Below are 114,678 nucleotides of genomic sequence, written 5' to 3'. Positions count from 1 at the left end.
GAGACGTCATTCGGACAGTCCGAAGTAACATGGGTTCGACCGATGTTATCAGCTTGCCCGGAAGCACCACGATGCCAGAGCTCCCCGAAGTCGAGACCACCTGCCGCGGCATTGCCCCGCATGTTGAGGGCCGCACCGTCACATCGGTGATCGTGCGCGATGCGCGGATGCGGCGGCCAGTGCCGCATTCACTCGCGCTGGAACTGCCCGGCGAGCAGATCGAACGCGTTCAGCGCCGCGGCAAGTACCTGCTGCTGCAGGCGCAACGCGGCACCCTGCTGATCCACCTGGGCATGTCCGGCAACCTGCGGGTGATCGAAAGCACGGCTCCACCACGCAAGCACGATCATGTCGACATCGTGTTCGGTACGCGGGCGCTGCGCTATCACGACCCGCGCCGCTTCGGCGTGGTCGACTGGTGGATCGGCCCGATCGAGGCGCACCCGCTGGTGGCGCCGCTGGGCATCGAGCCGCTGGCGGCCGCGTTCGACGGCGCCTGGCTATACCGGGCGACGCGAGGCCGCCGCAGCGCGATCAAGCTGTTCCTGATGGATGCGCACACGATTGTCGGCGTCGGCAATATCTACGCATCCGAAAGCCTGTTCCGCGCCGGGATCCGGCCGGGCACCCAGACCGGCAGGCTATCGCTGGCGCGCTGCGAAAAACTGGTTGCAGCCGTCAAGGAGACCCTGCTCGCTGCCATCCAGGCCGGCGGCAGCACCCTGCGCGACTTTGTCGGCAGCGATGGGGCGCCGGGCTACTTTCAACATGAGGCCTACGTGTATGGCCGTGCCGGCTCGCCCTGCCGGCGCTGTGGCGGGCCGATCCGGCAAACCACGCTCGGCCAGCGCAGCACCTTCTGGTGCCCGAAGTGCCAGAACTGACAGCACGCTGAGCGCCGTTCGTCGGAGATCAGCCGCCTCGCCGCAGCGAATTTCGTTATGCTTGCCGAATTCGCCAAATTCAATCTGGACCGCATCCACGGCCTTTGCCCACGGATCTCCACCCCCCGGGAGCGGGTATGAACCTGACTGACAGTTTCTCCGAGTTTTCTGAGTGGCGCGACAGCGTCGGCCAGTCGATCACGCAGCTCAAGAGCTGGCTCATCCGCAACGAAGTGGGCGACGCACAGACGGATCTGCGCCTGAACTACCTGCTCGAACGCCTGCGCGAAGAGAAACTGACGGTGGCGTTCGTCGCCGAGTTTTCGCGCGGCAAATCCGAACTGATCAACGCCGTGTTCTTCGCCGACTACGGCGACCGCATCCTTCCCTCCTCCGCCGGCCGCACCACGATGTGCCCGACCGAGTTGCACTGGGAAGCGGGGCAGGAACCGTCGATCCGCCTGCTGCCGATCGAAACCCGCGCGCGCGGGGCTGGCGTGCAGGAATTCAAGCGCCACCCGGAAGAGTGGATCACGGTGCCGATCGACGTCAGCTCCACCGAGAGCATGCAGCGCGCGATGTCGCGAGTTGGTGAAACCAAGCGGGTCTCGCCGCCGGATGCCGTGCGGCTGGGCTTTGCGGTGGACCCACACGGCAAGAAGGGCGCTCGCATCGAAGCAGACGGCAAGGTAGAGATCGCCGCCTGGCGCCACGCGATGATCCAGTTCCCGCACCCGCTGCTCAAGCAAGGCCTGGTAGTGGTCGACACGCCGGGTCTCAATGCAATCGGTTCGGAACCCGAGCTGACGCTTTCGCTGCTACCGAACGCCCATGCGGTGCTCTTCATCCTAGCGGTAGACACCGGTGTGACGCAAAGCGATCTGGCGGTGTGGCAGGAATACATCGTCGCCGGTAAAGAGGCGCAGCGCGGTCGCGTCGTGGTACTCAACAAGATCGACAGCCTGTGGGACGGCATGCGCTCCGAGGCTCAGATCGCAAAGGAAATCCGCGGCCAGGTGAGCAGCGTCTCGCGCACGCTTTCGGTGCCGGAGAACCAGATTTTCCCGGTCTCCGCACAGAAGGCCCTGCTTGCAAAAGTGACGCGCGACCCGGAGCTGCTCGATCGCAGCCAGGTCGAGGCGCTTGAAAGCGCGCTCACCAGCGAATTGCTGCCGACGCGGCAAGAGATCGTGCGCGACAACGCGCGCGGCGAAACCGGCGAGATCATCCGCCGCACCCGCGAACTGCTCAACGCCCGCCTGCGCAGCGTGCAGGAACAGGTGCGCGAGCTCTCGGACCTGCGCGGCAAGAACCGCAGCGTCATCGAATACATGATGCGCAAGGTGCGCGCCGAGAAAAACGAATTCGAACAGGGGCTGCAGAAGTACCACGCCACACGCAGCGTGTTCACCAGCCTCTCGAACAACCTCTACGCCCACCTGGGTCTTGACGCGCTGCGCACCGAAACCCGCCGCACCCGCGAAGCGATGCTGGAAGCGAATTTCTCGCGCGGCCTGCGGGAGGCAATGGAGAGATTCTTCGATCAACTGCGCGACAACCTGCGCAAGTCGGCCGACGAAGTGGGCGAGATCCAGCGCATGCTCGACACGATGTACAAGAAGTTCGCCGTCGAGCACGGCCTCAAGCTCGCTTCGCCAACCGGTTTCTCGACCTTGCGTTACGAAAAGGAAATCGAGCGCCTGCGCGCCGCCTTCAACCAGCAACTGAACACCGTCGGCGCGATGGTGCTGCACCGCAAGGGCACCGTGACGCAGCGTTTCTTCGACACGATCGCGCTAGAAGCGCGCCGCACCTTCGAGATGGCCAACCGCGATGTCGACCAGTGGCTGCGCGCGGTGATGAGCCCGCTCGAAACCCAGGTCCGCGAGTACCAGATCCAGCTCAAGCGCCGTCTTGAAAGCGTCAAGCGCATCCACGAAGCGACCGGCACGCTTGAAGAGCGGATCGCCGAGCTCGATCAGTCGGAACGCGCCGCGCTGCAACAACTGGCCGAACTGTCGCGCATCGAGCGTGGCATCGCCGGCGCGATCGGCATCGTCGGCGAACTGGCGCCAGCGGAAGCCCCGGCACGCGCAGCCTGATTCGGACTTGCCAAAAAAAGGGGCGACCGCGGTCGCCCCTTTTTTGTTGCTGATCGCCGCAGCGATCAGGCTTTCTGTGCGGTCAGCTTGAGGAACTTGTCCATCAACTGATCCTTCGACTCCACATGCTCCGGGCTCAGCGGAATGCAATCCACCGGGCAAACCTGCTGGCACTGCGGCTCATCGTAGTGGCCGACGCACTCGGTGCACTTGTTCGGGTCGATCTCGTAAATCTCGGCACCTTGCGAAATCGCGTTGTTCGGGCACTCGGGCTCGCACACGTCGCAGTTGATGCATTCGTCGGTAATCATCAAAGCCATATCGCTACCTCTTCCTCATCCTCTCAGGGCATTGATCTTTTCGCTCAGCCGCGCCTGCACGGCCGGATGAACAAATTTGCTGACGTCGCCACCGAGCAGTGCAATCTCGCGCACCATCGTGGCAGACAGGAACATGAACTCGTCGGCCGGCGTCAGGAACACGTATTCGACCTCCGGATAGAGCCGTCGGTTCATGCCGGCCATCTGGAATTCGTACTCGAAGTCGGACACCGCGCGCAGGCCGCGCAGCACGATGCGCGCATCCTGCTTCTTCAGGAAGTCGAGCAAAAGGCCAGAGAAGCCGGCAACCTCGACGTTGGGGTATCCAACCAGCACTTCCCGCGCGATCTCGACACGCTCTTCAAGCTCGAAGATCGGGCGTTTCCCGCGGCTGTCGGCCACCGCGACGATGACGCGTTCGAACATGCGCGAAGCGCGCCGCACCAGATCTTCATGGCCACCGGTGAGGGGGTCGAAGGTCCCCGGGTAGACCGCTACGCGCTCCCTCATGCGGCGCCTCCTTGAAGCAGTTGATAGTAAACCTGGCCGGCCTTGCCGGCCTTGATGGCCCGCAAGCCCCCCAACGACGTCACGGGCGCCTCGGCCTCGACATAAACCAAGCCTTCGTCATTGAGCACCCGTTCGATCACGGGCGCGAGCTTTTCCAGCCATTGCTGGCGAAAAGGCGGATCGACAAACACCAGGTCGTAGCGCCGCGGGCTGTTTTCAATGAAGCGCAAGGCATCGCCCCGCTGGCACTGCATCGCGCTGCCGCCCAGCAGCCTGGCGTTTTGCTGCAGAACAGCAAATGCAGTGGCATTCTGCTCCACAAAGCACACCTGTTCAGCCCCGCGCGAGGCGGCTTCAAAGCCCAGCGCCCCACTGCCGGCAAACAGGTCGAGGCAGGACCAGCCTTCCATGTCCTGCCCCAGCCAGTTGAAGAGCGTTTCGCGGACACGGTCGGGCGTCGGCCGCAAACCAGGCACTTCAGCCACCCCGAGGCGACGTGAACGCCATTGCCCGCCAATGATTCGAAGCTGGCTCATCGGGCGGATCCGCGGGGAACTGGCGTAAAGCGTAAGGGGGGCATCTGCTAGACTTGTGGGTTGAAAATTCCTGCCGTTGCAGCCTCTGCAGGGCTGCTGCGGGCGCAGCATATTAGCGGCACACGGGCGCGGGCGCCACCCGCACGCGCCAGCAAGGACAGATCCTGCCATGTTCGATTTCTTCAAGAAGAAGCCCGCAAGCGATACGGCGGCCCCTGTATCGGCCGAGAATCCGGCGCCGCTCACGCCCGCACCCGCCACCACGCCGCCCCCCGTGCCTGCCACGCCAGCACCGGCACCCGGCGCCGAGCCCGAAAAATCGTGGGCCAGCCGGCTGCGTGAAGGCCTCTCGAAGACCCGCGCGAAGCTCAACGCCGCCGTCGGCCCCACACTGGGAGCCGACGTTGGCGACGTGATGTCCGACCTGTTCTCGCGCCGCAAGATCGACGACGAACTGCTCGACGAGATCGAAACAACGCTGCTGACCGCCGATTGCGGCGTGCAGGCCACGCAGTACCTGATCGACGAGATGCGCAAGCGCTGGAAGCGCGACAAGCTCGAAACCGGCGACCAGCTCAAAGGCGTGCTGATGGAGCTGCTCGAAGGCCTGCTCAAACCGCTTGAGCAGGCGCTCGACATCAACACCCACAAACCCACGATCATCATGCTTGCCGGCGTGAATGGCTCGGGCAAGACCACCTCGATCGGCAAGCTCGCCAAGCGCTTCCAGAGCCAGGGCAAGAGCGTGATCCTCGCCGCCGGCGACACCTTCCGCGCCGCCGCGCGCGAGCAGTTGCAGGAGTGGGGCCGGCGCAACGACGTGACGGTGATTGCGCAAGACGGCGGCGACCCTGCCGCGGTGATCTTCGACGCGATCAGCGCGGCCCGCGCCCGCGGCATCGACATCGTGCTGGCCGACACCGCCGGCCGCCTGCCGACCCAGCTGCACCTGATGGAAGAAATCGCCAAGGTACGCCGCGTGATCCAGAAGGCCGACCCGAGCGGGCCACACGAAGTCCTGCTGGTGCTTGATTCGAACATTGGCCAGAACGCGCTCGCCCAGCTTGCCGCCTTCGACAAGGCGGTTGGCGTCACCGGACTGGTCGTCACCAAGCTAGACGGCACCGCCAAGGGCGGCGTGCTGGCCGCGATTGCGCGCACCAACCCGAAGCCGATCCGTTACATCGGCGTCGGCGAGGGCATCGACGACCTGCAGCCCTTCGTCGCACGCGAGTTTGTCGACGCCCTGTTCGACGCCGCACCGTCCAACTGATCGACTGGCCCGAGGAGGCTGCCGCGTGATCCAGTTCGATAAGGTTTCGAAGCGCTACCCCGGTGGCTACGAAGCACTGGTAAACGTGACGCTGCGCATCGAGCGCGGCGAACTCGTCGTGCTGCGCGGCCATTCCGGCGCCGGCAAGAGCACCTTGCTCAAGCTGCTGCCGGTGCTCGAACGCCCCACCAGCGGCCGCGTGCTGATCAGCGACCAGGATGTCAGCCGCCTGCCGCAAAGCGCGATCCCCTATCTGCGGCGCAGCCTCGGCCTGGTCACGCAAGACAGCCGCCTGCTCTACGACCGCAACGTCTACGACAACGTGATCCTGCCGCTCATCCTTGCCGACATGCCGGCGCGCGATGCCAAGGCGCGGGTGCGCGCAGCGCTCGAACGCGTCGGGCTCGCCGAGCACGAACGTTCGATGCCGATTTCGCTATCGGGCGGCGAGCAACAACGGGTGGCGATCGCCCGCGCGATCGTCAATCGCCCCAGCATCCTCATCGCCGACGAGCCCACCGCCAACCTCGACGCCGCTTACGCGCAGGACATTGCAAACCTGTTCCGCGATTACAACGAAGCGGGCGTGACGATGATCATCGCGACCCACGACGAACGCCTGTTCGCCGACCGCGCGCCGCGCCGCATCGAACTTTCAAAAGGAAGGCTGGTGACCGAATGACCCGCTGGCTTGCCTTGCATGGATTGGCCTTGACCCGCTCGGTGCAGCGGCTGGCGCACACACCGCTGGGCACCGTGCTCTCGGTGCTGGTGGTGGCGATTGCGCTGGTGCTGCCCGCGCTGGGCTATGTGCTGGCCGACAGTGTTGCGCGTCTCGCGCAGGGGCTTTCGGGCCGCCCGGAAATCAGCCTGTTCATGGCCGTTGGCGCCGACAAGGCACAGGTGGCGGCCGTCGAAAAGGCGCTGCGGGCCGAGGACGCGGTTGCCGGCCTGCGCTTCGTGGCGCGCGAGGACGCCCTCAAGCAACTGGCCAGCGGCGCCGGCCTGGGCGAACTGGCACAAACCCTCGGTGAGAACCCGTTGCCAGACGCCTTCATCGTCACCCCGCGCAGCGATGCGCCGGCCGAATTCGAACGCCTCAGCAGCGCCTTCCGCAACTTGCCCGGCGTCGCCCATGTGCAACTGGATACCGCATGGGTCCAGCGCCTGGCGGCCGTCGTGAGCCTGGTGCACACCGCGGTCGGCGCGCTCGCCGGCCTGCTCGGCGCCGCATTGGTGATCGTTACCTTCAATACGATCCGCCTGCAGATCCTCACGCAGCGGCATGAAATCGGCGTGAGCCTGCTGCTTGGCGCCACCCAGCAATGGGTGCGGCGGCCCTTCCTGTGGTTTGGTGCGCTGCAAGGCGCGCTGGGCGGGCTCACCGCCTGGGGGCTGCTGCTCGGCATCCTCGCCCTGATGCGCGGCCCCGCCACGCAACTGGCCGAGTCCTACGGCATCCCGCTCGAACTGAGCGGGCCCGATCTGCTGGGCGTACTCGCCCTGATCGGCTTCGCCGCCCTGCTCGGCTGGCTCGGCGCAGCGCTATCGGTACGCCGGCACCTGCATGCGGCAGGCGAGCGCGGCGACGGCTGATCGACGCCCCCTCCGGCCCGATTCATCAGCCCGGCACCCGATGACACAGGCGCCGGGCCTCCATCAGAACGGCCGCTCGCCGTAAGTGGCCGCGTAGCGCGCGGCGATCTCGTCGCGGCTCGGGGCGTAATTCTGCGGGCCGCGCACCTCGATCTTGAACGCCCCCATCACGCTGGCGAGGCGACAAGCCTTTTCCAGCGACCAGCCGTTGCGCAGGCCGTACAGCAAGCCGCCGCGGTAGGCATCGCCGCAACCGGTGGGGTCGGCAATCTGCGTTACCGGCACCACCGGCACCACGGTTTCGCGGCCCTCGGCGTAAATGGTCGAGCCCTCGGCGCCGCGCGTCACCACCAAGCCCTGCACCTTGGCTGCAATCTGCGGCAGCGTCAGGCCGGTGCGCTCGCACAGCAGGTGGGCTTCGTAGTCATTCACGGTGCACCAGGTTGCCCAGTCGAGGAACTGAACGAAATCCTCGCCGGAGAACAGCGGCATCGCCTGACCCGGATCGAACACGAAGGGGATGCCGGCCGCGTGGAAGTCGCGCGCGTGCTGCAACATGCCGTCACGCCCGTCCGGCCCAACGATGCCCAGCTTCACGCCCTGCGCATCCGCCACATGGTTTTCGTGCGACCAGCTCATCGCGCCGGGGTGGAAGGCGGTGATCTGGTTATCGTCCAGATCGGTGGTGATGAAGGCTTGCGCGGTGTAGGCACCGGCAATTTCACGCACATGCGTGTCAGGTATATCCAGATCGGCCAGACGCATGCGGTAGGGCGCCGCGTCCTGCCCGGCGGTCGCCATGATCAGCGGCGCACCGCCCAGCAGCTTGAGCGCGTAGGCGATGTTGCCCGCGCAACCGCCGAACTCGCGGCGCATGTCCGGCACCAGAAAGGACACGTTCAGGATGTGGATCTGCTCGGGCAGGATGTGTTTCTTGAAATGGTCCTGAAAGACCATGATCGTGTCGTAGGCGATCGACCCGCAGATAAGAACGGACATGTTGGCTCCAAACGTGTGAAGCCGCGATTCTATGCCGGACGGTGCAGCAGATTGACCGACGAGCCGCCCTGCCGACAAACAAAAAGGCCGGGGCGCCCCGGCCTCTTTCGAACGCAAACCGTGCCTGCGGATCAGAAACCCCAGACGATGTTCACGCCACCGTAGTTGGCCTTGACCTTGTTCTCGTTGGACAGGTCGTAACGCAGGCTGCCCACCTTCAGGGTTTCGGGTTCATATTCCTCGATGCCGACACGCCCATTGACCCAGCCTTGCTTGGCGAAACGGTAGCCCGCCTCAAACACATAACCCAGAGCATTGGAAAACTCGATCGTTTCCGTCGCCAGCCCATCGCGCTTGAACTCCGCGCTGACGCTGTTCACAAAGCGCAGGCCCGCGCCAAAGCGCCATTTGCTGACCCCGTTGTAGTAGCCCATCACCTCGACCGGCACACGCGAAAACGAGGCGTGGCCGTTGTCGGCACTGGCGTCATCGACGTGGTAGTTCAGGGTCGCCTGTACCGACATCGGCATATCGGCTGGCGCCCACAGCAGACCAGCACCAATGTTCACCAGATTGCCCGCCCGCAGTTCGGTCGAGGTGCCATTGGTGTACTCGATCGTAGCGATCTCGTCACCGCCAAAGGTCAAGCCGCCGGTCAGCGCGAAATACACCGAGCGGCCTTCGTCGGCCTGGGCACTCAGGGAGCAAAAACAGGCCGCCACCGCGGCCAACAACATCTTCTTGTTCATCTTGATTCGGGTCGTTGTGCTTGCGAACAATCGCGGCAAGCGGCGCGAACACTCAACCAGCTTGGCGAGGGCGGGCGGATTGTGCCGTGCAGGTCACGCCTCTGGCACCCGACTCCATCACGCCATGGAATCGCATTACGCCGCAATTGATCTCGTGCAAACATCATCATCACCAGAGACAGGCTTGGCGGCGTCAAATAGCCCTGACTGCGGGCCAACTGGGTGGCTTGGCGCTCCGACGCAAAAGCGAAGGGCTGGGCGCAGCAGTCAGGCATGACAAGGTGCTAGGTGGAGCCATGTCAAATGTGTGGCCTGACGCGGGACTTCTCGGCTACGGCTCGAGCAAGAATGTGTTTCTTGAACTGGTGTTGAAAGATCAGGATCGTTTCGTAAGCGATCGACCCGCAGATGAGAATCGACAAGACAGCTTTGGCTTTGGCTTTGGCTTTGGCTTTGGCGAAGACGCGAATCTGCGCGCGCAATTCGGCTATTGCCAATAAGTGCTCGTTTCGGAACGGTCCTGACATTGCGCCTGCGATTGGTTTCTGGAGCGTCGCAACGACCGGATGATCAGAACGATCAGCGCCGGCACCCACGCGGGATGCGCTGAAGCAGCCTGTATTGATCTGCTTCAGCGCAGACGGGAGTGTTCGCGGCAGGGACAGGAGAGGGGTTGCCCTTGCCGTTTGAAACCCTTCGGGACGATCGAACTTACCGAAGGGCACGCTTCCGTCAGTCGGGCTGCAAACTGTGTGGTGTCACAGCCCGGCTTCCTGTGTCATCCCTTACCACCACGCCTCAAACTGCATGCCGTAACTGGCGCCGTTGGTCGTGTCGTCAAAGCCCTGCGCTTTGACATTGCAATCGCGGCCGGTACAGGTCACGTTGCTGCCTTTCAGTGCGTCATTCCATTTGGCGTAGGTGTAGTAGGCCCGAATAGCCGGACGCGACCAGAAGCTCTTGCCTGCGGTGATCTGGGCGGCCACGGTCAGCTTGTCGAGCTTGCGAGTTTCAGCCCCGTTACCAGGCTTCACTTCAATGTGGCCCAACTCGCCGCCGACCGAGTACAGATCGTTGAAGTGGTACCACGGCCGCACGCCAATCGTGAATTGCTTAGCCGTCGGCCCATCGCCATTTTTGTCGCTCTGATAGCCAATCACTGCCGAACCATTAAACGGCCCGCTATCGAAGACCATCTGATCCATAACCTGAAAGCCCTCGTACTTCAACGTGTCATCGGCGTACCACTTGGTACCGTGGTTGAGATTGGAGCCGTCTTTTGCAAAGCTTGCATGGATGCGGTTGAAACCACCCAGAACACCGATCGTATGCTGGGCCGTAAAGGCATACCCCCCCTTGCCCTTCACGTCTTCGCGGTTGTTCGGACTGGCAATATTGAGTATCGCGTCAATCGATCCATAGCTTCCCAAGGCAATACCTTCGAGCCGCAGGTCATGGTTTGTCATGCTCTTGTTCCCGCCCGCCGAATAGTTCGGGAAGAAGTCGTTAAGCGGCGGATCGTTGTAGTCAAGGTCGCCGCCCGTGCGCATATAGGCATATGAAAATTTGCCAACGCCGCCAATGTCAATTCCTTCAATACCTGCGCCCGGCCCAGCGACTTCGACGTACCAGAAATCGAGCATATCGACATTCTGGCGTTTGTAGTAGCGTTTGCCCGCCCACAGACTTGCATTGCTCAACGGCCCTGCTCCCACATTCGTCGCTTCGGCCCAGACTTGTCGCCAAGCCGGCGCGCTTTGCTCCCAATCATTCAGTTGCTGCGTGCCCGCGACGATCATCGTATGCAGCTTAAAGACGGAATCCCCCTTTTCCGCGAGATTGGCGTCAAAGGCGAGTTCCATGTAGGTATCGCACTCATTGCCCAGTCGATAGGCTCCCATTGACCCGACGTTCTTGAAACAAACAAGGCTGCCACCCTCGGTGGACGCGCCAACACCGGAACGCGCATACCCATGGAAATCCACTGTCGCAGCTTGCGTTGTCGCAGCAAATGAAGCCAATGCCAAAGCTACCGCGGCTGGAGTGATACCGATCTTGAACTGCATACTTACCTCTTTCTGTGTTTTGTTGATGGAAACAGAGGTCGGATGCGTAATTTGGCGGGTCACTCTTCTGTAGCCATTCCGTCGGCCAACGCTTTCGCAGGCAGCGCGGTTCGAGGTGCATGTCGTGACGCGAACCATCAGCGAGCCCCTAATGGATAAGCTGTCGCTACACGTTGTCACAAAATCGCCAAAACAAATCCGAACGTTCGTTAGATAATATCCAACAATCGAACGATCGTTTGTTTTCAGAAATCAGGAATCGCGCTTGTTTGACAAAACTCAAGCCGATGTCATCGTTCGAACTTTTTGCTGGAAGGGTCACGTGAAGGTCACTCGAGAACTACTTGACCAGCAGCTATGCACGCTGTTTCACATCTACGGGCTAGAGGGAACAACGATTGCGCGTTTGGCTGAACGCATGGGGCTGCAGAAAAGCAGCCTGTATCACTACTACCCCGACGGCAAAGACAGCATGGCCAGGGCGGTACTAGAGCAGTACCTCCAGTGGGAGGAGTCATTCAACGAGACCGCCGCGCAGGGCCCGGGAAGCCCGAGAGAGCGACTCGAGCGAATCCTCGCCAACATACGCGGCGTCAATACCAATCCCGCCCAGGTCTCAACGCTCGATGTATTCACAATCGGTGAAGCACGAGAGCGCTATCTGCCCTGGGTACAAGCGCTGTATGAGAAGCGTCGTGCATTGCTGGCGAAGCTCGCCACCGAAGCCGGTATCGTCGAACCGGAGCTTTCAGAGAGGCTCGATCTGTTCTTCATTCAGTTCGAAGGCGCCCACGTGATGTTCAGGGTGCTGGGTAATTTTGAGCAGTTCCATCGGACTCTCGATTCATTACCGAACGTCTTGCTCGGCTTCCAAGCACCAACGAGTGACTGAGTGTTTGTAGCCTGAATGGGGCGAAGCGGAATCCTGGCTACGACAGCCCGACAACAGTTGATCGTCGACGCGCTTCCCTCCCCCTCTGAAACGCCGAGCAGCGCAGAAGCATCGGGTTCCGACGCGCGTTGCGCGGCGGTGGCGAGGACTGTTTGAGCACCGAGCGCAGCGAGGGCGAGTTCCGCAGCCACCCGATGCTTCGAGCAGCGCAGGGCACCGCGTGCGAAGCGCGCGGCGTTGAAGCGGGGCGACTTTCTCTGGGTACTTTCTTTGTTCGCACAAAGAAAGTACCCCGCCCGCCGGGGCGGGACCCGGCTTGAGCGGGAAGGCCGGCGCCCACCGGCAAGACCCATCGCAAGCCAAACCGCTGAGCTTCGCAAAGCCCAGCACCAACCTACCTACCACCCACAAAACAAAAGAGCCCGCAGCAGCGGGCTCCCTTCCTCAGCGCACCAGGCCGCCGAAACGGCCGCAGCCAAAGCCTTACTTCAGCACCGCCAGCGCCGCCTCATAGTTCGGCTCGTTCTTGATTTCGCTGACCAGCTCGCTGTGCAACACCTTGTTGTCGGCATCGAGCACAACCACGGCACGCGCCGTGACGCCAGCAAGCGGGCCACTGGCGATATCCACACCGTAGGCCTGCTTGAAGGCCTCGCCGCCGCGCATCGTCGACAGGGTCATCACGTTCTTGAGACCTTCGACTTCGCAGAAGCGCTTGGCGGCGAAGGGCAGATCGGCGGAGACGACCAGCACGACGGTGTTGTCGAGCGATGCGGCCTGCTCGTTGAACTTGCGGGTCGATACCGCGCAGGTCGGGGTGTCGAGCGAGGGCACGATGTTCAGCACCTTGCGCTTGCCGGCGAATTCGGCGAGGCCGTGGTTGGCGAGGTCGGCACCGACCAGTGCGAAATCGGCGGCGGTGCTGCCAGCGGCGGGGAAGCTGCCGGTGACCTCGATCGGGTTGCCGCCAAGGGTGACTGTGCTCATGGTGTTACTCCTGTCAGGGTTGAGGGTGTCGGGCGCCATCTGTCGGACGCCTCGGGTTCTCTGTTTGTACGCGGATCGCGTGACAAGTTCGCGAGCCTACATCCTTTCGCCGGTTTGCAGCCGCCAAAGTGCGGCGTACTGGCCGTCAGCGGCGAGCAGGGCGTCGTGGGTGCCGTGCTCGACGATGCGGCCCTGCTCCATCACGTGGATGGTGTCGGCGTGCCGAACGGTGGAAAGGCGGTGGGCGATGATCAGGCTGGTGCGGCCAACCGTGATGCGTTCGAGCGAACGCTGGATCGCCGCTTCGGTTTCGTTGTCGACCGCGCTGGTGGCTTCGTCCAGCACCAGGATCGGCGGGTTCTTAAGGATCGCGCGAGCGAGCGCGATGCGCTGGCGCTGGCCGCCGGAGAGCTTCTGGCCGCGCTCGCCGACCGGCGTGTCGTAGCCCTGCGGCATCTGTGCGATGAACTCGTGCGCTTCGGCCGCCACCGCCGCGGCGACGATGTCGTCGCGCCGGGCGCCGGGCAGGCCGTAGGCGATGTTGTCGGCGACCGAGGCATCGGCAAGGAAACTGTCTTGTGCGACGTAGCCGATCGCGCGGCGCAGATCCTGCAAGTTGGCGTCGTTGATCGGCGCACCGTCGAGCAGGATGCGGCCGGCCTGCGGCTCGATGAAGCGCAACAGCAGCTTGACCAGCGTGCTCTTGCCGCTGCCGGTGCTGCCGACGAAAGCCACCGTGCTGCCCGCCGGCACCGTGAGTGCAATGCCGCGCAGTGTCGGCTGCTCGCCATAGGCAAATTCAAGCTGGTCGAACACCAGTTCGCCGCGCACCGAACCGGCCGGCAGGTGGCGGCCTTCGTAGGCAATCGCGAGCGGCGTGTCGATCAGGTTCATCACCCGTTCGATCGAGGCCATCGAACGCTGGTAGAGGTCGGTCATGTCGGCCAGCCGGGTCAGCGGCCACAGCAGGCGCTGCGTCAGATACACCAGCACCGAGTAGCTGCCAACGCCCAGTTCGCCATTCAGCGTGAGCAGGCCGCCGTAGAGCAGGGTCACCGTGAAGCCGGCAAGGATGGCCATGCGGATCACCGGCGTGATCGCGGCCGAGAGGCGGATCGCCTCGGCATTGCGCACGCGGTAAGCGTCCGAGCCCTGACGGATGTGCTCGGCCTCGTAGGCCTCGGCGGTGTAGGCCTTGATCGTTGCGATGCCGAGCAGGTTGTTCGACAGGCGCGACGCAAGCGTGCCGGCCGCCTCGCGCACGCTGGTGTAGCGCGGCGCCAGCCGGGCCTGGAACCAGAAGGCGCCGTACAGGATCACCGGCACCGGTACCAGCGCAAGGAAGGCGAGTTCGGTGGTGAGCATGAAGAACACCGCGCCCACCATCAGCGAGGAGCAGAACACCTGGATCAGATCGTTCGCGCCGCCGTTGAGGAAGCGCTCCATCTGGTTGATGTCTTCGCCCAGAATCGACATCAGGTTGCCGGTGCGCTGGCGCTCGAAGAAGCCCATCTCCAGCCGCTGCACATGCTGGTAGGCCTCTTGCCGCAGGTCGTGCTGCAGGTTCTGCGCGAGGGTGCGCCACTTCACGTCGTAGAGGTACTGGAACAGCGACTCGCCAACCCAGATCAGCGCAGTCACCGCCGCGAGCAGCACCAGCTGGTCCTTCGGATCATGCACGCCAACGCGGGCGAGGAAGGAATCCTTGCGATTGACGACCACGTCCACCGCCACGCCGATCAGCACCTCCGGCAGCACATCGAAGAACTTGTTGAGCACCGAGTACAGCGATGCGAGCCACACATCGCGCCGGTACTGGCGGGCATGGCCGAAGAGGCGCTTGAGCGGGTGCGGAGCGTTCATCGGCGCGGTCATGGCTGCACGGCGCTGGCGCTCAGCTCGCCGGGCTCGCGCTGGGCTTCAAGGGCGGCAGCAATGCGTTGCCAGGCCAGCGCCAGGCGCTCGACCTCGGCCACCGCCTGCTCAATGGTCGGCAAGTCTTCGGCCTGCAGCTGCGCCCGGGCGTAGGCAAGCACCTGCGCGGCCAGTTCCGGATCGCGCGTGCCTTCAAGCGGGTTGGCGAGGATGTAACGCCGCGACCAGGCGGGCGCCCGGGCAAACAGGGCGTCGCGCTTTTCCAGCGTAAAGGCCCACACGGCCGGGCCGTTGCCGTTGTAGGCCAGCCAGCCGGCCAGTTCGCCGCGCACGTTGCGCGCAATCTCGTCGCCGAGCGTCAGCGCGAGGACTGCGCTCACCGCCTCGGGCGTGCGCGCCTGCGCCACCGCGCGGCCGTAAGCCCAGTTCATGGCCGGGTCCGCATTGCTGCGGAAGCGAGCGAGCACCGCGTCGAACTCCGCCGCAGAGCCGCGCGCGGCAAGCACACGCAGCAAGCCGTAGTAGAGATCGCGCTCAACCGTGGGGCTGGTCAGCGCAAACTGCTGCTGCGCCAAGGCCAGCACCGCCGGATCGCCGGCCCGCCCAAGCAGGATCAACGCATCGCTGGCGAGCGTGCTGAAAGCCGCCTGCGCGCGCTGATCGGCCGGCAGCGCCGTCAGGCGTTCAGCCACCGGCGCCAGCCAGCCACGAATCCGCGCATCCCAGCTGGCAGCCTGGGGGGTGCCCTGCGCAAGGTGCTTGACCTCGCTCATCACCGAAAGCGCCACGCTCCAGGCTTGCGGGGTGTCTGATACCGGCAGCGCATCGAGCATCGCGACCACCGTCTCGAAGCGTACGTCGCCGGTCTGCGCCAGCGCCCAGGCATCGCCGAGCAGGCGCGCGCGTTGCTCGGAACTCAGCAGGGCAAAGCGCGAGAGCAAGGCGTGCAGGCTCGCGTCATCCCACGCCACCCGCCACAGATCGAAGGGCGCCGGCTCAAGCGTCAGGCCTGGCTTGCAGGACGGCGCACTCAGGCTCGCTGGCGCATCGCCCAGTTCGATCGTCTGCGCGGGCTCGCCCTCACGCCCGGCAAAGCGCAGCGGCAGTGGCCAGCTGTCGGGGGCGGCCGCCACCGCGCCGAAACCGTAGCGCAACTGGCGCAGGCTCAGCTTCGCCTGCCCGTCTTCGCAGACCTGCTCGGCAAACACGATCGGATGGCCCGGCCGCTTGGTCCACGCCTGGGCGAATCCGCCAACCGGTTTGCCCGACGTGCGCGCGAGGGTGCTCCAGAAGTCCGCCCCGCTTGCATTGCTGTAGGCGTGCTTGGCAAGGTGCGCGCGGATACCGTCGCGCCACGCCACTTCGCCGAGGTATTGCTCCAGCAGGCCGATCACCATGTGGCCCTTGTTGTAGGTGGCCGAATCAAAGGAATCGAAGGCCGCGGCATCACTGAGCACCGTGCGCGCAATCGGCCGGGCCGTCACCAGGGCATCGGCCGCCATGGCCTCTTCCCGCTCCTTGACCAGGGTTGCGCCAGCTTGCCAGGGCGGGTTGAGCGTCAGCGCCGCCTTGACGCCCATCCACTCGGCAAAGGCCTCGTTGAGCCAGAGGTCGTCCCACCAGGCCATCGTGACCAGATTGCCGAACCACTGGTGCGCAATCTCATGCGCGATCGTGATGAAGGCACCTTGCTGCTGCTTCTGGCTGACGCGGACTGGATCGAGCAGGAGCAGTTCTTCGCCGTAGGTGATCAGCCCCCAGTTTTCCATAGCGCCCTGCTTGCCGGGCACGGCGATCTGGTCGAGCTTGGGCAGGGGGTAGCGGCTGCCAAAGTAGGCATGGAAGTAGTCGAGGATGCTTTTCGTCGCGTCCAGGGCATAGCCGGCATCGGCCGCGCGCCCCTCGGTGGACCAGATCGCCAACTCGATGCCGTCGTGACGCGCGCGCGTCGCTTCGAACTCCCCCACCGCGAGCGCCAGGAGGTAAGACGCCATTTTTGGCGTGGGCACGAAACGCACCCGCTTACGGCCGTCGTCGAGCAGCTTTTCGCTGGCCTGCGGCATGTTGCTGAGCACGGTGAAGCGGGCCGGTGTCGTGATGCTCAGATCAAACCGCGCACGAAAGGCGGGCTCGTCAAACAGCGGCAGCATGCGGCGCGCCCCGACCGGCTCCATCTGCGTCGCGAGCATGCGTTTGATGGCCCCGTCCGGCGTGCGGTAGCGCGCGACGTAAAGCCCTTCTTCGTTCTCTTCAAGCTTGCCCTGCCACGCCAGCGACAGCGTGTGAACGCCGCGTTCGAGCATGGCGGGCAGGCGCACCGTCGCGGTTTGCGCCTGCGCATCGGTTTCCACCGTGAGATCCCGCGAACGGCCATCAAGGGCCGTTGCCTGCACCGCAAGGCCGTCGGCGTGCAGGAGGATTTCGCGCGTCGGCTTGCGCACCTCGAAGCGGATCGTCTGACGGCCAGCGAAGCTTGTGGCGTAGGGATCGGCCTCGATCTCGATCTTGTACTCGATCGGTACGACCGTGCGCGACAAGGCGCCCGGCGTTTGTTCAAGCTTGAACGCCGCAGCCGGCGTGGCAATCAGGGCGAACAGCAGCGCGCACAACCACGCGCCGGGCAGTCGATGCAGCATCGGAGTCTCCGCTAGCCGAGCGTCGGGCACGAGGCGCCGCGCCCAAAACGCCGCAGTCTACCGGGGAGACGCAGTCAGTGACGATTTGCGGACGGCGCGCGTCCAGCAGAGGGGTTTCACGCGCGGCGAACGGGCGTGGGCGCAGCCAGGCCAGGGACTGACGCCCTGACGCGAATCGCAAGATTTACTAAATTCGCAACTTTCGACAAAGCCTGTCATGGCAGTTCAAGGACAATCCGCCAACTGAATTCTGCGTAATGACTCGAAAACCAGATGAACGCCTTGTCGCCACTCCCCTGTGCAGGACTCTGCCGGCACTTTGCACCGGACAGCTCGCATTGCCGCCTGCACGGCAAAGGCATCGAGTCGCCATTCGAGCAACGTTGCGATCAGCACGAAATCGCGAACGAAGCCACGCTGCTCGGCCACAGCCTGCTGGGACACGGTACCGACGACCTGCGCGCGTGAAGCCACGGCGCTCCGGGTGCGCGCCGTGTCGGGCGATCAGATTGCTTCGGGATCGAAGGACATCCCGGCGCCCGGTTCGAGGGCTTCCCACACGATGTTCTCTTCGAAGGCGACATGTGCCGTCAGCGCGGTTGCGAACGCCCGCACGCCTTCGACGGTGGGTTGGCTGAGCTGATCGGCAAGTTCGCGCAAGCGGTCATGATCAAGGCGGGTGCGTTCGACCAGATCGTGCCGCCCAGCGGCTTCGAGCCGCGGCACGACATGGTGCTCTTCTTCCTGGAAGTGCACCGAAAGTTCGCGCTCGAAGGTCTCGCGGATGCGTGCGGCAATCGCCGGCAACGACGAAGGATCGTCCGGCGTCAGCGCCCGCACCGCCAACGCGAGCTTGAGCGCCGAGGCGTGTTCGTGAGAAAGATGGATGAGGCGTGGGCTACGTGACATGTTTGCTCTGTTCGGACGGGCTTTATAGGTATGCCCCGCCTGCGGGCGGGAAAACGGCAGACTGCGATGCTGCCGCAGGGCCGCGCCACCGCGCTTGAGCACGATCAAAGGTCGCACAGCGTCCAAACTGGCCGGCAGACGCTTGCAGGCGCGCACTCAAGCCCCTAACCTTGCAGCCTTCGTCCAGATCACCGATCGCGGGCACCCCTCGCGAACCAAAGGTGAGCAGACGCGTCTGACCCGACGCCCTCGTCTGAACTGCCCCGCCAAAGGAGCCCCCACGCATGCGCACGGCCCTGTTCGCCGCCGTACTGCTTGCGCAGATCGCAAGCAACAGCCTCTCCGCCGCAGAAGTCCCGCCCGGCACCAAGTTGCACCCCATCCAGGAAATCGTTCGCGGCAACGGCACCGAGCCGGCGACGCTTGATCCGAACAAGGCGGAGGGGCGGCCCGAATCGAACATGGCGGTCGAGTTGTTCGAAGGGCTGGTCACGCTCAACCCGGACGGGCAGGTGATCCCGGGCGTCGCGGAGAAGTGGGAAAGCCGCGAGGATGGGCGCGTCTGGGTCTTCACGCTGCGCCGCAACGCGAAATGGTCTGACGGCAGCCCCGTCACCGCACACGACTTCGAGTACTCGTTCAAGCGCATGGTCGATCCGAAGACGGCCTCGCAGTACGCGTGGTACCTGGGCAAGGCCAGCAATGTGAAGAACGGCCGCGCGATCGTCGAAGGCAAGGTGCCGCCCTCCGAACTGGGGATCAAGGCGCTCGGCGAGCACACCCTGGAGGTCACGCTCGAAAAGCCGGTTTCGTACCTCATCGCCACGCTCGCGCATGGCAGTTTGATGCCGGTGCCGCGCAAGGCGATCGAAAAGTACGGCGACAAATGGACCGAGCCGGGCAAGCTGGTCTCGAACGGCCCCTACAAGCTCGCCGAGCGGGTGGTGAACGAGCGCATCGTGCTGGTTCGTAACCCGCACTACTGGGCCAACGCGAAGACCGTGATCGACAAGGTCACCTTCCTGCCGATCAACAACCAGTCCGCCGAGTACCAGCGCTACCGCGCCAACGGCATCGACATGACCGCCGACGGCGGCGTGCCGCCCGAGCAGCTCAAGCAGATCCGCCGCGAGATCCCGAACGAGCTGGCGACCTGGCCGCAGCTGGGCACCTACTGCTACGTCTTCAACTTCCGCAAGAAGCCGTTCGACGATGTGCGGGTGCGCAAGGCCTTGTCACTGGCGATCCAGCGTGAAGTGATTGCAGAAAAGCTGGTAGGCACCGGCGAAACCGCCGCCTACAGCTTCACGCCTGACAGCGCCCAAGGCTACAGCCCGATCGTGCATGACTGGCAGCGCTGGACGCAGGCGCAGCGCGAAGCCGAGGCGCGCCGCCTGCTCGCAGAGGCGGGCTACAACAAGAACCGGCCGCTGCGCTTCGAACTGCTCTACAACACCAACGAAGGCCACAAGAAAATCGCGCTGGCGGTGGCATGGATGTGGCGCCGGATCGGCCCGGTGGAAGTGGTGCTGGTCAACCAGGAGTGGAAGACCTTCCTCGATTCACGCAACCGCGGGCAGTTCGAAGTGTCGCGCTACGCCTGGATCGCCGATTACAACGAGCCTTCGACGATGCTCGACCTGTTCCATTCCAAACATGGCAACAACGACGGCAAGTACAACAACCCGAAGTACGACGCGATCATGGACCGCGCCAAGAGCACGCTCGACGCCGGCGAGCGTACAAAGCTCTACCAGGATGCCGAGCGCATCCTGGCGCAGGACTTTCCGACCGCAAACATCTACCACTACAGCAACCGGCGGCTGATCAAACCCTGGGTCAAGGGCTACGGCCGCAACCCGGAAGGCCGCGTGCTCACGCGCGACCTCTACATCCTCGCGCACTGATCGCCGCAGGCCCCATCCATGCTCAAGTTCATCTTCCGCCGCGTTTTCCTTGAAGCCCTGCCGACCCTGCTGGTGCTCATCACGGTGACCTTCTTCCTGATCCGCCTCGCGCCCGGCGGCCCGTTTTCGAGCGAAGCCAACGTGCCGCCCGAAGTGATGGCCGCCATCGCCGCCAAGTACCGGCTCGACCAGCCGGTGTGGCAGCAATACCTGGGCTACCTCGCCGATCTGGCGCGCGGCGATTTTGGGCCTTCGTTCAAGTACAAGGATTTCAGCGTCAATGACCTGGTGTATGCCGCAGCGCCGGTGTCCTTCCGCCTCGGCATCATGGCTTTCATCGTGGCGATGCTGATCGGCATCAGCGCCGGCATCACCGCCGCACTCAAGCAGAACACCTGGGTCGATTACGCGGTGATGGGCGTTTCGATGGTGGGCGTGGTGCTGCCCAACTTCGTGCTTGCCCCGGTGCTGGCGCTGGTGTTCGCGATCTGGCTCAAATGGCTGCCCGCCGGCGGCTGGGAAGGCGGCGCGCTGGCGTATGTGGTGCTGCCGGTGGCGGTGCTCTGCAAGCACTACATCTCGGTGATCGCGCGCATCACCCGCGGCAGCATGATCGAGGTGCTCTCCAGCCCCTTCATCCGCACCGCCCGCGCGAAGGGCCTGCCGATGGGCTACATCCTGCGGCGCCATGCCATGAAGCCCGCGCTGTTGCCGGTGATCTCCTACCTCGGGCCGGCGTTTGTCGGCATCATCACCGGCTCGGTCGTCGTCGAAACCTTCTTCGGCATCCCCGGCATCGGCCAGCTCTTTGTCAACGGCGCGCTCAACCGCGACTACCCGATGGTGCTGGGCCTGACGATCCTGGTCGGCGCGCTGACGATCTTCTTCAACGCCGTGGTCGACATCCTGTACGGCTTCATCGACCCGCGCATCCGCATCCACTGAGGCACTCGCCCCATGACCACGCTTTCCGCACGCGAGGCGTTGCGCCTTGCCAAGCCCTTGCCGCCGCTGCCCGGCCTCGACGAATCGATCAACCTGAGCATCCGCGGCCGCAGCCTGTGGGCCGACGCGCGCCGGCGCTTCCTGCGCAACCACGCGGCGGTAGCCAGCCTCGTGATCCTCGCCATCATCGTGCTGCTGTGCGCCTTTGGCAGCGTGGCCTCGCCGCACGCCTTCGATGAACCGGATTTCGAAAACATGCATGCCGCGCCCTCGGCCGAAACCGCACACTGGTTCGGTTCGGACAACCTCGGCCGCGATCTGTATGTGCGCACCCTGCTGGGCGGGCGGATCTCGTTGATGGTGGGCGCGCTCGGCGCGGTGGTGGCGGTGCTGATCGGCACGCTCTACGGTGCCACCGCAGGATTCGTTGGCGGCAAGACCGACAGCGTGATGATGCGGCTGCTCGAAATCCTCGCCAGCTTTCCGGTGATGTTCCTCGTGATCCTGCTGATGACCTTCTTCGGCCGCGAGCTGTGGCTGATCTTCCTGGCGATCGGCGCGGTGAGCTGGCTCGATATGGCGCGGATCGTGCGCGGCCAGACGCTCTCGCTCAAACGCAAGGAGTTCGTCGAAGCGGCGCATGTGTGCGGTGTTTCGACCTTCGGCATCATCACCCGCCACATCGTGCCCAACGTGCTCGGCATCGTCGCGGTATATGCCACCCTGCTGGTGCCCTCGATGATCCTGTTCGAGAGCTTCCTCTCCTACCTTGGCCTTGGTGTGCAGGAGCCGATGACTTCGTGGGGCGCGCTGCTCGAACAAGGCGCCAAGTCAATCGAAGCCGCACCTTGGGAACTCGCCTTCCCGGCGACCTTCCTGGTCACCACCCTGTTCTGTTTCAACTTCATCGGCGACGGCCTGCGCGACGCGCTCGACCCGAAGGATCGCTGAGCCATGACGAGCACGCTTCTCCAAGTCGAAAGCCTCAACGTCCGCTTCGCCACGCCAGAAGGCGAGGTCGCCGCGGTGTCGGATCTGTCCTTCACGCTCGCGGCGGGCGAGTCGCTCGGCATGGTCGGCGAATCGGGCAGCGGCAAGAGCCAGACCGCCTTCGCGCTGATGGGCCTGCTGGCCAAGAACGGCCGCGCGAGCGGCGCGGTGCGCTACTGCGGCGTGAATCTGCTCAGCCTCACCGAGGCGCAACTCAACGAGCGCCGGGGCGCCGAGATCGCGATGATCTACCAGGATCCGATGACCTCGCTGAACCCCTACCTGAAGGTGGGCGATCAGCTGACGGAAGTGCTGCGCTTCCACAAGGGCTTGGATCGCAAGGCCGCCTTCGCCGAATCAGTACGGCTGCTCGACGCCGTGAAGATTGCCGAATCGACCAAGCGCATGGGCATGTACCCGCACGAGCTTTCCGGCGGCATGCGCCAGCGGGTGGTGATCGCGATGGCATTGCTATGCCGCCCCAAGCTGCTGATCGCCGACGAACCGACCACCGCGCTCGACGTGACGGTGCAGGCGCAAATCCTCAAGCTGCTGGCCGATCTGCGGCGCGACTTCCAGACCGCCATCATCATGATCACGCACGATCTGGGCGTGGTGGCCGGCGTATGCGACAAGGTGCTGGTGATGTACGCCGGCCGGGTGATGGAGCAAGCCCTGGTCGATGATCTGTTCGGCTCGCCCTCGCACCCCTACACCAAGGGTTTGTTGCATGCGGTGCCGCAGATGCATCACCAGCATGGCGCCGACCGACTCGCGACGATTCCGGGCAATCCGCCCAACCTGCTTGCGCTGCCGCCCGGCTGCCCCTTCGCGCCGCGCTGCGTTGAACGCTTTGAAGCCTGCCTGAAGCCTGCCCCCTTGCAGACTTTCGACGGCGCGCGCCAGCGTGCCTGCCATCGCAGCGTCGCCGAGATCGCCAAAGCGGGCGCGAGCGAGGTGATCGCATGAGCGCCCCCTTGATGGATGTTCGCGATCTCGTGGTGCAGTTCAATGTCGGCCGCAGCGGCTTGCTGCCCTGGGCGCCTGCGCGCCAGCTCAAGGCAGTGAACGGCGTCAGTTTCAGCTTGAATGCGGGCGAAACGCTCGGCATCGTCGGCGAATCGGGCTGCGGCAAGAGCTCGCTCGCGCGTGCGCTGATCGGCCTCAACCCGATCAGTGGCGGCAGCGTGAAGCTCAACGGCCGCGAACTGGCCGGGCTGGCGCAAGGCGACTGGCGCAGCCTGCGCGCCGAAATGCAGATGATCTTTCAAGACCCGCTCTCTTCGCTGAACCCGCGCATGACAATCGGCGAAATCATCGGCGAACCGCTGCGCATGCTCAAGGCAGGCATCAGTTCGAGCGACGTGAAGGCCGAGGTCGAACGGGTGATGGCACGCGTCGGCCTGCTGCCCAACGTGATCAACCGCTACCCGCACGAGTTCTCGGGCGGGCAATGTCAGCGCGTCGGCATCGCGCGCGCCCTGATCGTCAAACCCAAGCTGATCATCTGCGACGAGCCGGTCTCCGCACTCGACGTATCGATCCAGGCGCAGGTCATCAACCTGCTGATGGATCTGCAGTCCGAAGAAGGGCTCGCGCTGATCTTCATCGCACACGACCTGGCGGTGGTCAAGCACATCGCCCAGCGGGTGATGGTGATGTACCTGGGCCGCGTCATGGAAACCGCGGCGACCGATACGCTGTTCAACGCACCGGCCCACCCTTACACCCGCGCCCTGCTCTCGGCGGTGCCGATTCCCGACCCCGCGCTCGAACGCAGCAAGGTGATCCAGATTCTCGAGGGCGATCTCCCCAGCCCGATCGCGCCGCCATCCGGCTGCGTGTTCCGCACGCGCTGCCCGCAGGCAGAAGCCGCCTGCGCCGCCCAAACCGTGTCACTGCGCGGGCTGGCGGCCGATTCGCACGCGGTGGCCTGCATCAAGGCCGGCGCGCCGGAATCCCGCTAGCGCCGACGCCGAACGCAAATTGCGCAATTCTGGTCAAGTGCAGACGCCGGTGGCGGATCGCCGGCGAAACACTTTGCCGCACCGCAGTATCCGCCGCCGCCTTTTGCCGGCAGCCAACCCAAAGTTGGCGTCTATTTCCGCGTACGGCGCCGAAATGCGCACAAACGCTTGCTCTCTCGCACCCAAGCGCGACTAGCTCGCCGGCATACATCCGTGCGTTTCACTGATGCAGCGCAAGATCAGAAAACGCGAAAAGCATAGCTTTTTGTCATTTTCGACAACTAAAATAACCAAAGTGATCAAGACGCCGCTCCGCCCCCGGCGAAGAATGGCATCCAGAGACAAGACCGCTACGCCACCCCGGCGCAGCCGTGCAAACACAAACGAGACATGAGCATGAGCACCCAAACCTTCGAAGTCGGCCATCGCGTCCGCATTGGCCATCTGGACGCCAACACCGCAGCGCGTCAGGCTTACTTCAATGGTCGGACGGGCACCTTGGTGCGCAAGAACCGCATTGGCGGCGCCTCACGGGAAGCGATGTGGTACGTCCGCGTGGACCCGGATGAAGCCTGCGCCACGCTTGAAGCGTTGTTCTACGCGTCGGAACTCGAACCGGTCGCCTGAGCCCCCCTCTTTCCGCTTGAACACGCGCCCGGCCGTCCGGCCTGGGCGCGCGTCTTGCTGGCTTGCCGCCCCGCGCTTGGCTGGCCCGTCTCGTCGTCATCGGCGGTTTGGCCCGCGCTGTGCGCGCTGCAACACCTGATTACACCTCCGCATGCACGCGGTGGAACTCACAGGCACAATTAGCACTCCCACACGTCGAGTGCTAAAATTGCACTGACGGTATTGCAGGAGTGCACGACAGATGACTACTTCCCTCTCGTTCCCGGTTCCTTCGGCCCTTGGCAGTCTGGATCAGTACATCCAGGCGGCGAATCGCTTTCCGATCCTGACGGAAGCGCAGGAGCTGTCGCTCGCGCGCCGGCTGCGTGATGAGCAGGATGTCGATGCCGCGCGCCAGCTGGTCTTGTCGCACCTGCGCCTGGTCGTATCGGTGGCCCGCAACTACCTCGGTTACGGCCTGCCGCACAACGACCTGATCCAGGAAGGCAACGTCGGCCTGATGAAGGCCGTCAAGCGTTACGACCCGGATCGTGGCGTGCGCCTGGTGAGCTTTGCGATTCACTGGATCAAGGCCGAGATCCACGAGTACATCCTGAAGAACTGGCGTCTGGTGAAGATCGCCACGACCAAGGCGCAGCGCAAGCTGTTCTTCAACCTGCGCAGCATGAAGACGGACAGCACGACGCTGAACACGCACGACGTGAACGAGATGGCGCGCGTGCTGGGCGTCAAGCCCGAAGAAGTGCGTGAGATGGAAACCCGCTTTTCGGGCGGCGATGTCTCGCTGGAGCTAGGGCCGGAAGAGGACGACGACGGCCGTGTTGCGCCGATCGCCTACCTGGCGGACGCCAGCAGCGAGCCGACGGCGGTGATCGAGTCGCGCGGGCGTGACCGCCTGCAGAGCGAGGGCCTTGAGAGCGCGCTCGAATCGCTCGACGAACGCAGCCGCACGATTGTCCGCCGCCGCTGGCTCGCGGATGACGAGAGCGCCACCTTGCAGGAGCTGGCAGACGAGTACGGCGTGTCGGCCGAGCGGATCCGCCAGATCGAAGTCAAGGCGCTGCAGAAGATGAAGGGCGCGCTGGCCGCGTTCGTCTGATCGCAGCCCGCTTCAAATACGAAGAAGGCCCCGCAAGGGGCCTTCTGCTTTTCTGCTATTCGATCTGGCGGCCCGGCTGGCGCGGCCGCTCTGGTTCGCCGCGCATCCGTTGGCCCAGTTCGTGCAGACGGCGCGAGTTGCCGTCTTGTGCCGCCGGAACGCTGATCGGCTGCGCCGGGCGCTCGGCCGCCGGCTCGCTGCGCTGACGCGGCTGCTCCGGCACTTGTGGCGCCGGCCGGGGCGCCGGCGTGTGGCCAAGCGAACCCCGCATCACCGGGCGCGGGTCGGCAGGCGGCTCCGCCGGCATCGGGATCGGCGCCGGCCGCTGCACACTGCCCGGCTCACGCGACGCCGGCATCCCACCAAAGCGCCAGCCGTCGGGCGCCCGCTTCGGGCGATCCACCCCCGTTGGCGCAGGCTGCGGCGACGGGCGTGCCGGCGCCATGCCGGGCGGCGGCGCGGGCAGCGGTCTGACGTCCCGCTCAATCGGAATGCTCGGCGTCGGCATCGCAGTCACCGGGCGTTCGTTCGGGATTCGCCCCTCCATCCCGCTGGCGCCCCGCCCCGGCCAATTTGCGGGCGGCAGTGGCGCTGCTTGCGGGCGCGCGCCGATCGGATAACGCGGGAAATCGCCCCGCTCATCGCCCGGCAAACGAGGTTGCGGTTGCGGCATTGCAGGCGGGCGCGATGGCCCGTCAGCGCCGCCGGCACCGCGTCCGCCGCCCGGCGCTTGCGGGCCATCCGGCTGCGGCGTACCCGCGACCGGCATGCCCGGTCTGGACGGCCCGCCAAAACGCCCGGGCGGCACGCCCACCGGAAGGCTTCGCAAGTGGTCGTTGCGCAGGCCGTCATAGCCCGCGTTGATGGGGCGCGAGCGCACGAAATCGTCATGCGCGATGAAGGTCGCGGCATCGCGCCGGCCGCCGTACCGGTAGTCCTGCGGCCGGCGCGGGTAATCGCCATCGAGGCCACCCGGGGTTGGCGGCGTCACCCGCGTGATGTTCGTGACATGCGTGATGTTCACCCGGCGGATGTAGGTGTCGGTGCAGTGGTGATGGGGTCGATAGACCTCGAAGGGCGCCAGCGGGAACCAGCCAACCACCGGCCCGATGCCGACGCTGACCCGCACGCCGGGCCCGCCGCCGTAGAAGCCGACCAGCGCGGGCGCATAGACGGGCCGCGCAACATAACTGCCTGGCGCCCAGGCCCAGCGCACGCCCACCTGCACCCAGCGGCCATAGTGAAAGGGCGCGAAGCCCCAGGGCGCATCGTCAATCCAGGTCCAGCCCCAGGGCGCGACCCAGGCCCAGCGGCCATACCGGTAGGGCGCCCAGCCAGCCCGCACACTCACCGGGTACCACAGCGGCCCGTAGCGCCGGTCTTCTTCCCACTGCCCGTGGGCATCGAGCGCCTCGATGCCGGTCATTTCGGGCGACACGTAGCGATGCGCGATAGCGCTCTCCTGCTCGCGGTCGCGCCGCTCAGACCAATCATCGAAACCGCTGTGCCCCGCCTCACCCATGGCGATCAGCCGCGCACTCACCAGGTCGAGCTCCACCCGTTGCCCGGCCAGCACCGTGAGACGCTCCACCACACCGGCAATCCGCACGCGGCCGCTGTAAACGGTGACTGCAACCCGGCGCGCGGCCGGGTCATGTTCAATCCGATAGTCACCGGCGCGCTGCGCTTCGACCCGAATGGCGCCGGATGCGAGCACCAGCGAATCGTCGTCGGCCAGTGTGCGCAGGCGCACCCGCGCAACGCCGCGTGGCACTTCGAGCAAGAGGCCGTGGTCGTCGATCCGGGTGAAGTTCGCCTGCGTGTCGCCATCGAGCCGCACCGCCGTACTGCCGATCCGCACTTCGGCACGGCCGTCGGCGGCCGTCCACAGCCCGGTCCCGGAGGTGATGGGCGTGTTGAGGCTGATCGGCGACCAGGCGCTCGAATCCTGAGTCCAGGCTTCGGTCTGCCCCTCGATGAAACTGAGGCGGCCAACGCGCCCGGGCGGATCTGGCTCCTGCGCCCCGGCGGCCGCTGCCAGCAGCATTGCGCCGCAGAACAGCAGCCACGTCCGGAGCGAGTTGATTCTGGGTGCCGCGCGCATGCTGCTTCCTTCTCTGAGCGCGCGGGGTCGGGCAAGCCGCGCGCAGACATGCCCGCCGGAATCGGCAAGCCATGCAGGGAAGAACGCGGCACGGCACCGCGCCGCTGACGAAGGCCGCGGAAGAGTTGTAACAGTCGGTGAGCCGGCTATTTCCCGGCGATCAGCAGGCGGAGATCGGCCGCAATATGCTCGGCGCTTTCGCCATGCCTGACGTACAGGCGCAAGCGCCCCTGCGGGTCGTACAAATAGGTGCCGGCGGTGTGGTCGACCGTGTAGGTGCCGCCCGCCACATCCCCCTGCTTTTGCGCAAACACGCGGAAGGCTTTCTTGACCGATTCGGTCGTCGCAGGGTCACCACGCAAGCCAAGAAATCCGGGGTGGAAGGCGGGCATGTATTCGGCGAGCAATTGCTGGGTGTCGCGCTCCGGGTCCACCGTGACGAACAGCACCTGTAGTTTGTCGCCATCGGCCCCCAGCAGTTTGACCACCTGCGCCATGGTGCTGAGGTTGGTGGGGCAGACATCCGGACACTGGGTGTAGCCAAAGAACAGCGAAACAGCCTTGCCCTTGAACTCAGCCAGGGTCCGCGTCTTGCCGTGCTGATCGGTAAGACTGAGGGCCTGCGCGTAGTCAGCGCCGGTGATGTCTACCGAATGGAATTTGGGGGCGTCTGAAACGCCGCAGCCGCCAAGAAGGGCGGCTGCGAGCACGACAAGGAAGTGGCGTCGCATCAGCGGTAGTGGTCGATCAGCAGGGTCGCAAACAAGAGCGAAAGATACAGGATCGAGTACCGGAAGGTGCGCCGCGCCAATGCGTCGGAATAGTTGCGCCACAAACGCCAGCCATAAGCAATGAACACCGCGCCCAGCAGCACCGCCACCGCCAGGTAGAGGCCGCCGCTCATGCGGGTTGCGAAGGGCAGCAGCGTGACGGCGAACAGGATCACCGTGTAGAGCAGCACTTGCAGCCGGGTGTACTCGGCGCCGTGCGTCACCGGCAGCATGGGCAGGCCGGCACGGGCGTATTCCTGCGTGCGGTAAAGCGCCAGCGCCCAGAAATGGGGAGGCGTCCACGCGAAGATGATGAGAAAGAGCAGACAGGCGTCCGCCGAGACTTCGCCGGTTACCGCGGCCCAGCCCAAGACCGGCGGCATGGCACCGGACGCGCCGCCGATCACGATGTTTTGCGGGGTGTTGGGCTTGAGCAAGGCGGTGTAGATCACCGCGTAGCCAACAAAAGTCGCCAGCGTGAGCCACATGGTGAGGGGATTGACCAGGTGCCACAGCAGGCTCAGGCCCATGCCGCCGAGCAGGCCGGAAAAGCCGATCGTCTCGATCGGCGAAAGCACGCCGCGCGGCAAGGGCCGGGCCCGGGTGCGGGCCATCAGCGCGTCGACCTTCTGTTCGATCAGGCAGTTGACCGCTGCGGCGGCCCCGGCGACCAGCGCGATACCGACGGTGGCGGCGATCACCGTCGTGAGCTGGGGCAAGCCGACCGGTGCGGCGAGGAACATGCCGATCACCGCGCAGAAGACGATCAAGGTATTGACGCGCGGCTTGGTCAGCGCAAGAAAGGCACGCAGGCGCGCGGCCAGCGGCTCGGCAAAATCAAGCGACAAGCTTCTCATGCGTCCTCCTCAGCACCACGGCCTGCGCAACCGGGCGCAGCACATAGTTCACCCGCACCATCAACAAGACCAGCAAGAGGGCGCCCGCGTTGTGCCCCACCGCCACCGGCAAGGGCAGGCTGAGCGCGACATTGGCCAGCCCAAGGCTGATCTGCAGCAAAAATCCGCCGCCGAGCAGGCAGCCGAGCAGGCGTGTGGCCGGCCGCCGCAGCAGCACCGCCACCAGCAGGAGCACCACCGCGGTGACGACCACGGCGCCGATACGGTGCGTCAGGTGGATGGCGGTGAGCGCGGCCTGCGAGAGCAAGTCGCCATCGGCGGTCATGCCCAGTTCGCGCACCACATGAAATGCGTTCGCAAAGTCGGTCGGCGGCCACCACTGGCCCTGGCAGGTCGGCAGATCGCTACAGGCCAGCGCGGCGTAGTTGGTGCTGGTCCAGCCACCGAGCACGATCTGCACCGCCAGCAGCGCGAAGGCCACCTGCGCCAGCCGCGCCGCGCCCAGCGGCACCGTGACACGCGGCACCCGGCTCTCGCGCCACAGCAGCAAGGCCAGCAAGGCCGCCGTGGCCAAACCGCCGATCAGGTGGCCGGTGACGATCGCGGGTTTGAGCAGCAGCGTCACCGTCCACTTGCCGAGCAGGCCCTGGAAGATCACCACCGCTACCAGGGCAAGCGGTAGCAGCGGCACTTCGCCCCTGCGCCGGGTGCGCCAGGCCAGCCACGCGATTGCGATGATCAGCAAGCCCAGCGAAGCCGCCAGGTAGCGGTGTCCCATTTCCTTCCACGCCTTGGCCATTGAAACCGGCCCGTGCGGCGCCTGCTCGACCGCGGCAGCAATCTGCTCGGCGGCGTGATGCGGGCTGAGCTGGCCATAGCAGCCGGGCCAGTCGGGGCAGCCCAAACCGGCATCGGCAAGTCGCACGTAAGCCCCCAGCACGATCACGATGGATGCCAGGCAAAGCGCGAGCAAGGCGAGTTTCCGGATCATCGTTCAGCCCGTGCGCGAGTACTTCAGGATGCGCTGGAAGTCGCGGATCATCCGCTTGGGCTCGGGCTGCGCGGGGTAGCGCATCATCCGGTTGCCAAGCGGGTCAACCACTTCGATACGCCCTGCGGCGCCGACCAGCGCGCTTGCGTTGAGCACGCGCAGGCCGGGGTGCTGTGCAAGCAAGTCCGGATCGGGCGCGGCGGCGTCGGTCACCAGCCAGACACGCTCGACGCGGTCCATCTCCTTGCCCTGCGCGGTGCGCACCTGGCGCATGGTCCACAGCGCCCTGCGGCATGCCTCATCGCAATCGGCACGGTTGGCATACACCATGAGCCAGCGACCACGCAGGCCAGCGGGATCGACCGCCGCGCCCTTGTAGTCGACCAGACGGCCGGGCTGCCACTGCGCCGGCTGCAGCAATTCGCCATAGTTGGCGCCGGCCGCGGGCTTCCAGAACCAGAACAGCAGATAACCGGCGATCACCGGCGCAATGCAGACCGCCGCAATGAGCAGCAAGGTCCGCCGAGCATCAGCTTGCATCACGACGCACACTCCTTATGCCCCAGTACAAAGTCAAAGCGGCCGCAATCGCGGCGAAGCTGAACCACTGCGCGGCATACGCGCGGTGGCGATCCGGCCCTTGCGATGGCGGCGCCCAACTGCGCACCAGCCCATCACCCAGATCGGTTTCCAGTTCCAGCACTTGCGGATAAAAGGGCGCACCCGCGGCATGAGCAGCCAGGCGCGCCGCTTCGATGCGCGGCCATAGATCGGCACTGGATTCGCCACCGCCCAAGGAGAACCCGCGCGTGCTCGGCAGCGCCGCAAGGCCCGCGACCGTGACCTCCCCTTGCGTGAGCGGGGGATCGGGCAGGCGCGCGCGGTCACCCGGCATCGGCGCCCAACCCCGGTTGACGAACAGCAGGCTGCCGTCGGCAAGCTGCAAGGGCGTCAGCAGATGCACGCCGGCGCGACCGGCGTGGGTGCGGTTATCGATCCACACCGTCCGCGCACTCAGCCAGGTGCCACGCACCGTCACCCGCAGCGCGTCGAAGCGCGACGCTTCGGACAAAGGCGGCAACGGCGCCGCCACCCCCCCCGCACCGCCGCCATGGCGCAGCAGCAGGCTGGCCTTGAATGCGGCGCGGTCAAGCTGCCACAGGCCGAGCGCCACGAAAGCGGCGGTGGCGACAAGGCCCGCCAGCAGTGCAACAATGCGGCGACGCCCCGGCCGCCTCACCGCGCCAGCGCCAGCGCCAAGCGGCACGCTAGACGGCGGCGGAATCGAAGCGGAGGAATCCATGCGCGTAGTCGTGATCGTGTTCCTGATACTGATCCTTGGCAGCCTCGCTTCGGCGCTCGGCTTTCTGCTGAAGGATCGCGGCCATGGCCGGCGCACAGCGACGGCACTTTCGATCCGGGTGGGCTTGTCGATCGCGCTCTTCCTGATCCTGATGCTCAGCCACCGCTTCGGGCTGATCAACGGGAAACTCTAGCCAGCCCGTCATGGCTTGGCGTGCCTGCGCGGGCGTCACAGCCAATACACCACAATAAACAGGAAGAGCCAGACCACATCGACGAAGTGCCAGTACCACGCCACCGCCTCGAAGGCGAAGTGGCGCTCGGCGGTGAAGTGGCCCTTGATGCTGCGCGCCAGGATCACCGCCAGCATCGTCGCGCCGATGGTCACATGCATGCCGTGGAAGCCGGTGAGCATGAAGAAGGTAGAACCGTAGATACCCGAGGTGAGCCTCAGGTTCAGGGCATCGTAGGCGTGCACATACTCGTAGACCTGCAGGCCAAGGAAGATCACGCCCAGCAGCACGGTCAGCACCAGCCCCTTGATCAGTTGCCCGCGCGCGCCCTTGAGCAGGCCCCAGTGCGCCCAGGTCAGCGTGGCGCCCGAGCTGAGCAGGATCAGCGTGTTGATGGCCGGGATGCCCCACGCCCCCATCGGCGTGAAGGCCTCTTCCACATAGGGGCCGGCTGACGGCCACTTCTTTTCGAAGCCGTCCCACAGCATCGCCGAGGCGCCATCGGCCAGTTCCGGCACCGACAGCACGCGCACGTAGAACAGCACGCCGAAGAAGGCGGCGAAGAACATGACTTCGGAAAAGATGAACCAGCCCATGCTCCAGCGGAAGGATTTATCCACCTGTTGCGAGTACTTGCCGGTTTCCGATTCGCGCACGACCTGGCCGAACCAGCCGAAGAGCATGTAGATCAGGGTGGCGAATCCGATGGCGACCAGCCATGGCCCGCTGCCGACGCGGTTGAGCCACATCGCCCCGCCGGCGCCGATCAGCAGCAAGGCCGCCGAGCCGTAAATCGGAAAGCGTGACGGTTCAGGTACGAAGTACTTTTCGAGCACAGCACTCATGCGGCCCCTCCCTGTCGATGCAGTTCTGACTTGCGGCGCAATCAGGCTGACGCCGTCACCCACTTCACGACCATCACCAGCAACAGCACGAAGATCGCGCCGCACAACAAGCCTGCAATGACCACCGCAATCGGGTTGAGCGACGCGGCATCGTCCTGGTAGTCACGCCGCTTGCGCACCCCGATGAACGACCACAGCACCGCCTTGAGCGTGGCAAGAAATCCCGCCCGCCCGCTTCCACTCACCCCTGCGCCCCGCCGGATGCGGGCGCCGGCGCCGCGCCTTCGATGGCGAAGAAGGTGTAGGACAAAGTCACGGTGTTCACCTCGGCAGGCAGGCTCGGGTCGATCACGAACACCACCGGCATCACGCGGCGCTCATGCGGCGCCAGCGTTTGCTGCTGGAAGCAGAAGCAGTCGAGCTTCTTGACGTACTGCCCGGCCAGTTGCGGGCCATAACTGGGAATCGCCTGCCCGACAATGGCTTTGTCCGTCGTGTTCTCCAGCACGTAGTCCACCCGCACCAATTCGCCCGGATGCACCGAGCGGCTGCCTTGCTGCGGCACAAAGCGCCAGGGCACGGCGTGCGCGTTCGCGTCAAACTCGATCGTCAGGCGCCGGCCGGTATCAACTTGCGTGTTGGCCGCCTGGGCATCGGCCTTCATCAGCCGGTTGATGCCGGTGACTTCGCAGATCGTGTTGTAGAAGGGCACCAGCAGGAACCCGAAGCCGAACATGCCCACCGCCGCGATGGCGAGCCGGACGAGCAGGCGGCGATTCTCGAGCGCACGGGCGGCGGTGTTCATACCTGATTCATCAGCCAGTACTTGAGCATCACGCCAAAGAAGAACACCAGCACCACCGATAGCAGCAACAAGGCTGATCGGCGGTTAGCCCGGGTCGGGTTCGACTTCATCGCCGCCGCGCTCACTTGACGACCGGGGGTTCTTCGAAGGTGTGGTAAGGCGCTGGCGAGGGCACCGTCCACTCAAGCCCTTCCGCGCCCTCCCAAGGCTTGGCCGCCGCCCGCTCGCCGCCGCGAATGCACTTGACGACCACCGCCAGGAAGATCAGCTGCGAGAAACCGAAGCCGAACGCACCGATGCTGGCCATCAGGTTGAAGTCGGCGAACATCGGGTTGTAGTCGGGGATGCGGCGCGGCATGCCGGCCAGCCCGAGGAAGTGCATCGGGAAGAAGGTGATGTTGAAGAAGACGATGGAGCACCAGAAGTGGATCTTCCCCAGCTTCTCGTCGTACATGTGGCCGGTCCACTTCGGTAGCCAGTAGTAGGCGCCGGAAAACAGCGCAAACAGCGAGCCGGCCACCAGCACGTAGTGGAAGTGGGCAACCACGTAGTAGGTGTCCTGCAACTGGATGTCGATCGGCGCGATGGCGCAGATCAGCCCGGTGAAGCCGCCCATCGTGAACACGAAGAGAAAGCCAACCGAGAACAGCATCGGGGTCTCGAAAGTCATCGAACCGCGCCACATCGTCGCGACCCAGTTGAACACCTTCACCCCGGTCGGCACCGCGATCAGCATGGTCGCGTACATGAAGAACAGCTGCCCCGCCGCCGGCAAGCCGGTGGTGAACATGTGGTGTGCCCACACCGTGAAAGACAGGATCGCGATCGACGCGGTGGCGTAGACCATCGACGCGTAGCCAAACAGCGGCTTGCGCGCAAAGGTCGGGATCACCTGCGAGACGATGCCGAAGGCCGGCAGGATCATGATGTAGACCTCGGGATGCCCGAAGAACCAGAACACATGCTGGTAGAGCACCGGGTCACCGCCGCCGGCAGCATTGAAGAAGCTGGTGCCGAAGTGGCGATCGGTGAGGATCATCGTTACCGCGCCGGCCAGCACCGGCATCACCGCGATCAGCAGGTAGGCAGTGATCAGCCAGGTCCAGCAGAACAGCGGCATTTTCATCAGCGTCATGCCCGGCGCACGCATGTTCAGAATCGTGACGACGATGTTGATCGCGCCCATGATCGAGCTGATGCCCATGATGTGCACCGCGAAGATCGTCAGATCCATGCCCATGCCCATCTGCACCGAGAGCGGCGCGTAGAGCGTCCACCCAGCGGCGGTGGCGCCGCCCGGCACGAAGAATGAGCCGAGCAGCAGCAGCGCGGCCGGCGGCAACAGCCAGAAACTCCAGTTGTTCATGCGCGCGAAGGCCATGTCGCTCGCGCCGATCATCAGCGGAATCTGCCAGTTCGCGAAGCCGACAAAGGCCGGCATGATCGCGCCGAACACCATCACCAGCCCATGCATGGTCGTGAGCTGGTTGAAGAATTCCGGCTGCACCACCTGCAGCCCCGGCGCAAACAGTTCGGCACGAATCGTCAGCGCCATCACGCCCCCGGAAAGGAACATGATGAAGCTGAAGATCAGGTACATCGAGCCGATGTCCTTGTGGTTGGTCGTCGTGATCCAGCGCATCAGGCCGCTTGGCTGATGGGCGTGGTGACCGTGTTCGAGGCTGTGAGATACCGCACTCATGCTCTGGCTCCTGTCTCGGATACGGGCGCGCTCAACCGGCCGAGGCCGTGCTGGCGGACGCCTGGGGTGCGGCGGGTTGGGCCTGCGTGGCCATGCGCTTCTTTTGCTCGGCCACCCAGGCGGCGTACTGCTCGGCCGACACCACGCGCACCTCGATCGGCATGAAACCGTGCTCCTTGCCGCACAGCTCGGCGCAGTTGCCGCGATAGACCCCCTCTTTGTCGGCGCGGAACCAGGTGTCGCGGATGAAGCCAGGGATCGCATCCTGCTTGACGCCGAAGGCCGGCACCCACCAGGCGTGGATCACATCGTTCGCGGTGGTGAGGATGCGGATCTTCTTGCCCACCGGCACCACCACCGGGTTATCCACCTCAAGCAGGTAATGTGCACCCTTGGCGGCCCCGCCCTCGATCTGCTCCCTCGGCGTCGACATGCTCGAAAAAAAGCGCACGCCCTCGCCCTCACCCTTGAGGTAGTCGTAGCCCCACATCCACTGGTAGCCGGTGGCCTTGATGGTGATGTCGGGGTTCGAGGTGTCCTTCATCGCGATCACCGTCTTGGTCGCCGGGTAGGCCATGCCGAGCAGGATAAGCACCGGGATGACCGTCCAGGCAATCTCGACCGTAGTGTTCTCGTGGAAGTGGGCCGCAACCGCGCCCTTCGATTTGCGATGCTTGAACACCGACCAGAACATGACGCCGAACACGCCGACGAAGATCACCAGACAGATCACCAGCATCCAGCTGTGCATGCCATGGATCTGCTCGGCGATGCCGGTCACCGGCGTCTGGAGGTTGTAGCGCGCGTCGCTTGCCGACGCCGGGAGTGCGGCGAGAAGGGCCGCCACTGAAATTGCTGGACGAGTGGTATGCCTCATGGGTCCCCGAAACACACAAATGATTGCTGCTTCTGACGACAGCCCCGCAGCAAATCGGCCACCGTATCCGGCCACCCACCTGCGCGTGCCGCAACTCCAACTCCCGAGCACAGATCACATGCCTGCCGGCATGCACTTCCGCCACCGAAATTCATGTTGCCACAGCGCGCCCGACAACAGCAACAAATGTTGATTCAGATCAATGCGTTACAAAACGTGACTTGTCGCAACGCAATATCAAACTGCCAGAGCACTCGCCGCCTTGGCTGCACAAGCAAGAAAAAAGGCGCCCGCAGGCGCCTTGTCAGTCATCGCGGCCGATCAGCCGGCGTTCAATCCGTCGAGCAACTTCTGATGCACGCCGCCGAACCCCCCGTTGCTCATCACCAGAATGTGGTCGCCCGGCGCAGCGCACTGCACTGCAGCACGCACAAGTTCGTCGAGTGAATCAAAGGTTCGCGCCCGCTCACCAAGCGGCAGGAAGGCCTCTGCCGGACTCCAGCCCAGATTGTTGGCATAGCAGAAAACAAAATCAGCCTGCTCAAGACTGCCGGCAAGCCTGTCCTTCATGGCCCCCAGCTTCATCGTGTTCGAGCGCGGCTCAAGCACCGCGAGAATGCGTCCGCCCGTTTCACGTCGGCGCAGCCCCTCGACGGTGGTCTTGATCGCCGTCGGGTGATGCGCAAAATCGTCGTACACCGTTACCCCACGCGCCACGCCCCGCACCTCCAGCCGCCGCTTGATGCCCTTGAAGCCCGGCAAGGCTGCGATTGAATCCTGCGGCCTCACGCCCACATGGCGCGCCGCTGCGATTGCCGCCACCGCATTGGCGCGGTTGTGCGCCCCCGCCATCGGCATGTCGGCGCGCCCGATGAGCGCGCCTTCGAAGCTGAACACCGCTTCGGCCGGCGTCGCCCCCTCGGCTGCGTGCCAACCGTCAGCCGTCTCGAACCATTCGATCTCGCTCCAGCAACCGCGTTTGACGACGCGCTGCAGGCTTTCCTCTGCGCCATTGGCGATCACGCGCCCCATGCGCGGGATGGTGCGCATCAGGTGATGAAACTGCGTTTCGATCGCGGCCAGGTCGGCAAAGATGTCCGCATGGTCGAACTCAAGGTTGTTCAGGATCGCCGTGCGGGGCCGGTAGTGCACGAACTTCGAGCGCTTGTCGCAGAACGCGGTGTCGTACTCATCCGCCTCGATCACGAAGAAAGGCGAATCGGTGAGCCGGGCAGACACACCAAAATCCTGCGGCACGCCGCCGACCAGAAAGCCGGGGTTCAAACCCGCCGACTCAAGCAGGTAGGTCAGCATCGCGGTCGTCGTGGTCTTGCCGTGCGTGCCCGCCACCGCAAGCACCCACTTGCCGGGGAGAATGTTCTCGGCGAGCCACTGCGGACCGGAGTTATACGCCAGCCCCTTGTCAAGGATCGCCTCAAGCAAGGGATTGCCGCGCGAAATCGCATTGCCCACGATGTAGGCATCGGCGCCCAACTCAAGCTGGGCGGGGTCGTAGCCTTCGAGCAGTTCAATACCAGAAGCCTCAAGCTGCGTGCTCATCGGCGGGTATACATTGGCATCGCAACCGGTGACCCGGTGCCCCGCCGCGCGCGCGAGCAGGGCAATGCCCCCCATGAAGGTGCCGCAAATACCAAGAATATGAATGTGCATCGAAGCTTGTGCGCAGCCGGCAGGCGCGCTGGGGAGTGGTTAGAATAGGGCTCGATTGTATCCGACCGATCCGCCCCCCCTCGCCCGATGCCCCTGCACGACGACCCACCTCCCCGCAGCACGCTTCGCCAGAACGTTGCAGCACTCGCTGCCCGCCTGATGACCGAAGACGGCATCAGCGACCACGGACTCGCCAAACGCAAGGCCGCGCGGCAACTGGGCATCACCGAAGGCGAAGCGATGCCGAACAACGCGGAAATTGACGCCGCGCTGCGCGAGTACCAATCGCTTTACCCTGACGATGAACACGAAGAACGCCTCCTGGCCATGCGCGAAACCGCCTGCGAAGTGATGCGCATGCTCGCGCCCTGGCGCCCGGCGCTCACCGGCGCGGTACTCGACGGCAGTGCCAACGGCTTCTCGGAGGTCGAGATCGATGTGTTCGCCGACAGCGCGAAGGACGTCGAGATCTTCCTGCTCAACGAAGCCGTCGATTACGAGCACCGCGAAATCCGCCGCCCCGGACCCGAGTCCCCGGAAGCGGTACTGACGTTCGACTGGGACGAAGTGCCGGTCAAACTCTGCGTTTTCGGCCCCTTCGCGGAGCGGATTCCGCGCCGCAACGGCTCAGAGCGCGCGCGCCTTCCGGCCGTCGAAGCGCTTTGCGCTGCCGACAGGCAACAAGAAGACTGAGCCCGTGAATCGCACGATCGCAATCGTACTCACACTGCTGGTCGCGGCCGTCGCAGGCTACGCCGGCTGGCGGAGCGGCCAGATCCGCGACGAACAGGCTGCGCCCCCCGCGCGCATCGACGCTGCAGCGCTTGGTCGCCTGAAGAACCAGGCACTCCCCGAAGCCAGCGGCCAGACGGCCTCGCTTGCGCAATGGCAGGGCAAAGTCATCGTGGTGAACTTCTGGGCCACCTGGTGCCCACCGTGTCGCAAGGAAATGCCGCTGCTGGACGCCGCCCAGAAGAAGTGGGGTGCACGCGGCGTGCAGATCGTGGGGATTGGCATCGACGAGCCCGCCGCGATACGCGCCTACGCAAAAACCAGCGGCCTGAGCTTTCCGCTCCTGATCGCCGGGCCGGAATTCGTGGACATCACCGTCGCGCTGGGCAACCTGTCGCAAGGGCTGCCCTTTTCCGTGATCATCGGTCGCGATGGCAGCGTCAAACACACCAAACTTGGCCCCTTCAAGGATGAAGCGCTGGATGCGCTGATCGAACCTTTGATCACGCAGTGATTTGTTGCGAGCTTCGCTTGCCAAGCGCCGAACTTGCTGTCATCGTGCATCGCCATCAAATTGCAGCCGGCTCGGCGGAATTTCTGTCATTCCTGCCACGGCGGTAGTCATCTTCGTCGATTTCCGGCAAACTTGTCGTCTATGGCGACTTCAACTCGCAAATCGAAAACCAAGGCTGAAGCGCCAAGGCAACGCCGGATTCTGGTGTTGCATGGCCCCAACCTGAACCTGCTCGGCACCCGCGAGCCGGAGGTCTACGGCCGCACCACGCTTGCCGACATCCACGAAACGCTGTCTGCGCGCTGTCGTGCAGAAGGCGTGCTGCTCGAATCGTTCCAGAGCAACCACGAAGGCGGCCTGATCGATCGCGTTCAGGCGGCTCGCAGCGAAGGGGTCGACTTCATCCTGATCAACCCGGGCGGCTATACGCACACCAGCGTTGCCCTGCGCGACGCATTTGCTGCGGTGCAGATCCCGTTCATTGAAGTGCATCTGTCGAACATTCATGCCCGTGAGCCGTTCCGGCATCACTCGTTCTTTTCCGAAATCGCAGTCGGCGTGATCTGTGGGCTGGGCGCCCAGGGTTATTCGCTGGCACTTGAGTACGCACTGAATCGCATTCGCGAGAATTGAGCCGTCACCGCCTCCCCTACACAAAGGGCGGGCCGGCAACCACGTGAGAGGGAGTAACAAATGGACCTGCGTAAGCTTAAGAAACTGATCGACCTCGTCCAGGAATCCGGCATCTCGGAGCTGGAAGTGACCGAGGGCGAAGAAAAAGTCCGCATCGCCAAGCACGCCCCGGCCTCGGCGGCTGCCCCGGCCCAGCACTATGTGCAGATGGCCGCCCCGGCGGCCGCGCCGGCCGTTTCGGTGAGCGCCAGCCCGGCACCGGCCGCTGCGGCCGAACCCGAGGGCCACGTTCTCAAATCACCGATGGTCGGGACCTTCTACCGCTCCAACGCCCCCGGCTCGAAGTCGTTCGTCGAAGTCGGCCAATCGGTCGCGATCGGTGAGCCGCTCTGCATCATCGAAGCGATGAAGCTGATGAACGAGATCGAATCGGACGCCGCCGGTACGATCAAGGCAATTCTGGTTGAAAACGGCCAGCCGGTTGAATACGGCCAGCCGCTGTTCGTGATCGGCTAAGGGTCTGCGGGCGTGCTCGCCCTCCCCCCTCATCCGACCTTCCACACCTTTCACGGACGCCCGCCACATGTTTGAAAAAGTCCTGATTGCCAACCGGGGCGAGATCGCGCTGCGCGTGCTGCGCGCCTGCCGCGAGCTTGGTATCCGCACGGTTGCGGTTCATTCTGAAGTCGATGCGACGGCCAAATACGTCAAGCTCGCCGATGAATCGGTCTGCATCGGCCCTGCATCATCGATGCAAAGCTACCTTAACGTTCCGGCCATCATCGCCGCAGCGGAAGTCACCGACGCCGAAGCGATTCACCCCGGCTACGGTTTCCTGTCCGAGAACGCCGATTTCGCCGAGCGAGTCGAGAATTCCGGCTTCGTTTTCATCGGCCCGCGCCCCGAAACGATCCGCCTGATGGGCGACAAGGTCTCGGCCAAACAGGCGATGATCGAAGCGGGCGTGCCCTGCGTACCCGGCTCCGGCGGCGCACTGCCGGACGACCCGAAGGAAATCACCAAGATCGCCCGCGCGATCGGATTCCCGGTCATCATCAAGGCGGCCGGTGGCGGTGGCGGGCGCGGCATGCGCGTCGTGCACACGGAAGGCGCGCTGATCCAGTCGGTCACGATGACCCGCACCGAAGCACAGGCGGCCTTCAACAACGCCACCGTGTACATGGAAAAGTACCTGGAGAACCCGCGCCACGTGGAAATCCAGGTCCTGGCCGACCAGCATGGCAACGCCGTGTATCTGGGCGAGCGCGACTGTTCGATGCAGCGCCGGCACCAGAAGGTGATCGAAGAGGCGCCGGCCCCCGGCATCGACCGCAAGGCGATCGAAAAGGTCGGCCAGCGTTGCGTCGATGCTTGCAAGCGCATTGGTTACCGCGGCGCGGGCACCTTCGAGTTTCTCTATGAGAACGGTGAGTTCTTCTTCATCGAAATGAACACCCGGGTGCAGGTTGAACACCCGGTCACCGAAATGATCACCGGCGTGGACATCGTCCAGGAACAGATCCGGGTCGCCTTTGGCGAGCATCTGCGCATCAAGCAGAAGGATGTGGTCTTGCGCGGACACGCCATGGAATGCCGCATCAACGCCGAAGACCCCTTCAAATTCACGCCCTCGCCGGGCAAGATCACGAACTGGCACACGCCGGGCGGCCCCGGCATCCGGGTCGACTCGCATGTGTACAACGGCTACACCGTACCGCCGAATTACGATTCGATGATCGGCAAGGTGATTGCCTACGGTGAAACCCGCGAACAGGCCATCCGCCGACTGCGTATTGCGCTCTCGGAAATGGTGGTCGAAGGCATCAAGACGAACATCCCCTTGCACCAGCAATTGCTGCACGATGGTGATTTCGTCCGGGGCGGCACCAGCATTCACTACCTTGAAGCGAAGCTCGCGAAGAAGGACTGAGGATCAGACCATGTGGTTGCAGGTGGCAGTACAGGCGGACGAATCACAGGCCGAGGCACTCTCCGAGGCCTTGATGGATGCTGGCGCCTTGTCGGTGTCCATCGACGATGCCGACGCCGGCACCGATGCCGAAGTACCGCAATTTGGCGAGCCGGGGCACCCGGCTCAGCCATTGTGGCAACACAGCCGCGTCATTGCGTTGTTCGACCGCGATGTTGAACTCGCAATTGCGCTCGCAGAAGCGGCTGCGCAGGCCGGGCTTGATGCGGTACCGCCATTCACCGTTGAAGAAATCGCCGAGCAGGACTGGGTACGCTTGACGCAGAGCCAGTTCGACCCGATCGAGATTGATCCGCGACTGTGGATCGTGCCCTCGTGGCACGTCGCCCCCGACCCTGCTGCAATTAACATCGAGATGGACCCCGGCCTGGCATTTGGCACCGGCTCGCATCCGACGACACGCCTTTGCCTGCAGTGGGTACTCGACAACATCGCGCCCGGCAGCAGCGTGCTCGACTACGGCTGCGGCTCCGGCATTCTTGCGATTGCGGCGGCCAAGGTCGGCGCAGGCAAAGTCGTCGGCATCGACATCGACGAACGCGCGCTCGAAAGCACGCGCGAGAACGCGCTGCGCAATCAGGTCGAGATCGAGGTCGTTCACAGCGGCACGCCGGTCACGGCGCGCTACGACCGGGTCATCGCCAACATCCTCACCAACCCGCTGTGCGTCCTTGCCCCCGCCATTGCGGGCTGTGTCGCAGACGGCGGCAAACTCGTGCTCTCGGGCGTGCTTGAACCGCAGGCCGAGCAGGTGATTGCGGCCTATGCGCCTTACATCACGCTGAAGGTGGGTGCAACTTACGAAGGCTGGGTGCGTCTGGAGGGCAGCCGCTGATGTTGATGACGCGCTGCCCGCATTGCGGCACCGCGTTCCGCGTCAAGCCCGAACAACTGCGGGCGCGTGGCGGCCGCGTGCGTTGCGGACACTGCCAGGCCCCGTTCTCGGCACTTGAATCGCTGATCGACAGCCCCCCGGCAGAGGCCCCGGAGCAAACGGATGCCACGCAGGAAACGGCGCCCCCGACCAGCCAACCGGCTCAAGCACCAACATCACCGGCAGCAAGTGTAGCGCCGGTTTCCGTGCCAGCGCCCACGCCAACCCCAGCGGCACCGGCAGCGCCGCGCGCCGACGCGCCGCCTGCCAGAGAGCCGTTCGCAGTGCAGTCGGCAATGGCAGGACACCGCACCAGCACCTGGAACATGCGGACAACGTCCGAGCTGGTGCCGCCGATTCCTGAGCTCGAGCCGACGCCCGTCAAGGCGACGTATTCGCTCGACTTCGACCTCGATGCAGATGAACTGCCCGCACCGCCCTCGCACGCGCCCGCCCCCCTTTCACCCAGCACCAGCGATTTCGTCCGCCCTGCACGCGCGGATGAAGAGACCGCGCTGACCTTTGACTGGCGCATGGCCGGCGACATTCCGGGCGGCCACGGCGGGGGGCCTGCTCCTCACGAAGCCGAAGTCGATCTCACCGCCTCGGACTGGCATGGCGCGCCGCACGAAACCCGCCACACGGATGAAGTGGTTGAGGAAGCACTCGAAACCGAAGAGCTTGCTAGCGACCCGGACCCACGCGAGCCGGTATTCGTGACCGCGTATGCGTCGCCCGCCGGCGTTTCGCGCGCCCCCATCTGGGCGGCACCCGATGCACCGCTCGAACCCTTTGAAGACGACCGATTCTCCCCCTTGCCGGATCACGTGGCGGCCTCAGGCGCAGTGGTGGGCGCAGAGACTGAAACCGCGCCGGACGAACCGGAACTGATTGAACACGAAACCACCGCGCCGGACACCGAAGCCGCCGCGCAAGCGGCTGACGAACGGCACGAGTTTGCCTGGGAAAAATCGCACGAGGCGGAGCCCGCTGGCTGGCCATGGGCGGTGGCAGTCGCGGCCCTCCTGCTGATCACCGCAGGCCAGGGTCTGCTCTGGGCGCGGCATGACATTGCGCGCGAACTGCCGGCCACACGCCCGCTGTTTGAAGCAGCTTGCGCCCGGATCGGTTGCTCAATGCCCTGGCCACGACTGTCGGCACAGATCAGCATCGACGCATCCGACCTGCACCCGCGCGGCGACGGTGAAGGCCAATTCGAACTGAGCGGCACCTTGCACAACAAGGCCGGCTTCGATCAAGCCTACCCGCACCTGGAAGTCACGCTGACCGACGTGTTCAATCGTGCGCTTGTGCGCCGGGCGCTGCCGCCAGAAGTGTGGTTACCGCCCAACCTGAAGGGTTCGTCGGCCTTTACGGCCGGCAGTGACATCGCGTTCACGATCTATCTGGATGCGGGCAATCAGTCCGCCACCGGCTACAAGCTCTACGCCTTCTATCCCTGAGTGTTTCAGTTCTGCGGCGGCGCACCAATTCCTGTTTATGCTCTGATCGCAAGCTTGAATTGGTGACTCGCCTTTTCGCCCTGTAGTCTTTGTGCTGTGCACAAGAAGCAATCAGTGCACAGTGCATGACCTACTGCAGGAGAATCAACATGAGCGAACACGCCTTGGAAGTTCTGGAAGTCTCGAATGGCTCGACCCACGTTTTTGCCGGCGTTTATGCCGCGAACGATGGCTTCTTCGCCGAGATCCACGAGCAGCGCGACGGCTCGATCCGCCGCCTTGGCAAGTCCGATGTGCTGCCGACGCAAGAAAGCGCGGTAGCCTGGATTCAAAGCCGGCCGTGGTTCAAGCACAGCGCCGCCTGATCGAACACCCCCAACCCCAAACATGACGAATGTGTGCCCGGGCCGGTCAGGCACCGACAAGCCGCATAGCTCCCCCGGCGCACACATTCAAGAAAACCATATAAATATCAGAAGCTTGAATTGGTGCCTGCCAGAGCTGTCACTACAATTCAAGCTACAGAGAGTTTAAAAAGGAACAATAATCATGGCACCCCTCCCCCTTGACGTGATGGATTCAGGTACCGGCCGCAACTGCGTTTTCGGTGGTGTTTATGCTGCTAACGACGGTTTCTTTGCCGAGATCCACGAACAGAAGAACGGCCGCGTTCGCATGATCGAAAAGTCCGAGTCACTGCCAACGCGTGAAGTCGCCGTGGCGTGGATGCGTTCGCGCTGCCAGGCAGGCTGATTTCCCCCAAGACCGGTCGCACCGCATGTGCGGCCGGACAATCGCCGATACAGGCGAAAAAACAAACTGGGCCTTGGGCCCAGTTTGTTTTTGGGGCACGGTTTTGCGCGCCACGCCAAGCGATCATCGGCAGCCTCACGCACACTTTCGCGATGCGGCTAGCGGGCATCCATGGCCCACTCGCGCACTGCCGGCCAGATGGTACTCAGGTGATCAATCAAGCACCCGAGCCGCTTCTGAGGAAGCTCGTCAGCGGGCCGCTATCAAACCCCATCGCCGACATTTGCGGCACCTCGATCGGCGGCAGCCAGCGCACAACGCGATTGCCGCCCTGCTGACGCGCTGCGGCGAGCGCAAGATCCGCGCGGCGCACGGTTTCATGCGGGCGCAGCCCCTCTTCGCTGTCGGCCACACCAATGCTGGCGCTGATGGCGATCGAACCATCGGCCAGTTCGACCGGCGCGGCGCCAATGGCACGGTGAAGCCGTTCGGCAAAATGCAGCGCATCGCCACGGCTGCTGTCCGGCAACAGGATGCAGAACTCGTCGGCGGTAAACCTTGCGCACACATCGTCGGCGCGGACTTCTGCCAGGATGCGGCGCGCCACCTCCGCAATGACGCGATCACCGGTGACGGTTCCAAAGCCGCCGTCAATCGATTCGAAGCGGTCGATATTCAGGATCACCAGACTGTAGGACTTGCCATTGCGCTGCGCCCGGGCATGCTGCCGGGCGAGACATTCGGTCAGCGACAGGCGGTTGGCGAAGCCGGTGAGATCATCGATCCGGGCCAGCCTGGCCAGTTGAGACGCCAGCCGCAAGTTGGACCACAGCACGAAGCCCAACGTCAGCAAGACGGCCATCGCGCTGACCCCCACATAGCAAATGGCGCGCGTCTGGGCGCCATGCGTCTCGAGCAAACCGGGCATCCAGGCTGATGCGATACGTGCGCAAAAGATCACCCCAACACCCAAGGCAGCAAGCAAGACCAGCAAACGTGCGGGCTGCTCGTCCGCAGTGCCGGGCTCCAGCACCCGCAGGGCAATTGCGCCGCTGACAACAACGAGGATCAACGACACCGCGCTCACGCGGATGCTCTCTGCCACGCCGGCTCCCGAAAAACCGGCGCTGACGGCAAATGCAATGCCGCCAAGCAGCAGAATCAACCAATGCCGGGGACGCCCACCCTCGAAGGCGCGGACGCCTTCAAGAAAGGCAACAAACCCCATCACAGCCAGCGTGTTGAACAGGACAAAGCCCGGCGCGAACCCCAGCAGCATCGCCGCCACCAGCAGCACCAAGGCACCTGCGACAAGCCCCATGCCCAGCGCGAACAGACCACCGCCGGGCAACTCGCTGCGGCGGCGAATCGTCAGCAGAAGCGCCAGTGCAAGCACGCCATGGATCGTTGCGGCCATGATGGCCATCGTGGGTTCGTGAAAAAGCATCGGGACACCTCCGGGTTGCAACGTCCATCGCCGGGGTCACGGCGAGATCGGCAACAGGCGCGACGAGTCGGCACGCAAATGCATGCTAACCCCCGAGATGCCTCACGTCTGCCAAATTCGTCAGATTTTTCGACAGACGGTGTCTGATTGTGATGAATCACTCGGCCTTGGGCGCCTGAGCAGACCTGCCATTCGCGCGCCGATCAGCAGCCCGAGCCCCATCGCACCGACGATGAAAACCGCCTTGAAGAAGCACGCGAAGGTACCGGCCAACAGCGCCGCATCCGCATGAGAACCCTCGCGGGCGATCTGCATCGCGCCGGCGATGCCCTGGTAGATGAATACCCCCGGCATCATCGGAACCGCCCCGGCAAAAGCCACGGCCGCAAAGGGCACGCGAAGCCGATCGACCGCCACGTTGGCCATGCCGCCAATGGCGAGGCAGGCAAACAGCGTTGCGATCTCCTGCGCAATACCGTGCTCCATCGCGACATAGCGAATGCCATGACCAACCATGCCGCACAGCACGGAAACCCAGAGCACGCGCCACGGCTCGTTGTAGAACGCCCCGAAGCCGCAAGCCGCCAAACCGGCGAGCAGCACGTCGGTGAGCAGCGTGAGCTGCGCGTCAGCGGCCGGCACCGCGGCAACGGTGCTCATCCCAAGCGTCAGCCAGCCGCCAAGGAACACGCCCAGCGCGGCACCGACCAAAATGCCGGTGGCCAGACCAAGGCGGGAGATGCCGGTCTGCATGTGGTTCTCGATCATGTCGTACATGCCATTGATCAGGTGCGGCCCCGGCACCAGCATCAGGGCCGGCACCATGAGACAGAAGCCGGGTGTCTCGGTCCAGCCCAGACGGATCACCAGCCCGCCGAGCAAGGAGCCGATTAGCGCGGCCGTGAAAGGCAGCGCAAACAGCACGACATGCCGCTTCGCCAGCGCTTGCCGCGCAAGCAAGCCGAGCCCGGACGAAACGCCACTGACGGCCACCGCCCCCCAGTCCGCGTGCAACAGGCGCGCAAGCGCGGCGGCGGCGACACCAAATATCAGCGCGAGGAGCCAGCGATTGTGGCGGCCCGCAGTGCGCTCGACCGATTCCAGCGCCGCAATCGCAGCCGGAAGATCGATGCGCCGCTCGCACAGATCGTCGATGACGCGGTTCACGCGTGTGCTCACCGCCACATTGATGCGCAATTCTGGTGCCTGCGCATGAAACTGGCGCCCTTGCGGCGAAAACAGCGTTACGCCACGGTAGCTGACAAAAACAAGCACCTCGACCCCGAGGTGATGTGCCGCATGCAGGAGCTTGCGCCGCAAGAGTTCGGATCGCATGTTGTATTCGAGCAGCAGCCGTGCGGCGAGCAGCAGGAAGCGCATGGCGGCGCTTGCGTCGATACCGGATCCGATATCGGGCGTATTGCTTGAAGCGGTGGTCATTCCTTACCTCGACATGGCGCGCGCGTTCGGCGCGGGCCGGGTGCAACCGGTGTCACTGAGTGCAGATCCTAGCCGAAGCAGCATCCACCGCCTCCCGATCACATCAAGCAGGCGCCAGCCTCGTTTCCTTGAGCAAGCTTCACGCCCGAATCGCAAGGCGGACGCAATCGCGACAATGCGTGCCGCACAGCGCCCGCGCCACGGAGATCACTCGCCACTGGCGCCGGGCGCCAACTTGCGGTACCAATTGCATCGCAGTTTCACCCCTTGCGCCCATGCCGACTGACCGCGCCGCCGCCCTTGAACTTGCCCCGCTCACGGCCTTGCACGCCGAGGCCTTCTGGCCGCACGCCCAGACCGAGGCCCTGTACGCCTTCGTGCCGATTGAAGCGCCCGCCTCAAAGGCTGAACTGGCCGCATGGTTTGCAAGGCTGGCAGCCGGCGCCCCCGCCCGGCTGGATGAAGAGTGGCTCAACTGGGCCGTTGTGCTGCCTCAGGAGAACACGGTGGCCGGCATTGTCCAGGCCACAGTCATGCGCGATTACGAAGCCGAGCTGGCCTATCTGATCGCCCCTGCATTCTGGGGACGCGGCATCGGCATTACCGCCGTCCGCGCCATGGTCGATTGGCTCTGGCGAGAGCGCGCCGTCGTCAGCCTGCGCGCGGTGGCCGACACGCGGAACTTGCGCTCGCAAAGCCTGCTTGAAGAACTCGGCTTCGTCCTCGCGGGCGAGGTAGCTTCATCCATTCGCGGCGAGCGCACCATCGACCGCGTCTACGCCGGGCACGCCAGCACTGTGCTACGCCCGGCCTGAGCGCTTGAACGCCTGCGCGCCTCAGCGATAGCCGCCCCCACTCGATGCAGTTGAGGCAGACTAGGCGCCTGATCGCCTTTCTGAACGCCAAGCAATGACCGCAACGCCCCCCGCATCCACCCCCGACCGTCGTGCCGCCAGCTCAAAGGAGGGGCGACTGACACTTGGCAAGGTGCTGAGCCTGCTGACCGCGGATGGCCACATCGACGCATCCGAAGCGGAGGCGCTGCATGCAGAGCGCAGCGCACGCCAACAACAGCACCCGCTGGTGGTGGTGGCGGGGATGAACTGGAAATCGCGGCGGGCGCCGAACAAGCTGCTCGATCTCGAAACGCTGACCGAGTGGCTCGCCGGCGCGCTAGGCATGCCCTACATGCACATCGATCCACTCAAGATCGATTTCTCGGCGATTACCAGCGTCATGTCGAACGCCTACGCGACGCGACGCCGCGTACTGCCGGTGCAGGTGACGGCGCGCGAGGTGGTGATCGCCACCGCCGAGCCCTTCCAGCGCGAGTGGGAGAAGGAGCTTCAGCCGATCCTGCGCAAGGAAATCCGCTGCGTGCTCGCCAACCCGCTGGATATCGAACGCTTCCAGGTCGAGTTCTACAACCTCGCGCGCTCGGTCAAGAACGCCAGCACCACTGGCGGCGCGGCCGGCATTGCGAGCTTCGAGCAACTGGTTGAGCTGGGCAAAACCAACCGTCAGTTCGATGCCAACGAACAGCACATCGTGCACATCGTCGACTGGCTCTGGCAGTACGCCTTCGAGCAGCGCGCGTCGGACATCCACATCGAGCCCCGGCGCGAGATCGGGCTGGTGCGCTTTCGCATCGACGGCGTGCTGCATCAGGTCTATCAGCTGCCGATGTCGGTACTCAGCGCGATGACCAGCCGGATCAAGCTCCTAGGCCGCATGGACGTGATCGAGAAGCGCCGCCCGCAGGATGGCCGCATCAAGACCCGCACGCCGCAGGGGCTGGAAATCGAATTACGCCTCTCCACCCTGCCGACGGCGTTTGGCGAAAAGCTGGTGATGCGGATCTTCGACCCGGAAGTGCTGGTGCGAAATTTCTCCGAACTGGGCTTTGGCGATGATGACCAGACGCGCTGGAACGCGATGGTGCGTCAGCCCAACGGCATCATCCTGGTCACCGGGCCAACCGGCTCCGGCAAGACCACCACGCTCTACTCCACGCTCAAACACCTCGCCACGCCCGAAGTGAATGTGTGCACCATCGAAGACCCGATCGAGATGGTCGAACCCGCCTTCAACCAGATGCAGGTGCAAGGTTCGATCGACCTGGGCTTTGCCGACGGCGTGCGTGCGCTGCTGCGGCAAGACCCGGACATCATCATGATCGGCGAGATCCGCGATCTGGAAACCGCCGAGATGGCGATCCAGGCCGCGCTCACCGGCCACCTCGTGCTCTCCACCCTGCACACCAACGACGCCCCCGCGGCGATCACCCGCATGCTGGATCTCGGCGTGCCGCCCTACCTGCTGAGCGCCACGCTGCTCGGCGTGATGGCCCAACGCCTCGCCCGCACCCTTTGCCCGCACTGCAAACAAGCCTCACCGATGCAAGACGACGAAGGGGAGCTGTGGGATGCGCTCGTCGCCCCCTTCCGCGCCAACCGGCCGCCGCAGATCCATCGCCCGGTCGGCTGCCTCGAATGCCGCATGACCGGTTACACCGGCCGCATGGGGCTCTACGAGATCCTGCTGATGAACCCCGCGCTGCGCAAACTCATCACCCGCGACGCAGACATCGCCGCGCTGCGCGAACAAGCCTACCGCGACGGCATGCGCCCACTGCGGGTATCCGGCGCAATCAAGATCGCCAGCGGCGTGACGACGCTGGACGAAGTGCTGAAGGTGGCGCCGCAGGCGAACGAGGGCTGAGTCGGTATCATCCCGCCGATGAACCACCCGATCCTGAACATTGCCGCCTATCGCTTCGTCCCGCTCGATGATCTGGACGCGCTGCGGGCGCGCCTGCTGGCCGAGGCCAGCGAACGTGCACTCAAGGGCACGATCCTGCTGGCAGAGGAAGGCATCAACCTGTTCCTCGCCGGCGCGCCCGAATCGGTGCGCGGCTTTCTCGATGCACTCTGCGCCGACGCGCGTTTCGCCGGCCTTGAAGTGAAGGAAAGCGGCTCGGATACCGTGCCATTCCGCTACCTGCGGGTGAAGATCAAGCGCGAAATCATCCGCATGAACCACCCGACCATCCGCCCCGCCAAGGGCCGCGCGCCGGCTGTGGATGCCGCCACGCTACAACGCTGGCTGGATGCGGGCGTGGACGACGACGGCCGCCCGGTGGTCACACTCGACACCCGCAACGGCTTTGAAGTGGACTTCGGCACTTTCGACAAGGCGATCGACTGGCGGATCACCAAGTTCACCGAGTTCCCGGCCGCGGTGGCAGCACACCGCAACGAGCTGGAAGGCAAGACCGTGGTGAGTTTCTGCACCGGCGGCATCCGCTGCGAGAAGGCTGCGATCTACATGCGCGAACTGGGCCTCGACCACGTCTATCAACTCGAAGGCGGCATCCTCAAATACTTCGAAGAGACCGACGCGCGGCACTACCACGGCACCTGTTTCGTGTTCGATGAACGCGAGGCGCTCGACCCGCACTTGCAAGTGAAAAACGCACAAAGCTGACGCGGCAAAATTGTCGCGATTCGGCGACAAATGGGTAGCGAATCCATGTCCGCTTTCTATACTTCCGGTACTGGCTGACGACGTTTTTTTCCGCTTCAATCGCACGGGCGCTCGCCCGCTGCGCCATGCTCGAAGCGCCCTTCAGCCCATCACGTGCGTTCTTGCGCCGGACACAATCCGGCGACGTGACTGCGCATACCACCCCCCATTCCCAGGAGAACCTGCTGATGACCTATCAAGCGGCCGGGTGAGCCTTTGCGTGCAAAACCGGAGCGGCCGCGTTGCCCATGGAGTGCAACATCATGAACCTCAAGCCCAGCGAGCCGTATGACCATGCGGATCTGCCGTCGTGGATTCCCAAACCCGGAAAGGTCGACACCACCATCAATGGTGTGCTGATGGCCGGTTTTGCCTTCTTCTTCGCCGCCTTGTTTGTGGGCTGAGCGACCCCGTCGGCCGAGGCGGGGCATGCAAGCAAAAGGGGGCCGTGTCACGGCCCCCCTTTTTTGATCAGACAAGCCCTCTTGCCACCCGTTTACTGAAGCGCGCCAGGTCTGCAAGAAGCCACACACCGACGGCTCAGGTCGATGCAGGCCTCGCGTTCAGGCCGCAAATCCGGATCACCTCATCCGCGACGGTCTGCGCGCTGATGTGCGTGGTATCCACGATCTGTGCAAAGCGCGGTCGCGCCATGCCGTCGGCGTGCATCCACCGGATTCGCTCGCGCTCCCAGTCTGAGAGCTCGCGCGTGCCACGGCACTGGGCGTTCTGCTCCGGCGCGCACCACAAGGCAAGGCTCAAGATTTCTTGCGTGGGCGCAAAGCGCGGCCGGATGAAGGCGAAATCGGCATCCGAAAGTGGATAGACGAACAAGACATCCAGGCCGTGCGCGAGGAAGTTGTTCGCCACGTCGCAGGCGTTGATCAGGTTGAGCGGCACCGCCTCGGCCAGATCCATCCACGCGATGCAGGCGCGCAAGTCGTCGACCTCGATGACGGCAAGGCGCTCGCATTGCGCCTTGAGCAGGCGTGCCACCGTCGATTTGCCAGCATTGGGCGCGCCGGTCAGGATGATCAGGCGCGCCATGACCGATCAGTCCATGCCAGACGGTTTGACCTTCGGCGCGATCGCCGCGCCCTTGCGTGCCCGCTTGCCGACGCAGGCCTGCAGTGCAACGCCTTTCACTTCCACCGCGATCTCCTTACCGCCGCGGCCGATGCCGTTGACGGTGACGACAGGCTCCGCCGGGCAGGCCACCGCGTTGAGGGTTTCCTTGTCGTCCAGCCCCATAACGATCACACCGCGGCCGCGCGGCATCACCTTCATCTCGGCGCGCGGGAACCACAGCAGGCGGCCGTTGGCCGAGGCCGCGGCAATCCACTCGCCTTCGCATGGCACCGGGCGCAGCACTTCTTCCTTGTCTTCCAGCGTCATGAAGGCCTTGCCGGCGCGATTGCGGCCGGCGAGCTCGGACAAGGTGGTGATGAAGCCGTAGCTGCCGGAGTTGGCGAAGAGGTATTCCTTCGCAGGATCGCCTGACAAGGCCTGTGCGACACGTGCGCCGTTCTGCAGTTCGATCAGCGTGGTGAGCGGCACGCCGTCGCCGCGCCCGCCCGGCAGATCCTGGATGCGCACCGAGTAGGCGCGGCCCTGGGTGTCGATGATCAAGAGCGGCCAGGGCGTGCGTGTTTCGATCACCGCGAATTCGCCGTCGCCGGACTTGTAGGTCAGCGCGGCGCGATCGACGCCATGACCCTGGCGCGCGCGCACCCAGCCGTTGCGCGACAGGATCACCGTGACCGGTTCGTCGAGCACCGGCGCTTCGGCCGCCACCACCGCCTGCGCGGCTTCGATCAGCGTGCGGCGGTCGTCGCCGAATTTCTTGGTGTCTTCGACGATTTCCTTGAGGATCAGGCGCGTCATCGCGGCGCGGTCTTCGAGCAGCTCGACCAGCTTGGCGCGTTCGACGCGCAGCTCGGCGAGCTCCGATTCGATCTTGATGTACTCAAGGCGCGCCAACTGGCGCAGGCGGATCTCGAGGATGTCCTCGGCCTGGATTTCGCTAAGCTTGAAGCGCGCCATCAGCTCGGCCTTGGGCTCCTCGGCCTCGCGGATCACGCGGATCACCTCGTCGATGTGGAGCCAGACGATGGCGCGGCCTTCGAGGATGTGGATGCGGCGGTCGACTTCGCCCAGGCGGTGCCGCGTACGGCGCTCGACGGTGTCGAAGCGGAATGCGATCCACTCATGCAGCACCGCCAGCAGGCCCTTCTGCGCCGGGCGGCCGTCGCGGCCGATCACGGTGAGGTTGATCGACACCGAGGATTCGAGCGAGGTGTGCACCAGCAGCACCCGCATCAGCTCTTCCGGGTCTTGCGTGCGGCTCTTGGGTTCGAGCACCAGGCGGACCGCCTCCTTGTCGGAGGATTCGTCGCGCGCGGTATCGAGCACGCCCAGCACCAGCGCCTTGGTCGCCTTCTCCTCGGCCGACACTTCCTTCTTGCCGGTCTTCGGCTGCGGGTTGGTCAGCGCTTCGATCTCGGAGAGCACCTTGGAGACCGACACGCCATGCGGCATCTCATTGACGATGATGCGCCACGCGCCGCGTGCGAGCGGTTCGACGCGCCAGCGCGCGCGCATCCGCAGGCTGCCGCGGCCGCCGGCGTAGGCGTCGCGCAGCGCTTGCGGCGGCGAGATGATCTGGCCGCCGCCGGGGAAGTCCGGGCCCGGCAACAACGCCATCACATCATCGAGCGTCGATTCGGGCTTCTTGATCAACAGTTGCGCTGCGGCCGACACCTCGCGCAGGTTGTGCGGCGCGCATTCGGTGGCCATGCCGACCGCGATGCCGGATGCGCCGTTGAGCAGCAGCATCGGCAGCCGCGCCGGGAAGAGCTTGGGCTCCTGCCAGGCGCCGTCGTAGTTCGGTACGAAGTCCACCGTGCCGCGGTCAATCTCGCCCAGCAGCAGTTCGGCCAGCGGCGTGAGGCGCATTTCGGTGTAACGCATTGCCGCGGCGCCATCGCCGTCGCGCGAGCCGAAGTTGCCCTGGCCTTCGATCAGCGGGTAGCGCAGTGTGAAATCCTGCGCCAGCCGCACCGCGGCGTCGTACACCGCAGTGTCACCGTGCGGGTGCAGCTTGCCGATCACGTCGCCGACCACACGGGCGCTCTTCACCGGCTTGGCGCCAGGGTTAAGCCGCATCTCGTGCATCGAATACAGGATGCGGCGCTGCACCGGCTTCATGCCGTCTTCCACCTGCGGCAGTGCGCGGCCGCGCACCACGCTCATCGCGTAGGCCAGGTAGGCACGCTCGGCGAAGGCGGCGATCGGCAGGTGATCGTCGGGCAGCTCGGTGAGCGTGGGCGGCGCCGGTGGCGCGGGCGGTTCGGCCGGCTCGGTCGGCGCCTCTTCGGGCGTGGGCGCGGCTTCTTCGTCGAAGAGATCGAGGTCGCGATTCGGATCAGGCTCGTTGTGCATGGGCAAACCGGTTGGGTGGTGCATGGAAACCGCGCGATTATCGCAGGCTTGTCACACCGGCGCGGTATCCGGCGGCACCCGTCGCGACTATGATCGGCACTCCCAAGCCCGATTGCGAGCGATGACATGCCCAAGAAAGCCATCTCCCACGCGGTGCGCCTTGAGTTCGGCGACCAGGCGCTGGTCAGCACCAACCTTTCTGGCGCCGCCTTTCTTGGCGAGGACCTCTGGGTGGCCGGCGACGAAGCCTGCGCGCTGACCCGCCTGACGCGCCTGCCGCCGCTGGGCAAGGAAGCGCTGCGCTACGGCGAAGCGGCGTCCTTCCCGCTCGCAGCCTTTCTGGACCTGCCTGACGCCGCAGAGATCGAGGCCGACATCGAGGGCCTCGACGCGGTAGACGGCTGGCTCTGGCTGGTGGGTTCGCACGGGCTCAAGCGCAAGAACCCGAAAACCGGCCGCAAACCCACCGAGAACATCAAGCGACTCGCGACGATCGAGCGCGATGGCAATCGTTGCCTGCTCGCACGCATCCCGCTTGAAGCCGATGCCAAGGGCCGCCTGCAACCGGTGCGGGAGGCGCGCGACGGCCGCTGCGCCACGCGCCTGCGCGGCGATACGCGAAGCAATGACCTGACCCGAGCGATTGCCGAGGATGTGCACCTGGCGCCCTTTCTCACCCTGCCCGGCAAGGACAACGGCTTCGATGTGGAAGGCCTGGCGGTGCGCGGCGAACAGATTCTGGCAGGCCTGCGCGGGCCGGTTTTGCGCGGCTGGTCATGCCTCCTGGAGTTGCGCTGCAATGAAAAGAAGGGCGAGCTGCGGCTGGCCAAGCAAGGCGGCGCGGCGCTGCGCAAGCACTTCATCAAGCTGGCCGGGCTTGGCGTGCGCGACCTGCACTGGGAGGGCGACGACCTTTTGCTGCTGGCCGGCCCGACGATGGCGCTGGACGGCGCGATCCGCCTGTTCCGTTGGCGCGACGCGGCCCTGGCGCTGGACGCCAACGAATCCGACGAAATGCTGTGGGAAGGCGTGGTGAGCGAAGAACTCTCGCTCGACCATGGGGTGGGCACCGACCGCGCCGAGGCCCTGACGCGCATCCCCGACGGGCTGCTGCCGCCGCCCCCCACCGGCGCCGCGCAGCCGCGCTGGCTGGTACTGCACGACGCCCCCGATCCGGCACGCACGGCTGCCGGTGGCGTGGTCTTGGCAGACCTGCTGGAACCCTGACCGCCCCGCGCTTCCCCGTGCCCGAAGGCACGGGGATAATCCGCGCTTTGCTTTCTTCAAGGCTCGAACATGGAATGGCTGGCTGATCCGAATGCCTGGGTTGCGCTCGCAACGCTGACCGCGCTTGAGATCGTTCTGGGTGTAGACAACATCATCTTCATCTCGATTCTGGTCGGCCGCCTGCCCGAATCACAACGCAACCTCGCGCGCCGGCTCGGCCTGCTGCTGGCGATGGGCACGCGGATTGCCCTGCTCGCATCGCTGGCCTGGCTGATGCAGCTGAAGGAACCGCTCTTCGTCGCGCCCTTCCTGGAGCGCGGCGTTACCGGGCGCGATCTGATCCTGATCGGCGGCGGCTTGTTCCTGCTGTGGAAGAGCGTGCACGAGATCCACAACGCACTTGAAGGCGCGGATGAAGTCCATGCGGCCAGCGCCGCGAAGGCAGCCTTCGCGTCGGTGCTAGTGCAGATCGCGATCATCGATATCGTCTTTTCGCTCGACTCGGTGATCACCGCAGTCGGGCTGGTGAGCAATCTGTCGATCATGGTCACCGCGATCATGGTGTCGGTGGGCGTGATGATGTTCGCCGCACGCCCGATCGGCGAGTTCGTCGACCGCCACCCGACGGTGAAGATGCTCGCGCTGTCCTTCCTCGTGCTGGTGGGCGTCACGCTGATCGCGGAAGGCTTCGGCACCCATGTGCCCAAGGGCTACATCTACTTCTCTATGGCCTTCTCGGTGTGCGTGGAAATGATCAACATCCGCCTGCGCAAGCGCATCAGTGAGCCGGTTCAGCTGCGCAAGGATCTGCCGGACTGAGGAATAAATTTCACGCTCCGCCTGCCAAGAAAAAACGCCCCGTTTTCGGGGCGTTTTTGTTCGCAACACAGACAAAAACGGTTATCAGTTTTGCTGTACCGCGACGCTGTAATTGCGGCCGTAGTTGTTGTCCCAGTACGTTTTTCCATCGACGGTGTAGCCGACGGCATACTCGATCCGGGTGGCGCCGGGCGCCAGTTGCAGGCCGAACGCCAACTCTTCGACGCCGTATTGGTTCGGGTTGGTCGCACTGCTGTAGTAGCTGCGCCAGAAATCGCCGTTCCACACCGCCCAGGCGGTCTTGCTGGTCTTCCAGCCATCGGTGGTGTAGCGGATCTCGGCCTGACGGTTGGCGCCGAGGGTCTTCACGCTGACGCTGCCGTAGTACCGGTTGCCATACACCACGACCGGGTTGCCGGTATCGACGTAGCGTGCGAGCACCGGTGCTTGCGGCATCAGGCTGCCCGAATCCTTGGCCTGCTTGTAGTTCGCGCCGCCATTGTTGTCCCAGTATTCCTGACCGTTGACCTTGTAGCGCAGCGCAAATTCCAGATCCCAGCTCTGATAGATGGGCCCGGTCTCCGTGCTGTCTTGATAGTTCGCAGCCCAGACTTCGCGGCCGTTATCCGCCGGGCGGCTGTAGGCAAGCGGCACGTCGATCCAGCTGCCATCCGGCTTCTTCAGGTGAACGTAAACCTCTTTGGCGTACGCCATGTTCTTGACCAGTGCCTCGAAGCGGACCGACTGCAAGCCAACCTGATAGTAGGCGGACACGGTGCTCTGCGAACGCAGCAGGCGCACTTCGTCGGCAGCCGATGCGATACCCGCGGAAACCAGCAACAGCAGGGCAAGGATGATTCGTCTCATGAGATCAACTCCTTCTTGCGCACGTAGCGACGCCTCGCGAAGCGCTGCGACACGGCGGAACGATGCGTGCTAAACGGTGGCGGGCCAGGCCCGCCGCAGGGGGCAGACGACGCCGTCGCGCACGGCAACGGCGTCAAACCATCAGGCGAGGCTCAGTTCTGCTTGAGCGGCTGCAGGTAGTTGCGGCCGAAGTTGTTGTCCCAGTAGGTGGTGCCATTGACGATGTAGCCGATCGCGTATTCCACCTTGCTTGCGGTCGTACCAACGTCGAGCTGGAAGTTCCACTCTTCGGCGCCGTACTGGTTGGGGTTGGCCGCACTGCTGTAGCCGCCAAACCAGAAGGTCGGGCTGAAACTCGCCCAGGCGGTCTTGCTGGTCTGCCAGCCATCGGTCGAGTAGACCACCTTGACCTGCTTGTTCGCCGCCAGGTTCTGCAAGGTCACGCTGCCGTAGAACAGGCCGCCGTAGATCCAGGCCGGGTTGTTCAAGTCATTCACGCGGGCCAGCACATTGGTGCCGAAGAGCATGCTGCCGCTGTCACGTGCCTGCTTGTAGTTGTTGCCACCGTTGTTGTCCCAGTACTCCACGCCATTGACCTTGTAGCGCAGCGCGAATTCCAGGTCGAAGGTCTTGAAGCTCGGGCCGGTGTTGGTCTCGTTCACATCGGTATAGCTGCCTGCCCACACTTCACGGCCCGCATCAGCGGCACGCATGAACGACAGGGGCGTATCAATCCAGCTGCCGTCGGGCTTCTTCAGGTGCACATACACCTGTTTGGCGTACGCGATGTTCTTGACGATCACCTCGAACCGGATGCTTTGGCTGCTCACGCCGTACTTCGACGACACCGTGCTTTGCGAACGCAGCAACTTGATCTCGTCAGCAGCGTGAGCGTTGGCGGCCAGCAGGAATGCGGCCAGAACGATTAGCAGTTTTTTCATGGTTCACCTCTTGCTCACTCGTTGGGGGATACACGTCTTGCGACGCCAGCAAGCAACAGGAGCCGTGTTGCTTGCTGGCGTCGCAGTGTGCCGTGCCCCGAGCTGCCGGCTTATCGAAAACTGCGGTTTTCGCGGGATCGGTTCTAGAAGATTTTTATGACATCAGGCGGATATTCAATTTGACTTGTGCGCTGCATCAAAAATCCGTAATGAATGCGCAAAGTCGTCACGAAATCCTTGCCTGATCAGCATTCCCGCCATTCGGCGCCACGAGGGGTATGGTCATCACAAAGCGTGCGCCAAGGCCAGGCCGGCCATCCACATCGATGCGGCCGCCGAGCACTCCGACCACCAGGTTGTACACGATGCTCAGGCCCAGGCCGCTACCGCCGCGGCCGTGTTTGGTGGTGAAGAAGGGATCGAAAATCCGCTTGACCGTACTTGCGGAAATCCCGACACCGTCGTCTTCGCACGACAGCTCGCACAGCCCGGCATCGAGCAGCCGCGCAGTGACCCGTATGCAGCCCTCCTCGCGACCCTCGAGTCCGTGAATCAGCGCGTTGTTAACAAAGTTGCTGATCACCTGTCCGAGCGGCCCCGGGTAACTGTCGAGCGTCACGCCCTCAACCAGATCGAGTTCCAGCCTCACCTTGTGCTTGCGCAGCAGCGGCCCCATCGTGGCCAGCACGTCGCGCACCGTTTCGGCCAGGTCAAAGCTGCGGCGCTTTTCACTGACCCGGTCCACCGACACCTTCTTGAAGCTGGCCACCAACTCTTCCGCCCGCATCAGATTGCGCTCGACCAGTTCCGCCGATTCGCAGACGAAGGCGGCGTACTCGACCAGCGACGACCGCTTCAACTGATTCGCCTCCACGTCGCGCAACACCTGGCGGGCGCGATCCCGCAGACTGCTTGCCAGCGTCACGCCATTGCCGATTGGCGTATTCAATTCGTGCGAGATCCCAGCAACCAGGCCACCCAGCGCAACGAATTTCTCTGAGCGCACCAGTTCGTCCTGCGCCAGTTCCAGCCGTTCGAGCGCCTGCTGAAGTTCGGCGGTGCGCGCTTGCACGCGGGACTCCAGCGTGGCGTTGAAGGCCTCAAGCTGCGCCCGCGATTCCTTGAGCCGCTGATCGCTTTGCTCGAACGCCCGCGCCAGCATGCCGATCTCGCCACTTGCGCCGGTGGGCAGCGCGGCCTGCGCGCCGGTGCCAATGCGTTGGGCCGCGTCCGTCAGTTGCGCGATCGGTTTGGCAATGCCCGCCGCCACGAGCCAGGCCGCCCCGACGATCAGGATCGACACCAGCGCCACCAGCAGGGCCACCACCAGCGTCGAACGGCGGTACGCGGCAAAGTAGTCGTCACGCGGATCAACCATTGCAAGCCGCCACGGGGCGTTGAGCAACTCCACCACGGCCACGCGGTCGGCGCGGCGGTCGCCCGTCAGATCGGCCCAGTTCAGGCCCGCACGCAGTGTCGACCACACTGCTCCCGGCACAGCGGCCTGGAGGCCGCTTGCACGAGCCACGTCCGCCTCGGCCGCCCACACCGCTTTGCCTTGCAGGCGGGCATCGTAGCCATGCGCAACGGCCAGGCCGGCCTGATCGAACAGCACCGAGAAGAGCGCGCCGGATTCGTGCAAGCCCTGCGCGCGGCGCACGAATTCCTGCAGGCGCACGGCGGAAATCCGCAGCCGCAGGACGCCGACGATCTCACCCCGCCCGTCGCGCAGGGGGGAAGAGGCCCACAGCACAGCGCCCTGCTCGCTGAAATCCGGCCCGGAGAGGACCGGCAAGCCCTGTGCCACCGCACGCTGGAACCAGGGGCTGCCTGCCTCACGTTTGCCGCGCCCGCTCAGATCGGTGTCGACCAGCACGGTGCCTTCGCGGTCAAGCAGCGCCGCAGAGGTGGTATGGATTGGGTCTTTGATGACGGTGTTGCGCAGCGTTTCCAGCACCTCGTTCACACGCTGCGCGCGCTGCTGCTCATCGGCCGCCAGATAGGCGCGCAGGGCCGGCAACTGCCCGTCGGCGCGCACGCCTTCGAGCGTGGCCGCGGCGAAGGTATCAACCGCCACCGCCAGCTCGGCGGCCCGCCCGAGCAGGGCGCGATCCTCGTGCGCCACGCGCACCCGCTCGTTGGCGCGCAAGGCGAAGGCGGCCGCGATGTAAAGCGGCACCAGCGCAACAGCGACCAGCGTCAGCAGCAGGCGGGTACGGATTCTCACGGCAGCAGACGGGGGTCGATCAGATCAAGGGCTTTGGGGCGGCGCACCAGGTACCCGCGCCCAACGAAGTGTTCAACAAACTGGTCCACCACGTGGAAGGCCGATGCGTCGGTGTCGCCGGGGCGGAACTTCGCCCGGTTGTCCGCAAGGCCCAGCAGGCGGATGCCCCGGCGGCTGACATCGGAGGTCTTGCCTTTGAGCAGGGCCAGCAGGCGCTGGTCTCCCTCGGCCGGGTAGCTGTTCCACCACGCCAGGGCGCGGAACCAGCTTGCCAGCAGCAGCCGCAACGCATCGGTGCGCGCCTCGATCACGGAACGATGAAAGATCAGCCCGTCAATGATCAGGCCCGGCGTGTCGGCACTCGAAAAGATCGCGGCATAGCCTTTGGCCTTGGCCTGGCTGACGTAGGGCTCCCAGGTATGGCCAAAGTCGAGTTCGCCCTTTTCAAGCATCGCCAGCACCTCTGAGGCATCGGCGTTGACCAGCTTGACGTCATCGAACGAAAGCCCGAAGCGCGCCAGGAATCGCAGCACCAGTAGTTCGCCAAAACCAGTCAGCGATGTCCCGATACGCTTGCCCTTGAGCGCCGCGGCCGAAGCGGGCGGGGCACGCCCGAGCAGCACGTCTGCGCCAGCCGACTCGTCCGACGCAAGCACCATGCTGATCGCCGGCGCGCTCCGGGTCAGCGTCACCATGTCGCCCATTGAAACGCAGACGCCGTCGTAACGCCCGGCGGAAAAATCGCTCAACAAGCGCCGCGTGTTCTCCGGAATGCTGACCTCCACCTCAAGGCCGGCGGCCTTGAAGTAGCCCAGTTCTTGCGCCAGCAGCAAAGGGTAGTAGCCCGCCCAGAGATCCATTGCAATCCGCAAGGGCGGTGCCGCCACCGAAGGGGCCGCAGGCTGCTCGCAAGCGCTCAACAGCCCGCCCGCAAGGGCTGCGGCGGCCTGCAGGAGGCGCCGCCGCATAGCTGAAACATCGTTCGTCCGGCTCATCAACCGCCCCCGCAATCCAAGCACCCTTATTGAATACGGCCCGGAATACACGCCCTTGAGCGCGGGGTCGGCTCATCGAGCCGCCGTGGCGCCGTGGTGCGCCGCTCGTGCAGCCGCGCGGCCCGCTACGCCAGGGTCTCCTCCACCCGCAGGCGTACCACCCCAGGCTCTTGCCCGCGAACATCACGCACCGGGTGGCGGGCGAAGACTACGGGGGATGTGATCGCGGCGTGTAGCACGCCCCCTGCAGGATACTCAGCCCACGCTGCACCGGGGCAACGCAGAGCTTGTTTTGCTCGCAGACGCCGGCACTGCATGCCAGCGCGCTATCGGCAAGCGGGCACCACACACCCGGCCACCGGCATCGCGCCCGCGGCCGCCCCGCCGGCCGTTAAAGGTCGGCTTCGACCAGGTTGCCCTTGGCTTCCATCCAGGCACGGCGGCCCGAGGCCTCGCCCTTGCCCATCAGCAGGTCGAACAATTCCTCGGTTTCGCTCAGCGCCACGTCGTCCAGCGTGACCGGCAGCACACGGCGGGTGGCCGGGTCCATCGCGGTTTCCTTGAGCTGCTCGGGGTTCATCTCGCCGAGGCCCTTGAAGCGGCCGATCTCAAGCTGCTCGGGCTTGACGCCTTCCTTGACCAAGCGATCGCGCACTGCGGCCAGTTCGCGCTCGTCGAGGCAGTAGAGCCGACGCGCCGGGCGCTTCTTGCCCGAGGCCGGCACATCCACGCGATACAGCGGCGGCAGCGCGATCCACACATGGCCACGCGCCACCAGCACCGGAAAGTGGCGCAGGAACAGCGTCAGCAGCAGGGTCTGGATGTGCGAGCCATCGACATCCGCATCGGCCATGATGATGACCTTGCCGTAACGCAGGTTGGTCAGCACCGACTCGGGTGCTTCCGGCGTGTGCGGGTCCACGCCCAGCGCCACCGCGATGTCGTGGATCTCGTTGTTTGCGAACAGGCGGTTGGGGTCGATTTCCCACGAGTTCTGCACCTTGCCGCGCAGCGGCAGGATCGCCTGCGTCTCGCGACTGCGCGCGAGCTTGGCCGACCCCCCGGCCGAATCGCCCTCGACAAGGTAAAGCTCGTTCTCGGCGATGTTCTCGCTCTCGCAGTCCGAGAGCTTGCCGGGCAGCACCGCGACGCCGGAGGTCTTCTTCTTCTCGACCTTCTGCGCATCCTTCAGGCGGCTTTGCGCCTGCTTGATCGCCAGTTCCGCGATTGCCTTGCCCTGCTCGACGTTCTGGTTCAGCCAGGCTTCGAACAGCGGCATCACCATCGTCGACACCAGCTTCACCGCTTCGCGCGAGTTGAGCTTTTCCTTCACCTGGCCCTGGAACTGCGGGTCGAGCAAGCGCGCCGAGAGCAGGAAGCTCATCTTGCCGCACACATCGTCCTGCTGCAGCTTCACGCCGCGCGGCAAGAGCGCATGGTGCTCGACGAAGGACTTCACCGCCTCGAACACGCCGCCACGCAGGCCGGATTCATGCGTGCCGCCGTTCACCGTGGGGATCAGGTTCACATAGCTTTCACTGCCGACGAAGCCGTCGAACCAGGTAAAGGCCCAGGCCGCGCCCTCACCGGGCGCGAAGTCCTCGTCCTGCCCGGCGTATTTCTCTTGCGCGAACACCGGCACCAGCGGGTCGACACCGCCGGCCATCTCGCGCAGATAGCCGGTCAGGCCGTCGGCGTAGCGCCATTCGGTCTTCACGAAGCTGCCGTCGGCCTGCTCCACTTCCAGCGTCACCGTCACGCCCGGCAACAGCACCGCCTTGGAGCGCAACAGCCGCTCGATCTCGGCCAGCGAGGCGCGCGGCGCGTCGAAGTATTTCGGATCCGGCCACACATGCACGCGGGTGCCGGTCTGCTTGCCGCAGGCGCCCATGTCGGCCAGTTCGCTGATCGTGCGGCCGCCGTCGGCAAACTCCACATGCCAGGCCTTGCCCTCGCGCCGCACATCCACCGCCACCTTCAGCGACAGCGCCGTGGTCACCGCCACGCCCACGCCGTGCAGGCCGCCCGAGAAGGCGTAGGCCGAGGCGCCGGAGGTCTTGTCGAACTTGCCACCGGCGTGCAGCACCGTGTAGGCCAGCACCACCACCGGCACGCCTTCCACCGGGTGCAGGCCGACCGGGATGCCGCGGCCGTCGTCGGTCACCGCGACCGAGCCGTCACGGAACATCGCCACGTGGATGCGCTTGGCGAAACCGGCCAGCGCTTCGTCCGCGGCGTTGTCGATCACCTCCTGAATGATGTGCGCCGGCGAGTCGGTGCGGGTGTACATGCCGGGGCGCGAGCGCACGGGCTCAAGGCCCTTGAGAACGCGGAAGGAGGATTCGTTGTAAGTCATGCTGCGGCTGCCTCGATTCAAACTGGCGTGGATGGTAGCAAATGCGCCGGCTCAGTCCGGCGGCAGCGCGAATCCGATCGCATGGTCCGCTTCGCGCGCGCGCACCCCGCGCCGCCCGGCCGCGAGCCAGACCCGCTGCGCCTCCAGGTCGGCGCCGTCCGCCCAGATCACGCCGGCGTCGTCGGCGCCGGTCGCCATCCGATCCGCCGGCCGCCAGAAGATATGCCGCAGCGAACCTTCCGCCTGCACGCCCAGCCACACCAGCGCAAAGCCGTGCTCGATCAAGGTCTGTCGCGACAGCGCATTGGCCGGCGCGGCCCGCACCAGCAGGTCCGGCAAGCCAAGCGCCTGCGCGCGGGCGATGCGGATGTCGATCAACTTGCCGTGCAGGCCAAGGCGGCGGTGCTCGGGCGCCACCATCGCGGCCGACAGCTGCGCCACGCGGGCGGCGCGCTCGGGCGGCCAGCCCAGATCCCGCGCATAGTTGTCGCGATCGTCGGCCCGCGGCAGCGTCAGCGACGCATAGGCCACCAGTTCGTCAGCCAGGAAGACGCCCCAGCTCTCGCCACGGGCGCCGACGTGGCTGCTGAAAAAGGCCTCCGGCCCACCCGCGAGGCGGAACAGTGAGGGATCGCGCAGGTCTGCCATCACCGCCGCATGCAGCGGCATCAGCGCAGGCAGATCGGCTTCGGTAAGACCGCGCAGGCGGCACGCGGCGGGCAGTTCAGGCAATGTGCTCATCGGTTTTCCCTTGCAGAGAGGGTGGGCGCGACGAAGTCGGCCTCCAGCATTTCAGCGTAGTTGAACATCGCTAGCGGTGGCAGCGCGCCAAGCTGGCGCGCCACCGGCAGGCTTACCTGCAAGGAAAAGCGCGTCAGCGTTTCGACCGGAATCTGGCTGGGCGGCCGTTTGTTCAGAAGAATCTGCTCAGCCTTGTAGCCGGCGAACTGGCCGACCGTGTAGTAGCGGCTCACCAGCCCGGCCAGCGCGCCGGCAGCCATCAGCGGTTCGGTCGAGGCAAAACTGGGCAGGCCGGCCTTCAGGGCAGCCGGCAGCACCACCGCCCGGGCCTGGGTGTTGAGGAAGGAATCCGGCGGCAGGTACAACCACTGGGCACCCGCCTGGCGAAGCTCGCCCACCAGCGCTTCGGCGCCGGCGGCGACGGGTTTGCCAGCGGCATCGGTGCGAAAGGCGCGCGCCTCGACACGAAAACCACGTCTGCGCCCTTCGGCCCGCAAGTCATCCAGCACGGCCAGCGCGTTCGGTTCGTTCGGCGAGTAGAGCACGCCGACGCAGCCGAACGCCCGGTAGGCGGCCATCACCTGCATCTGCGCCGCCACGCTCGCAAGATGGCTCACGCCGGTGACGTTGCGCCGCGACGATTGCATGGCCGGCACGATGCGCGCGCTCACCGGCGCCGCGACGAGGCTGAACACCACCGGGATGTCGGTGATGTATCGCGCCGGGTCGGCCTGATCCCACGGCCCGGCAATCCCCAGCGTGACGCCCGAGCCCCAGGTGTAGACAAGGTCAGGCCGCGTGCGGCGGATCTCTTCCACCAGCGCGGGCAGGCGCGAGGTGTCGAGCGCGATGTCGCGGTAGGTGATCTCGACCGGGATGCCGCGCGCCGCAAAGTAGTCGGCAAAGCCGCGCTCCACCTCGGTGGCGCCACGGTAGGTCACCGCATAGATGCGGAAGGGCTGCGCCGCCTGCACCGGCTGCAGCCAGATCGCCAGCATCATCAGCAGGATCGGCCAGCGCGCCTTCATGCGCGCACCTCGGCAACATGCACGCCGCGCAAGGCGCCCGCCAGCACCAGGAACAGCAGGCCGCAGCCGAGCACCAGCGCGGCGATCAGGGCGAAGGCGCCGGCATGGCCAAGCGCCGCCACCAGCACGCCGGCAAGCAGCGGGCCGCTGGCGTTGCCAAGCCGCTCAATCAGCCGGTAGCTGCCGAACAGGGCGCCGGTGCCGTGCGCGCGAATCTCATCGGCGCAGGCCAGCGACAGCAAACTGCTCTGCGCCGCGATCGAAAGCCCCTGCCCCAGCCCGAGCAAGGCCATCGCCAGGAACACCGGCCCCACCCCGCCCCACAGCAGCAAGCCAAAGCCACCCAGCGCGGAAAGGCACAGCCCGCCACCGACCAGCGACACCTGCGATACGCCACGCTCGGCCAGCCGCGCCGCCCAGGGCAACACCAGCACCAGCACCACCGCGTAGACCATCAGCGCCCGCCCGGCCGCCGCAGTGGGCGCACCGAGCGAAAGCACGTAGATCGGCACCAGATAAAAGCAGAAGCTGGCGAGGATCAGCTTGGCCGGCACTGCGGCAAGCAGCGTGATCAGCAGGAAGCGCCGCTCACCAAGCACCCGCGCCAGATCGCGCAAGGCGAGGGCGGGCGTCAGGCTGGCCTGCGACGCCGCCGCGGGCGGCAGCAAGCGCACCGCCAGGCCCGCAACGAGCGCAATCGCCGCAGCCACCGCGAAGCCCGCGCGCGCGCGCGCCAACATGATCGGCGAGGATGCCGCCCAGCGGCGGCCCACAGACCGCCGCCACCATGATCGCGCCGACGAACAGGGCGAAGCCGCGGGTGCGCTCGGCCTGCGTGGTGTGCGCAATCACGAAAGCCTGCGCGGCCACAAACACCATGGCGTAGCCCAATCCACACAGCGCGCGCCACAGCATGAATGTGGTGAGGTCGCGCGCCAGCGCGGCGCCCGCAAGCCCCACGAAGCCGATCAGCGCGCCCCACTGCATCGCGGCGCGCAGCCCGATCCGCTCGCTCCAGCTCGCCAGCAGCGGCTGGCCGAGCGCAACAACGAGCATGAACACCACGATCGGAAGGCCCACCGCCACATCCGCCGACACCGCCGTGTCCGCGCCGAGCAGCGTGCGCGCAAAGCCCGGCACGAAGGCGCGCGTCAGCTCTTCGGCCAGCATGAAGAGGAACAAGGGCACCCGCATGCGCGCAAGCAAGGCGCCACCACTGCCGGGCACGGCGCCCAGGCGCGGATCAGTCGCCGTGATGAACTGCAGCAGCTCGCGCGTGAGGAACACCGCCACCACGAACACCACCGCCAGATCGAGCAGCACTTCGAACAGGATGTTGCGCAGGTAGGCCACGCTGACACCCACCTCGACGCTGCCGAGCACCGCCGCCGCGCGGCCGATGGGCACCTGAACGCCGGCAGCCGCAGCGCGCTCGCCATGCTCGAAACGCAGCACGCCGCCGGCATCGCGGATCGCCAGCTGCGCCAGCTCGGGATGCTGCCGGCGTACCTCGGCCAGATAGGCGTCGACGCCAACCAGATCGGGCAGTGCGATACCGTAGCCGCTGGCCTTGGCCACCAGCTCGGCGACCGAGCGGCCCACCACCGCCGCCTTGCGCGCGAGTTCTGGCTGCAAGTTGTCGTTGAAGGCCTGCTGCGTCGCCCAGGACACACAGCCCAGCCCCAACATGACGGCCAGCAGGATCGCGGCGGCGAGGCGGGCGTGCAAGGGGGGCGCGCGGTGAGTCATCGCGCCGCAGGGCTCTGCGCCCGGCCACTGAAACGCAGCACGGCCCACACCGCCAGCATCGCCAGCAAGGCGGTGGCCGCCCCGCCGATCAGCGCAATCCGCTGCAACGCGGCACGCATGCGCGCGAGGGCCTGCTGCTGATCGGTCAGCGCGTAGCGCACCGCGACATGGCCTTGCGGCAAATCGAAACTGTTGCGCAGGGAAAAGCCGAGGACCGCGCTGTCGGGCTCCAGCACATGCCAGGCATCGCCCGCCGACGCACGGGCGGCGACAAGCCATGCGGCCGGGATGGCGGAGCCCGGTGCCGCGGCGCCGGCGCTGAACACGACGCGACCTTCGGCGTCGAACACCTCAATTGCCCGGATCGCGGCATCGGCCTGGCGCTCGCGCGCCAGCAGATCCGGTACGGCCGCAGCACTGGCCAGCGGCAGACCCAGCGCGAGCGAGGCCTGCACCCCTTCACGCACCGCCAGCGCCGGCACCGCCATGCGCGAGCGCGCGGCCGACTCCAGCGCGGACTTGAACTTGAAGTAGTTGAGGAAGGCGCTCATGCCCACGCCGAAGAACGCCACCAGCGCTGCAACAAGGAACAGGCGACCCAGCGGTGCTGGGGCGGGCGCGGCAGATTCGGCGGACTCGCGCTTCGCTTGCATGGAACGCACTCCCGGTGCAGGGTTGAACTATCGTAGCACCCGTGCCGCCACCCACCGGAAGCCGCCACGCGAAATGGATGATCAGAACACCGTGCTGCTGAGCCCCGAAGCGCTTGCTGCCGAGCAAATGCGTGCCGGGCCTTCACCCGCCGCCACGGACGACTCAACCGTGGTGCTGCCCGCCGGCGCCGCCGCAGCCGCACTGCATGCCGCGAGCGGGCCGGTGCCGATCGCGCTACCGGCCGGCTACCGCTTGCACGAATACCGCATCGACGCAGTGCTCGGCCAGGGCGGTTTCGGCATCACCTACCTCGCGACCGATGTGAACCTGCATGCGTCGGTGGCGATCAAGGAATACCTGCCGGCGCAGTTCGCCCAGCGCGCGCGTGACAGCACGGTGCGGCCGCGCCGCATCGACAACGTCCGCACCCTGCTCGACGGGCTCGATCAGTTCCTCGTCGAGGCCCGCACCCTGGCGACCTTCCGCCACCCGAACATCGTGCGCGTGGCGCGCTTCTTCGAAGCGAATCGCACCGCTTACATGGTGCTGGACTACGAGCGCGGCAAATCGCTCACCGACTGGTGGCAAGGCCGCGGGCGCGCGGCACCGGCACTCAGCCGCCTGCTCGGTGCGCGCAAGGGTGGCGCGGACGCGGGCGCGCCGCCGGTGTCGGAGCCCGATCTGCTGCTCTTGCTCGCGCCCCTGCTGGACGGCCTGGCGCTGGTGCACCGCACCGGCGTACTGCACCGTGACATCAAGCCGGACAACATCAGCGTGCGCGACGAGGACGGCAGCCTCGTGCTGCTCGATTTCGGCGCCGCGCGGCCGGCAAGCGGCGGTGCGGTTGATGCGCCGGCAATCCTCACGCCCGGCTATGCGCCGATCGAGCAGTACCTCGGCGATCACCAGGGGCCGTGGACCGACCTCTACGCCCTCGCCGCAACGCTGTACTGGATGGTGTGTGGCCAGCGCCCGCGCGAAGCGCCAGACCGCCAGGCCGCCCCGCAGGCCGATGTGAGCGCCGAAGCGGCTGGCGCGGGCCGCTACAGCGCGGCCTTTCTGCGCGCGATCGACTGGGCGCTGCAACTGCGGCCTGAGGATCGCCCGCAAAGTGTCGAGGCATTCCGCCGGGCGCTGTTCGCCGCGCATGCGGCCAGTCTTGGCCTGCAGGAAGCGCTGGCGGCCGGCAGCGAGGCCGCGCTGCCGGGGGATCGGGATCGTCAGCGGCCGCGAATCGGCCGCTGGCTCTGGCACCCAGGCTCATGGCCGCTAGCGGTGAAAATGTCGCTGGCGCTGGTGTTCGCGGCGCTGGTGCCGATGAGCATCACCGGTTACCACAACTACGCCAGCAGCGTGGATGCGCTGGCGCATGCAGAGCGCCGCAGCCTTGAGCATCTGGCGCTGAGCACGGCCGGGCGGCTGTCGCAGTTGCTGGAAGACAGCCGCCGGGTGACGGCGTTCATTGCCAACAACAGTGACGTGATCGCAGGCCTCGAATCCCCCAACGCAGCGGCGCTGGAGAGCATCCGCATGCGCCTGGCGGCCCTGGTCGCCACCAACCCGGACGTGCATCTGCTCACCCTGATGGACGCGGGCGGCACCGCCCTGATTTCAACCGCCCCGGAAGTCGTCGGGGGCAACTTCGGCTTTCGTGAGTATTTCAGGACGGCCATGTCGGGCCGCCCCAATGTGACGAGCCTGATCGTCGGCGCCGTGGCCGGGCGCTCCGGCGCCTACCTCGCGCATCCGGTGCGCAATCGTGGCGGGCAGGTCATCGGCGTGATCGTCTTGCGGATCCGCGCAGAGACAATCGGCGCGATCGTCGACAGCGCACACAACGCCAATCGCAACGCCTTCCTGATCGATGGCGACGGCGTGCTGATCCACCACCGTGATCCCGGCCTGATCTTCCATAGCCTCGATGCGCTATCGCCCGCCACCCAGGCCGAAATCGCCGCCGATCAGCGCTTTCGCCGCCCGCGCATCGAGAGCCTCGGCATGCCGGCGCTGGCGCGCGCAATGATCGGCGCACAGCGCGAAGGCAACCTCGACTACCCCTCGACGATCACGAAAACCGAGGAAGTGGCCGGCTTCGCGCCGGTCGCCGGCCACGACTGGGTGGTCGGCGTCACCGAAACCCACGAGAGCTTCGAGGCTCCACTGCAGCGCATGTTCCATCAGGTGCTCTACAGCCTGGCTGCGGTGGGCGTGGTCTTCGTGCTGCTCGCACTGGCCTTCGCGCGCTCGATCGTGCGGCCAGTCAGACGACTGATCGACGCAAGCGATGCGCTCAAGCGGGGCGACTACGATGCCGCGCATGTGCAGGTGAACACCGGCGACGAAATCGGCGCGCTGGGCCGCACCTTCAACGTGATGATCGACGTGCTGCGCCAGCGCGAGCGCGAACGCGGCCTCAATCGCCACGAGTAAGGGAACGCCCACGCCCGACCCAGCCGGGCGGCAGATCCGGGTCTATGCTGAAGGCAGCGATCCACTGCAAGGAGACATCATGCACACCCTGCACACCCGCCTACCCTACCTGCTCCTGCTGGGCCTTGTCGTCAGCCCGCCGGTGCTGGCCAGCGACGCCCCGCAACGCAAGGAAGGCCTCTGGGAAATGAAGATGGAGGGCGACGCCAAGGGCGCCATGCCGCCGATGAAGCAGTGCATCGACGCCAAGACCGACGCGGCGATGCAGAAACACGCGATGCAGGGCGGCGGACCGAACGCCTGCTCGAAGCACAGCTTCAGCAAGACCGCGACCGGCTGGGTCAGCGATGCCGTGTGCAAGCACGGCAACACCACCTCGACCACGCATTCGGTGATCAGCGGCGACCTCAACAGCGCCTACACGATCGACTCGCAGATCCGCTTCGACCCGCCGATGGACGGCAAGGCCGAGATGCGCAGCAAGATTGCCGTGCGCTGGCTCGGCGCCTGCCCTGCCGGCTGGAAACCAGGCGACATCGAAGCCGGCGGACGCCGCTTCAACAGCCTCGAAATGCAGAAGATGCAGGCCGGCACACCGCCCGGCGGCAAGATGAGCCCCGAGCAGATGAAACAGATGATGGAAGCGATGAAGAAGCAGCAGGGCGCGAACTAGCGCCCCGGCTTACAGGCCCAGCAAGCGGCGGTGGATCTTGACGACCGCCTTGCGCACCGGCTGCGGCGTGCTCACGGCGCAGCACGGCCGGTGCAGATCACCCGGATACACCACGACGAACTGCCCCGGGGCGAGATCGATGAACCATTCGTGGCGAGGCGCGGGGTAGAACGCGATATCGCGCGAATTGAGCAGATCGTCGATCGGCAGCAGCGCCGGATCGTGGCTGGCAATGCCGTAGCGCTCGATGCCGTCGAGCACCAGCTGGATGTCGGCGTGCTCACGATGGGCTTCCGGACGGCAATCCCCCGATGGCTTGGTCGTCACCTGCTGGATCAGCAGGAACATGCCGTCTTCGTCGAGCGGATAGCGGCCGGGCGTCAGCGCGGACAGATCTCGCCGATCCAGCGATTCGAGCGCGCGCGTGACCGCCGCGGGGAGCACCGGCGCGCGGCTGCGCCAGTTGGCAAGGTCTGAGACGAACATGGGCTTAACCTTCCGGGGGGTGCCTCATTGTGCCGCAAACGGCGGCCGCGCCGCAGCGCGCCCTTGCATTCGGCATTGGCGCGCCTGCCATGCCTGGGCCAGCAATGCGATCGAGCGGCACAACTATTTCTGCCATCGTTGCAAGTTCGCCACGCTGCGGACGCCAAGCCTGCGCTTTCGCGATAATGCGATGCAGCACATCGAACTCACCCCCTCTGATTCTGGTTGGAATGGCATGGATCACCCGGCGCAAGCGACGGTAACGCCCCCTCGAAAACGCAGGCGCATTGCGCTCCGGGTCTTCTTGGTCCTTGCGCTCATCGTACTGACGACGCTGGCGGTGCTGGCCTGGCGCGAAGCGAGCACCTCGCGACTGCAATCGCGTTACCTCAGCGAGTGGGGCCAGCGCATGAACTTCAAACTGGCGCCCGGCAAGAGCGATGCGATCCGCTTCCCGGCGACCGGCCCTTTCGATCAGCGCTTTGGCTACACCGCGCTGCCGCAGATCACGACGCGCCTGACGGCAAGGCACTATGCAGTCACCGACCAGGCGCGAATCTCGCCCGAGATGGCCCAGACGATCGATGCCGGCCTGTTTGCGCCCTACCGCGAAAAGACCCGGGGCGGGCTCGCGATCGACGATTGCGCCGGCGAGGCGCTCTTCGATGCGCAGATTCCGGTGCGCGCTTACGACAAGTTTGAATCGGTGCCGCCGATGCTGGTGCGCAGCTTGCTGTTCATCGAGAACCGCGAGTTGCTCAGCCCGGAACACCTGACCAAGAATCCGGCAATCGAGTGGGACCGACTGCTCAAGGCCAGCGCCGACCAGTTGATCCACCGCTTCAACCCCGACCACGATGCCCACGGCGGCAGCACCCTGGCGACGCAGATCGAGAAGTATCGCCACTCCGCCGGCGGCCGGACGACTTCACCGCAGGACAAACTGCAGCAGATGGCCTCGGCCTCGTTGCGCGCCTACCTGGGTGGCCCCGACACCAGCGCGGTGCGACGCCAGCTCGTGCTCGACTACCTCAACACCGTGCCGCTTGCGGCCAAGGCCGGCTATGGCGAAGTGATCGGCATCGGCGATGCGCTCGCGGCCTGGTACGGGCGAGACTTCGCCGAGGTGAACGCGCTCTTGCGCAACCCGAACGCGGACAAAGCCAAGCGCGCGCTCGCCTACAAGCAGGCGCTCTCGCTGATGATTTCGCAGCGCCGCCCGAGCGGCTTCCTGGCCGACCAGCAGTCGCTTGAAGCGCTGACCAATACCCACCTGCGCCTGCTGGCGAGCGAGGGCGTGATCGACGCCAGCCTGCGCGACGCCGCGCTGGCACAACCGCTGAAGCTGCAGCGCGCAGCGGCGGCCAGCGACAATCTGCACACGGTTGCCGGGCGCAAGGCGGTGCTCGTGACGCGCACCCAGCTTTCATCACTGCTGGGGGTATCGCGGCTCTACGATCTTGACCGCATGGACATGAGCGCGGTCAGTTCAATCGACAGCCGCCTGCAACGCGAGGTCACCGACACCCTGCGGTCGATCAACACGACCGAGGCCGCCAAGGCCGCCGGCTTGATTGGCGAACGCATGCTCGGCGGCGGCGATCCGTCGCAGGTGATCTACAGCTTCACGCTGTTCGAACGGGCGGCCGGCGCAAACCTGGTGCGGGTGCAGACCGATAACTTCGATCAGCCCTTCGACATCAATGCCGGCACCAAACTCGACCTCGGGTCTACCGCCAAGCTGCGGACCCTGGTGACCTACCTTGAACTGGTCGCCGATCTGCATGAGCGACTCGGGTCGATCTCGAAAGAATCCTTGCAGCAGGTACCGATCGCCCGCCAGGACGCACTGACCCGCTGGGCGGTGGACTACCTTTCCAGCACCAGCGAGCGCGGGCTCGAACCGATGCTGCAGGCCGCCATGGAGCGCAAGTATTCGGCCAGCCCGGGCGAGAGCTTCTTCACCGGCGGCGGGCTGCTGACCTTCGAGAACTTCGACAAGGCCGACAACGAACGAATCGTCTCGGTGCGCGAAAGCCTGCAACGATCGGTGAATCTGCCCTTCATCCGCCTGATGCGGGACATCGTGCGTCACACGATGTTCAACATGCCCAGTTCCAGCGCGACATTGCTCGACGACCACGACGATCCGAAGCGGCAGGAGTACCTCGCGCGCTTTGCCGACCGCGAAGGCAAGGCCTTCATCGTGCGCTTCTACAAGAAGTTCCAGGGCAAGAGCGAGAGCGAGATCATGGATGCGCTGCTGCAGGGCATCCGGCCGACGCCCAAGCGCCTCGCCACGATCTTCCGCTCGATCAACCCCGGTGCCAATGAAGCGCAATTCAGCGAATTCCTGACCCAACGGCTGCCCGATGCTTCGATTGAATCGACCAGCCTCGCGCGCCTCTACGATCAGTACTCGCCGGAGCGCTACGATCTTGCCGACCGAGGCTACCTTGCCGGCGTGCACCCGCTGGAACTCTGGCTGGTGGCTTACCTGCGCACCCATCCGAAGGCGAGCCTGGCGGAAGTTTTCGAGGCTAGCGCGGACGAGCGGCAGAATGTCTATCGCTGGCTCTTCCGTACCCGCCACAAGAGTGCCCAGGACGTGCGGATCAAGCAGCTGGTGGAAGTCGAAGCCTTCCTGGAGATCCACAAACGCTGGAAGCGGCTCGGCTACCCCTTCGAAACCCTTGTCCCCTCTTACGCCACCGCACTGGGCAGTTCGGCAGACCGGCCGGCCGCGCTGGCCGAACTGGTCGGCGTGCTGATCAACGACGGCGTGCGCCTGCCAACGGTGCGCCTTGATCAACTGCGCTTTGCCGTCGGCACACCGTACGAAACGCACTTTGCCTATCAGCCGGCGGCAAGCGAGCAGGTTTTAGCCCCCGAAGTAGCCCGGGTAGCGCGTGAAGCGATGGCGCTGGTGGTTGAGAAGGGCACCGCCAGACGCCTGAGTGGCGTGTTCAAGCGCCCGGACGGCAGCCCGATCGCGGTGGGCGGTAAAACAGGCACCGGCGATCACCGCTTCGAGGTGTATGGCAAGGGCGGCGTGCTGATCTCATCGCGCGTGGTCAGCCGCTCCGGCACCTTCGTCTTCTACATCGGCGAGCGCCATTTCGGCACGGTGACGGCCTATGTGAAGGGCCCCGCGGCTGAGCAGTACCAATTCACCAGCGCCTTGCCCGCCCAACTGCTCAAGATCCTGGCGCCCAAGCTGATCGACGAAATCAACCGCAGCGCCAACCCGGGCACCGACTGCAAGGCAGCGCCGGCGGCACCCAAACCTGCAGACAAAGCGGCCGCTTGAGCGGCCGCCTTGCGGCTGATTGCCGGCGCCGCCGGCAATCAGTTGATCGTGACCGATCGCAGATTGAGCCCGCCGCTCACGACTTCCAGCCGCACCGCCACCAAACCCGCCGGGATGGCCAGATCCAGCGCACTGCTGGTCGTCAAGGCGCTACCGCTCGCGAGCGTTACCTGCCCCTTCTGGACGCCATTGACCCAGACCTTGATCGTCGCGCCCGAAGCGGCGATGCCGCTGACACTGAGGCGCGCGTTGAAGGCTGCGGCCGCATGGGCAGGCAATGCCACCCATTCACCGGCATCGTTGCCCCCCACGCAGGGCTGCCCAGCGCACGTCGTGGCGTAGTCAAAGCCGGTCCGGATCCGATAGTCGGGCGTAGCTGTCGCGACAATCGTGCCCGGCAGCGCCTGCCCCAGCGTCACTGCGGCACGCGGCTGCGTCTGCAATTGATCGAGCGCCTTGTACTTGGGCGTCGCGAGCGTCGTGATGTCGGGCGTGAACTCCCACTTCGGCGTGCCACGGGCAACGTAGTAGACCAGCAAGTCGCCGCCTTGCTGCGACCAGGCGTCGTGTGTCTTGACGACCATGTCCTGCATGCGCGGATCGGCATTGAGCGCACGCGCATCGACATCGCCGTAGTTGTCGAGGCTCGGGCCGCCTTCGTAAGCGATGCGCTTGAGGCCGAAATTCGCCGCCCAGACCGCATCCACCCCAAAGCCCTTCACGTTCGGCGCAGGCGGATAGCTGCCCGCCGCGAAGTAGGCGTCGCGGTCGGCCTTGTTCGCCGGCTCATTGGTGGAGTTGTAGTAGCCGGAACCGCCGGCGCCGTAGAGGTAGTCCGATACCTGCCTGGCGGGTGACTGGCTGCGCGCATAGTGATCGAGCCAGTTGATCGCCTGCGACAGTGTCGCCTGCCCGTCGCCCTGCTGCGTCATCAGGACAGGGCGGATGCGCGTCATCATCGAAGCCTCGCCATACACGGCGCGGAAGATGTCGCTGATCAGTGCAGTACGGTAGGCGGGATAGCGCCACATCTTGAACCAGATGCTCGCCTCGGTCGGCGTCAGCAGTGGATGGCCGGCCGGCAGCGCGGCGACGATGTCCTGGATCACGCCAAAGCAGCGGAACCCGCCCGCCGAGTTCCAGATCTCATTGGCGTATTCGAGGTACACCCGCAGGCTCGGATCGAGTGGCGGATACACCGGGTTAGCCTGGGTGCTGGTGTAGGGATTGGTGCCGTCGGTGCCGTAGCGCAAAGCGAGTGCGAGCTTGCGCACGTAATCGTCATCCGCCGCAACCGGAACATTGATCCAGCAGTCGACATGCGCGGCATTGCAGAGCTGGATCTGGTGCTCGATCGCAACCCCGAGCGACGAGCTGTCATACACCAGCCCGCCCGGGCCGGTGTAGCGCCCGCCTTCACGAGAGAAATGCAACGGCGTCATGCGATCAGCCCAGTGCTCCACCAGGTTCGAGTTGGTCGCGGTCCAGTCCATCATCCGCACCGTATGCGTCTTGGCGAACGCCGCAATGAAGGGCGTTGTAAAGACGGCGCTGCCATCGGCCGGGTAGCCGGGCCGGTAGAGGCGCATGTTGGTGAAACCAGAGTTGACCGCACTGTTCGCGGTGCGCTTGGTGTTCTTGAGGATGATGCCGACGCTACCGGTCGCGTTGGCCGCGTAGGTCACATCGGCCGTGGTGGTATTGCTGGCGGCGTCATAGACCTTGTTGCTCACCGTGCCGCCCACCCACATCAGCGATACATCGGCCTGCCCGTTGAAGACCAGCTTGTAGGTACCGTTGATCTGAGCCGGCGTGCCGGTGAGGATGACAGTCGAGGCGTCGGCCGTCGGCCAGCCCAGCGCGTCGATGCCGCCAACCGGCTGGTGCCAGTCGGTGGCGTCCTGCCAGGGGCGCGCCTGCTTCATCGCATCGGCAAAGGCAAGGCCACCGTCCCAATCACTGAGGAACCAGGTATTCATGCCGAAACGGTTCTTGGTGACGTCCTCGGCTGGCAGGATCGGCAGGCCAGCGCTTGGCGTCGCGGAGACTTCCGCGCTGTCAGCGCTCTCACCCGCGGCGGTCACGGCCGAGACAACGTAGTGATACGCGCTGCCGTTGCTTCGCCCCGTGTCGGTGTAGTGCGTACTTGTTGGCGAGGCGATCAGCGTGTAGGGGCCGCCTACCGCATCGGAACGTTTGACGCGGTAGGCGGTGGCAGCGGCCACGGCCTCCCAGCTCAGGCTCACCTGCCGGTCCGCACCCAGCGCGATCACACCAGCCGGCGGTGCCAGCGCGGAAACCGGCGTCGCAGATACCTCGGCCGACTGCGCACTTTCGCCGGCCGAGTTGGCAGCGGTCAGCACGTAGTAGTAAGTCGTGCCGTTGCTCAAACCACTGTCAATGAAGGGCGTGCCTGCCGGCGCCGCCACTTCGGTGTAGGGGCCGCCAGCGCTGATCGCGCGCTTTACGTGGTAGGCGGTCGCGCCGGACGTGGCGACCCAGGCGATCGACACCTGCGCATCACCCGCCGTGGCCACCAGGCCGGTCGGCACAGCCGGCACAACGGTGCCCCCACCACCCTCTCCACCGCCTCCACCACAAGAAGGCAGGATCACTGCGGCACACAGCATCAGCAGGGCGAGTCGGAGGGTTCGCATGGCGGGCCTTGGATTTCCGGTCAAATGATGAACGCGAGGGATATACGTTCATCATAATCGCAAAAAATGACATTCGCCTTAACAAACTCAACAGGATTGCCATCAACGGCCGTCGCCAGTCTCAGAGCGGCATGACAATTGACAGATCCGGCTTCTCGACCCAACGGGCAAACGCCTCGGCGATTCGCTCGCACTCTGCCATCGCACGCCGCCAGGCCGCTTCGCGCGCAGCGTGGTCGGCACCGTAACGGTAGAAGTCGTTGCGATCCGGCAGCTTCCGATTCGGCAGGCGGGCGAGCAGCGCCTCGCTCGGGGCGATCAACAGCATGTTCGCCAGGCTCTCGCCGCCCCTGCCAAAGCCTTGCTTGCGCCACGGAATGAACTTGTCGAGCCAGCCCGGAATCACGCCTTCAACGAAGTGCGGGTAAAGCGTGATGCCGGGCAGTTGCTGATAGGGCAAGTGGATGTGGTAGTCGATCAAACCGCCATCCCAGTAGGGGGCATCAGGCAGGCCCGGGATCCGCCCCACCGCGTCGCAGATCAGCGGAATCGACCCCGACGCGGTAAGCGCCGCAACGCAGTTATCGGCGTTCAATCCATGCTGGCGGGTGGCGAAGCCGTCTTGCCAGAGCCCATCGAGCGGGCTGGCTGGGCCCGAGGCAAAGACCTCACGGTGAAAGTGACGCGCAAGGCGCCCGCGCGATACCGCATTGGCCGCGGCAATCCGCGCGAACGCACCACGTGAATCCTTGCCGGCGAGCGGCCCCACCGCACGCGAAACAATCACGCGCAAGGGCACATCGGCGCGCGGCTGCCAGGGCTGCGCCACCGACTCGGCGAGGCCGACAATCTTCTCCGCCACCTCACGCGGGGTCACCCCCTCGCGGTAACGCTGCCGGTGCACATAACACTCTGCAAGACGATCCAGTGCAGCCAGCGGCTCGGCCTGCGCCGCCGCGCTCATGCGCCAGGCACCGATCGAAGCACCGATCAGCGTCGGCATGCGCGTGCCGCGCGGCAGCCATTCACCGAAGAGCCAGCGGTCGAAGGGAATCAGTGCCAGGCCCTTGGGGCCACCGGCCGCGGCCGGGATACAGGCGATGTCGTCGGGCCTGAGCCCGTTGCGGCGAATGTGTTCAAGCGCGCGCGGACCGGCGCGAAGGCTCAATGGCATGGCGTTCATGGGCGAAGGATGGGCGGGCGCGCTCAGTCGTGCTCGTCGAGCCGGCGCCGATGGCGCGCGAGGCTGCCGGAGATCAAGCCGATGATCTCGGATGCGGCTTCGACGATCTGCGGCGGCGCGAACCCGGCACTCGACAGGTCGCGATAGAACGACTTTGCCAGCATCTTCGCAACCCGGGTTGGCGGCAGGGCGCCGCCGAACATCGCCTCAGGCGCATCCATGCCGGCCCGCGCAAGGCTCAGCTGCGCCACCCGCGAATGCAGCAGGCGATCGAGCCGGATCACCTGCACCGCGTGGGCCAGCAAGGCCGCCACAATTCGCGCCCGCACCGCATCGGCCTGCGAGAACGCCTGCTCAAGCGGTTCGCTGACGCAAAAAACCCCGATGCAGGCCCGCCCCGCTTCAAGCGGCACGCAGATGAAACTGCCGGCGGCGCCCCGTCGCGCGAGCGTCTTGTAGGGGGACGTCGCAATGTCCGGCACCCAGACCGGCTCGCGCCGCAACATCACCTGACCGGCAATGCCATCGGCAGCACTGACCGCATCGATCCATGCCGCATCGGGCAATTCGCCTGCGCTGGCAACCAGACGCAGGCGCAAGTGGGCCTCGGTATCGTCCGGCACCACCATCAGGCTGCATTGCCGGGCGTTCAGCAAGGCGGCGGCGGCGCGCATCACTTCGTCGCGCTCGCCTTCTGCGGGCGCCGACACGGCAAGCTGCCGCGCAAACACCGCCAGGGCTTCATCTGCCTGCTGCTGATTCATGCTCGCTCTCCGTCGTGGCGAAAAGGCGTTTCGCGATTGAAGTCTAGCCAAGCCGGCTTACGACTTCCGCTCTACCCCAACAAGGCCTTGCTCATGTTCAGATTCGTGGTGACAAAGCCGGCCTTCGCGTAAAGCCGGCAAGCCGCCGTATTGTGGGCGAACACATGCAGCGACAGGCGCTGCGCACCAAGCCCGCGGGCCCAGGCCTCGACCGCCGCCATCGCCGCCAGGCCAAGCCCCTGCCCACGCCACGGCGGATCAATCACGAAGTCGTACAGGTAGGCAAGGATCTGCGCGCCCGCGCCCTCATGCTCGGGCGCCACGCGCAACCAGGCGGTTGCGATCGATTGGCCGTCCTCGCGTACCAGCCGCCCGATGTGGTGCTGTGGCGTCTGCGCACCGTGTGGCAGGAGGCTGGCGAATTCCGCTTCGGCGCGCGCCAGCGCACCTTCCGCTGGCCAGTTGCCGGCCTCTACCTTGCCTTCCGCATAGCCGGCGACGGATTCATCGCGCCACAACGCGTAGGCGGCCTCATCAATCGGCACCCATGCCAGCGCCGCGCTCATTCGCGATACCAGGTCTGGCTGCGGCCAAACAGGGACACCCCGATGAAACCGCGCACTTCAAGCGTCTTGCCATCCGGCGAGAGGCTCATCTTGGCCCGATAGACCTTGCCGTTGTCCGGGTCGAGGATCTCACCGCCCTCGTAGGCGAGCCCGTTGCGCTTGAGGCCGTTCATGATCTTCATGCCGATGATTTTCTGACCCTTGCGCGCGTCGCTGCACTTGTCGCACAACTGATCGGGCTTCTCGCCCGGCCGGTAGAACACCTTTTCGACCACCGCCTCGTAAGCGCCCGCCTGCTCGTCGATCCGCAGGATGGAACGCGGCTTGCCGTCCTCGTCACTGATCGTCTTCCAGCGCCCGGCCGCAGAGGGCTCCTCGGCCTGCGCCACCGCCGCGCAGAGCGCCGCCACGAGCGAGACACTTCGAATGGCTGACTTCATGTGCCCCCCCCCTCAGGAAACCAGAATCGAGATTGCACCCACGCCGGCGATGCGGCCTTCCATGCGATCACCCGGAACCACCGGGCCCACGCCCTCCGGCGTGCCGGTAAACACCAGATCACCCGCCTTGAGCGTCCACAGCGTCGATAGGTGCGCAATCACTTCCGGGATCGACCAGATCATGTCCGCCAGATCGCCACGCTGGCGCTCGACGCCGTTGACGCTGAGCACGATCTCACCCGAAGTCGGCAAGGGGGCATGGCCGCGGTGCTGGATGTGCGAGATCGGCGCGGCAAAGTCGAAGGCCTTGCCGGAATCCCAAGGCTGGCCTTTCTCTTTGGCCCGGCCTTGCAAGTCACGCCGCGTCATGTCGAAACCGCAGGCATAGCCCCATACACAGTCGGCGGCCTGCTCGGGAGTCAGATCGCGCCCACCCTTGCCCAGCGCCACCACCAGTTCGAATTCGTGGTGCAGATTCTGCGTTGCGGGTGGATAGGGCAGCGCACCCAGTGCGCCCGCCGCCACCGGCAGCACCGCGTCAGCCGGCTTGCAGAAGAAGAACGGCGGCTCCCGTTCCGGGTCGTGGCCCATCTCGCGGGCATGGGCAGCGTAGTTACGCGCCACGCAAAAGATCCGCCGTACCGGGAACAGCGCATCGCTGCCTGCAACGGGCACCGCGGGGCGTGCCGGCGGTTCGAAAACATACGTCATCGTGTCGGATCATCCTTGGCTTTGAAGCCGCGCATTCTGAACGCCGCGCGGCCCGGCGCCAAGCTGCCGGGGCCTGGCACCACCCGCGTCAGCCGGGCTTTACCGTCGAAGCGTCCTGCCCGAACAAGACCTTCTTGTCCTCTTCGCTGATCTTCGCCGCGCTCGGGTTCACCTCGGCGGCACGCGCATACGCGCGCTGCGTGGCAGGGCGTGCGGCAATCGCAGCGAGCCAGCGCGCAACGTGTGGAAAGTTGGCCAGATCCTGCTGCTGGTTCTCGTGATAGAGCACCCACGGATAACAGGCGATGTCGGCAATCGAGTAGTCACCGGCGATGAATTCGCGATCAGCGAGGCGCTTGTTGAGCACGGCGTAGAGCCGCCCGGTCTCCTTCACGTAACGCTCGATCGCGTAGGGGATTTTCTCGGGCGCGTACTGCACGAAGTGGTGGTTCTGCCCCGCCATCGGGCCCAGCCCCGCCATCTGCCAGAAGAGCCACTGCAGGCAATCATTGCGGCCGCGCAGATCTTGCGGGATCAGCTTGCCAGTCTTGTCGGCGAGGTAGAGCAGGATCGCGCCCGATTCAAACAGCGAGACGGGTTCGCCGCCATCGGCCGGCGCATTGTCGACGATGGCCGGGATGCGATTGTTCGGCGCGATCGCGAGGAACTCGGGGCGGAACTGATCGCCCTTGCCGATGTTCACGCCATGCAGGCGGTACGGCAGGCCGGCCTCTTCGAGGAACATCGTGATCTTGTGGCCGTTGGGGGTGGTCCAGTAGAAAAGGTCGATCATGGCGGGGCTCCGCTTGCGGGTTTATCCGGGAAGCCGTTTGTACCCCAAAGATCCGCCATCCGGAACCGGGTTCAACCCGCGACCATCAGCCCTGCTTCGGCACGATCGTGATGCGGCGGCTGGCGATGCGCTGCTCGCGCTCGGCCTTGCCCTTGGCAATGTCCCGCGCGCGCAGCTGGCCGCAGCCGCCATCGACATCCTGCCCGGCAGAATTGCGCAGCTTGGTCAGCACGCCACGCTGATGCAGCGCGCGCGCGATGGCCGTGGCGCGCTCCCACGCCGGGCGCTTGAATTCCAGCTCCGGCACGGTGTTGTACGGAATCATGTTCATGATCGCGTACTTGCCGGCAAGCAAGCGCACGATGCCGTCGAGTTCATCGTCGCCGTCGTTCACGCCGTCGATCAGCGTCCACTGATACTGGATCGGATAGCCCGTAGTGCGGGCGTAGTGCTCACCCATCGCTACCAGTTCGGCCGGGTCGATACGCGGTGCGCGCGGCAACAGTTGCGCACGCAGATCGGCCTTGGTGGTGTGCAGCGACAGCGCGAGCGCGGGCTTCACGCGGCCCTGCGGCAAACGCTCGAATACGCGTGGATCGCCGACGGTGGAGAACACCAGATTCTTGTGGCCGATGCCGCCCGCAGTGCCAAGCAGATCGATCGCTTCGAGCACGTTATCGAGGTTGTGGGCCGGCTCGCCCATGCCCATGAACACCACTTTCTTGACGAAGCGTTTGCTGCGAGCGAGCACCACCTGCGCCACGATCTCAGCGCTGCCAAGCTGGCGCAGCAGGCCATCGCGACCGGTCATGCAGAACACGCAGCCCACCGCGCAGCCCACCTGCGTCGATACGCAGAGGCCGTCGCGCGGCAACAGTACGCTTTCCACCGTCTGGCCATCTGCCAGTTCCACCAGCAGGCGCGCGGAGCCATCCTCGCCCGGGTGCTCGGAGCGCAAGCGCGCAAGCCCTTGCAGATCGGCTGTGAGCGCCGGCAAGTCGTTGCGCAGCGCGAGCGGCAGGCAGTCCTGCGCCTTGTGTGGCCCGCTGTCCAGCGGTTTGGCGTTCACCCACGCCCGCAGCAGGCGCTGCTCGTGCAGCGGCTTCGCACCGTGAGCGAGCAGGCGCGCGCGGAGGTCTTCGATGCGCATCGCGGAGTTCGCCTCGGCCTGCATCAGAAGGGCGGGTTCCCCTCGCCCTTGAGTGCGAGGAACTCGTCGATCAGGCGATCAAGCACGGCCTCTTCGTCGCCCGCATCCAGCCCGAGAATCTGCGCCACCATGCGCACCTTGCCCGGGTTAACGCGCCGCGCGCTGGCCGGTGCGGCAATCGGCTCGGCGGATCGGGGCACCGGCACTTCGGCAATCGCATCCGGCTCAGCCGGTTTCTTCGCGCGCTTCACGCCCTCGGCCACCAGCGCCGCCTCCACCGCCTTCTTCGGCAGCTTTTCGCCCCGCTCCACTTCGGCAACCAGCGCATCGAGCCGGGCCTCGTTCTTCTGCGCCAGCTTGTCGAGCTGAACGGCCGTGGTGCAACTGGTGATCTGGCCGGATTCGAGCAGCGCCTCGACCTTGGGCGAAAGGTTCGCAGGCGCGGTTTTCTGTTCCAGCCAGGTCGCTGGCTGTCCAAAGTGCTCGGCCGCCGCCTCGGGCGATTCGAAACCGCGCGCGATGGTCTTGAGCGCCTGCGCCATTTCGCGCGGCGCCAGCGGCAGCCGCACACCCTGCCCGAGGTTCTCGAACACCTGCACTTCGAGTGTCTGGTTCGGCGGGCACGCGCGCACCAATGCCGGAATCTGCGCCTCGCCCGCCAGCATCGCCGCACGCAGCCGGCGTTCGCCCACGATCAGGCGAAACTTGCCTTCGGCGTCAGCCGGTTGCACCACCACCGGCTGAATCACGCCGACGCCGGTGATCGAGTCCGCGAGGCGCTTGAGCCCGGCCTCATCGTACTGGCGACGCGGGTGCGCCTCGTCCGGCACCAGCTTCGCCACGTCGATCATCCTGAATTCGGGAACCGTCTCTTTGAAACCCATTGCCTGCTCACCTATTCACTGCATGCCGGCCCCGCCCGGTGCGGGTCGACCAAAAGGGGCCGGATGTTCCGCGTTTTTTGGCTGCGCGGCAACTTCAACGCAGGCAACGGGCGACTGCGGCGGGCATCCAGCCGGACGCCCTGGCTCAGCTGATCGCGAACAGATTCTGGAAGTTGGCGATCTGCAGCACTTGTTTGACCATGCCTCGCGTGCCTTCGATTGAAATCACCTTGCCGGCATCTTTAGCCTTGCCACGGGCCACCAGCAGCATGCCCAGCGCGGCGCTGTCGATGTACTCGACGTCGCGCAGGTTCAGCACGATCTCGCTTGCATTGGAGGCAAGGGCTTCCTCGATGGCCTGGCTGAACTCGCGATGCGCGGAAAAGACGAGCCGCCCGCGCAAGGGCACGCTGTGTTGATGCGCGCCGTATCCTTCAGTCCCGCCCTTTTTCTGCACCATCTCTTCACCTTCTTTTACCGCGCACATGCGTGGCTAGAGTCCCGAAGCACCCTGTGCCCCGGCCCACCGCCGTGGTGGCGACCGCGACGCAAATGATGCCACGATCTGCGCCGGGCAAAATGCGTGTAACCCCGGCTGGCGATCAACTCGATGGGGCTGGATGCGCGATGCGACGAGAGCTTACGGTGCGCTGCACGAAGAGACTGGCGCCACGTGACTCACGGCTCACTCCGGTGCGCATAAGCGCGCCAGCAGCGCATGGCACGGCCCGCTGCGCGGACAAAAAAGGGGCGCGCCCGGCCGCCGCCGGGTCACGCCCCGTTCTCCTACCCAAACCGGACTATTCGAACACGCTGGCGCTGTACTCCTTTTCACGCAGCTTGGCCTGTGCCGCAGCCAGCCGGGCGATCGGCACCCGTGGCGCCGAGCAGGACACATAGTTCAGCCCAATCGCGTGGCAGAAGCGCACGGAATCAGGCTGCCCGCCCTGCTCGCCACAGATGCCAACCTTCAAGTCCTTGCGAGTCTCGCGCCCCCACTCCACGGCCATCTGCATCAGGCGCCCGACGCCCTTGACGTCGAGCACTTCGAAGGGGTTCTCGCGCAGGATCTTGGCCTCCTGGTAGAAGGGCAGGAACTTGTTCTCGGCGTCTTCGCGCGAGAAGGAGAAAGTGGCCTGCGTCAGGTCGTTGGTGCCGAAGCTGAAGAACTCCGCCACCTGCGCGAGGCTGCCGGCGCGCATGCAGGCCCGCACCACTTCGATCATGGTGCCGAACTTCACATGCGGCCGCTCGCCCAGCAAGGCGGCCACGCGATCGAGTTCGGTGTCGAAGATCTGCTTCACCCTGACCAGCTCTTCACGGGTACAGACCTGCGGCACCATGATCTCGGCATTGACGATCACGCCTTCGCGCATGCTGCCCGCCGCCGCTTCAAACAGCGCGCGGATCTGCATGGTGTAGATCTCGGGATTGGTGAGCCCGAGGCGCACGCCGCGATGCCCAAGCATCGGGTTGACCTCGTGCAGCGCGTGCACTTTGCGCAGCATGGCCTCACGGCGTGCGATCAGCGCATCGAAGCGATGCTGCTGCTCGTACTGCACCAGGTTGGCATTGAGGTGATCGAGGCTATCGACATAGGTGTGGTGCAACTCGGGGTCGAGCATGCGCAGGGTTTCCGGCAGCTCGTTCATGCCGCGCACGGCGCGCTTGAGGTTGCGCAGGTGGTCAATCTCGAATTCCAGTTGCGATGCAGTAGGCAGGAATTCGTGGATCGGCGGATCAAGCAGGCGCACCGTCACCGGCAGGCCATCCATGGCGCGGAAGATGCCCTTGAAGTCTTCACGCTGGAAGGGCAGCAGGCGGTCGAGCGCGTCCTGCCGTTCTTCGGGCGTATCGGCGAGGATCATCTCCTGCACCACCGGCAGGCGGCCCGGGTCGTTGAACATGCGCTCGGTGCGGCACAGGCCGATACCGACTGCGCCAAAGCGCCGCGCGCGCGCGGCATCGGCCGGCGTGTCAGCATTTGCGCGCACCTTGAGCGTTGCCGCTTCGTCGGCCCACTCAAGCAGGGTTTGCAGTTCGTCGAAAAATTCCGCTTCCACCGTGGGGATGCGGCCGGCGTAGACCTTGCCGGTGCTGCCGTCGATGGTGATCACATCGCCCTCGACGAACTCGGCATCACCCACCCGCGCGGTGCGCGCATGCACGTCGATCTGGATCGCCGCACAGCCTGACACGCAGGGTTTTCCCATGCCGCGTGCCACCACCGCGGCGTGCGATGTCTTGCCGCCGCGTGCGGTAAGGATGCCCTGCGCGGCGAAGAAGCCGTGAATGTCTTCCGGCTTGGTCTCTTCGCGAACCAGGATGATCTTCTCGCCCAACTTGCCGCGCGCTTCGGCGGTATCGGCATCGAACACCACGCGGCCGGAGGCGGCGCCGGGCGATGCCGGCAGGCCGGTTGCCAGGGCTACCGCGTTCGAGCCGGGTGCAAGCGTCGGCACCATCAGTTGTTCGAGCAGCGCCGGGTTGGCGCGCAGCAGGGCCTGCTCGCGCGTGATGACGCCGTCGTTGGCCATTTCAACCGAGGTCACCACCGTGGCGCGCGCGTTCATCTTGCCGTTACGCGTCTGCAAGGCGTAGAGCCGCCCTTTCTCGATCGTGAACTCGAAGTCCTGGATCTCCTTGTAGTGGCGCTCCAGCCGATTGCGAAGCTCCATCAGCTCGGCATGCAGGCGCGGCATCTCCTGCTGCATTTCTGCGATGGGCTTGGGCGTGCGAATGCCTGCCACCACGTCCTCACCCTGCGCGTTGGTGAGGTACTCGCCGAAGATCACGTTCTCGCCGGTGGCGGGGTTGCGGGTGAAGCCAACGCCGGTTGCCGAGTCGTTGCCCATGTTGCCGAACACCATCGTGCACACGTTCACAGCGGTGCCGTTTGCCATCTCGGGCGTGATCTTGAACTGGCGACGATAGTCCACCGCGCGCTTGCCCATCCACGAGCGGAACACCGCCGCGATCGCCATCTCAAGCTGCTGCATCGGGTCGGTCGGGAAGGGGTGGCCGGTGTGTTTTTCGACGATGCCGATGAAGGTCTGGGCCAGCTCCTTGAGTTGCGGTGCGGTGAGATCGACGTCCTGCGCGGCGCCAACCTTGGCCTTGAGCGCGTTCATCGCATCGTCGAAATGCTCATCCGGCACGCCCAGCGCGATCTTGCCGTAGAGCTGCACGAAGCGGCGCCACGCGTCATAGCCAAAACGCGGGTTGTCGGTCTGGTGGATCAGGCCCTCAAGCGTCGCCGGGTTGAGGCCAAGATTGAGGATAGTGTCCATCATGCCGGGCATCGACATGGCGGAGCCCGAGCGCACCGAAACCAGCAGCGGATTGGCCGCGTCGCCAAAGCCCTTGCCGGTCTTCTGCTCCAGTTCGCGCATGGCTGCGCGCACTTCGCCCATCACGCCTTCGGGCAGCGCATTGTGTTCGAGGTAGGCGAGGCAGGCTTCGGTGGTGATCGTGAAACCAGGCGGCACGTTCAACCCGATCTGCGTCATCTCGGCAAGGTTCGCACCCTTGCCGCCGAGCAGCATCTTGTTCTTGCCATCGCCCTTTTCGAACGAATAGACATAGGTGGTCATGGTCACTGTCTCCCCCGAGAGTGGTGACCTGACTCGATGAACCCGTCCTGGCGTTGGCCGTGGAGGTCGGCAGGGTTGCGGTGAATCGCTGCTGCCGGCACGCGTTCGAGCGTCAATGACGGCCCTCGCGTCAGGCCTGGTTGGCGTGTTGACGAAAGCACCGTTGGGCTGACGATATGCCTCTGCCCCGCCCGCCAACTTAAGCGAAGTCAACAGTCAGATGTAAGACATCCGGCCCTCGGCCGCGGCAGAACGCAGGTCACGATCAGCGCCCGGCTGCGCGTTCGGTTCCATGCGGACGCCACTCGCAAGGCGGCGGAAACTTGGTACGAAGTCCTTCACGGCGGCCAGATCGAAGCGCCCGGCATGAGCCCGGAGAGCCTGCGCAATGGCGTCACGCAGCGCGGGGGACTCCAGTTTTTCGAGCACCGCAGCAAAGTCCGCACAGGCATCCCAGCCCGGCAAGGCCCGATCGAGCGCGCCGATCGCGACCAGCTCGGGCGAGGGGTCGCCGGCGGTGACGGCGGGCAAGGCCGCCCCGCGTCGCATCAGCCACATCCGCACCTCTTCGCCCAGGGTGGAGGCGCGCGTGCTGTGGCGCGCCATCATCGCAAGGTAGCGCACACGGTTCTGGTAGCGCTTGACGGCGCGGGGCGTGCGCAAGGCGGTTGCCACCACCGGGTTCCAGATCGCGAGGGCATCGCGAAAGGCGGGCGAATCCCGCACCACCGGGCTGGGGCGGCGCACCGTCGCAAGCACAATGATGACGATGCTGGCGCTCAGCAGCAGCGCCGGCGTCAGGTAGTCCGTCCGCAAGGGCACTGCCGGCGCGAAGAAGACCAGCCCGGCACTCGGCGCGTCAGCGACGGCCGGCCCGGCCGTCGGCAGCTCGGGCTGCGCAAACACCAGCGCCTGTTGCGTAGCAGTGCCCGCACTGGCCGCGACCTGGGCGGGGCCACGCTCAACCGCGGCAGGCAGATGTGCGCCCAGCCAGGCACCCGCCACAATCGTGACGACACCGACCAGGGCGGGCCAGAGGCGGCAGATGCGGCGCACGGCCATCGGCACTTCGAAACTGCTGCCGGTTTCGCCCGCCTCGTCCTGCAAGTGTGCGCTGCGATTCGGATCAAGCCGTGGCACCGGCACTTCAATGTTGATGAGTTTTTCAAGGTACTGCTGGGCGTACTCGCGGCGGATGCGTCGTGCGCGCGCGTCTTTGTCTTCACCCGCCATTTCGGCGACCGCCTTGGCGCTTTCCGCTTCAACCAGCTCATGCGCCACTTTCTCGAACGCAAGCCCGACACAGGCTTCAACCCGCGCGCGCGCCATCCCCAGCACGACATAGACGCGGCCGGACGAGACAAGGAAGTTCACCGCCTCCATCACTTCAAGCACGGCCTCGGGCTTGCAGCGATCCAGATCGTCGATCAGCACCAGCATCGTGCGCGGCTCAAGCGCGGCGGTGACTTCAGAGAACTGTTCGGCAAAGCGCTGGCGAAAACTCGCCTGCGAACCGAGATCCTTGACCGAGGCATGCGAGGACAATGACGCTGCAAGCGCCGCCGGGTCCACGCCAAACGCCCGCATGCGCAACAGTGCGCCGATCAGGGGCACCATGGCGCCGGCCGCCAGCCCGGTGGCGCGCAAGCGCGCAATCAGCGAATCGGGATCGGGCTTGGCCTTGTCGTCGGTGAGTGCCGACCACAGATCGTTGGCGAGGGTCAGCCAGTTGTCCAGCACGGTGCCCGGATGACTGAAAGTCCAGCCGAACAAACCCACCGAGAATGCCACCGCGAGCGAGAGCGGCCAGTAGCGGCGGCCCCGGGTCCACATCAGGCGCAGGCGATACTCGATCCCCTCGAACGAACACCAGCCGGGAATGGCCTGATCGCGGATCGCCGTGAGCAGGGCCATCAGCAGGGCTTCCTCTTTCTGGTGGTGCCAGGCGTTGAACCAGACGCTGCGCACCCCGAAGCGGGCAAGGTCTTCCTTGAGCAAGCCCATCAGCGAGCTCTTGCCACTGCCCCAGTCGCCCGTGATCGCGATGGTCAGCGGCGCATCCGTCTTTTCATTGCGAAGGAAGGCCGACAGGCCCCATGCAAGCGGCGCGAAATCCAGGCGATCTTCGCGTGCGGCCGCCAGCGGTTTGTCGGACACGAAGGCATCGGCGGCGGTTTCCGTCACTGCCCCCGCACCGGCAGGCGGCCGCCGCAGCGCCACCATCACCAGCGCGGCAAGCCCAAGCAACCAGGCCAGCCAGAGCCAGGGCGCAGCAAAGCGGCGATGCTGCGCGCCCTGAGCTTGCCAGGTCGCGCCAGCATCCTGCGTAACGAAGCGGATGCTGCCCAAGCCAAGTGCCGAGCCTTCGCCGCCGGGGGCGATGCGAATCTCGCGAAGGGCACCGGCGCGGCCCGCGCTGAGCGGACGCCAAGGCTCAAAGATCGTCGCGCGGGTGTAGATGCTGCCGGACTCCCCCACCGCAAACTCGCGGCCGCTGGCGCGGCGCACGGCATTGAGGCGCACATCGAGCACCGCAACCCCAGCCGGCGCCCCCAAGGCGTAGGGCAGGCCCTGGGTGCGTTGCATCCAGGAGCCCGGCCCGGCACTCCAGACCTCACCTTTCTCGCTCAGGTTGAGGATACGGCCGCGGCCTTGCATCGGCGCGTCAGCTTCCGTCCAGCTCGCGCCCCCATTGGGGCTGTCAGCGAGCCGGCCGATCAGTGTGAGGGCCAGCACACGCCCGCTCGCAGAATCGATCGCCGCATCGGCGAGTGGGCCAACCTGTGCGCGTACCCGCCAGGACGACTGCGCAGCGTCGAACTGGTAAAGCACGCCTGCGCGGGTGATTGCGAGCTGGCGGCCGTCGGCGAGCGATGCCAGCGCCAGCACGGCCGCATCGAAGCGGGTCTGCACTTGCCAGGTTCTGCCGGCATCCGCGCTGCCGTACAGCGTGCCGTCAGACGCCCCGATCATCCCGTTGCGGCCGGCAGCGTCGAAGACCACCGCATGCAGATCGGCTGGGCGCGGCGGCTCGGGTTCAAGTGCCTGCTGCATGGGTTGCGCTGGTGTTTGGGCAGGTGTTGCGGTGACCGGCGCGGTGCCGTCGGGTGGCACTGCTGGCGAAGTGTCCTTGCGCGGGGCTGCGGCCGGATCGCGCGCCTGCGGCTCGGCGGGCAGACCTGAGTCGCGCTTGCTGTTGGGCTGCTTGGACGGCAAGGCAGGCAGGTCACCCGCGTTGGCGTCCGAAACCAGACTGAAGCTGAGCGCGGCCTTCGCGGGCTCTCGCGCGGGGGCCGGCGCAGGCGCTTCCTGCGCGGGCGATTGGCCGCCCAGCCGGCTTGGCGACCAGGTCGATCCGCCATCGCTTGAATGCAACACCAGACCGGCGTCGCCAACGACCCAGAGATCGCGACCACTGGCGCCGACATGGAGCCCGCGCAATTCGCCGCCAATGATTGGCAGGCGCAACGGCGCATGCCGCTCAAGCGGATAGCGCCACCAGTCCAGGCTCATGAAGGCCGGCGCGGCAAGCGGATCAGGGCGCAAATCCTGTGTCACGCCCAGGCCCGTCGTGACCAGCAGCCACAAGGATGCGGCACCCAGCAACCAGGCGCGCGACCCTGCGCGAACAGCGGCTGGTGCAGGCACAGCAGGCGTCGAGTCGCCCTTGAACATATGGTTCTCCGCTGGGTGCTTGATCATCCAAGCTAGACCGTATCGGCGCCGAAAGCAAAGCGGGGCCCGAATGGACCCCGCTTGTTCGATACCCGCCAGCGGCCCCCGCCGCGGAGGCTAACCTACCCGCATGATGCGCACGTCATTGTCCGCCGAGTCGACAAACACCACAGCCTGCATCTGCTTGATGTACTGCATCTTGGTTTCAACCAGGGCCGCGGGGCTTGGATAAAGATTGCCCGCTTCGTTTGCATACGACATCACGCCTGTGGCCGGGTCGATCCAGTAAAGGCACACCTTCTTCTGCGACGCAGACCATGTTGCCGACAGCAGCTTGCCCCGCTCGGGCACATAGGTCAGACCGCCGCCATCGTAATAGCTGAAGTTGGCGGTGTCGTCGCTCACGCCGGTCACCGGCCGCTCAACGCGCGTGTTGGTCCGTATGTCCAGAATCTGCAAGTTGGCTTTGCGAATGCTGTCCGGCCGCATGTAGGCGTAAAGCGTGTCCTCGTGCGTGCAGACCGCCGTTGCCCAGTAATAGTCGACGGCATTGAGGTTTACGTCTGACCAGGCGCACTGCTTGCTGGCCGGATCGAACTCGAAGTTGCGCCCCTGGTTGCCGTTCTGGGTGGCGTTGATCACGTAGCGATTGCGGAATCGATCCCACCACACGAACATGTTCTCGCCGGCGCTGGAAGTTGAACCGAGCGAGCTCATCTGGTTGGTGACCGACCACGCGCCACTGTCCAGATTCAACTGCCACATCCGCCGGCATCCCATGAACAACTCGTTCCGCGCCGGGTTGTAGACAAGGCTGCCGTAGGTGTGACGCGCCGTGGGTTCGTTCGGTGCAAACGGGTAGAAACAGTCGTACATGACCGAGAGGTCATTCGGATTTTCATCCTGATACTTCTGCGCCGGTGGATACACCGTGAAGGTGCCGTTGTCCCGCGTGTTGTAGGCGGCATCGAACTTGGCCGAGTCAGTCGGCATTTTCTGCACGGCCCAGGCCATCTTGTTGAAGTCGAGCCGGTAGACGCCATTGTTGCTGGAGTCGTGGTGCCCGCCGCCAAAGAAGAAGGCACGCGGCTGAAGCGGATCAAGCGCCATCCCGGACCAAGCCTTGAGCACGCCGTTGAAGCCCTGGGTACCGCGATCGCGCCAACCCGGAATCGCTGCCGCCACGACTGCATTGAGCGAGTCCAGCCGGGTGCCGGCTACCTTGACCCAGCGGTCAATCGGAACCTGCGCCCAACTGACCCGGGTGATCCGCCCATCGCTACCGCGGCCGGGCGTCCAGGTATCGGTCGCGGCGTCGAACTCGCCGGGCACGGCCTCGTCGGACCAGACACCCGCAATCGGCTTGGTGACAACGACAGAAAACGTATTGGATGTTGCGGTTGCCATGCCTTAACTCCGTGGCGCGATGCCAAAGCGCGGGTCGTTCGCCAGTGACGCCTTGCAGGTTTCGTAGTTGCTTGCAGAGGTAATGCGTTTGAAAGCCGAAGCGGCCCCGGCAACCCCTTGATTCACGCATTGCGCCAGCGCGCACATGCCGTATTCGAAATAGCCCGCGCCAAAGGAAGTGGCCTTCGTCCACGACGTGATCTTGTTCGGCGTGGCCCAGTTGTAGGCCTTGATTTCCCCGGTATCAAGATCGGTTCCGTTCGCACGCCCGTAGGCGCGCTCAAACGCAATGCCCCAGTTTGCGTCAAAACTGGCCTGGTCCTGGTTGGTCGGGAAGCTGGCATTGCTTACCACCGGCGAGTAAGCCTGGTACGTCCAGTGCCAGCCGCGCGGGTTGCTGCCATCCGAGAAGCGATCGACCAGCCCCTTGCCCATCCACTGCATGAAGGCCTGTGCGTCGCTCAGTTGCGTCCCGCTGAGGATCTTCTGATCCAGCACCCACGCCACGGTGCCCACGACATAGTCGCTCATCCAGGTGCGCTGCCCGCCGGGGTCACCCCAGGCCGCCTGGTCGGGCTCCAGAACGATCCCGAGCGGATTGGTGTGATAGCCCCGCAACCAGGTCAGCGAAGCCCCCACCGCATTGATGTAGGCGGCACGTTCGCGATCGGTATCAGGGGTCATGGCCGCGGCCATGGCGCAATTGCGGATCGCCCAGGCAGTGCCGCGCGACTGCAGGCTGCGCACCATCAAGCCGGTTGCATTGCCGCGCGCCGCAAGCCCACTTGAGTAATGCACCCATTTGACGAAGAACTGCAAGGCTTCCAGATGCCAGTAATCACCGCTCACGAGATACGCCGTGTAGCCGGGCAGCCAGCCGTGCGAGATGTCCCAGTCGGTGCCGTACTGGCCGGAATAGAAGTTCCGTCCGCCGTAGTTCGCGCCGGTCGAGGTCGGCTTCTTCACCGTCGGGTAGTCGCCATAGGCCACCACCTCGTTGCTCGCGCCATTGCGCCAATGAGTGGACCAGGCGCCCGATGCGAAGGAGTTAACCAGCACGGCGCGGTAGGCACGTGGATCGGCCGACACGACGTAGCACGCGTCCCACCTGGGCAGCCAGCCGATCGACGGGCTATCGCCGCCGCCCCCCAGCTGATTGCCGGGCAGATTGTGTTGCGCGTTCGGTTGGTAGCTTTGCGCCAGCCCGCCGAGTGTGGTGGCGCTGATGCTGCTTGCCTGAAAGGCGGGCACCGCGCCGGTTCGTTGCAGATAGGCCGTGTCGTGCATCGGAATCACGCCGGGGTCGCCGCCGATCCAGAGCTTGCCGCTGTGGCCCTGGGCCGCCACGACCCGGGTGTGATGCTTGATGTCGATCGGCGAAACCGAATCGAACAGGATGCGTGCGCCGGACTTCACCACAATCTGAACCGGCTTGTTGAGCGCGTCGGTGAAATCGAAGAAGCCGTTCTCGATGCTGACCATCAATTCGATACGCCCGCCCAGATACAGGCGCACGTAGAACCAGACCACCAACTGCGGGTCCTTCGGCAAGGCAGCCCGGTACTGCCACTCGGAAGCCATTGCGCCGGACAGCAATTGCCGATGCGGCTTGCCGAGCACCGAAGCCAGATCGACGGTGCCAAGACTGCCAAGCTGTACCGAAACATCGGGCGCGGCGGCAAGCAGATCCGCTTCGGTCAGGACCTTGCCGGCGGCCGCGCTGCCGCGCGCCAGCACGACGGGCCGCGCGACGCCGGCGGCGAAGTTGCAACGACCCGAGAGCACGGCGAACTTGATCGAACCGTCCGGCCAGGAGTTGCGCACCACGGCCTGGAAGTCGGGTACGTCGGCAATGATCGTGCTGCCGGCCGGGAAGTCGCCCTGACGGAAGAAATGCCCCGCCGTCCAGGGCAGGAGTTCGCCGCCCACGCTGGATGTCAGCGACAGCGCGACAATCCCGCCCGCGCTCACCCCCGCAAGCGGTTCGGCCGACACCGACAAGGTGAGGCCGCCAAACTGGGCGCCGCTGCCAGAGCCGTCATAGCGCAAGACGCCGGCGGTCGAATCGAAGCTCACACCGGCGGGCAAGGTGCCTTGCAAGGTAAACACCGGCGGCCCGTACCCGGCCGGCATTCGAACGTACTGCGCGAGCGAATGGCTCCCCGGCACCCCGCCGGTGAAGCTGATCTGAGGGATCGGGTCGATGACAATCGGCGAGGGCGTCGTCGCCCCGCCACCGACCGCGCCCCCGCCGCCGCCATCGGGCGGTTGCGGCGTCACCGTCGGGCCAGCTTCGCCCCCGCCACCGCCGCACCCCAGCAAACTGGCGGTACCCACTGTGGCGGACACCGCCTTGATGAATTCACGTCTGCGAAAGTTGCTCACGTCGACACACCGTCCGAAGAAACTGCTCAAGCCAATAAGTCTGACACGCTGCCGCTTTGAACGACCCGAAAAATGTCAGATGCGTGAATTATCTCGATTACATAGAGCGCGTCATGAGCCGAGCGACGAGCGGTTTTGTGCTCGCCGAAAGGCTCCACTTGATGTCGCAGCAGCGAATCTGCCGCCGCGCACCAGGCAGCTAAGCCGGGCGGAACCGGACTGCGCACTAGGGCTGGCTGACAACCCGAAGGTCGAGCCAGCGCTGGGTCAGACTGATGCCAAGCGCAAGCAGTGTCGGCCCAAGAAAGACGCCAACGAGCCCGAAGGCCAGCACCCCGCCGAACACGCCGAGCACCGCGATCAGCAAAGGCAGACTCGACGTGCGTGCGATCAAGAGCGGCTTGACGATGTTGTCGACCGAGCTGATCGCCAGCACGCCGTATAGCACCATGAAGATCGCCCAGCCCGTATCGCCACGGTCATACAGCCAGAACGCAGCGCCGCCCCACACCAGCGGAGGCCCTACCGGCACCATTGACAGGAAGAAGACCAGCGCAGCCAGCAGGATGGGCGCCGGCACGCCGGCCACGGCAAAACCGACCCCCGCCACGAGCGACTGTGCCGCGGCGGTACCGACCATGCCGACCATGACACCGAACACCGTCTTCTGCGCGGTGTCGAGCAGCTCCAGCCCGATTGCGCCATAGAGGCGCGCGATCGCGCGCTCCAGCGTATTGAGCACCTGCGGCCCGTCACGGTAGAGAAAAAAGAGCACGAAGATCGCCAGCGACACCTGCACCACGCCAATGCCGATGCCACTCACCACCTGGAGGCCAATCGTTCGCGCCGGATCGAAGAGTTTGCGGCCCAGCGCAGCCAGCTCTTCACGGCTTGAAATCAATGCCTGCAGGTGGTTGGCGATCGCCTCGCCCACCATCGGAATGCCCCGCAGCCAATCGGGCACATGCAGCGGCCCGTTTTCAGTCCGTGCACGCACCAGCCCAAGCAGCCAGTGCATCCCGTCTGTTGCGGCACCCGCCACCATGATCAGCGGCAACACTACCGCCAGAATGAATCCGGTACACATCAGCAAGGCCGCGACACTGCGCCGCCCTCCCAGCAGGCCGAGCAAGCGCTGATACAGCGGCCATGTCGAGGAGGCGATGATCATCGCAAACAGGATCGTGACGATGAAGGGCGCGAGCACGAGCCAGCAGCCGGCCAGCAACGCAAGGCACAGGGCGAGCTGGGCGAAGTTCTCGAATCGTTGTGAAGGCTGGATGGTCATGAGCACTGACGAGGGCGCGGCCGGCCATGATACCCGTGGCCGGCGGCCGCCCGGTTTCAATCGATGCGGCGCACGCTCGCCAGGCCATCCGGGTTGCGGCGCGCCATCTCGAGCGCCGCATCGGCGGCGATCATCAGCGCGTCGACCGTGCTTTCACTGCGTTCAGACGTCGCTACCCCGGCGCATGCCGCGATCTCGACATCGAAGCCGCCCAGCTCAAGCGGGCTGTAGCTGATCTCCATGATGATGTCGCGCGCCATGCCTGCACCTTGTTCGGGGCCGGCATCCGGCATTACGACGATGTAACCCTTGCCACTCCAGCGCGCAAGCATCTCGCGGCGGCCCAGCAGCCGGCGCAGACGGCTCGTCACATGGCGCAGCACCGCATCGCCCACATCATGACCATACCAATCGTTGAACTGACGGAAGTTGTCGAGATCCACCCGCACCACGGTGGTCGGGCGCGCCGCTTCGGCATTGCCCGCCAGCGCAGCTTCGATCGCATCGTTCGCGGCGCGCCGGTTCGGCAGCCCGGTCAGCAGATCCTCGAACTGCGAGCTTTCACGCAGGCGCGCCGTCGCCCGTTCGCCGATCAGCGTCATGCAGAGCAGGATCACGAACACCAGGGCCAGCATCACCGCCAGCACGATGAACGATTGAGCGGGGGATTCGCCGACGCTATCGAACTGCCCACGCGCAAGCCAGGCCAGAACCGCGCGCACGATCAGTGAGACTTCCATCAAGCCGAGTACGCAGAACAGGGCCAGCGTGATGGAGGGACGGCGCAGGCGCAGGCTCTTGTAGAGCTCCCACATCGTCAGCGCAATCGTCACGAACAGCCCGAAGCTGAAGGCGATGGTGCGCACCGCAGCATCCGGCGTCACCAGTCCGTACCAGAGCACGCACAGATAGGTGCTGACCAGGACACCGGCAACGTAAAGCACCCGCGCACGGCGATCGACCAGACGACATAGCCCCACATGGATCAAGCCCTGACTGACCAGCAAGCAGAGGTTACCGAGCGCCAGGGCCGGCAGTTCGAGTGCCGGCATGGCGCCACGCAAGGCCAGCGTCGCGGTGCCCGCGGCAAGCGCCAGGCTGCCCCACGCAACCGGCCGCGCGCCGCGCATCAGCGGCTCAAAGCTGCGGATGAACACCCGCAGCACCAGGCCCATGCTCAGGGCGACCAGGGTCGTCGCGAACAGGACCGAGTTCAGATCAAGCATGGCGCGCGTCAACCATGCACGGCACTCGGCCCCAAGCGGCCCGGGCCTCAGCCGGCCTGAGCCACCCCGATGCGCTACACGACATGTTCGCCCCTGCCGCGCGCTGGCAGCCAGCGTTCGAGCGCGGCATTGAGCGCGCTCAGGACGATGGGCTTGACGAGGAAGTCATTCATGCCCGCCTCGAAGCACTTGTGCCGATGCTCCTCAAAGGCGTTCGCAGTCAGCGCGATGATCGGCACGCTCGCCAGCCCCGCTGCCTGCTCCCGCTCGCGGATACGCCGCGTGGCAGAAATGCCGTCGAGCACCGGCATCTCGCAATCCATCAAGACCAGATCGAAGCTCGTATCGGCCGCGATCGCCTCGACGGCACGCAGTCCGTTCTCGACCATGCTCACACGGTAACCGCGCCGCTGCAGCATGGTTTCAATGACCTTGGCGTTGGTGGGGCTGTCTTCGACCACCAGGATGTGAAGCGATGAGGCATCCGCACGCAGCGGTGCGGCAGACACCGGATCAGCACTGAGCCTGCCCTGCTGCGGGGCGCAATCGAGCGCGCGCTCGGCGCGCACCCGGAACCAGAAACTGGCGCCCTGCCCGGCTTCGTTGCGCACGCCCACATCGCCATCCATCAGCAAAGCCAGGCTTCGCACGATCGACAAACCCAGCCCGCTGCCGCCCGCCGCGCGGGTTGGCGATGTATCCAGCTGGCTGAAGGGCTGGAAGAGCGAGTTAAGGTGCTCGGGCGGCACACCGATGCCGTTGTCGATGACGGTGAAACGCAGGTCCACCCTGGCGCCATCGGCGCGCTCGACTTCGCCCACCACGCGGATCACGCCCTGGTTGCTGAACTTGATTGCATTGCTGATCAGGTTGGCGAGCATCTGGCGCAGGCGGATCGGATCGGCGCGGAAGCAATCATCCGCGGCGCCGGCCCAGCGGGTTTGAATCGCCAGCCCCTTGCGTTGTGCCGCCTCCACAAACAAGGCCGCGGCTTCATCCAGCAGCACCGCCGGCAGGAAGCCGACCGGGTTCAGATCCAGGCGCCCAGCCTCAACCCGCGAGAGGTCGAGGATATCGTTGAGCAGGGTCATCAGCGTTTCGCCGGAACTGAGCACGGTGCGCGCGTACTCGTGCCGCTCCGCTTCGCTCAGCGCGGGCTCCAGCAGCAGATGCGCCATGCCGAGGATGCCGTTCATCGGCGTGCGGATCTCATGCGACATGGTCGCGAGAAAACGGCTCTTGGCAAGGTTAGCCGCCTCGGCGGCCTCTTTGGCCGTGCGCAAGGCATGCTCGTTGCGCTTACGATCGGTTATGTCGGTAAAGGTGCCGATGTAATTGCAGACCTTGCCGGCGGCATCCTTGACCACCGAAATCCCCAGTTGCTCCTGATACAACTCGCCATTGCTGCGGCGGTTGGTGATCTCGCCGAGCCACTGCCCGCGATGCTCCACCGCATCCCATATCTCTCGGTAGAAGGCCTCGTCGTGCAGTCCCGATGAGAGCACATGGGGTGTTCGGCCAATCACGTCGGCCTCGGCAAACCCCGTCACTTCAGTGAACGCACGGTTGACCCGCACGATCTTCTGCTCGGCATCGGTGATCAGGATGCCGTCGAAGGCAACATCGAAAACACGCGCGGCCAGTTCCACGGCCTGCTTCGCCGCGTCGCCTTCGCGCTCGCGCCGCAGTTGCACCCGATAAGCCAGCACACCGAACAGGCCCAGCACTGCCGCAAGGACCAAACTTGCAATCGCCAGAACGTACATTTCGCTGCGCCACTCGGCCAGCACCGCACGATGGGGAAAGCGCACCTGCACAACCAGCGGGTACAGACGCGAGGCGTGATACGCAAGGATGGCCGGCCCGCCCGGCTCGAGCGCGGCAGACTCGTACAGGCCGATTTCACGCAAGGGCAGGTGTTGCGCAAAAAGCGGGCTGGACGCCTGGTTGCGCCCTGGCGACGCGCCAACCGGATCGGTGCTCGCCAACAACAAGCCGTCGTAGCGGGAGAGGGCGACCAGAAAACCGGGCCGCGCGAGCAAACTGGTGAAGACGTTCGCGAAATAGTCGGGGTTGAGCACCGCAACGATGTAGCCCGAGTTGTCCGGGGCCGCAATGCGGCGCGCGGCGGTAACGAAGTATGGTGAGGTGCTTGCATCCAACGCCCCGAGCGTCGGGGCGCCGTCGGTCAGATCGCGCCCCGCCCAGAGGCCCGAGATGCGCAGCGGCACGCTATCGCTCCCGCCGGCCAGCGCCGTCATTGCGGCCGCCGATAGTCGGCGCCCCAGTGCTTCATGCTGGCTGCTGGCGAGCACGCGCCCGTCGCTGCTCACCACGGCCAGTGAGCGCAGCGCGGGCATGCCGCCCAGATCCGCCTGCAGCCGATCCTGGAAACCCGCCAGGCCGGACTCATCGAGTTGCTGCCACTCAAGGCTGCGAACTTCGAGCTGGCGGTCGATCACCTTCACGAGCAGGGTCAATTGCTGTTCGCTGACCCGCGCAATGCTGCTTGCAAGGCTGCGGTGGGTGGTCAGCGCCTCGCTGCGCAGCCGCGCTGCGTGATAGACCACGGCCGCAAGTCCGCAAACCGCGATCAGCACCATCGCGGCGACAATGCGGCGCGAGAGCGGCCAGCGCTGGAGCCAGGCCAGCAGGCGGGACACTACACTCATCGCGGATGCCCCGGCCCCGCCTTGTGGCGGCTAAGCGAGTGCCGATGGGCCTGCGGGCAGCGCGGCATCAGCGGGCATCCTGCAGCAGGATCGGATCGAGCGCGTAGCGCGTCGCCGCCGTCCGCAGGCGGCCATCGGCCCGGACCGCCGCAACGAACTCATTGACCCGCTTGAGCCAGGCCGCGTCGCCAGGCTTGAGCGCGTAGGCGGCATTGACCATGAAATACGGCGCAGGCGGCGCCAGCACGCGCACCCAGTCGTGGTTGTCGCTCATCTTGCGGGTGAAGGGAAAGTCCGACATGAAGACATCCACCCGGCCCGCCTCAAGTTCGGCTTCGCGCAATTGGGGGGCTTTGACCACCACCAGGTCCGCCTGCTGCAGCCGCTCTCGCATCAGGCTCTCATGGTAGGTGCCCGCGGCCACCGCAACCCGGGTGCCGGCACGGTCGATATCGGCCCAGGTGCGCACGCGGGTGTTCTGCCGTGTCGTCACGGCATAGACATCGCTGCGAAGATAGGCTTGGGAAAACGCGAGTCTTTGCGCGCGCTGCGGTGTCACCGCCACCGCCATCATCGCCAGATCGCAACGCTCGGCTTCCAGATCGTCGATCAGGCGCGCGAACGAGGAGTCGACGAAGTGCACGGCAACGCCAAGGTCACGCGCGAATTCGCGCGCCATGTCGGCATCGAGCCCGTTGATCACGCCCGTCTTGAGATTGCGGAAAGTGACGCCGTAGTATTCCGGCCAGATGCACACCCGCAGCACCTTGCTCGCCATGACCGCCGCCAGGCGCGGGCCGGCCGGCGCCTGAGCCGATGCCACCCACGGCAACAGACACGCCAGCACCAACAGTTGCCGCCCCAGCGTTCCGGAAATACGTCTCATGTGCCCCCCAGCCTTAGCTTCTGGCCGCGTGCGCGACGCGGCGGTATCTGAACTCAGGCGCCGCGGAAAGCGATCACATGATCCACGTCGAGGCGGATGCCGATCGCCTCGCCAAACGCGTGGTTATGGTGCGATGGCACCAGCGAGAGCACCTCGCGACCACTCGCAAGCCGCAGCGTGTAGAGAATATCGGCACCACGAAAGGCTTTCTGAACCACTTCCGCGCGCAGGGGGCTGGCGTCGTCGTGCACCACGTCGTCCGGCCGCAGCAAGACGTCCACCCGGCAGCCGCGGCCACAACGCCCGCAGCCCGTGCTGCATTCGATGGGCACGGCGGATTTGAGCGTCCCCAGTTCCACCTGAACGCTCAGATCGTCGAGCACCTCGCCGGGGATGAAGACGCCCTGCCCGACAAAGTCGGCCACAAAGCGATCGCGCGGCTGGTGGTAAAGGTTGTAGGGGCTGTCCCACTGCTGAATGCGCCCCTGGTGCATGACGCCGATCTCATCGGCCATAGCAAAGGCTTCATGCTGATCGTGGGTGACGAGGATCGCCGTCACCCCTTCACGCTTGAGGATGTCGCGCACTTCGGCGGCAAGGCGTTCGCGCAGATCCACGTCGAGGCTGGAAAACGGCTCGTCGAGCAAGACCAGTTGCGGGTTCGGCGCCAGCGCACGTGCCAGCGCAACCCGCTGCTGCTGCCCGCCAGAGAGCTCATGCGGGTACTTGTTGCCATAACCCGGCAACCCCACCAGCGCGAGCAGTTCCGCCACGCGTGCTTCGCGCTCGGCCACCGGCCTTGCGGTCAAACCGAAGGCAATGTTGCGCGCAACATCCAGGTGCGGAAACAGCGCGTAGTCCTGAAAGACCATGCCGATATGGCGCTGTTCGGGCGGCAGCATCCTTTCGGGCGCGCTGACCAGGCGATCGTCGATATGGATTTGCCCGCCAACCACCGGCTCGAACCCGGCAATGCACCGCAGCAGCGTGGTTTTGCCGCAACCGGACGGGCCCAACAAGCAGGCGATGGTGCCGGCCTCGAGCGCAAAGCTCACACCGTTGACGACGGTATGCGTGCCGTAACGTTGAACAATGCCAGAGAGTGAGAGGCGAGCCATGGGGGCGATTATAATTCGCATTCACAGCCATGCTCAGAATCCGCCCACTCCCGCCGCTTGTTGTTGCGGCCCTGCTGATCGCACTGCTCACCAGCCTGCCGGTGCTCAGTGTCAGCCTCAATCTTTTCGCTGGCGGCACCAGCGCAACCTGGTCGCATCTGATGCAGACCGTGCTCGGCGACTACATCCGCAATTCGCTCTGGCTCTGCGCCGGCGTCGGCTGCGGCGTGGCGCTGGTGGGCGTGGCCACCGCCTGGCTCACCTCAATGCACGATTTCCCCGGCCGCCGGGTATTCGAGTGGGCGCTGGTGCTGCCGCTTGCGATGCCGGCCTATGTGATGGCCTACGTCTACACCGATCTGTTGCAGTTCGTCGGACCGGTCCAGACCTATTTGCGCGATACGTTTGGCTGGGCGCATGGCGACTACTGGTTCCCCGACATCCGCACACGATCCGGTGCGGTCGCGGTGTTCGTCTGCGTGCTATACCCCTACGTCTATCTGATCGCCCGCACCGCCTTCATCGAACGCGCGGGCGGCATGCTGGAAGCGGCGCGCACGCTCGGGCTCGGGCCATGGCGCGCGTTCTTCAGCGTGTCCTTGCCGCTGGCGCGGCCGGCTTTGGCGGCCGGCGTAACGCTGGCGCTGATGGAAACCCTCGCCGACTACGGCACGGTGGCCTACTTTGCGGTCGATACCTTTACCACCGGCATTTACCGGGCGTGGTTTTCACTTGGCGACCGCATCGCCTCAGCCCAGCTCGCCGCGATCCTGCTCGGCTTCATCATTGCCCTGGTGGCCTTCGAGCGCATCAGCCGCGGCCGTGCGCGCTACCACAACACCGGCGCGCGCAGCCGCCCACCCGCGCGCAGCCGCTTACGCGGCATGGCCGCTGCGGGTGCCAGCCTGGTCTGCCTGGTGCCGCTTGCGCTGGGTTTTCTGCTGCCGGCCGGATTGCTGTTGAAGATGGCGCTGGCCGAGGGCGACGCCCAGTTCGGCGCACGCTTCCTGGCCCTGGCCCGCAATAGCTTCCTGCTTGCCGGCTGCACCGCGCTCCTTGCGGTCTGCCTTGCCTTGCTGCTGGCTTACTCGGCGCGCCAATCGCGCACCTGGTTCGCGCGCGGGCTCAACCGCATCGTTGCACTCGGGTATGCGGTACCGGGCGCGGTGATCGCGGTGGGCGTACTGATCCCGGTGACACGCCTGGACAACTGGCTCGCCCTGCAATGGCAACAGTACTTCGGCCACAACCCGGGCTTGTTGCTCACCGGCGGCATTGCGGCGCTGGTGTACGCCTGCCTGGTACGCTTTCTCGCCGTGGCGCTGCAGTCAGTCGAGGCAAGCCTGACCAAGATCACCGCCAGCATGGACGATGCCGCGCGTAGCCTGGGCTTGGGCCCGTCGGCAGTGCTGTGGCGGGTGCATGCGCCGATCCTGCGCGGCAGCCTGCTCACGGCGGCACTGCTGGTATTCGTGGATGTAATGAAAGAGTTGCCCGCCACACTGGTGATGCGCCCCTTCAACTTCGACACGCTCGCCACCCAGACCTACACGCTGGCCAGCGATGAACGGCTATCCGAAGCATCCACCGCGGCGCTGGCCATCGTAGCGGTTGGGCTGATCCCCTTGATTGCGCTGTCGCGGCAAATCGCCAGCACGCGGAAATAGCCGCAGCCTCAAACAAAAAGGGCCGGGAATCCCCCGGCCCGATTGACGCAACGCCGCGCTTAGCGGTAGCCAGCGCGGTCGTAGATCATCTGCGCCTTGGACTGGTACATCGCCAGGTTACGCACCGGCAGTTTGTCTGCCTTGAAGCTGCCGAGGGTCTCAAGCGCCGGGTTGCTGATCTTGAGCCCGGCGACCACCGGCCATTCATTATTGCCGTCGGCAAAGTAACGCTGTGCCTCATCGGAAGCCAGGTATTCGAGGAACTTGATCGCCGCTTCACGGTTCGGCGCGTGCTTCAGCACGCCGCCACCCGATACGTTGATGTGGGTGCCGCTGGTTGCCTGGTTCGGCCACACCACGCCAATCCTTTCAATCACCTTCCGGTCCTCGGGCTTATCCGAGCGCATCATCCGCGCGATGTAGTAGGTGTTGGCGGTTGCAACCTGGCACTCGCCGGCGGCCACCGCCTTGATCTGATCCGTATCGCCACCCTTCGGCGCCCGCGCGAAGTTCGCCACCATGCCGCGCGCCCAGGCCTCAGCCTGCGCTTCACCCTGATTGGCTATGATCGAAGCCAGCAATGACAAGTTGTACGGGTGCGAACCTGAACGCGTGCACACCTTGCCCTTCATGCCCGGCGCGGCAAGGCTCTCGTAGGTTTGCACCTCTTCGCGCTTGACGCTGAGCTTGTTGTACACGATCACGCGGGCACGGGTAGAGAACGAAAACCAGTCTTCGGTACGCAGATGCGCCGGAATGCGCGCCTCGAGCACTTTCGACGAGACCGGGGCGAACAGTCCCAGCTCGTGCGCCTTGGCCAAACGCGCAGCATCAACGGTCAGCAACACATCGGCCGGACTGTTGGCGCCCTCGTTCCGGATCCGCTCAAGCAGTTCATCTTCCTTGCCCTCGATCCGGTTGATCTTGATACCGGTGAGCTTGGTGAAGTTGCTGTAGAGCGCCTCGTCCGTCTGATAGTGGCGCGCCGAATACAGATTGAGCTCCTGAGCCTGGGCGAAGGCTGCAGAGGAAAAAGCGGCAAGCGCCGTCACAAGCAAAACGCGGGAAAGCATGGCGGAAGACTCCGGTTCCAGAACGAATCGGCTCAGTCTAAAGACTTCACACGTCACTGTAAATGCGAATGCTTTGCGTTTATATCGAGCCCGCCTACTCGACCGTGACGCTTTTCGCGAGGTTCCGGGGCTTGTCGACATCGGTGCCGCGTGCGCAGGCCGTGTGGTAAGCGAGCAGTTGCAAGGGCACGACATGGAGGATCGGTGAGAGCGGGCCGTAGTGCTCCGGCATGCGGATGACGTGGATGCCGGCTTCGCTTTCGATATGCGTGTCGGCATCGGCAAACACGTAGAGCTCGCCCCCCCGTGCGCGGACTTCCTGCATGTTGCTCTTGAGTTTGTCGACCAGCAGATCATTCGGCGCCACGGTCACCACCGGCATCGCCGCGTCGACCAGCGCGAGCGGGCCGTGCTTGAGCTCGCCGGCGGGGTAAGCCTCGGCGTGGATGTAGGAGATTTCCTTGAGCTTCAGGGCACCCTCCAGGGCGATCGGGTAATGCAAACCGCGGCCGAGGAACAACGCGTTCTGCTTTTTCGCAAACTCTTCTGACCAGGCCATGATTTGCGGTTCGAGCGCGAGTACCGCCTGCAAGGCAACGGGCAGGTGACGCATGGCCTTGAGGTGAGCGGCCTCGGCCTGCGGATCGAGATGGCCGCGCGCCTTGGCAAGCGCGAGGGTGAGCAGGAACAGACCCGCCAACTGGGTGGTGAATGCCTTGGTGGAGGCGACACCAATCTCGACCCCGGCGCGGGTGATGTAGGCGAGTTTGCATTCGCGCACCATGGCAGAGGTGGCGACATTGCAGATCGTCAGTGTGTTCTCCATGCCAAGGCCGCGCGCATGTTTGAGCGCCGCGATGGTATCCGCCGTCTCGCCCGATTGGCTGATGGTCACCACCAGGCTGCGCGGATTAGGCACGCTGTCGCGATAGCGATATTCACTGGCAATCTCGACGCTGGTGGGGATCTTCGCGATCGATTCGAGCCAGTACTTGGCGGTGGAGCCGGCGTAGTAGCTTGTGCCGCAGGCGAGGATCAAGACCGAGTCGACTTCCTTGAAGACCGCCTCGGCGGCATCACCGAACAGGCTCGCGGCGATCGACTCGACCCCTTGCAGGGTATCGCCAACAGCACGCGGCTGTTCGAAGATTTCTTTCTGCATGAAGTGGCGATACGGGCCCAACTCGGCGGCACCGGTATGCGCATGGACGGTTCGCACCGGCCGTTCGACACGAACGAATCCATCGCCCGCAGCGCGCGCTTCGATCCAGTACTTGCCAAGCTGCAGATCGACCACGTCGCCCTCTTCCAGATAGATGATCTGGTCGGTCACGCCGGCCAGTGCCATCGCGTCTGACGCAACGAAGTTCTCGCCCTTGCCAACCCCCAGCACCATCGGCGAGCCCTCGCGCGCACCCACAACGCGGTGCGGCTCGTCACGGCAGAACACGGCGATGCCGAATGCGCCCTTGAGGCGGGGAATCGCCTGCTTGACCGCTTCGAACAGGTCGCCTTCGTAAAGCGAATCCACCAGGTGCGCGATCACCTCGGTATCGGTCTGGCTATCGAACACATAGCCCTTGCGCTTGAGTTCGCTGCGCAGTTCTTCGTGGTTTTCGATGATGCCGTTGTGCACCAGCGCGATCCGGTCGCGCGAAAAATGCGGGTGTGCGTTATGCACTGCCGGCGCTCCGTGGGTCGCCCAGCGCGTGTGCGCAATGCCGGTGAAGCCTTCAACCTTGTCGGTGACAACCTGGGCATCGAGTTCCGCAACACGCGAAGTGCTGCGTGCGCGGCGCAGGGCGCCGTTCTGATGGACGGCGACGCCACAGGAGTCATAACCGCGATACTCGAGGCGCTTGAGCCCTTCGACGAGGATCGGAACGATGTTCCGCTGAGAGACGGCGCCGACGATGCCACACATGATTAACTCCGGTATCGAGGTAATGGATGCCGGCACTATAGGCGCCCGATTACGGAAGAGGCTTGCAAAATTCCTCACTCGGCGCAATGATCTTGCACGCAAGCACCGCGATGCAATTTTATTTTCTTTGGCGCATCAGGATGAACGATTCAATCAACAACTCAGCGCCAGTACAACTCGACGCGACCGATTTGCGGATTCTCGATCAGTTGCAGCGCGACGCCGCGCTGACCAACCACGCACTGGCCGAGCAGGTGCACGTATCGCCCGCAACCTGCTTGCGACGCGTACGGCGCCTGCATGAGCAAGGCGTCATCGAACGCCAGATCGCGATCGTTTCCGCAGACCATGTCTGCGCCGGTCTGACTGCCATTGTTGAAGTCACGCTCGACGTCCAATCGACCGAGCACCTGCAAGCCTTCGAAAGCGCCGCAGCGGCGTGCCGCGCGGTGCAGCAGTGCTACCGGGTCTCCAGCGGACCCGATTTCATCGTGATCCTGCAAGTGCCTGACATGAACGCCTACCAGGCCGCCGCACACCAGCTCTTTTCCGGCAGCACGAACGTCAGGAACGTGCGCACCTTCTTCTCGGTCAAGCGCAGCAAGTTCGAGCCAGCCATCCAGTTGCCCGCGGCGGCCAGCTGACGCAGGGCAAGCACGCAGCCGAAGCACCCCCGCGGGCAAGCGGGCGCGACTAACCAGCAGATCATGGGCGAAACGTTCGGCCGGAACGAAGCGATCGCCCGCCGGCCGCGCGCGCTGCAACCTCACCAAACAGTGCAAGCAGCACCAGGTAGCCTTCACTGCAGCTTGCCGGCGCCGCCGCAAGCAGCGGCAGCGCAAGGAGCGCGCGGAACAACGTCAGCGCGCGGCAGCCCGCCACCTTACTGTTTGCCGCCCTTGAGCGGGCGCTTCCAGCCGGGTACCGTCATCTGCTTGGCACGCGAGAGCGTGAGCTCGCCCGCCGGGGCATCCTTGGTGAGTGTCGTTCCCGCGCCCAGGGTGGCGCCCTTGCCAACCCGCACCGGCGCAACCAGCTGCGTGTCAGACCCGATGAACACCTCGTCTTCGATGATGGTGCGGAACTTGTTGGCGCCATCGTAGTTGCATGTGATGGTGCCCGCGCCCACATTGACCTTGCTGCCAATGTCCGCATCGCCAATGTAGGCCAGGTGATTTGCCTTGGAATGCGCGGCGATGCTGCTGTTCTTCACCTCGGTGAAATTGCCGATATGCACATCCTCGGCCAAGCGGGTGCCGGGCCGGAGGCGCGCAAAGGGCCCGATCAGGCTCTTGGGCCCGACCTCGGCGCCTTCGATATGACTGAAGGGGTGGACCAGCGCACCCGCCGCAATCGTGGCATTGCGGATGACACAATTGGCGCCGATCTTCGCGCCATCGCCCAGCACCACCGCGCCCTCGAACACGCAATTGACATCGATTTCCACATCGCGCCCCGCCTCAACCGTGCCGCGGATATCGATTCGCGCCGGGTCGATCAGGGTCACCCCCGCCGTCAGCAGGGCCAGCGCCTGGTTGCGCTGATGCATGCGCTCGAGTTCAGCCAGTTGCGCCTTGTCGTTAACGCCCAGCGTTTCCCACAATGCCGCCGGCTGCGAGGTTTTCACTTCGATGCCGTCCGCCACCGCCATCGCGATGATGTCTGGCAGGTAGTACTCGCCTTGCGCATTATCGTTGCGGATCTTGCCCAGCCAGCCCCGCAGATGCTGCGCCTGGCAGCAGATGATGCCGGTGTTCACTTCTCGAATCGCCCGCTCGGCTTCGGACGCATCCTTGTGTTCGACGATCCGGATCACCCGATGCGCGGCATCGCGCACGATGCGGCCGTAGCCGCTTGGGTCGTCCATATCCACAGTGAGCAAGGCGAAGCCAACGGTGCCCGCAGCATCGACCAGCGCCGCCAGGGTTTCACGGCGCGTCAGCGGCACATCGCCGTAGAGGATCAGCACCGGGCCAGCCTCGGGTAAGTGCGGCAGCGCCTGCGCCACCGCATGCCCGGTCCCCAATTGTTCTGCCTGCAAGGCCCAGGCCAGATCCGGCGCATCCAGCGCGGCGCGCACCTGCTCGCCACCGTGGCCGTAGACGACGCACAGCTTGTCGGCCCCCAAGGCGCGGGCCGTACCCAGCACATGCGCAAGCAAGGGCCGCCCCGCGATCGGTTGCAATACTTTGGGCAGCGCTGAACGCATGCGTTTGCCTTGGCCGGCAGCCAGAACGACGACGTGCATGGAAAGCCTTTCAGATTCGGGGAATCCGGCGATTTTAGCATCGCCGCTTCGGCGCCCCAGGCGAGGCACCCGGATGCCACGACGACGGATCTTCATCTGGATCAAGACCCGCCAATGCGGGGCGATGTGCAGTCCGCGAAAGCCCTAAGATGAGGTTTTTGCACTGCACCATCGCCGAGGTTGCCATGCCCGCTTTTGAGCCCGAACAGCTTGAGAACCTGACTTTCGACGAGATCGAGCCCGGTCAGTCGGCGCGCCTGACCCGCACGCTGCGGCTGCAAGACATCCAGCTCTTTGCGGTGGCCTCGGGCGACCTGAATCCAACCCACCTCGACAGCGATTACGCGCGTGATGTCGGCTTCTCAGGCGTGGTGGCGCACAGCATGTGGGGCGGCACGCTGGTGTCATCCTTGCTCGGCAGCCGCTTCCCTGGCCCGGGCACGGTCTACCGCAGCCAGAACCTGCGCTTCCTGGCACCGCTGAGCCTTGGCGACACCCTGACGGTGACCATCACCTGCATCGACAAGCACGCGGCCAGTCGTTGCATCACGATGCGCTGCGAGGGCGCGAATCAGGACGGCCTGCAGATTTTCGAAGGCGAAGCCGAAGTCATCGCCCCCGCCGAGAAAGTCAGAAAGCCCGTACCGAGCTTGCCCGAGATCACCGTCAACGATCAGCAGCACCGCTACGGCAAACTGCTCGCCCTCACCGATGGCCTCGCGCCAGTGCGTATCGCCGTCGCGTGGCCATGCTCGGAAGACTCGCTGCTGGGCCCGCTGCAGGCCCGCGACGAAGGGCTGGTGGTGCCGGTGCTGGTCGGGCCGCGGCAGCGCATTCACGCACTCGCCGAAAAGTTCGGAGCGGATCTGAGCGGGGTTGAAATCGTCGACGCCGAGTTCGAGGCCGACGCCGCCAAGGCCGCCTCGGCGCTGGCGCGCGATGGCCGCGTCGGCGCGCTCATGAAAGGCAGCCTGCACACCGACACCTTCATGGGCGCGGTGATCGCGCGCGACGCCGGCCTGCGCACCGGGCGCCGGGTCAGCCATGTGTTCGTGGCCGATGTGCCGACCTACCCGCGCCCGCTCCTGATCACCGATGCCGCGATCAACATCGAGCCGATCCTTGAAGAAAAGGTGGACATCCTGCAAAACGCGATCGAGCTGGCGCACGCGATGGGCATCAAGCTGCCACGGGTGGCGATTCTCTCGGCGGTAGAGATGGTCACCACCAAGATCCGCTCCACCTTCGAGGCGGCTGCGCTGTGCAAGATGGGCGACCGCGGCCAGATCACCGGCGCCCTGCTTGACGGCCCGCTCGCGTTCGACAATGCCATTTCGATCATCGCCGCCCGCGCCAAGGGCATCGAATCGGAAGTGGCCGGGCGCGCCGACATCCTGCTGGTGCCCGACATGGAGGCCGGCAACATGCTCGCCAAGCAGCTGCACTACCTCGCCGGCGCGCTGCTGGCCGGCGTGGTGCTCGGCGCCAAGGTGCCGATTGTGCTCACCAGCCGCGCAGACTCGGCCGAGAGCCGCTCGGTTTCCTGCGCGATTGCGCAGCTCCTGTCGCATCGCAAGCCAGCGGCGTACTGATCCGGGCGCTAGGATTGCGGGCCCGATACCAACGGCCCGCCTACCCATGAAACAACCCCAGGCCCTTGCCCTGATTGCACGCATCACCGGCTTTGCCGCCGTCTTCTTTGGCACCACCCGCCTGCTCGATGAGCAGTGGCTGGTCGGCGGCGCGCTGATCGGCGTGGCACTGGCGGCGGGATATGTCGCCTGGCGCATTGAACAAGACAGGCGGTAAGCGCTGGACCCCACAGTGAGCGGCCGCCCGGCGCATCTGGGCATCAGCGTGCTGCGCTGCACGCGGCTGCACACGACCGAAACAGTGATGCTGCAGTGCAACCGTATAATCGTGCCACTGTCATCATCCCCCACACCCCATGGACATCCTGCTGCTCTTTAAGGCGCTGCTGCTCGGCGTCATAGAAGGCCTGACCGAATTCCTGCCGATCTCCTCCACCGGGCACCTGATCGTGGCCGGCGATCTGATCGGATTCAACGATGAACGCGCGAGCGTGTTCAAGATCGCAATCCAGTTCGGGGCGATCCTGGCCATTTGCGGCATCTACCGTGAGCGCATCACCAGCGTGATCCGCGGCCTCGGTCGTGACCCGGCGGCAAACCGCCTCACGCTGAACCTGATCGCCGGCTTCCTGCCCGCCATGGTGCTGGGCGTACTGCTCCACAAGACCATCAAGACGCTGCTCTTCAACCCGATCACCGTCGCCAGCGCGCTGATCATCGGCGGCTTCGTCATTCTTTGGGCAGAGCGCCGCCAGCATGTCGCCACGGTGCAGGACATCGACGAACTGACCTGGCGCGACGCGCTGAAGGTGGGTTTCTGTCAGGCCCTGGCGATGATTCCCGGCACCTCGCGCTCGGGCGCCACGATCATCGGCGGCATGTTCTGCGGCCTCTCGCGCAGCACGGCAACGCAGTTCTCCTTCTTCCTCGCGATCCCGACCATGGCAGCCGCCACGGTCTACGATCTGTACAAGAACCGCGCACTGCTCTCGGCGGACGACCTTGGGCTCATCCTTGTCGGCTTCGTGGCGGCGTTCATCGCAGCCTGGTTCACCGTCAAGGCGCTGATCGCCTTCGTATCGCGTCACGCCTTCACCCCCTTCGCGTACTACCGCATTGCCTTCGGCCTGCTGGTACTGGCCTCGTGGCACTTCGGCTGGGTGGACTGGAGCACCCCCAACTGGTAAGCGCCACCCTGCCGCAAACCACATGCACGGCCCGGATGCGATAAGCTCCGGGCCGTGATTATTTATCTGCACGGTTTCCGTTCATCGCCCGCCTCCTCGAAGGCGCAGGATCTGCACGCGCGCCTCACCCAGCGGGGCGCCGGCGATCAGTTCTGGTGTGACGCGCTCTCGCACGCGCCGGCCACCGCCATCGCCCAGGCCGAAGCGGCGATTGCCGCTGCGCCGCGGCGCCCTACCCTGGTCGGCAGTTCGCTGGGCGGCTTCTACGCCACCTGGCTGGCCGAAAAGCACGACCTGAATGCCGTGCTGATCAACCCGGCGGTGTTTCCGGAGGGCTTTGATGCCAGGCCCTTCGTCGGGCGGCACGCCAACCTATACACCGGCGAGGAATTCGACTTCACCTGGGATCATGTGGCGCAGATCGAGGCGCTGCGCCTGCCAGCGATCGCGCGGCCGCAGCGGTTCTGGCTGCTAGCCGAGGAAGAAGACGAAGTCCTCGACACCCGCATCGCGGTGGCGCGATTTGCCGGTGCAAAGCAGACCGTGCTGCCCGGCGGCGATCACAGCTTCACCCGCTGGCCTGACTACATCGACGCGATCATCGAGTTCGCGGGCATCAAGTGAGCCTCACCGCGTCGCAGCGCGGGCTGGCCTGCGCGCTGGGCGCATTTGGCATCTGGGGCCTCTCCCCACTCTACTTCCATGCAGTGGGTTCGATCCCGGCGACCGAGATCGTCGCGCATCGGGTGCTCTGGTCAGTGCTGCTGCTCGCCGCCTGGATCGGCCTGCGGCAGGGATTCGGCGTGCTGCGGACCGTACTCGGCCAGCCTCGTCTGCTGGGCCTGCTGGCGCTGACCGCCTGCCTCACCAGCGCAAACTGGCTGGTTTTCGTCTGGTCGGTGGGCGCTGGGCGCCTGGTTGAAGCGAGCCTGGGCTATTTCATCAACCCGCTGGTCAACGTGCTCTTCGGGCGTCTGTTTCTGGGCGAACGCCTGCGCCCGCTGCAACGCCTGGCTGTGGGCGTTGCAGCTGCCGGCGTCGCGCTGAAGGTCTGGCAGACCGGCAGCCTGCCGTGGATCGCCCTTTTCCTGGCCGGCACCTTCGGCACCTACGGCCTGCTGCGCAAACGCGCACCGATCGACGCGCAGAACGGGCTCTTCGTCGAGACCCTGTTGGTCGCCCCCTTCGCGCTGGGTTATCTGGGCTGGCTCGCCATCAGCGGCGGCCTGCACCTGGGCGATCGGCCAGTGGTCACCGCGCTGCTGCCGGTGGCGGGCGTGATGACGACGATCCCGCTCGCGCTGTTCGCCGAAGCGGCGCGCCGCCTGCCGCTATCAACCGTGGGGCTGGTGCAGTACCTCTCGCCCACCTTGAACTTCCTGATCGCCGTGCTGCTCTTCGGCGAAGCCTTCCGCAGCGCAGACCTGGCCGCCTTCGCGCTGATCTGGGCGGCGCTGGCGCTCTACTCGGCCGACGCGCTGCGTGCGGCACGCCCCGCGGCCGGCTGATCTCACCAGCCGCAGCACCCCCTCCGGTATAATTTTCGGTTTGCTTCAAGCTGGGCTGCCATGCACGTGCTGTTCGAAGAGGATGGGGCCTTCAAGCCCGCGACGATCCTCACCCAAACCGATACCTCGCTCCAGGTGGAAACGCCGCACGGCAAGCGGGTGAAGCTCAAAACAGCCAACGTGCTGATGCAGTTCCATACGCCCGCCGCGAGCGAGTTGATGGCCGCGGCCGAACGCGAAGCCGAAGGGCTGGAGACCGACTTCCTCTACGAAGTCTGCGGCGAGGGCGAATTCCTGTTCTCCGATCTGGCGGCAGAGTACTTCGGCCATGTGCCGAGCGCGGTCGAGTCGGTGGCGCTGCTGCTCAAGCTGCAGGCCTCGCCGGTGCACTTTCACCGCAAGGGCAAGGGGCGCTTCCGCAAGGCGCCGCCCGAAATCCTGCAAGCCGCGCTGGCCGGGCTTGAGAAGAAGCGCCTGCAGCAGGAAACCATCGAACGCTACGCGAGCGAACTCGAAGCCGGCCGCCTGCCGGCCGAGGTGGCGGCCATCGTCACGCAGTTGCTGGTCAAGCCCGATCGCAACAAGCTCGAAACCAAGGGGGTCGAACTCGCCTGCGAGCGCAGCGGGCGCAGCCTGCCGCAATTGCTGCTGGCCTGCGGCGCCTTCGCGAACGCACACGCCTATCACCGCGCGCGCTTCCTCTCGGAACACTTCCCGGAGGGCATCGACTTCCCGCCGCA

Annotated in this window: 102 protein-coding genes and 1 pseudogene (1 of these 103 cut by a window edge); 43 read left to right on the top strand and 60 right to left on the bottom strand. The window is 65.2% G+C overall.

Annotation, left to right across the window (positions count from 1 at the left end; all coding sequences use genetic code 11):
• The first annotated feature begins 71 nt into the window (after positions 1-71).
• Both mutM and OPU71_RS05425 read left to right on the top strand, forming a co-directional pair.
• The gene (mutM, locus tag OPU71_RS05430; RefSeq protein ID WP_267725923.1) at positions 72-884 is read left to right on the top strand and encodes a bifunctional DNA-formamidopyrimidine glycosylase/DNA-(apurinic or apyrimidinic site) lyase; all 813 of its coding nucleotides are present in this window, start codon (positions 72-74) and stop codon (positions 882-884) included.
• A 137-nt stretch (positions 885-1,021) separates the two neighbouring features.
• Positions 1,022-2,986: a dynamin family protein gene (locus tag OPU71_RS05425; protein ID WP_267725921.1), complete on the top strand. Its 1,965-nt coding sequence runs from the start codon at positions 1,022-1,024 to the stop codon at positions 2,984-2,986.
• 65 nt (positions 2,987-3,051) lie between these two features.
• On the opposite strand, the gene OPU71_RS05420 is transcribed toward OPU71_RS05425, so the two are convergent.
• From OPU71_RS05420 to rsmD, 3 genes are read right to left on the bottom strand one after another with little or no spacing between them, the layout of a single operon-like run.
• Entirely contained in the window at positions 3,052-3,306 is a 255-nt protein-coding gene (locus OPU71_RS05420; RefSeq protein ID WP_267725919.1) for a YfhL family 4Fe-4S dicluster ferredoxin, read from the bottom strand.
• Between the two features lie 15 nt (positions 3,307-3,321).
• Positions 3,322-3,816: a pantetheine-phosphate adenylyltransferase gene (gene coaD, locus OPU71_RS05415; RefSeq protein ID WP_267725917.1), complete on the bottom strand. Its 495-nt coding sequence runs from the start codon at positions 3,814-3,816 to the stop codon at positions 3,322-3,324.
• Complete coding sequence (gene rsmD / locus OPU71_RS05410) at positions 3,813-4,352, bottom strand: 16S rRNA (guanine(966)-N(2))-methyltransferase RsmD (protein ID WP_267726009.1); 540 nt, start codon at positions 4,350-4,352, stop codon at positions 3,813-3,815. The genes coaD and rsmD overlap by 4 nt, the downstream gene beginning before the upstream one ends.
• Positions 4,353-4,521: 169 nt before the next feature.
• Here rsmD and ftsY point away from each other — a divergent pair, with 169 nt between their 5' ends.
• Genes ftsY through ftsX form a run of 3 tightly spaced genes read left to right on the top strand, consistent with a single transcriptional unit; the run spans position 4,522 to position 7,221 of the window.
• Positions 4,522-5,625, top strand: coding sequence for a signal recognition particle-docking protein FtsY (gene ftsY, locus OPU71_RS05405; RefSeq protein WP_267725915.1), 1,104 nt, complete (start codon positions 4,522-4,524; stop codon positions 5,623-5,625).
• A 25-nt stretch (positions 5,626-5,650) separates the two neighbouring features.
• On the top strand, positions 5,651-6,307 hold the full coding sequence (locus OPU71_RS05400; protein ID WP_267725913.1) for a cell division ATP-binding protein FtsE: 657 nt from the start codon (positions 5,651-5,653) through the stop codon (positions 6,305-6,307).
• Entirely contained in the window at positions 6,304-7,221 is a 918-nt protein-coding gene (gene ftsX, locus OPU71_RS05395; protein WP_267725911.1) for a permease-like cell division protein FtsX, read from the top strand. Before OPU71_RS05400 ends, ftsX begins: the two co-directional genes overlap by 4 nt.
• A gap of 63 nt (positions 7,222-7,284) precedes the next feature.
• Here ftsX and OPU71_RS05390 read toward each other — a convergent pair whose 3' ends face one another.
• Both OPU71_RS05390 and OPU71_RS05385 read right to left on the bottom strand, forming a co-directional pair.
• Entirely contained in the window at positions 7,285-8,220 is a 936-nt protein-coding gene (locus OPU71_RS05390) for a carbohydrate kinase family protein (RefSeq protein ID WP_267725909.1), read from the bottom strand.
• Between the two features lie 131 nt (positions 8,221-8,351).
• Positions 8,352-8,969: a hypothetical protein gene (locus OPU71_RS05385; protein WP_267725906.1), complete on the bottom strand. Its 618-nt coding sequence runs from the start codon at positions 8,967-8,969 to the stop codon at positions 8,352-8,354.
• An 86-nt stretch (positions 8,970-9,055) separates the two neighbouring features.
• On the opposite strand from OPU71_RS05385, the gene OPU71_RS05380 reads away from it, so the two are divergent.
• Entirely contained in the window at positions 9,056-9,469 is a 414-nt protein-coding gene (locus OPU71_RS05380) for a hypothetical protein (protein ID WP_267725904.1), read from the top strand.
• 285 nt (positions 9,470-9,754) lie between these two features.
• Here the strand turns inward: OPU71_RS05380 and OPU71_RS05375 are convergent, their stop codons facing one another.
• The gene (locus OPU71_RS05375) at positions 9,755-11,098 is read right to left on the bottom strand and encodes a maltoporin (protein ID WP_267725902.1); all 1,344 of its coding nucleotides are present in this window, start codon (positions 11,096-11,098) and stop codon (positions 9,755-9,757) included.
• 202 nt (positions 11,099-11,300) lie between these two features.
• Between OPU71_RS05375 and OPU71_RS05370 the strand changes: the two genes are divergently transcribed.
• Positions 11,301-11,927 carry a TetR/AcrR family transcriptional regulator gene (locus OPU71_RS05370; RefSeq protein ID WP_267725900.1) on the top strand — a complete coding sequence of 209 codons (627 nt, stop codon included), beginning with the start codon at positions 11,301-11,303 and terminating at the stop codon, positions 11,925-11,927.
• Between the two features lie 483 nt (positions 11,928-12,410).
• Here the strand turns inward: OPU71_RS05370 and tpx are convergent, their stop codons facing one another.
• From tpx to OPU71_RS05355, 3 genes are all read right to left on the bottom strand, one after another.
• The gene (tpx, locus tag OPU71_RS05365; RefSeq protein ID WP_267725898.1) at positions 12,411-12,914 is read right to left on the bottom strand and encodes a thiol peroxidase; all 504 of its coding nucleotides are present in this window, start codon (positions 12,912-12,914) and stop codon (positions 12,411-12,413) included.
• A 96-nt stretch (positions 12,915-13,010) separates the two neighbouring features.
• Positions 13,011-14,777, bottom strand: a complete 1,767-nt coding sequence (locus tag OPU71_RS05360) for an ABC transporter ATP-binding protein (protein ID WP_267725896.1) — start codon at positions 14,775-14,777, stop codon at positions 13,011-13,013.
• An 8-nt stretch (positions 14,778-14,785) separates the two neighbouring features.
• A complete protein-coding gene (locus tag OPU71_RS05355) occupies positions 14,786-17,425 on the bottom strand; it encodes a M1 family metallopeptidase (RefSeq protein WP_267725894.1) in 2,640 nt (879 codons plus the stop codon).
• Between the two features lie 273 nt (positions 17,426-17,698).
• Here OPU71_RS05355 and OPU71_RS05350 point away from each other — a divergent pair, with 273 nt between their 5' ends.
• Entirely contained in the window at positions 17,699-17,893 is a 195-nt protein-coding gene (locus tag OPU71_RS05350; protein ID WP_267725891.1) for a hypothetical protein, read from the top strand.
• A gap of 36 nt (positions 17,894-17,929) precedes the next feature.
• Here OPU71_RS05350 and OPU71_RS05345 read toward each other — a convergent pair whose 3' ends face one another.
• Positions 17,930-18,334, bottom strand: coding sequence for a hemerythrin domain-containing protein (locus OPU71_RS05345; RefSeq protein WP_267725888.1), 405 nt, complete (start codon positions 18,332-18,334; stop codon positions 17,930-17,932).
• A 284-nt stretch (positions 18,335-18,618) separates the two neighbouring features.
• On the opposite strand from OPU71_RS05345, the gene OPU71_RS05340 reads away from it, so the two are divergent.
• The 7 genes from OPU71_RS05340 to rpoH all read left to right on the top strand — a co-directional run bounded on the left by OPU71_RS05340 (position 18,619) and on the right by rpoH (position 25,869).
• The gene (locus tag OPU71_RS05340) at positions 18,619-20,241 is read left to right on the top strand and encodes a peptide ABC transporter substrate-binding protein (protein ID WP_267725885.1); all 1,623 of its coding nucleotides are present in this window, start codon (positions 18,619-18,621) and stop codon (positions 20,239-20,241) included.
• A gap of 18 nt (positions 20,242-20,259) precedes the next feature.
• The gene (oppB, locus tag OPU71_RS05335) at positions 20,260-21,186 is read left to right on the top strand and encodes an oligopeptide ABC transporter permease OppB (RefSeq protein WP_267725882.1); all 927 of its coding nucleotides are present in this window, start codon (positions 20,260-20,262) and stop codon (positions 21,184-21,186) included.
• Between the two features lie 12 nt (positions 21,187-21,198).
• Positions 21,199-22,137 (top strand): oligopeptide ABC transporter permease OppC, encoded by a 939-nt coding sequence (oppC, locus tag OPU71_RS05330; RefSeq protein ID WP_267725880.1) that lies wholly within the window; start codon positions 21,199-21,201, stop codon positions 22,135-22,137.
• Positions 22,138-22,140: 3 nt separating this feature from the next.
• Positions 22,141-23,145 (top strand): oligopeptide/dipeptide ABC transporter ATP-binding protein, encoded by a 1,005-nt coding sequence (locus OPU71_RS05325; RefSeq protein WP_267725877.1) that lies wholly within the window; start codon positions 22,141-22,143, stop codon positions 23,143-23,145.
• Positions 23,142-24,143: an oligopeptide/dipeptide ABC transporter ATP-binding protein gene (locus tag OPU71_RS05320; RefSeq protein ID WP_324256034.1), complete on the top strand. Its 1,002-nt coding sequence runs from the start codon at positions 23,142-23,144 to the stop codon at positions 24,141-24,143. Before OPU71_RS05325 ends, OPU71_RS05320 begins: the two co-directional genes overlap by 4 nt.
• A 396-nt stretch (positions 24,144-24,539) precedes the next feature.
• Positions 24,540-24,770 (top strand): hypothetical protein, encoded by a 231-nt coding sequence (locus OPU71_RS05315; protein WP_267725873.1) that lies wholly within the window; start codon positions 24,540-24,542, stop codon positions 24,768-24,770.
• Positions 24,771-25,011: 241 nt separating this feature from the next.
• Positions 25,012-25,869 carry an RNA polymerase sigma factor RpoH gene (gene rpoH / locus OPU71_RS05310; RefSeq protein WP_267725870.1) on the top strand — a complete coding sequence of 286 codons (858 nt, stop codon included), beginning with the start codon at positions 25,012-25,014 and terminating at the stop codon, positions 25,867-25,869.
• A gap of 55 nt (positions 25,870-25,924) precedes the next feature.
• On the opposite strand, the gene OPU71_RS05305 is transcribed toward rpoH, so the two are convergent.
• From OPU71_RS05305 to OPU71_RS05280, 6 genes are all read right to left on the bottom strand, one after another.
• Positions 25,925-27,973 (bottom strand): DUF6600 domain-containing protein, encoded by a 2,049-nt coding sequence (locus OPU71_RS05305; protein WP_267725867.1) that lies wholly within the window; start codon positions 27,971-27,973, stop codon positions 25,925-25,927.
• Between the two features lie 146 nt (positions 27,974-28,119).
• Entirely contained in the window at positions 28,120-28,704 is a 585-nt protein-coding gene (locus tag OPU71_RS05300; RefSeq protein ID WP_267725864.1) for an SCO family protein, read from the bottom strand.
• Positions 28,704-29,600: a heme o synthase gene (cyoE, locus tag OPU71_RS05295; RefSeq protein ID WP_267725860.1), complete on the bottom strand. Its 897-nt coding sequence runs from the start codon at positions 29,598-29,600 to the stop codon at positions 28,704-28,706. Before cyoE ends, OPU71_RS05300 begins: the two co-directional genes overlap by 1 nt.
• Positions 29,581-30,591, bottom strand: coding sequence for a COX15/CtaA family protein (locus OPU71_RS05290; RefSeq protein ID WP_267725855.1), 1,011 nt, complete (start codon positions 30,589-30,591; stop codon positions 29,581-29,583). Before OPU71_RS05290 ends, cyoE begins: the two co-directional genes overlap by 20 nt.
• Positions 30,592-30,594: 3 nt before the next feature.
• Positions 30,595-31,131 (bottom strand): SCO family protein, encoded by a 537-nt coding sequence (locus tag OPU71_RS05285; protein WP_267725851.1) that lies wholly within the window; start codon positions 31,129-31,131, stop codon positions 30,595-30,597.
• Positions 31,121-31,894 (bottom strand): SURF1 family protein, encoded by a 774-nt coding sequence (locus OPU71_RS05280; RefSeq protein ID WP_267725848.1) that lies wholly within the window; start codon positions 31,892-31,894, stop codon positions 31,121-31,123. The genes OPU71_RS05285 and OPU71_RS05280 overlap by 11 nt, the downstream gene beginning before the upstream one ends.
• Between OPU71_RS05280 and OPU71_RS05275 the strand changes: the two genes are divergently transcribed.
• Positions 31,893-32,087 carry a twin transmembrane helix small protein gene (locus OPU71_RS05275; RefSeq protein WP_267725843.1) on the top strand — a complete coding sequence of 65 codons (195 nt, stop codon included), beginning with the start codon at positions 31,893-31,895 and terminating at the stop codon, positions 32,085-32,087. The genes OPU71_RS05280 and OPU71_RS05275 overlap by 2 nt on opposite strands.
• A 35-nt stretch (positions 32,088-32,122) precedes the next feature.
• On the opposite strand, the gene OPU71_RS05270 is transcribed toward OPU71_RS05275, so the two are convergent.
• The 7 genes from OPU71_RS05270 to mpl form a co-directional block, all read right to left on the bottom strand.
• The gene (locus OPU71_RS05270) at positions 32,123-32,971 is read right to left on the bottom strand and encodes a cytochrome c oxidase subunit 3 (RefSeq protein ID WP_267725840.1); all 849 of its coding nucleotides are present in this window, start codon (positions 32,969-32,971) and stop codon (positions 32,123-32,125) included.
• A 41-nt stretch (positions 32,972-33,012) separates the two neighbouring features.
• Complete coding sequence (locus OPU71_RS05265) at positions 33,013-33,216, bottom strand: DUF2970 domain-containing protein (protein WP_267725837.1); 204 nt, start codon at positions 33,214-33,216, stop codon at positions 33,013-33,015.
• Positions 33,213-33,776: a cytochrome c oxidase assembly protein gene (locus tag OPU71_RS05260; protein WP_267725834.1), complete on the bottom strand. Its 564-nt coding sequence runs from the start codon at positions 33,774-33,776 to the stop codon at positions 33,213-33,215. The genes OPU71_RS05265 and OPU71_RS05260 overlap by 4 nt, the downstream gene beginning before the upstream one ends.
• Positions 33,773-33,886, bottom strand: coding sequence for a cytochrome oxidase small assembly protein (locus tag OPU71_RS05255; protein ID WP_267725830.1), 114 nt, complete (start codon positions 33,884-33,886; stop codon positions 33,773-33,775). Before OPU71_RS05255 ends, OPU71_RS05260 begins: the two co-directional genes overlap by 4 nt.
• An 11-nt stretch (positions 33,887-33,897) precedes the next feature.
• Entirely contained in the window at positions 33,898-35,478 is a 1,581-nt protein-coding gene (gene ctaD / locus OPU71_RS05250) for a cytochrome c oxidase subunit I (RefSeq protein ID WP_267725827.1), read from the bottom strand.
• A 31-nt stretch (positions 35,479-35,509) separates the two neighbouring features.
• Entirely contained in the window at positions 35,510-36,325 is an 816-nt protein-coding gene (gene coxB, locus OPU71_RS05245) for a cytochrome c oxidase subunit II (RefSeq protein ID WP_267725824.1), read from the bottom strand.
• Between the two features lie 351 nt (positions 36,326-36,676).
• Positions 36,677-38,026 carry a UDP-N-acetylmuramate:L-alanyl-gamma-D-glutamyl-meso-diaminopimelate ligase gene (mpl, locus tag OPU71_RS05240; RefSeq protein ID WP_267725822.1) on the bottom strand — a complete coding sequence of 450 codons (1,350 nt, stop codon included), beginning with the start codon at positions 38,024-38,026 and terminating at the stop codon, positions 36,677-36,679.
• A gap of 87 nt (positions 38,027-38,113) precedes the next feature.
• Between mpl and OPU71_RS05235 the strand changes: the two genes are divergently transcribed.
• The 10 genes and pseudogenes from OPU71_RS05235 (at position 38,114) to OPU71_RS05195 (ending at position 44,985) form a co-directional block, all read left to right on the top strand.
• Entirely contained in the window at positions 38,114-38,719 is a 606-nt protein-coding gene (locus OPU71_RS05235) for a hypothetical protein (RefSeq protein WP_267725818.1), read from the top strand.
• Positions 38,720-38,723: 4 nt separating this feature from the next.
• Complete coding sequence (locus OPU71_RS05230) at positions 38,724-39,272, top strand: TlpA family protein disulfide reductase (RefSeq protein WP_267725815.1); 549 nt, start codon at positions 38,724-38,726, stop codon at positions 39,270-39,272.
• 141 nt (positions 39,273-39,413) lie between these two features.
• Positions 39,414-39,905 carry a type II 3-dehydroquinate dehydratase gene (aroQ, locus tag OPU71_RS05225; RefSeq protein WP_267725812.1) on the top strand — a complete coding sequence of 164 codons (492 nt, stop codon included), beginning with the start codon at positions 39,414-39,416 and terminating at the stop codon, positions 39,903-39,905.
• 60 nt (positions 39,906-39,965) lie between these two features.
• Positions 39,966-40,421 carry an acetyl-CoA carboxylase biotin carboxyl carrier protein gene (gene accB / locus OPU71_RS05220; RefSeq protein WP_267725809.1) on the top strand — a complete coding sequence of 152 codons (456 nt, stop codon included), beginning with the start codon at positions 39,966-39,968 and terminating at the stop codon, positions 40,419-40,421.
• 67 nt (positions 40,422-40,488) lie between these two features.
• A complete protein-coding gene (gene accC / locus OPU71_RS05215) occupies positions 40,489-41,835 on the top strand; it encodes an acetyl-CoA carboxylase biotin carboxylase subunit (RefSeq protein ID WP_267725806.1) in 1,347 nt (448 codons plus the stop codon).
• Between the two features lie 10 nt (positions 41,836-41,845).
• Positions 41,846-42,730 carry a 50S ribosomal protein L11 methyltransferase gene (prmA, locus tag OPU71_RS05210; RefSeq protein WP_267725803.1) on the top strand — a complete coding sequence of 295 codons (885 nt, stop codon included), beginning with the start codon at positions 41,846-41,848 and terminating at the stop codon, positions 42,728-42,730.
• Positions 42,730-42,828 (top strand): annotated as a pseudogene (locus OPU71_RS21320) (MJ0042-type zinc finger domain-containing protein); the annotation flags it as partial. The gene prmA and the pseudogene OPU71_RS21320, both read left to right, overlap by 1 nt.
• A 237-nt stretch (positions 42,829-43,065) precedes the next feature.
• On the top strand, positions 43,066-44,232 hold the full coding sequence (locus OPU71_RS05205; protein ID WP_267725800.1) for a DUF3426 domain-containing protein: 1,167 nt from the start codon (positions 43,066-43,068) through the stop codon (positions 44,230-44,232).
• A gap of 149 nt (positions 44,233-44,381) precedes the next feature.
• Positions 44,382-44,597 (top strand): hypothetical protein, encoded by a 216-nt coding sequence (locus OPU71_RS05200; RefSeq protein ID WP_267725797.1) that lies wholly within the window; start codon positions 44,382-44,384, stop codon positions 44,595-44,597.
• Positions 44,598-44,781: 184 nt separating this feature from the next.
• Positions 44,782-44,985: a hypothetical protein gene (locus OPU71_RS05195; RefSeq protein WP_267725794.1), complete on the top strand. Its 204-nt coding sequence runs from the start codon at positions 44,782-44,784 to the stop codon at positions 44,983-44,985.
• Between the two features lie 217 nt (positions 44,986-45,202).
• Here the strand turns inward: OPU71_RS05195 and OPU71_RS05190 are convergent, their stop codons facing one another.
• Positions 45,203-46,432 (bottom strand): GGDEF domain-containing protein, encoded by a 1,230-nt coding sequence (locus OPU71_RS05190; RefSeq protein WP_267725790.1) that lies wholly within the window; start codon positions 46,430-46,432, stop codon positions 45,203-45,205.
• 120 nt (positions 46,433-46,552) lie between these two features.
• Positions 46,553-47,872, bottom strand: coding sequence for a threonine/serine ThrE exporter family protein (locus OPU71_RS05185; RefSeq protein ID WP_267725787.1), 1,320 nt, complete (start codon positions 47,870-47,872; stop codon positions 46,553-46,555).
• 275 nt (positions 47,873-48,147) lie between these two features.
• Between OPU71_RS05185 and OPU71_RS05180 the strand changes: the two genes are divergently transcribed.
• The 4 genes from OPU71_RS05180 (at position 48,148) to OPU71_RS05165 (ending at position 51,801) form a co-directional block, all read left to right on the top strand.
• Complete coding sequence (locus OPU71_RS05180) at positions 48,148-48,687, top strand: GNAT family N-acetyltransferase (RefSeq protein WP_267725784.1); 540 nt, start codon at positions 48,148-48,150, stop codon at positions 48,685-48,687.
• Positions 48,688-48,781: 94 nt separating this feature from the next.
• Positions 48,782-50,593 carry a GspE/PulE family protein gene (locus OPU71_RS05175; protein WP_267725780.1) on the top strand — a complete coding sequence of 604 codons (1,812 nt, stop codon included), beginning with the start codon at positions 48,782-48,784 and terminating at the stop codon, positions 50,591-50,593.
• 18 nt (positions 50,594-50,611) lie between these two features.
• Positions 50,612-51,358 carry a sulfurtransferase gene (locus OPU71_RS05170; RefSeq protein ID WP_267725777.1) on the top strand — a complete coding sequence of 249 codons (747 nt, stop codon included), beginning with the start codon at positions 50,612-50,614 and terminating at the stop codon, positions 51,356-51,358.
• 302 nt (positions 51,359-51,660) lie between these two features.
• On the top strand, positions 51,661-51,801 hold the full coding sequence (locus OPU71_RS05165) for a hypothetical protein (protein WP_267725774.1): 141 nt from the start codon (positions 51,661-51,663) through the stop codon (positions 51,799-51,801).
• Between the two features lie 136 nt (positions 51,802-51,937).
• On the opposite strand, the gene OPU71_RS05160 is transcribed toward OPU71_RS05165, so the two are convergent.
• Together OPU71_RS05160 and parC are read right to left on the bottom strand one after the other, a co-directional pair.
• Positions 51,938-52,444, bottom strand: coding sequence for a hypothetical protein (locus OPU71_RS05160; RefSeq protein WP_267725770.1), 507 nt, complete (start codon positions 52,442-52,444; stop codon positions 51,938-51,940).
• 6 nt (positions 52,445-52,450) lie between these two features.
• The gene (gene parC / locus OPU71_RS05155) at positions 52,451-54,838 is read right to left on the bottom strand and encodes a DNA topoisomerase IV subunit A (protein WP_267725767.1); all 2,388 of its coding nucleotides are present in this window, start codon (positions 54,836-54,838) and stop codon (positions 52,451-52,453) included.
• A gap of 126 nt (positions 54,839-54,964) precedes the next feature.
• Between parC and OPU71_RS05150 the strand changes: the two genes are divergently transcribed.
• On the top strand, positions 54,965-56,065 hold the full coding sequence (locus tag OPU71_RS05150) for a DUF3616 domain-containing protein (RefSeq protein ID WP_267725764.1): 1,101 nt from the start codon (positions 54,965-54,967) through the stop codon (positions 56,063-56,065).
• Positions 56,066-56,134: 69 nt separating this feature from the next.
• Positions 56,135-56,884, top strand: a complete 750-nt coding sequence (locus OPU71_RS05145; protein WP_267725761.1) for a TerC family protein — start codon at positions 56,135-56,137, stop codon at positions 56,882-56,884.
• Between the two features lie 84 nt (positions 56,885-56,968).
• On the opposite strand, the gene OPU71_RS05140 is transcribed toward OPU71_RS05145, so the two are convergent.
• The 10 genes from OPU71_RS05140 to OPU71_RS05095 all read right to left on the bottom strand — a co-directional run bounded on the left by OPU71_RS05140 (position 56,969) and on the right by OPU71_RS05095 (position 68,441).
• Positions 56,969-57,751 (bottom strand): carbohydrate-binding protein, encoded by a 783-nt coding sequence (locus tag OPU71_RS05140; RefSeq protein ID WP_267725759.1) that lies wholly within the window; start codon positions 57,749-57,751, stop codon positions 56,969-56,971.
• A gap of 152 nt (positions 57,752-57,903) precedes the next feature.
• A complete protein-coding gene (locus OPU71_RS05135; protein WP_267725756.1) occupies positions 57,904-58,692 on the bottom strand; it encodes a carbohydrate-binding protein in 789 nt (262 codons plus the stop codon).
• Positions 58,693-58,918: 226 nt separating this feature from the next.
• The gene (locus tag OPU71_RS05130; protein WP_267725754.1) at positions 58,919-60,919 is read right to left on the bottom strand and encodes a sensor histidine kinase; all 2,001 of its coding nucleotides are present in this window, start codon (positions 60,917-60,919) and stop codon (positions 58,919-58,921) included.
• The gene (locus OPU71_RS05125; protein WP_267725751.1) at positions 60,916-61,914 is read right to left on the bottom strand and encodes an ABC transporter substrate-binding protein; all 999 of its coding nucleotides are present in this window, start codon (positions 61,912-61,914) and stop codon (positions 60,916-60,918) included. Before OPU71_RS05125 ends, OPU71_RS05130 begins: the two co-directional genes overlap by 4 nt.
• A gap of 391 nt (positions 61,915-62,305) precedes the next feature.
• Positions 62,306-64,270 (bottom strand): DNA topoisomerase IV subunit B, encoded by a 1,965-nt coding sequence (locus OPU71_RS05120; RefSeq protein WP_267725748.1) that lies wholly within the window; start codon positions 64,268-64,270, stop codon positions 62,306-62,308.
• Between the two features lie 51 nt (positions 64,271-64,321).
• Complete coding sequence (locus tag OPU71_RS05115) at positions 64,322-65,002, bottom strand: hypothetical protein (protein ID WP_267725745.1); 681 nt, start codon at positions 65,000-65,002, stop codon at positions 64,322-64,324.
• Positions 65,003-65,007: 5 nt separating this feature from the next.
• On the bottom strand, positions 65,008-66,039 hold the full coding sequence (locus OPU71_RS05110; RefSeq protein ID WP_267725741.1) for an ABC transporter substrate-binding protein: 1,032 nt from the start codon (positions 66,037-66,039) through the stop codon (positions 65,008-65,010).
• The gene (locus tag OPU71_RS05105) at positions 66,036-66,707 is read right to left on the bottom strand and encodes a hypothetical protein (protein ID WP_267725738.1); all 672 of its coding nucleotides are present in this window, start codon (positions 66,705-66,707) and stop codon (positions 66,036-66,038) included. Before OPU71_RS05105 ends, OPU71_RS05110 begins: the two co-directional genes overlap by 4 nt.
• Positions 66,628-67,788, bottom strand: coding sequence for an MFS transporter (locus OPU71_RS05100; RefSeq protein WP_267725734.1), 1,161 nt, complete (start codon positions 67,786-67,788; stop codon positions 66,628-66,630). Before OPU71_RS05100 ends, OPU71_RS05105 begins: the two co-directional genes overlap by 80 nt.
• The gene (locus tag OPU71_RS05095) at positions 67,785-68,441 is read right to left on the bottom strand and encodes a hypothetical protein (RefSeq protein ID WP_267725728.1); all 657 of its coding nucleotides are present in this window, start codon (positions 68,439-68,441) and stop codon (positions 67,785-67,787) included. Before OPU71_RS05095 ends, OPU71_RS05100 begins: the two co-directional genes overlap by 4 nt.
• Before the next feature lie 22 nt (positions 68,442-68,463).
• Between OPU71_RS05095 and OPU71_RS05090 the strand changes: the two genes are divergently transcribed.
• On the top strand, positions 68,464-70,872 hold the full coding sequence (locus OPU71_RS05090) for a protein kinase domain-containing protein (RefSeq protein ID WP_267725725.1): 2,409 nt from the start codon (positions 68,464-68,466) through the stop codon (positions 70,870-70,872).
• 79 nt (positions 70,873-70,951) lie between these two features.
• Complete coding sequence (locus OPU71_RS05085) at positions 70,952-71,545, top strand: DUF3617 domain-containing protein (RefSeq protein ID WP_267725720.1); 594 nt, start codon at positions 70,952-70,954, stop codon at positions 71,543-71,545.
• Positions 71,546-71,554: 9 nt separating this feature from the next.
• Here the strand turns inward: OPU71_RS05085 and OPU71_RS05080 are convergent, their stop codons facing one another.
• Entirely contained in the window at positions 71,555-72,031 is a 477-nt protein-coding gene (locus tag OPU71_RS05080; RefSeq protein WP_267725717.1) for a YhcH/YjgK/YiaL family protein, read from the bottom strand.
• A 304-nt stretch (positions 72,032-72,335) separates the two neighbouring features.
• On the opposite strand from OPU71_RS05080, the gene OPU71_RS05075 reads away from it, so the two are divergent.
• Complete coding sequence (locus OPU71_RS05075; RefSeq protein ID WP_267725713.1) at positions 72,336-75,341, top strand: transglycosylase domain-containing protein; 3,006 nt, start codon at positions 72,336-72,338, stop codon at positions 75,339-75,341.
• Between the two features lie 38 nt (positions 75,342-75,379).
• Here the strand turns inward: OPU71_RS05075 and OPU71_RS05070 are convergent, their stop codons facing one another.
• From OPU71_RS05070 to OPU71_RS04980, 19 genes are all read right to left on the bottom strand, one after another.
• On the bottom strand, positions 75,380-77,998 hold the full coding sequence (locus tag OPU71_RS05070) for a fibronectin type III domain-containing protein (RefSeq protein WP_267725709.1): 2,619 nt from the start codon (positions 77,996-77,998) through the stop codon (positions 75,380-75,382).
• Between the two features lie 121 nt (positions 77,999-78,119).
• Positions 78,120-79,172: a hypothetical protein gene (locus tag OPU71_RS05065; RefSeq protein ID WP_267725704.1), complete on the bottom strand. Its 1,053-nt coding sequence runs from the start codon at positions 79,170-79,172 to the stop codon at positions 78,120-78,122.
• 32 nt (positions 79,173-79,204) lie between these two features.
• Positions 79,205-79,945, bottom strand: a complete 741-nt coding sequence (locus tag OPU71_RS05060; RefSeq protein WP_267725700.1) for a GAF domain-containing protein — start codon at positions 79,943-79,945, stop codon at positions 79,205-79,207.
• A gap of 71 nt (positions 79,946-80,016) precedes the next feature.
• Positions 80,017-80,511, bottom strand: a complete 495-nt coding sequence (locus OPU71_RS05055) for a GNAT family N-acetyltransferase (RefSeq protein ID WP_267725697.1) — start codon at positions 80,509-80,511, stop codon at positions 80,017-80,019.
• Positions 80,508-80,951, bottom strand: a complete 444-nt coding sequence (locus OPU71_RS05050; protein ID WP_267725693.1) for a DUF2147 domain-containing protein — start codon at positions 80,949-80,951, stop codon at positions 80,508-80,510. The genes OPU71_RS05055 and OPU71_RS05050 overlap by 4 nt, the downstream gene beginning before the upstream one ends.
• A 12-nt stretch (positions 80,952-80,963) precedes the next feature.
• Positions 80,964-81,662 carry a fumarylacetoacetate hydrolase family protein gene (locus OPU71_RS05045; protein WP_267725689.1) on the bottom strand — a complete coding sequence of 233 codons (699 nt, stop codon included), beginning with the start codon at positions 81,660-81,662 and terminating at the stop codon, positions 80,964-80,966.
• A gap of 88 nt (positions 81,663-81,750) precedes the next feature.
• Positions 81,751-82,455, bottom strand: coding sequence for a glutathione binding-like protein (locus tag OPU71_RS05040; RefSeq protein WP_267725685.1), 705 nt, complete (start codon positions 82,453-82,455; stop codon positions 81,751-81,753).
• An 85-nt stretch (positions 82,456-82,540) separates the two neighbouring features.
• Positions 82,541-83,605, bottom strand: a complete 1,065-nt coding sequence (locus OPU71_RS05035; protein ID WP_267725682.1) for an RNA methyltransferase — start codon at positions 83,603-83,605, stop codon at positions 82,541-82,543.
• A gap of 23 nt (positions 83,606-83,628) precedes the next feature.
• Positions 83,629-84,489: a ParB/RepB/Spo0J family partition protein gene (locus OPU71_RS05030; protein ID WP_267725679.1), complete on the bottom strand. Its 861-nt coding sequence runs from the start codon at positions 84,487-84,489 to the stop codon at positions 83,629-83,631.
• 145 nt (positions 84,490-84,634) lie between these two features.
• Positions 84,635-84,949, bottom strand: coding sequence for an STAS domain-containing protein (locus tag OPU71_RS05025; protein WP_267725676.1), 315 nt, complete (start codon positions 84,947-84,949; stop codon positions 84,635-84,637).
• Between the two features lie 340 nt (positions 84,950-85,289).
• Complete coding sequence (ppdK, locus tag OPU71_RS05020; protein ID WP_267725673.1) at positions 85,290-88,082, bottom strand: pyruvate, phosphate dikinase; 2,793 nt, start codon at positions 88,080-88,082, stop codon at positions 85,290-85,292.
• Positions 88,083-88,298: 216 nt separating this feature from the next.
• Positions 88,299-91,757 (bottom strand): P-loop NTPase fold protein, encoded by a 3,459-nt coding sequence (locus tag OPU71_RS05015; protein ID WP_267725670.1) that lies wholly within the window; start codon positions 91,755-91,757, stop codon positions 88,299-88,301.
• A gap of 117 nt (positions 91,758-91,874) precedes the next feature.
• Positions 91,875-93,164, bottom strand: a complete 1,290-nt coding sequence (locus OPU71_RS05010) for a hypothetical protein (protein WP_267725666.1) — start codon at positions 93,162-93,164, stop codon at positions 91,875-91,877.
• 3 nt (positions 93,165-93,167) lie between these two features.
• A complete protein-coding gene (locus tag OPU71_RS05005) occupies positions 93,168-95,549 on the bottom strand; it encodes a hypothetical protein (protein ID WP_267725663.1) in 2,382 nt (793 codons plus the stop codon).
• Between the two features lie 226 nt (positions 95,550-95,775).
• On the bottom strand, positions 95,776-96,837 hold the full coding sequence (locus tag OPU71_RS05000; RefSeq protein ID WP_267725661.1) for an AI-2E family transporter: 1,062 nt from the start codon (positions 96,835-96,837) through the stop codon (positions 95,776-95,778).
• Between the two features lie 56 nt (positions 96,838-96,893).
• On the bottom strand, positions 96,894-98,063 hold the full coding sequence (locus OPU71_RS04995; RefSeq protein ID WP_267725658.1) for a GGDEF domain-containing protein: 1,170 nt from the start codon (positions 98,061-98,063) through the stop codon (positions 96,894-96,896).
• A gap of 74 nt (positions 98,064-98,137) precedes the next feature.
• Complete coding sequence (locus tag OPU71_RS04990; RefSeq protein WP_267725654.1) at positions 98,138-100,735, bottom strand: ATP-binding protein; 2,598 nt, start codon at positions 100,733-100,735, stop codon at positions 98,138-98,140.
• Between the two features lie 67 nt (positions 100,736-100,802).
• Positions 100,803-101,621, bottom strand: a complete 819-nt coding sequence (locus OPU71_RS04985) for a substrate-binding periplasmic protein (protein WP_267725651.1) — start codon at positions 101,619-101,621, stop codon at positions 100,803-100,805.
• A 53-nt stretch (positions 101,622-101,674) separates the two neighbouring features.
• Positions 101,675-102,739 (bottom strand): ABC transporter ATP-binding protein, encoded by a 1,065-nt coding sequence (locus OPU71_RS04980; RefSeq protein ID WP_267725648.1) that lies wholly within the window; start codon positions 102,737-102,739, stop codon positions 101,675-101,677.
• Between the two features lie 29 nt (positions 102,740-102,768).
• On the opposite strand from OPU71_RS04980, the gene OPU71_RS04975 reads away from it, so the two are divergent.
• A complete protein-coding gene (locus OPU71_RS04975) occupies positions 102,769-104,406 on the top strand; it encodes an ABC transporter permease (RefSeq protein ID WP_267725643.1) in 1,638 nt (545 codons plus the stop codon).
• A gap of 59 nt (positions 104,407-104,465) precedes the next feature.
• On the opposite strand, the gene OPU71_RS04970 is transcribed toward OPU71_RS04975, so the two are convergent.
• Positions 104,466-105,479, bottom strand: coding sequence for a Fe(3+) ABC transporter substrate-binding protein (locus OPU71_RS04970; RefSeq protein WP_267725640.1), 1,014 nt, complete (start codon positions 105,477-105,479; stop codon positions 104,466-104,468).
• A gap of 94 nt (positions 105,480-105,573) precedes the next feature.
• Positions 105,574-107,403 carry a glutamine--fructose-6-phosphate transaminase (isomerizing) gene (glmS, locus tag OPU71_RS04965; RefSeq protein WP_267725638.1) on the bottom strand — a complete coding sequence of 610 codons (1,830 nt, stop codon included), beginning with the start codon at positions 107,401-107,403 and terminating at the stop codon, positions 105,574-105,576.
• Positions 107,404-107,543: 140 nt separating this feature from the next.
• On the opposite strand from glmS, the gene OPU71_RS04960 reads away from it, so the two are divergent.
• Entirely contained in the window at positions 107,544-108,047 is a 504-nt protein-coding gene (locus OPU71_RS04960; RefSeq protein WP_267725635.1) for an Lrp/AsnC family transcriptional regulator, read from the top strand.
• A 239-nt stretch (positions 108,048-108,286) separates the two neighbouring features.
• On the opposite strand, the gene glmU is transcribed toward OPU71_RS04960, so the two are convergent.
• Positions 108,287-109,651: a bifunctional UDP-N-acetylglucosamine diphosphorylase/glucosamine-1-phosphate N-acetyltransferase GlmU gene (gene glmU / locus OPU71_RS04955; protein WP_267725632.1), complete on the bottom strand. Its 1,365-nt coding sequence runs from the start codon at positions 109,649-109,651 to the stop codon at positions 108,287-108,289.
• Positions 109,652-109,836: 185 nt separating this feature from the next.
• On the opposite strand from glmU, the gene OPU71_RS04950 reads away from it, so the two are divergent.
• The 6 genes from OPU71_RS04950 to OPU71_RS04925 all read left to right on the top strand — a co-directional run.
• Positions 109,837-111,243 (top strand): bifunctional enoyl-CoA hydratase/phosphate acetyltransferase, encoded by a 1,407-nt coding sequence (locus OPU71_RS04950; protein WP_267725629.1) that lies wholly within the window; start codon positions 109,837-109,839, stop codon positions 111,241-111,243.
• A 46-nt stretch (positions 111,244-111,289) separates the two neighbouring features.
• On the top strand, positions 111,290-111,460 hold the full coding sequence (locus OPU71_RS04945; protein ID WP_267725627.1) for a hypothetical protein: 171 nt from the start codon (positions 111,290-111,292) through the stop codon (positions 111,458-111,460).
• Positions 111,461-111,599: 139 nt separating this feature from the next.
• Positions 111,600-112,430 carry an undecaprenyl-diphosphate phosphatase gene (locus tag OPU71_RS04940; RefSeq protein ID WP_267725624.1) on the top strand — a complete coding sequence of 277 codons (831 nt, stop codon included), beginning with the start codon at positions 111,600-111,602 and terminating at the stop codon, positions 112,428-112,430.
• A 54-nt stretch (positions 112,431-112,484) separates the two neighbouring features.
• Positions 112,485-113,054 carry a YqiA/YcfP family alpha/beta fold hydrolase gene (locus OPU71_RS04935; protein ID WP_267725621.1) on the top strand — a complete coding sequence of 190 codons (570 nt, stop codon included), beginning with the start codon at positions 112,485-112,487 and terminating at the stop codon, positions 113,052-113,054.
• Positions 113,051-113,938, top strand: a complete 888-nt coding sequence (gene rarD, locus OPU71_RS04930; RefSeq protein ID WP_267725619.1) for an EamA family transporter RarD — start codon at positions 113,051-113,053, stop codon at positions 113,936-113,938. The genes OPU71_RS04935 and rarD overlap by 4 nt, the downstream gene beginning before the upstream one ends.
• 60 nt (positions 113,939-113,998) lie before the next feature.
• Positions 113,999-114,678: the beginning of a ribonuclease catalytic domain-containing protein gene (locus OPU71_RS04925; RefSeq protein WP_267725617.1), read on the top strand. The gene runs 1,228 nt beyond the window's last position; the window shows 680 of its 1,908 coding nt (coding positions 1-680); the start codon lies at positions 113,999-114,001; the stop codon falls past the right edge of the window.

The organism is Niveibacterium sp. 24ML (assembly GCF_026586805.1).
Lineage (GTDB): Bacteria > Pseudomonadota > Gammaproteobacteria > Burkholderiales > Rhodocyclaceae > Niveibacterium.
This window is presented reverse-complemented; position numbering and strand designations above follow the sequence as displayed.

Bases quoted from the DNA above. Each gene is read 5' to 3' on its own strand.
- mutM (WP_267725923.1), top strand. From the start codon at position 72: ATGCCAGAGCTCCCCGAAGTCGAGACCACCTGCCGCGGCATTGCCCCG.
- OPU71_RS05425 (WP_267725921.1), top strand. From the start codon at position 1,022: ATGAACCTGACTGACAGTTTCTCCGAGTTTTCTGAGTGGCGCGACAGC.
- OPU71_RS05420 (WP_267725919.1), bottom strand. From the start codon at position 3,306: ATGGCTTTGATGATTACCGACGAATGCATCAACTGCGACGTGTGCGAG.
- coaD (WP_267725917.1), bottom strand. From the start codon at position 3,816: ATGAGGGAGCGCGTAGCGGTCTACCCGGGGACCTTCGACCCCCTCACC.
- rsmD (WP_267726009.1), bottom strand. From the start codon at position 4,352: ATGAGCCAGCTTCGAATCATTGGCGGGCAATGGCGTTCACGTCGCCTC.
- ftsY (WP_267725915.1), top strand. From the start codon at position 4,522: ATGTTCGATTTCTTCAAGAAGAAGCCCGCAAGCGATACGGCGGCCCCT.
- ftsX (WP_267725911.1), top strand. From the start codon at position 6,304: ATGACCCGCTGGCTTGCCTTGCATGGATTGGCCTTGACCCGCTCGGTG.
- OPU71_RS05390 (WP_267725909.1), bottom strand. From the start codon at position 8,220: ATGTCCGTTCTTATCTGCGGGTCGATCGCCTACGACACGATCATGGTC.
- OPU71_RS05385 (WP_267725906.1), bottom strand. From the start codon at position 8,969: ATGAACAAGAAGATGTTGTTGGCCGCGGTGGCGGCCTGTTTTTGCTCC.
- tpx (WP_267725898.1), bottom strand. From the start codon at position 12,914: ATGAGCACAGTCACCCTTGGCGGCAACCCGATCGAGGTCACCGGCAGC.
- OPU71_RS05360 (WP_267725896.1), bottom strand. From the start codon at position 14,777: ATGAACGCTCCGCACCCGCTCAAGCGCCTCTTCGGCCATGCCCGCCAG.
- OPU71_RS05355 (WP_267725894.1), bottom strand. From the start codon at position 17,425: ATGCTGCATCGACTGCCCGGCGCGTGGTTGTGCGCGCTGCTGTTCGCC.
- OPU71_RS05350 (WP_267725891.1), top strand. From the start codon at position 17,699: ATGAACGCCTTGTCGCCACTCCCCTGTGCAGGACTCTGCCGGCACTTT.
- OPU71_RS05345 (WP_267725888.1), bottom strand. From the start codon at position 18,334: ATGTCACGTAGCCCACGCCTCATCCATCTTTCTCACGAACACGCCTCG.
- OPU71_RS05340 (WP_267725885.1), top strand. From the start codon at position 18,619: ATGCGCACGGCCCTGTTCGCCGCCGTACTGCTTGCGCAGATCGCAAGC.
- oppB (WP_267725882.1), top strand. From the start codon at position 20,260: ATGCTCAAGTTCATCTTCCGCCGCGTTTTCCTTGAAGCCCTGCCGACC.
- oppC (WP_267725880.1), top strand. From the start codon at position 21,199: ATGACCACGCTTTCCGCACGCGAGGCGTTGCGCCTTGCCAAGCCCTTG.
- OPU71_RS05325 (WP_267725877.1), top strand. From the start codon at position 22,141: ATGACGAGCACGCTTCTCCAAGTCGAAAGCCTCAACGTCCGCTTCGCC.
- OPU71_RS05320 (WP_324256034.1), top strand. From the start codon at position 23,142: ATGAGCGCCCCCTTGATGGATGTTCGCGATCTCGTGGTGCAGTTCAAT.
- OPU71_RS05315 (WP_267725873.1), top strand. From the start codon at position 24,540: ATGAGCACCCAAACCTTCGAAGTCGGCCATCGCGTCCGCATTGGCCAT.
- rpoH (WP_267725870.1), top strand. From the start codon at position 25,012: ATGACTACTTCCCTCTCGTTCCCGGTTCCTTCGGCCCTTGGCAGTCTG.
- OPU71_RS05305 (WP_267725867.1), bottom strand. From the start codon at position 27,973: ATGCGCGCGGCACCCAGAATCAACTCGCTCCGGACGTGGCTGCTGTTC.
- OPU71_RS05300 (WP_267725864.1), bottom strand. From the start codon at position 28,704: ATGCGACGCCACTTCCTTGTCGTGCTCGCAGCCGCCCTTCTTGGCGGC.
- cyoE (WP_267725860.1), bottom strand. From the start codon at position 29,600: ATGAGAAGCTTGTCGCTTGATTTTGCCGAGCCGCTGGCCGCGCGCCTG.
- OPU71_RS05290 (WP_267725855.1), bottom strand. From the start codon at position 30,591: ATGATCCGGAAACTCGCCTTGCTCGCGCTTTGCCTGGCATCCATCGTG.
- OPU71_RS05285 (WP_267725851.1), bottom strand. From the start codon at position 31,131: ATGCAAGCTGATGCTCGGCGGACCTTGCTGCTCATTGCGGCGGTCTGC.
- OPU71_RS05275 (WP_267725843.1), top strand. From the start codon at position 31,893: ATGCGCGTAGTCGTGATCGTGTTCCTGATACTGATCCTTGGCAGCCTC.
- OPU71_RS05280 (WP_267725848.1), bottom strand. From the start codon at position 31,894: ATGGATTCCTCCGCTTCGATTCCGCCGCCGTCTAGCGTGCCGCTTGGC.
- OPU71_RS05270 (WP_267725840.1), bottom strand. From the start codon at position 32,971: ATGAGTGCTGTGCTCGAAAAGTACTTCGTACCTGAACCGTCACGCTTT.
- OPU71_RS05260 (WP_267725834.1), bottom strand. From the start codon at position 33,776: ATGAACACCGCCGCCCGTGCGCTCGAGAATCGCCGCCTGCTCGTCCGG.
- OPU71_RS05255 (WP_267725830.1), bottom strand. From the start codon at position 33,886: ATGAAGTCGAACCCGACCCGGGCTAACCGCCGATCAGCCTTGTTGCTG.
- ctaD (WP_267725827.1), bottom strand. From the start codon at position 35,478: ATGAGTGCGGTATCTCACAGCCTCGAACACGGTCACCACGCCCATCAG.
- mpl (WP_267725822.1), bottom strand. From the start codon at position 38,026: ATGCACATTCATATTCTTGGTATTTGCGGCACCTTCATGGGGGGCATT.
- OPU71_RS05235 (WP_267725818.1), top strand. From the start codon at position 38,114: ATGCCCCTGCACGACGACCCACCTCCCCGCAGCACGCTTCGCCAGAAC.
- aroQ (WP_267725812.1), top strand. From the start codon at position 39,414: ATGGCGACTTCAACTCGCAAATCGAAAACCAAGGCTGAAGCGCCAAGG.
- accB (WP_267725809.1), top strand. From the start codon at position 39,966: ATGGACCTGCGTAAGCTTAAGAAACTGATCGACCTCGTCCAGGAATCC.
- accC (WP_267725806.1), top strand. From the start codon at position 40,489: ATGTTTGAAAAAGTCCTGATTGCCAACCGGGGCGAGATCGCGCTGCGC.
- prmA (WP_267725803.1), top strand. From the start codon at position 41,846: ATGTGGTTGCAGGTGGCAGTACAGGCGGACGAATCACAGGCCGAGGCA.
- OPU71_RS05205 (WP_267725800.1), top strand. From the start codon at position 43,066: ATGGCAGGACACCGCACCAGCACCTGGAACATGCGGACAACGTCCGAG.
- OPU71_RS05200 (WP_267725797.1), top strand. From the start codon at position 44,382: ATGAGCGAACACGCCTTGGAAGTTCTGGAAGTCTCGAATGGCTCGACC.
- OPU71_RS05195 (WP_267725794.1), top strand. From the start codon at position 44,782: ATGGCACCCCTCCCCCTTGACGTGATGGATTCAGGTACCGGCCGCAAC.
- OPU71_RS05190 (WP_267725790.1), bottom strand. From the start codon at position 46,432: ATGCTTTTTCACGAACCCACGATGGCCATCATGGCCGCAACGATCCAT.
- OPU71_RS05185 (WP_267725787.1), bottom strand. From the start codon at position 47,872: ATGACCACCGCTTCAAGCAATACGCCCGATATCGGATCCGGTATCGAC.
- OPU71_RS05180 (WP_267725784.1), top strand. From the start codon at position 48,148: ATGCCGACTGACCGCGCCGCCGCCCTTGAACTTGCCCCGCTCACGGCC.
- OPU71_RS05175 (WP_267725780.1), top strand. From the start codon at position 48,782: ATGACCGCAACGCCCCCCGCATCCACCCCCGACCGTCGTGCCGCCAGC.
- OPU71_RS05170 (WP_267725777.1), top strand. From the start codon at position 50,612: ATGAACCACCCGATCCTGAACATTGCCGCCTATCGCTTCGTCCCGCTC.
- OPU71_RS05165 (WP_267725774.1), top strand. From the start codon at position 51,661: ATGAACCTCAAGCCCAGCGAGCCGTATGACCATGCGGATCTGCCGTCG.
- OPU71_RS05160 (WP_267725770.1), bottom strand. From the start codon at position 52,444: ATGGCGCGCCTGATCATCCTGACCGGCGCGCCCAATGCTGGCAAATCG.
- parC (WP_267725767.1), bottom strand. From the start codon at position 54,838: ATGCACAACGAGCCTGATCCGAATCGCGACCTCGATCTCTTCGACGAA.
- OPU71_RS05150 (WP_267725764.1), top strand. From the start codon at position 54,965: ATGCCCAAGAAAGCCATCTCCCACGCGGTGCGCCTTGAGTTCGGCGAC.
- OPU71_RS05145 (WP_267725761.1), top strand. From the start codon at position 56,135: ATGGAATGGCTGGCTGATCCGAATGCCTGGGTTGCGCTCGCAACGCTG.
- OPU71_RS05140 (WP_267725759.1), bottom strand. From the start codon at position 57,751: ATGAGACGAATCATCCTTGCCCTGCTGTTGCTGGTTTCCGCGGGTATC.
- OPU71_RS05135 (WP_267725756.1), bottom strand. From the start codon at position 58,692: ATGAAAAAACTGCTAATCGTTCTGGCCGCATTCCTGCTGGCCGCCAAC.
- OPU71_RS05125 (WP_267725751.1), bottom strand. From the start codon at position 61,914: ATGAGCCGGACGAACGATGTTTCAGCTATGCGGCGGCGCCTCCTGCAG.
- OPU71_RS05120 (WP_267725748.1), bottom strand. From the start codon at position 64,270: ATGACTTACAACGAATCCTCCTTCCGCGTTCTCAAGGGCCTTGAGCCC.
- OPU71_RS05110 (WP_267725741.1), bottom strand. From the start codon at position 66,039: ATGAAGGCGCGCTGGCCGATCCTGCTGATGATGCTGGCGATCTGGCTG.
- OPU71_RS05100 (WP_267725734.1), bottom strand. From the start codon at position 67,788: ATGACTCACCGCGCGCCCCCCTTGCACGCCCGCCTCGCCGCCGCGATC.
- OPU71_RS05095 (WP_267725728.1), bottom strand. From the start codon at position 68,441: ATGCAAGCGAAGCGCGAGTCCGCCGAATCTGCCGCGCCCGCCCCAGCA.
- OPU71_RS05085 (WP_267725720.1), top strand. From the start codon at position 70,952: ATGCACACCCTGCACACCCGCCTACCCTACCTGCTCCTGCTGGGCCTT.
- OPU71_RS05080 (WP_267725717.1), bottom strand. From the start codon at position 72,031: ATGTTCGTCTCAGACCTTGCCAACTGGCGCAGCCGCGCGCCGGTGCTC.
- OPU71_RS05070 (WP_267725709.1), bottom strand. From the start codon at position 77,998: ATGCGAACCCTCCGACTCGCCCTGCTGATGCTGTGTGCCGCAGTGATC.
- OPU71_RS05065 (WP_267725704.1), bottom strand. From the start codon at position 79,172: ATGCCATTGAGCCTTCGCGCCGGTCCGCGCGCGCTTGAACACATTCGC.
- OPU71_RS05060 (WP_267725700.1), bottom strand. From the start codon at position 79,945: ATGAATCAGCAGCAGGCAGATGAAGCCCTGGCGGTGTTTGCGCGGCAG.
- OPU71_RS05055 (WP_267725697.1), bottom strand. From the start codon at position 80,511: ATGAGCGCGGCGCTGGCATGGGTGCCGATTGATGAGGCCGCCTACGCG.
- OPU71_RS05050 (WP_267725693.1), bottom strand. From the start codon at position 80,951: ATGAAGTCAGCCATTCGAAGTGTCTCGCTCGTGGCGGCGCTCTGCGCG.
- OPU71_RS05045 (WP_267725689.1), bottom strand. From the start codon at position 81,662: ATGACGTATGTTTTCGAACCGCCGGCACGCCCCGCGGTGCCCGTTGCA.
- OPU71_RS05040 (WP_267725685.1), bottom strand. From the start codon at position 82,455: ATGATCGACCTTTTCTACTGGACCACCCCCAACGGCCACAAGATCACG.
- OPU71_RS05035 (WP_267725682.1), bottom strand. From the start codon at position 83,605: ATGCGCATCGAAGACCTCCGCGCGCGCCTGCTCGCTCACGGTGCGAAG.
- OPU71_RS05030 (WP_267725679.1), bottom strand. From the start codon at position 84,489: ATGGGTTTCAAAGAGACGGTTCCCGAATTCAGGATGATCGACGTGGCG.
- OPU71_RS05025 (WP_267725676.1), bottom strand. From the start codon at position 84,949: ATGGTGCAGAAAAAGGGCGGGACTGAAGGATACGGCGCGCATCAACAC.
- ppdK (WP_267725673.1), bottom strand. From the start codon at position 88,082: ATGACCACCTATGTCTATTCGTTCGAAAAGGGCGATGGCAAGAACAAG.
- OPU71_RS05015 (WP_267725670.1), bottom strand. From the start codon at position 91,757: ATGTTCAAGGGCGACTCGACGCCTGCTGTGCCTGCACCAGCCGCTGTT.
- OPU71_RS05010 (WP_267725666.1), bottom strand. From the start codon at position 93,164: ATGGCAACCGCAACATCCAATACGTTTTCTGTCGTTGTCACCAAGCCG.
- OPU71_RS05000 (WP_267725661.1), bottom strand. From the start codon at position 96,837: ATGACCATCCAGCCTTCACAACGATTCGAGAACTTCGCCCAGCTCGCC.
- OPU71_RS04995 (WP_267725658.1), bottom strand. From the start codon at position 98,063: ATGCTTGATCTGAACTCGGTCCTGTTCGCGACGACCCTGGTCGCCCTG.
- OPU71_RS04990 (WP_267725654.1), bottom strand. From the start codon at position 100,735: ATGAGTGTAGTGTCCCGCCTGCTGGCCTGGCTCCAGCGCTGGCCGCTC.
- OPU71_RS04985 (WP_267725651.1), bottom strand. From the start codon at position 101,621: ATGAGACGTATTTCCGGAACGCTGGGGCGGCAACTGTTGGTGCTGGCG.
- OPU71_RS04980 (WP_267725648.1), bottom strand. From the start codon at position 102,739: ATGGCTCGCCTCTCACTCTCTGGCATTGTTCAACGTTACGGCACGCAT.
- OPU71_RS04975 (WP_267725643.1), top strand. From the start codon at position 102,769: ATGCTCAGAATCCGCCCACTCCCGCCGCTTGTTGTTGCGGCCCTGCTG.
- OPU71_RS04970 (WP_267725640.1), bottom strand. From the start codon at position 105,479: ATGCTTTCCCGCGTTTTGCTTGTGACGGCGCTTGCCGCTTTTTCCTCT.
- glmS (WP_267725638.1), bottom strand. From the start codon at position 107,403: ATGTGTGGCATCGTCGGCGCCGTCTCTCAGCGGAACATCGTTCCGATC.
- OPU71_RS04960 (WP_267725635.1), top strand. From the start codon at position 107,544: ATGAACGATTCAATCAACAACTCAGCGCCAGTACAACTCGACGCGACC.
- glmU (WP_267725632.1), bottom strand. From the start codon at position 109,651: ATGCACGTCGTCGTTCTGGCTGCCGGCCAAGGCAAACGCATGCGTTCA.
- OPU71_RS04950 (WP_267725629.1), top strand. From the start codon at position 109,837: ATGCCCGCTTTTGAGCCCGAACAGCTTGAGAACCTGACTTTCGACGAG.
- OPU71_RS04945 (WP_267725627.1), top strand. From the start codon at position 111,290: ATGAAACAACCCCAGGCCCTTGCCCTGATTGCACGCATCACCGGCTTT.
- OPU71_RS04940 (WP_267725624.1), top strand. From the start codon at position 111,600: ATGGACATCCTGCTGCTCTTTAAGGCGCTGCTGCTCGGCGTCATAGAA.